Raw genomic sequence first — 115,343 nt, forward strand, 5'->3', positions numbered from 1 at the left:
CAGTTTGCGTATCCAACCTCTTCAGTTACAAATTTAAATGATGTTTCATTTACACTTGAAAAAGGTCAAACGCTCGGTATCGTTGGGCGAACTGGTAGCGGAAAAACCACTTTGCTAAAGCAATTGTTGAGAGAATACCCAGTAGGCGAAGGGAAAATAAGAATCTCTGATGTACCGATCGAAGAGTTTTCGCTTGGAACGCTTCAAAGCTGGATTGGGTATGTTCCGCAAGATCAAATGCTATTCTCTCGATCAGTGCGAGAAAACCTGCTTTTTGGTAAGAAAGATGGAACTGACCAAGATGTCGATCAAGTCCTCCGTTTATCTGATTTTAAGAAAGATGTCAATCTTCTTCCTCAAGGGCTTGAAACACTTGTAGGAGAAAAGGGGGTAGCACTATCTGGTGGGCAAAAGCAGCGGGTTTCGATTGCTAGAGCTCTCATGATTGATCCGGAAATTCTTATTCTTGATGATGCGATGTCAGCAGTGGATGGGAAAACAGAGGCACAAATTCTTGCGAATATAAGAAGTGAACGTGCTGGTAAAACGACGCTTATTGCCACACATCGGCTTTCAGGTGTAAAGCATGCTGATCGTATTCTTGTTCTAGAAGATGGCAAAGTGATTGAAGAAGGTACACATGAGGAGCTTCTTACTCAACAAGGATGGTACAGAGAGCAATATGACAGACAGCAACTTGAAGATTCACTAAAGGAGGTGCTGTAAATGAATCGACATGTAGGAAAGCGTTTAGTAAAGTATGCACTCGGATTTAAGAAAAATATTTTAATTGCACTTCTACTTTTAACAGTTGCCGTGACAGCGGAACTATCTGGTCCTTTCATAGCTAAACGGATGATCGACGTTCATATTCTTGGAATTGAGTATCCATGGTATGAATCAGGTCAGGGGGAAGACGCTGTTCAATATGATGGTGAATGGTATAAGCGAAGCGATCATTTTGAAAATAATGAAACAAAAGGAGAAGAGGCAAGAATTCTTCAAATCGGGCGTGATTATTACTTCATTGACGAACCGATCGCTTTCGACGGTGAAAGATCAATTAATGAAAATACGCTCACTATCGAAAAGGATGGGCAACGACAGTCCTACGGAGCATCAGAAATAAGCAACGAAGAGCTGCTCGCCTTTTATCAACCTCAGATTGAACCGATGATCTGGCTCATTGCATTATACTTCGGACTTCTCGTCTTCGCTTCATTTTTTGAATATGGGCAGGGACTTCTTTTGCAAACTTCAGCTAACAGAATCATTCAAAAGATGAGAACAGATGTCTATGCGCAAATTCAGCGTTTGCACATCAACTACTTCGATAATTTGCCAGCTGGAAAAGTAGTGGCAAGAATTACAAATGATACAGAGGCGATACGTGAGCTTTATGTAACCGTACTCGCAACTTTTTTCACAAGCATCTTTTATATGACAGGGATCTTTGTTGCCTTGTTCTTATTGGATGTAAAGCTTGCGTTTATTACATTAACGATTGTTCCCCTCCTGTTTGTTTGGATCATTGTTTATCGCAAATATGCTTCCAAATTTAATAAAGTGATCCGGGCAAGAGTGAGTGACATTAATGCTATGATTAACGAGTCCATTCAAGGGATGTCAATCATAAGAGCTTTTAAACGCCAGCAAATGACAGAACGAGAATTTGAAGAATTAAATGATAGCCACTTTACGTATCAAAACAAGCTTTTACATTTAAATTCTTTAATGTCTCATAACCTGGTTAACATTTTAAGGAATATCTCATTTGTAGCATTGATTTGGTATTTCGGAGGAGCTTCTCTTACATCAAGTGCCGTGATAAGTCTTGGCGTTCTCTATGCTTTCGTCGACTATTTAAATCGATTGTTTCAACCCGTTACAAACATGGTTAATCAACTTGCCAATCTAGAGCAGGCATTGGTTGCTGCAGACCGCGTTTTTGAGCTTCTTGATGAAGAAGGAGAAGATGTAGCGGATGGAATTTTCCCGCGATATGATGGGAATGTTTCTTTCGATCATGTTTCCTTTGCTTATAAAGAAGATGAATATGTGTTAAAGAATCTTTCTTTTGAAGCGAAAAAGGGTCAAACCATTGCGCTCGTTGGACACACGGGCTCAGGAAAAAGCTCCATTATGAATTTGTTATTTCGATTTTATGATAATCAAAAAGGAACAATAGCCATTGATGGGAAAAACATTCAGGATATTAAAAAGCAAGAACTGAGACAGCATATGGCAATTGTGCTTCAGGATCCATTTCTTTTCACAGGCACGATTGCATCAAATGTTAGTCTTGACGACCCCTCTATTTCAAGAGAAAAAGTAGAGAAAGCTTTAAACGATGTTGGAGCAGATCAGCTGCTCCGTTCGCTTCCAAACGGTTATGATGAGCCAGTTATAGAAAAAGGAAGCACGCTTTCTTCCGGGCAAAGACAGCTTATCTCATTTGCAAGAGCGTTAGCGTTTGATCCTGCTGTCCTTATACTTGATGAAGCGACTTCAAATGTTGATACTGAGACGGAAATGATTATTCAAAACGCTCTCGATATTTTGAAAAAGGGGCGTACCACATTTATCATTGCCCACAGACTTTCAACGATAAGAGAGGCAGATCAAATTCTTGTTCTTCATCAGGGAGAAATCGTTGAGCGAGGCGATCATGATCAATTGATGCAGAAAAAAGGAAGGTACTTTCAAATGTATCAGCTTCAACAAGGGAAAAAGATTGAGCAAGCCGTGTAGAAATAAGATAAAAGCCGTAGCTTCTTCAGCTACGGCTTTTGAGTTGGAGCGCCAGGTGGAAGATAAGGTGGCGGAGATTTTAGCCATCCTCTCTTTTCCATTAACGTTTTAAAATCCGCAGCAAACAGTAGAATGTGGGTTTGAAACTCAAGAAACATTAATCCAACATCGGTTCGAATGGACTGAGAAATGGTCGTTGCACAGAGGACATTCACTGAGGCAAGCTTCAGTGAAATCCCGTTAGCAATTTCATCGTCCGTTAGCTTTACCCCCATAGGGATCGTTTCTGAGGATGAATCAGGCTTTGCTTGTGATGTTGGTGGGAGAGGAACGCCTTCTTTTATTAAAAATTGTTTTAATTTATTTTGGTCCTTAACAGATGCATCAAAAATCTCCTGTGTTTTTTTCTTGAGTTGTTCGTCATCGGTTGTATTTAATGCCATTCGATAAAAAACTTGAGCTTCTTTAAAAATCGCAAAAGCTGTCCAACAGTTCATCACTTCACCGACATGTAACGGGGATTTAGGCTCACCATCAGTGTGAGATTGGAGAATGCCAAGCATTGATTTTAAAATTGTTTTCATCGTTTCGCTACCTCCTCTAGCCTATGATGGTACAGAAGGTAACAAATTATGTGTGTTTGTCTAGAGAGAAGGCGTAATGCAAGACGATTACCTGGAAGATGGACGGAAACCAGCTTCCTCTGCTTCGTTTTTCGTACAAAACATTTCTTCTGCTTTGGTCATTTCGTAGTAGGATCCTTCTGGAACATGATAAATTTTATCGCCTTTTGAATTTATATTTCCTTTTATTTGGCACTCTTCAGAAGTGGATTTTTCTTCAGTAGGAGAATCATTTGTTTCTGCTTCTTCGTCAAACCCTTCTTCTTGAACATAGTCTTCTATGCTCCAAATCCCTTTCCCTTCTTCTTGAGCTTGTCGTTGTATTTTTTGAAATTGGTCAACATATTTTACGTTAGGCTGATAAATGTATGCTACCCTCGCGAGCCCTTCTTCAAGAAGCATTTCGTTGAACATTTGATCACCGATCCAGACGTATGCAAGAAGTCTGCCGTACTTATCACGTTCTGAAACATCGATCTCGATTCCAACCTTCTCTCCTTCAAGCCGGTCCTTCGCAAAATCTGACGCTTCAGGTCCAAATGGTTGGACAGGTTTACTAGGATGCTTCGTTTCAGGTGTATCGACAAGTAGAAGTCTGATTGTTTCTTCTCGATCTTCAAGTGTTACTTTCAGAGTGTCACCGTCTACGACCCGATCCACTGTTGCTGGAATTGTGTTTTCAGGAATTTCGTTATTGGAAGTGCTGAAAGAACAGGCAGATAAAAAGAGTAATATTAAAAGATAAGGCACTAGTTTATGTGTCAAGTTAAGTTCTCCTTTCCTGGTTTTTAGGTCTTAGACATACTGATTCGTCATAATCTAAAAGGGGGGTGATCCAATTGAATCACGGATGTATTTACTGTGAGAAAGAATTGCTCTTCCCGTGGGAAAGAAGAAGGATGGTGTGCGATGAATGTCATTATGCGATTTCAGACACGTATCATGAAGATTATCGAGAAATTGGTGAACGAAAAATAGAACAGAAATCCCGTCAATAGTGACGGGATTCTTTTTAGGTTCTATCGTTTAAATGAGTGTAGTGAGGTTGAACTGCAAGTGGGCAGACACTCGTTCACTTCCGCTTTTCGTGTCCAGCTTCGACTCGCAGAAACTACGATATTTCACTCTTTCACCAGAACACAGAAAGCGTGTTCTAGTTCAAGAGCTCCAATATCTCCGTTTCTAAGCGCTCGTCTCCGCTTTTCGTGTCCAGCTTCGACTCGCAGAAACTACGATATTTCACTCTTTCACCAGAACACAAAAAGCGTGTTCTAGTTCAAGAGTTCCAATATCTCCGTTTCTAAGCGCTCGTCTCCGCTTTTCGTGTCTAGCTGCAGCGCCCAGCCTCTCGATCGCTTCACCCTTCAATCCGAACACAAAGACCGTGTTCATATTGAAGGGCTCCAGCGCTTGTCGAGGCTAGACGGGCGCTTCCGCTTTTCATGTCTAGCTACGCGGGCCAAATCCTCCGGCTGTTTCGCCCAATCGAAGGAGACAAAAAGCATCTCATTCGATGGGGCTCCAACTTCCTGCGGATTTAGGCTGGCCCGCTCCGCTTTTCTTAATACCTTTTAACGGCTAGGGTGCAGCGGGATATGCAGATTAGTTCTTCTTGTTCGTCGACGATGTTGATTTCCCAGACCATTGTTCTTCGTCCGATGTGGATCGGCTCAGCGATGGCTCGGACTACGCCGTCTTTTTTGCTACGTAGATGATTAGCATTGATTTCCATTCCGAATGTGGCTTCGTTTTCTGAGTTAAGGTTAAGCGTGCCACCTATGCTTGCGGCTGATTCTGCAAGTGCAACGGATGCACCTCCGTGAAGAAAGCCGAGTGGCTGATGAGTGCTCGGTCCAACTGGCATTTCAAGAACGACTTTTTCAGGTGTTAATGTAATAGCTTTGATTCCGAGTGCCTCTAGCATTGTGTTTGCGAATTCCATCTTATTCCTCCAATTCAGCTGCAGCGTCTAACCTCTCGAAGGTTAATCGGACGCTTCCGCTTTTTCTATGTACTTATTTACAGTATACACGAGCAATTGGCTATAAAAAGAGAAAGTTAGCAGAGCAAAAGCTTGTTCCTTACCTTCTAAGTTTGCTTTTTGCTATATTTCCGCGAAAATTTAATTAATTCCACTAATTAAATTTAAAAAAAGTGCTTTCCTCTCTAAAGCGACGTAAAAAAGCCAGAGACTATATTCGTCTCTGACTCTAGATTAAATAAAATACGCGAGCAATAAACCAATAGCCATGAGCAGTCCAAACTGAGTATGCATTTGAGCCGTTGCTTGCATAGCGGGCATCATTTGAGCCGCCTGCGTTTTCCCTTCAAACAAGCGAATGGCTTTAAATGCTTTAGGGATGCTTAGAATAATTAACAGCAACCAAAGTGATAAATCAATTGTAATGATGAGTGCGACCACCCAAAGATAAGAAACGATAAACATCCACTCTAAAAGGGCCACAGCTTTATCGTGTCCAAGAAGTATTGCGAGTGTTTTTCGTCCTTTTTCTTTGTCGCCTTCTAGGTCGCGGATATTGTTTGCCATAAGGATACCGCCAACTAGAATGGAAATCGGGATCGAAACGAGAATGCTTTCAAATGTAATAACGCCCGTTTGAATGAAAAAAGAAAGTAAGACAAGAATGAGTCCCATAAAGACGCCAGCGGCAATTTCGCCAAATGGTGTATAGGCAATTGGGTGAGGGCCACCAGTATAGAAATACCCTGCAGCCATACAGATTGAACCAATGACCGCAATCCACCATGTCGTCAGGATACAGATGTAAACGCCTAACAGAATGGCAATTCCAAAGAAAATAAAAGCAAGATTCAATACTGTTCTTGCACTAACTCCATCTCTTACGATGGCGCCACCAATTCCTACGCTACCAGCGTGATCAAGACCCCTTTTGAAATCATAGTATTCATTAAACATATTTGTTGCTGATTGAATAAGGATAGAAGCGATCATCATCGCCATAAACAATCCAAAATGTAATGTATGACTTTGAAGGGCAAGCATTGTGCCCAGAAAAACCGGGACGAAGGAAGCTGTTAATGTGTGGGGTCTTAATAGTCGCCACCACACCTGCCATGTTGGTTTTGAAGGCGTCACTTTGTTCAGCTTATCTTTGCTGTTGTTCATACGCTCTTCCATAGAATAGTGTCTCTCCCTTAAATAGTAAACTTCTTAAAAATCCCCTTGTAACCATTATAGTTTAAAAAAACGGATAAAGGGTGTCAATCCTTTTGTCAATATCAAGAAGTCTCTGTCAATAGAAAAAAGGCGAATTACATGCTTTCGCATCACATCCCCTAATTTCTTTCAAGAAGAGAGAAAGAGTAGTGAAAACAAAAACGATCACCTTTTAGTGATCGCATTTGTGTGATTAGTAATAGTACGGATATGGCCTAAAAAACGCGATACTTCCCAAACCTACGCCTAATAGTCCTCCAAGAAAGCCCCCTGCAAAAGCGCCGAAGAAAAACATTCCTGGTCCCTCGGGATGTTGTGGTCCATCACAATTGCGATTTAAAGGGCGAATGTAGACGAACTCATCATCAACATCTTCAATATGACCTCTATGCAATTGACCGTCATGACATTTGATTTCAACACATTGTCCAATATGCTGACGACAAACACCATGATAATAGTGTCTGGACATGTGAGACACTCCCTTATCATTTAGTGTATAAACAACGGTTCACCGTCGTCTACATTTATCAGTGTATGCTCATCTATTATTTTGCTAAGGGCATCTGCGGAGCATTAAAATGGTTTTTTTTGAGGAGATAGGGAATCTATACATAAGAAGGCGATAAAAACGGTAAAACAGCTTCGTTGACAGTCTTAGCTACACAGGTGTATCCTTTAAGTAACTGTGGCCGAGGCTAACTCGGTCTGCTTTTGCATGGACAGAAAGTTGGGGGGAGAAGACGGTGTCTACATTACAACATCAAGAATTATTTAGCCTGCTTCATCAAGGTGTTAGTAAGGCAGAAAAGCGGGGAACGTCTGTACTTGTTAGTCAGGTGCTATCAGTAGCTGCTGTCGATCCCCTCTCCTTTTATGCAGCAGGTTCGTCTACTTATAAAAATGATCGAACATTTTGGTCTGACCCAGAGAATGATACGACAATTGTAGGGCTTGGACGGATGAATCAATTTCAAGCCAATTCCGATCGGTTTCGTACAATAGAAGAAGAGTGGCAGCGTTTTCTTGAAGAAGCCATTATAGAGGGGGCGCCATCTCGTCCAGGAGTCGGACCTGTGTTGCTCGGTGGCTTTTCTTTTGACCCTTCTGCGCCAGAAAGCGGTGAATGGGGTTCATTTCCTGAAGGCGGTATGGTACTTCCGGAAATTATGCTAACTTCCGCTCTTGATCAGGCATGGTTAACAATTAATGCTGTCGTGAGTGTAGAAGATGATCCAGAGAAACTTTCCGAAGCACTCCTAAGGCAACATGCCAACCTCTTAAATAAAATAACGACTGTATACTCATCGGATGTTGAAGCTTTTTCTATAGAAGAAATCAACCCTGATCAATGGAAAGAAACAGTCAGAAGTGCAGCCGAAAATATACGAGAAGGGCAGTTGGATAAAGTTGTTCTTGCTAGAGAAATCAAGCTCAAATCTACTCAATCTTTCTCTTCTACACGAACGCTATCAAATCTAAAAGAACAGCAGAGCGATAGCTACGTATTTGCGTTCGAATACGGGGGGAAATGTTTTCTTGGTGCCTCACCTGAACGGTTAGTGAAAAGGGAGGGGCAACAGGTTTATTCAACGTGTCTTGCTGGCTCGATTCAGCGAGGGGTATCGGAAGAACAAGATGAAGCTCTTGGACAAGAACTGCTTTACGATCAAAAAAATCGAATCGAACACGATTTAGTTGTTCAGATGATTCGAACCGCTATGGAAGAAGAGTGTGAATTTGTTCAGGTACCCTCTACACCTGAAATTTTAAAAACGCCGCATATTCAACATTTGTTTACACCTGTTGTAGCGAGAGCTAGCAAAAGAACAAGTCTGTTACGGATGGTTGAGCGGTTACACCCTACCCCAGCGCTCGGTGGGTATCCTCAAGTAGAGGCGGTTAATGAGATTAAGCGTATCGAAAACTTGGATCGCGGCTGGTATGCTGGACCTGTTGGCTGGGTTGATTACCAGGGGAATGGAGAATTTGCGGTTGCGATTCGCTCAGGTTTATTAAATGGCGATCAAGCAACGCTCTATGCAGGGTGCGGGATTGTAGGAGATTCAGATCCCGATAGTGAATACGAAGAAACCAAAATGAAGTTTAAACCGATGTTAACTGCGCTTGGGGGTAAAAAATATGACTGATCAAGAAATATTATCAAGCTACGCTGGTTCGTTTGTAGATGAACTTGTGCGATCAGGCGTAAACCATGCTGTGGTTAGCCCAGGATCGAGGTCTACCCCGCTTGCTATGATGATGGCCGAACACCCTTTAATGAAAGTCTGGATGCATATCGATGAGCGATCTGCTGGTTTTTTTGCGCTTGGTATGGCCAAGTCACATCATGAACCGGTCGCACTTCTTTGTTCATCAGGCACAGCAGGAGCGAATTACTATCCTGCAGTCATCGAAGCTGCTCAATCAAATGTTCCGTTGATTGTATTAACGGCCGATCGTCCTCATGAGCTTCGTGACAATGGCGCGCCACAGGCGATTGACCAAATTAAGCTATATGGAGACTATGCAAAGTGGTTTATTGAAATGGCACTCCCATCCTCCTCTCTGACGCGATACATCAGGACAGCCGCTTCAAGAGCCGTTGCTGTTTCTTCGAGTATACCAGCTGGACCTGTTCATCTTAATTTTCCGTTTAGAGATCCTTTAACACCTGATCTTTCATATTCAGGTCTTTTTTCTGACGGCAGAGATGATCACGAGCCATGGGTACAATCTACTGATTATGCACGCGTTTTAGACGATAAAGCAGTAAAGCGTTATGTCGAAAAGTTGGCTAATAAGAAGGGAATTATCGTTGTAGGTCCACAGGAAAATGAAGAATTAGCTGAGCCATTGTATGCTCTTGCAGAAGCACTAGGGTATCCTGTTCTTGCTGATTCTCTGTCCATGTGTCGACATGTGAATTCTCCTAATTTAATTGAAGGATATGATGCTTTTTTAAGAGGTGAAGTTGATTCCTCTCTGTTTCCTGATGTGATTATTCGTTTTGGGGCAATGCCCGTATCAAAAGCTTATACGCTTTTTGTTAATAAAGTGGAAAGTCCTCTCCATCTCGTAATAGATGAGAATGGATGGAGAGATCCAACTCTTTCAAGCACTGACATGCCAAATGTTTCACCAGTAGAGTTTGTGAAGAGCCTTCTCCCTGTTATACAGCAGCTTGAACATTGTGAGAACAAGTGGCTAGAAGCGTGGAAAGAGTTAAACGAGGTCACTCTTAACCTGCTTCGTGAGGATTTGGAGGTAGAGGGACTCTTTGAAGGATATGTTTTTAGAGAATTGGGTCAATTAATGGATAAGGACGATCTTTTGTTTGTAGGCAATAGTATGCCGATTCGCGATTTGGAAAACTTCTTTTTACCTGAAGGAGCTCGACCGACCATAATGGGAAATCGCGGGGCGAACGGAATTGATGGGATTATTTCAACTGCTCTTGGTGCTAGTACTGATTATTCTTCCGGCGTTTTGGTTATCGGTGATCTCTCTTTTTATCATGATATGAACGGTCTCCTTCTAGCAAAGTTATATGAAATCAATTTAACCATTGTTGTTGTGAACAATGATGGAGGTGGGATTTTCTCCTTTTTACCGCAGCGTCAGGAGGAGAAACATTTCGAGCAACTGTTTGGAACACCGCTTGGACTTGATTACGAGCATGCCGCAGCGCTCTACGGGGGAAGTTTTGATCGCATAGGGAATTGGGAAGAGTTTAGCTTAGCTTTTGAGAAAAGCAAGAAACATAAAGGACTTAGCATTATTGAAGTTCCGACCAATCGTGATGAAAATCTTATGCTCCATCGGAAGTTATTCTCAAAGATTTCACACGAAACAGCGAAGGCTCGAAAATCATGATTTACACAATTGAAGGACAACCGTTTTACGTTAAAATAGAAGGTGAGGGGGAACCTCTTCTTTTATTGCACGGTTTTACAGGGTCAAGCGCAAGTTGGATGCCGTTGATGAAAAAACTATCAAATTTCTATAAGGTAATCGCCATAGATTTAATTGGGCATGGCGCAAGTGGAAAACCAGATGATCCTGCGCTCTATACGATGGAAGCAATGGGAAGTTATTTAAAAAAGCTCTTACAGATTCTTCGAATTGATAGCATCCATTTACTTGGTTATTCAATGGGTGGTCGCTTTGCCTTATCGTTTACTGTACAATATCCTGATTGTGTTAAAACACTCATCCTCGAGAGTAGTTCACCAGGACTTATCACAAAAGAGGAAAGAGATGAACGAATACAAAATGATCATCGGCTTGCTAGACGGATTGAACAGGAAGGCATGGCATCTTTTGTAGATTTTTGGGAAAGCGTTCCTTTGTTCTCTACTCAAAAAAAACTTCCTTTACGCAAGAAAGAGGAAATAAGAAAACAGCGTTTGAGCAATACTGAAAGAGGACTAGCTAACAGTCTTATTGGAATGGGGACAGGGGCACAGCGTTCATATTGGGAAATGCTAGATGATTTGTCAATTCCAGCCCTTCTTTTAGTAGGTGAGCATGATCAAAAGTTCGTTTCTATTGGAAAGAAGATGGAAAATTTACTCCCTCAAGCTGATTTTGTGCAAATAAATGACGCAGGGCATACAATTCATGTAGAACAACCTGAAATCTTTGTTAAAATGGTAGTAGCTTTTCTAAAAAAGCATGCAGATTCTAATCTGTAAATTTAGGTACATAGGAAAGGAGAATTTCTAAATGATTCAATGGAAGACTGAACGTGAATTTGAAGATATTCTTTATGAAACGTATGATGGGATTGCTAAGATTACAATTAACCGTCCAGAGGTGCGCAATGCATTTACACCAAGAACGGTTAATGAATTAATTACAGCTTTTTCATTTGCGAGAGATGATTCTAATATTGGGGTTATTGTTCTTGCAGGTGCTGGAGACAAAGCATTTTGTTCTGGCGGAGATCAAAGTGTTCGAGGGCATGGTGGATACGTCGGCGATGATGAAATTCCTCGTCTCAACGTATTAGATCTTCAACGTCTAATTCGCGTAATCCCTAAACCGGTTATTGCAATGGTATCTGGTTATGCGATTGGCGGAGGACATGTTCTACACGTTGTATGTGATCTTACGATTGCTGCCGATAATGCAATCTTTGGACAAACAGGTCCTAAAGTAGGGAGTTTTGATGCTGGATACGGCGCTGGATACCTTGCTCGTATCGTAGGGCATAAGAAAGCCCGTGAGATCTGGTACCTTTGCCGCCAATATAACGCTCAAGAAGCCCTTGATATGGGTCTTGTTAACACGGTTGTCCCTCTTGAACAGCTTGAAGCTGAAACCGTTCAGTGGGCGCAGGAAATGCTCGAGAAGTCACCAACTGCTTTGCGTTTCCTTAAAGCTTCACTTAATGCTGATACAGATGGTCTTGCAGGACTTCAACAAATGGGTGGAGATGCAACGCTTCTTTATTACACAACTGAAGAAGCGAAAGAAGGACGCGATTCGTTCAAAGAGAAGCGCAAACCGGACTTTAAACAGTTCCCACGTTTTCCATAAATCGATTGCACGAAAACAGCTTGATGGATATCCATCAAGCTGTTTTTTCAGGCTAAAGAAAGGATGGTAAAGATGGATACGATGCCAAATTGGTTACACAAACGCGCATTCATGACGCCTGACCGAGTGGCGCTGATTGAAAAGAATAAGCAGTTAACTTATAAGCAATTGCAAGAACAGGCAGTTGAAATGGCGAATGCTCTAAAAGTAAAGGGCATTACTAAAGGAAAGCATGTTGGTTTTTTTATGGAGAACGCATTAGAGTCCGCAGTCTGCTTGCATGCGCTCATGTATATTGGGGTTATTATTGTACCGCTGAACCATCGATTGACAGGTCCTGAGTTAGCGTTCCAATTAAATGATGCTGAGCTTTCTTACGTAATAACGGACCGATCTCTTGCGAATAAAGCTCGTGAAAGTTTACTAACTATCGACCTTTTTATTTGGGAGGATATTCGTCCAGAAGCATATTGTTTGGAGGGTCTACAAACCTCCATTGAGTTAAACCAACTTCATACGATCATGTACACTTCTGGTACGACAGGGAAACCAAAAGGCGTGATGTTAACGTATGGAAACCACTGGTGGAGTGCAATTAGCTCGAGCCTTAATATAGGTTTAGAAATGCATGATCGCTGGTTATGTGCCGTACCGCTATTTCATATGAGTGGTCTTTCTATATTATTACGCAGTGTTATTTATGGGATTACGATGGTTATACAAAAACGATTCGATCCGCATGCCGTTAATCAATCGATTCAAAAAGAAAACATTACAATTGTATCGGTAGTAAGCGCTATGCTAAAGAAAATGCTTGATGACCTTGGAGACGATCAGTATCCCGCTACGTTACGCTGCATGCTGCTTGGAGGAGGCCCAGCACCATATCCACTCCTAACGATTTGTGAAGAAAAGCAAATTCCTGTCTTCCAAACATTTGGAATGACGGAAACAGCATCGCAAATTGTGACGCTTTCCCCTGAGTATATGCTTGATAAACAGGGTTCTGCTGGGAAAGCTCTTTTTCCTTCAGAAGTAAAGATTAGCCATAATCATAAAGAACTTTCACCACGAGAGCATGGCGAAATTCTTGTGAAAGGGCCCACGGTGACGAAAGGATATTGGAAACGTGAAGGCGCGACAAGTGAGGCATTTGAAGATGGATGGCTTCATACGGGTGATATCGGTTTTGTTGATGAAGATGGTTTTCTTTTTGTATTAGATCGAAGAAAAGACCTGATTCTTTCTGGAGGAGAAAATGTGTATCCGGCAGAAATTGAAGCCGCCATCCTTGAACATAGAGATATTGATGATGCAGGCGTAATAGGTGTCCAAGATCCACATTGGGGAGAAGTACCCGCGGCTTTCGTGGTAAGTAAAAACCCAATGTTAACGGATCATCTGTTACTCGATTACCTTTCAGATCGACTGGCTCGGTATAAATTGCCCAAGTCGATTACCTTTGTTGAGGCTCTTCCAAGGAATGGAGCCAATAAACTTCAGCGAAATTTGTTAGCGAGTGAAGCAGAATGATCATCGAGTCGGTAACGCTCCATCAGATTAAAATGAACCTTAAAACGCCTTTTGGTAATAGTCTTGAAACAGTGTCTGATCGAGATTTGATTATCGTAGAGGTGAACGATGCTGAGGGTAATAGTGGTTTTGGAGAAGGGGTGGCATTTACAACCCCGTGGTACACTGAAGAAACGCTCCAAACGTCCTGGCATATGTTAAGGGATATCATGATACCCCTAGTAAAAAAACGTTTCATTGCACACCCGTCTGAGGTTAATGGCATGTTGTCAGAAATTAGAAGAAACCCAATGGCAAAGTATGCGATAGAAGGGGCGATATGGGATTTATACGCCAAAAAAGAAGGCATTAGTTTATCAAAAGCATTAGGCGGAACTATAAAGAAAATTAAAGCAGGCGTTGCGGTTGGTGCTTCTGATCAGGAGACGATGTTAGAAGAAATAAGCAATAGAATTTTGGAAGGATATGAGCGGATTAAGGTAAAGATAAAGCCGTCTCAAGATGTTTCCATTCTAAAAGCAATAAGAGAACGCTATCCAAATTTATCTTTAATGGCAGATGCTAATTCCGCCTATACGCTTCGAGATATCGATCAATTGAAAGCGTTGGATGGCTTTAATCTCCTCATGATTGAACAACCATTAGCGGCAGATGATATCGTTGACCATGCTAAACTTCAAAGGGAATTAAAGACACCGATTTGTTTGGATGAAAGTATTGCTTCTTTCGATGATGCGCGCCGAGCGCTAGATTTAAATAGCTGCCAGGTGATAAATATTAAGCCTGGTCGCGTAGGCGGGTTAACTGCTAGTAAAATGATACATGATTTATGCGATGAGCGCGGTGTCCCTGTCTGGTGCGGTGGTATGCTTGAATCAGGAATTGGAAGGGCGCATAATATAGCTCTTTCTAGCTTATCTAACTTTGTCATCCCAGGAGATATTTCGGCTTCTACACGATATTGGGAGCGGGATATCATTCATCCTGAAGTGATCGTAGAGGAAGGATACATTAACGTGCCAGAAGGTAATGGTATTGGGTACGAGTTAAACCGAAAAGAACTATCACGGGTGACAGTCGTGAAAGAAGTTTATTGAGCGCATGCAAAAAGGCAGAACCTGTTAAAGGTCCTGCCTTTCATTTACGCTTCTGAATCTTTCACAATACGTGCATCAAAGATAAACGGTCCGAATGGAATGACGGAAGAGACAACGGCTAGCGTCGCCTTAATAAAAGACCAGCGTTTAACAATGGTGACGTAAAGGATGACGGCAAGATAGAGAACGAATAATCCGCCGTGTAAGGCTCCAACAATCGTGACGGCCATCGGAATGTCCATCAAGTATTTAAGAGGCATCGCAATTCCTAGTAGCAATAGAAACGAAATTCCTTCCGCATAGCCGACCCCTCTGAATAGTTTTAATGGTTGTTTCAACAAATGGAGTTCACTCCTTTAAATAAGCTATTGTGACCCATTTTAATTGATCAGAATCACACAATTTACAATCAGTATATCAATCCTCGTCCAAGAATAGAAGTCGAAGTTATCTCGATTTCTTGACAGTTTTAGTCACAAGTTTGAATAAAAGGCATCACGATTGTCAGAACATTTAGTACTAACGCAGTGTTTTCTCTTCTTTTGGAAGGGATCATTGCTTATAGACGTCATTATCGAGTAGAATGAATGAGGGTAAACTAAATCAACTCTGAAGGAGATTTATATGAATAATAATAAAAAAGCGATCTTTATATACATTCCAAAGTCCAAAGTTGATGAAGCCAAAAAAAACATGAAAAAGAATGATTAATAGATAACTTAAAAAGAAGTCGAGCCTTTGTGGGCTCGACTTCTTTAATTATAAGTAATAGTAAAATTTCAATTGCTTTATGAATCATAAAATGTAGGATTTTAAATAAATGAAATGATTGCTGCGATAACAGCGACTGCGCCAATGATCATAAGAATTGTACGTACCATTGCTATTCCTCCTTGATAAAGTCAATTTAGTTCATCCATAGCTTTAATTATGTTGTCTTCTAGAATAAAGCACTGACAACAAATGCAACGACTACAACAATACCGACAATAACTAGAACTTGTTTTAACATTATGACTTCCTCCTTCAATATAGCAATGTTCTTTGCTACTATTGGTATACCCTTTTCACTTTTTATATCAAACCTTTTTTTGTGAAGAATAGGTAAAAAAGACTAGTATATAGGGGGAGTGCTGAAACGTTAGCTTAGCTATTAAGATGCCATCCACCTTCATTTCTATACAAAAAAACGGCCTCCCAAAATAATTCAAGGGTGGCCGTTTGATTTATTGTAACTATTATTGATGAAGGTTCACTTTCATACGCTCTTGTTGAAAGAATTCCTTTAACTCCGGGTTAAGGTACTCCGGCTCCTTGTCATTTAAGTTCAGTCTGATCAGCTTGCCTTCAAGGTAATCCATTATTCCGATAATCGTACCGTTGCCAAGCTGTTTCTGAAAAATGGTTTCGTAACGAATGCTGCTCATCGGAGCCCTCCTGTTGCGCGTTTTTTTCTACTATAGCACGTTTGAAGGGGGAAATCCGTAAGTTAAACGTCTCTTAAATAATTTGTAATCAAAGCGCAACAATGCTTAATACGATGACATCATTACGACTTATTTAACGAACTTTTGTGATATAACCATCGGCTTTTCACAGAGAGGACATAACTTTTGATCAGGTTGCTTATTCCCTTCAACCTTCATCCATCCTTTGCAGAATTCACTGCTACAAACCCAGGCTTTCACTGATTTTCCTTCTTGCTTTATTTTCTTTTTAAAAGCGTCTGTTAAAAAACGGGAGACTGGCGTTTGTTTTCCAAGGTGCTTTTCAGGTGAACAAATATAAAGCTCTTCTTTTGCCCGTGTAATCGCAACGTAACAAAGCCGACGTTCCTCTTCAAGGTCAGCAGTTGGGTTTTTCATATATAACTCTTTCTGAGAAGCTTCTTTATCTTTCATAGAGTTAAGTGCTGAGACGTGTGGCAATATTGTTTCTGAAGCGCCAATCACGTAAACGACAGGGAACTCGAGTCCTTTTGCCTGATGAATGGATAACAGGGATAGTCCGTTCGCAGCGCTTGCCTTTTTTTTGTGCTCATTGAAACGTTGGATGATGCGATCAACATAAGCTAGAAATTCAGGAATTGTTTCAAAGCGTGAGCTTGAGAACTCTAGCTCGTCCATCATTTCTTTAAGGGTCGTTTTGTGAACCGTTAAAGCTTCATCATTCGCACTATCAAGGTGTTTCATATAATCATCACGCAATAATTGGATTGCCTTTTGTGGTTGGTGACGCTTTGCTTCCTGAATGAGACGAATACGTCGATCAATTGACTTCTTTTGGAAATCACGAAGCGTTTTCCATGATTTTAAATGAACTAAAGGAAAATCAACAGGTTCAACAAAATTTTCCATCTCGATATGACGCATACCAGCTTCTTGATTAATAAATAAAGAGGGAAGAATAGCGGCCGTAGCGTCAAGATTTTGATGTTCATACGCAAGACGAAGATGTTCCATCATGCCTTTGATGATGGATTGTTCATAAAAGACCTGCTTCATTCCTTGTGCATTAAAAGGGATATCCTGCTCAATCAATTGTTCGAAAAGAGCTCGAGCATTTGTATAAGTTCTTGTCAGAATGGCGATATCTTTCCATTCTCTTTTTTGCTCGCGAATATGACGAAGAACATATCCTGCTTCATCTTCTGTTGTTGCAGGTCTAAGATAGAAAGGTTGCTTTCCATCTTTGTTTGTTGCATTCATCGTCTTCGCCCTTCGATACGTATTATGTTTAATTACGTGATTACCTAGCCCTACAATGGGAGGCGCTGATCGATAATTTGTGTCGAGCGTAACAACTGCCGCATCTGGATATGTGCGATCGAATTCTAAAATAATCGAACTATTTGCTCCGTTAAAGGAATAAATTACCTGATCATCATCCCCGACGACAAATAGATTGTTTTGCGGGGCAGCAATTTGTTTTATCAACTCGTATTGAATTGGGTTTGTATCTTGAAATTCATCAACTAAGATGTACTGAAACCGATTTTGCATTTTTTGAAGAAGGGCTGGGTTTTGATTAAATTCTCGATACATAAACACAAGAATGTCATCAAAGTCCATATAGTGATTAGCTGTTTTCCACTCTTCGTATTCTGTGTAAGCTTTTTTCAGTTCTTCCGTTTCTTTATGATCGGGAACATCACTAGGTTCCATCATCTTTACTTTACACGACGAAATGGATGAAAGCATAATTTCTGGTAAAGAAGCTTCTGGACTTTTCATCTTTTTTAAAATGTTTTTCATAATAATTTGTTTGTGACGATCGCTATTCAATATTTTTTGATTATAGCCGAGACTTCTTAATAATTTCAGAAATATCGAGTGAAAGGTTCCTGCTGTTAATCTCCCTGAGTCTTGTGGAGAAACGCCTGGTAAGCGACTAATACGCTGTCGCATTTCTTCAGATGCTTTTCTAGTGAAAGTAATAAGGAGAATGCTAGAAGGGTCTTTCTCCTTAACTGTAATTAGAAACGCGGTTCGTGTTGTTAAAACGGATGTTTTCCCGCTACCAGCTCCTGCAATTGTTAAAAGAGGACCTTCTGTATGTTTGACTGCTTGTGTTTGGGGTTCGTTAAGGCGAATGCCTTTTTTTTCTAATTCATGAAAAAAAGCCTGTTCTGCTTCATCTTCCAATGGCCTAATAGACGAATGGGGTGTTAAAGGAGCAGAAAGGTCCAATTCAGTCACTGCTTGATGCGGTGTTGTTGTAAAATTCATGATCATCACCTGAGTTCTTATGGATTCATCCCTTCATTTTAACACAAATTTGAACGTATTCGTTTTTAATGAAAAGATTAATGTTCATCTGAAACGGGTAAAGTGACAAACACGATAAGATAAAGAGGAGGAAAGAGCAATGGAGAAATTTATTCAAGTTATCGTGGATCATGATAAGAAACAATTTCATGTTGAAGCAGAAGCAACGAAAGAAAAAAATTATGATGAGCGCGTCGAGGAAGCGAAAAAGCAGGGACGCGACGTTGGATCTTTTCACTCAAGACTTGACACTGTTGAAAAAACAATTGATGCAGCTCAGCATGAGTATAAAGGGTATAGCCACTCAGAAGTTAGTCCTGTTTAAATCTTCATGGAGGTGAGAAGCAATGGTACGTGAGACGTATTTTGTAACACCAAAAGGTGAGCTTCATGAAACAAATGTTGGTACTCAAATGAATGCATTTGAAATTAGAGCTACAAAAGAAGAAAAAATGAAGCTCGAGCGCACGATTGAGAAATTGCGCTCACAGAAATATGTGCAGCAAAATGATTTCTTTTCATTAAACCATTATAATGAAGATGAAGTAGACAGCCATCGTGATTGGACAGATGAAGCGATTTATGAGCTTTATGAAATGATTCATCGATTAGGAACAGATAAGACAAAAGCGCAAATTGATCAAATGGGTGTTTTATCTGCACTTAACCATAACACAAGAAATTAGGGGCATATGCCTCTTTTTTTTGTTTATCCATAGATAATGCTGTGTTTGCTAAGCCGCAATGAAGAGTTATAAAGAATAAAATTGTTTTTCTATAAGAACTCCGCTCCTGCCCTTCCTAAATGATCTCAGTGACATAAAGTAATAATGTAGTGAATGAATTTTAATGAGGGGGATAAAGATGAGCGGAGGATATGGTAAAGGATTTGCGTTAATTGTTGTCTTGTTTATCTTATTAATTATTGTAGGAGCTGGCGCATTTGGCGGCGGCTATGGTCACGGACCAGGCGTCGGCGGAGCAAACTACAATCCTTATTGTTGTTAATGAGAAAGAGGAACTGACTCATTTAAGTCAGTTCCTCTTTTTATCATTCGTCTCTTTTTTCATCGTGAGTACATAAGAAAATAGTAAACCTTCCAAAAGAACAATGAAAGCTTCATGTAATTCAGGAAGCTGAATAAAACTATAGATGAAAGACTGCAGGATCAATAAACCGAAAATCATCTTAACGATCGAATGACCTGTCAAGTTGTCTTGAAGAATGACAAGAAATGTATCTCGGTACTGTTCTTTTATTATTGCAATAAGTTGTTGGTAAGTTACCCACAGACAAAGAGGAACGAATAGAAATGTGATGATCTCACTAGACGAATAGGAAAGAATGAGTGCTCCTAACACAAGCAACCTGAGGTACATCCAAACATATGAGCCTTTACGTAAAAAAGTTCGAACTGAAAGATAAAGACGTGGATCGTTAACATGAATTAATGAAAGAACAAATCCAAAGTATCTTCGCGCCCGTACTTGATTTTGTAATGAAGGAACGTCAACGAATAGGTTAGCAAATTGCTCAAAGCGGTTTTTTTGTGAAGCTTCAAGTTCGATCAATCTTTCCCACTGTAGCATTTTTTTCCTGCGCAATAGAAAAGGAAGAGTGGTAAGCGCAATCGAAAGGAGTACGCCGATCCAAACAGTTCCTTTTATCGTCAAGTAAAGAACCGCACTATTCATAACCAATAAATAAAAGCGAAACCATTTTATCTTTACTATGTAGGAACGGATAATAACAAAGAAAGATAGGAAATTAAGCGTGAATAGCGTAATACATCCAACAATAAGGGCGTTCTCTTCAAAGCCTAATCGAATGAATACAGGAGTCGTCAGTAAACCAGTGAGTATAATGATGGGAAGGGAGCGAACGTATGAATAAAAGAAGCTATATCGGATATACTTCTCCATTCGCCCTTCATATGCTAATAGAAAAACCCGGTCAGCTGGCAAGAGAAAGAACTTTCCTTTGAGTAAACTGATTACAGTACTAATTATTAAGATCATCACACTCAGTGTTGGAAAATTTTCTGGAATCGCATCCAGTAACTGTCGATAGTAGACAGCCCCGAAGCCACCTGTAAGAAGTACTGCTATGAGAAATCCACCTTGAAAAATATAACTTAAATAGCTTAAGCGGTGGCGTATATAATGGTCGAATCTTTTTTTCCATAGCTCTGTCAATGAAGTTTCTCCTATCTGAAATGCATTCTAAAAAATCGAAACATTTCGTTATCTTTATTCGTATTATTATTGTAATCGATTTTAATGAATTTGCATCTATCTTCTAAATATTATAGTAAAAAAGACTTAATTATCGACTAGTTTGTTTGACACTTGACTTCATGAGGAAAGTGATTAGTAACGGTGAAATACTACAATAATTAAAAGGATGAGTAACTTGAAAAAATACATAAGTATAGCCATGTTGGTAGGTGCCCTTACATTCACTTCAGGCTGTGGTGCGGAAATATCAAAAGTTGCGGAAGAGCATTCACAAATGGTGATGTCTTCCATTGAAAACAAAGCTGAAGCAAAGGCAATAGCAGTAGAAAAACCTAATGTTGAACAACTTTCAACTGACCTTATTGACCGTATTGTTCAAGAAACCGATGCTAATTATAAAGTGAAACAGTTTCAGTCAATCGAGGAAGTCGAACAACATTTACAGAAGGTAGCGTCAAAAGAGCTCTCTTCTCAAATCGCTGATGTTTACTTTGAGGAACGAGAAGGTGGTCTTTATCTTGTGCCTACTGAACTCTTTCCATGGGTAAATACAGATAAGCCGTATGAGTTAGATCAAATAAGTGAATTTGAATACAAGCTAACCCAATCAAACCAATCGGATCTTTATGGTACTTATACAATTGATATTGATTTTATTTATGAAAACAATCACTGGATCATTAAAAACTTTGAGATTAAATAAGACAAACGCACGGTTAAATGCCGTGCGTTTTATTATTGATTTCAGAGAAATGGAGGAATCTTGTTTTCACTTTTTATATAGGGGGATTGGACAAGGACAGGCTACTCTTTTACAATAAAGTAAGAAACTAAAGGACGAGGTTATCAAATGAGCGAATTTATGTTTACAGATTACTATCATAATCAGGTGACATTTTCCTTCCAGGACCACCCGTACTCCTCAGATCCGAAGCATGTTTGGGTTATTTGTCGCCTCGAAAATCAATGGTTGTTAACGGAACATTCAAGAAGAGGCATTGAGTTTCCTGGTGGTAAGGTGGAAGAGGGTGAAAATGCGGAAGAAGCTGCTGTTCGTGAAGTTTACGAAGAAACAGGAGGCGTTGTCAAGCGTCTTAAGTACGTAGGTCAGTATCGGGTAGAAGGAAAAGGCGGTACAATCATTAAAAACGTCTACTATGCTGACATTGATCATCTCGTGAAAAAAGATGATTATATGGAAACGAAAGGCCCCGTCAAGCTAAAAACACTTCCGAAAGACCTTCACTTAAATGAGCATTATAGTTTTATGATGAAGGATCAAGTCCTTACGTATAGTTTAAAACAGCTTAATTATTTGTAGGGAAGCATCTAACGATAGTAGCTAAAACAAAAAGTCCAGTTCAACGAACTGGACTTTTTGTTGTTAGTTAGATGGTTTCTTTTCCTGGCTCCACATGAATGATTGCATTCCGAATATCGTGCTCTTTCTCGAGCTGTGCTTCAATTTCATCTGTAATACTATGACCTTCTTTAATGTTTAAATAAGGCGCTACTTCTACGACAGCATCAACAATGATCTTATTTCCAGCCATCCTCGCTTTAATATCTACAAGCGTTTCAACGCCTTCAATCTCTTGAATCGTTGCTTCGATATCATTTAGTTTCTCTTTGTCAAAACCATCAGTAAGCATGAGAGAAGAATCCCTAAAAATATCGTAAGCGGTTTTACAAATGATAAGGCCTACGATAAATCCTGTTAAAGGATCCAACCAGTGCATGTTAAATTGTGCTCCAATAATTCCAACAAAGGCTCCAAGACTTACAAGTGCGTCTGATAAGTTATCTTTTGCTGCAGCCATTAGTCCATGACTGCCTGTTTTTTTAGCGAGTCTGGAATTAAAAAGATAGACACTCCCCATAACAAGCATCCCTAGAAGAGCGACCCATGCGGATGTTAATGGAGGAGATGAAACGGTTCCGTTTATTAAAACGGTCGCTGTATGGAAGAGGACCTGAATACCAATTGCAAACATTACAAAAGAGGCAAATAAGGAAGAGACCGTTTCTGCTCGAGAATGTCCATATGGATGATTGAGATCTGGTGGTTTGAGAGAAATCCTCATTCCAATTAAGACGGCAACTGATGCTACAATGTCCGATGCATTGTTCCAACCATCTGCTACCAGAGCCTCGGAACCTAACAGGTATCCAGCACCTAATTTTATGATTGAAAGTAGTAGGTATGCGGCAATGCTAAGCCATACGCCTTTCAGAGCATTCATTTTCTTCACCTGTCTTTTAAATTAGAAATATGTTCTTCTATATGCTAGCAGATGGCATTTGGGTGGGTCTATAGCAATCATTTTGCCAGCGGTAAGACGTGTAGGGGTCGATCACGTTTGTAACCTCTGGCTAACTAGTTTGCCCACTTACAACAAAAAAAGCCCCTCTGAAAGAGGAGCTAATGTTTGATTAATTTCCGCTCAAGCCATTCAACGCCAAGATACATAATGGACGAAAAAATCGCAATCATAAATAAGCTTAGTAAAACGAGTGTGAAATTAAATACTTGAAAACCATAAATGATCATGTAACCGAGCCCTTGTTTCGAAACAAGAAATTCTCCAACAATGACCCCTACCCAAGACAACCCTACATTTACTTTGAGTGTCGAGATGATAGCTGGAAAAGAAGCGGGTAGGATAACCTCACGAAAAATCTGCTTCTTATTTCCACCAAAGGAACGAATTACTTTAATATAATTTGGCTCTACGGTATGAAAAGCGTGATAGATTACCAGTGTTGTGATGATGATCGAAATAGATGCTCCCATTGTAATAATTGAAAGGTAGCCTGGTCCGAGTGCCACGATGATAATCGGGCCAAGCGCTACTTTGGGCATCGAATTTAATACGACCAGATAAGGATCGGAAATTTTTGACGCTTTTCGGGACCACCAAAGGACCGCAGCGAAAGCTGTGCCAAGTACTGTACCGATCATAAAACCTGCAACGGTTTCAAGTAGGGTTACGCTTGTATGCAGCAACAAAGAACCGTCATAAAGTTTCGTGAGAAAGAGCGAAGCGATCTTAGTTGGGTAACTAAATAATAAAGGATCAATCCAGGTAAGTCGCCCTGCAAGCTCCCATAGAGAGAGAAATGCTAAAAGAATAAAGATTTGCCAGATTACGATCTCATACTTTTCTCTTTTCAACTTCTTTACATACTGCTGATGCTGCTTATCAAGTTGGAGATTGTTCAAGAGAATCAAGCTCCTTCCATATCATTTGGAAGTTTTCGGGGAAAACTGGATCGTTTCTAGCTTCAAAAGGCAGTAATGTTTGAAGTTGAGATGGAACTTGAAAAATCTTTGCGATTTTACCTGGTCGCGGTGATAAAAGAATGATCCGGTCTGACATCGCTATTGCTTCTCCAATATCATGCGTTACGAGTATCGCTGTTTTCTGATGTGCTTTTAACGTTTGGAAGACAAGATCTTCAAGCTTTAGTTTTGTTTGATAATCAAGAGCTGAGAAAGGTTCATCTAATAAAAGAAGATCAGGATCAGTTGCAAGCGTTCGAACGAGCGCAACTCGCTGTCTCATACCCCCTGAAAGCTGATCAGGATAGGCGTGACGAACGTCTGAAAGCCCCATACTGTCAAGTAATGCAAGTGTGATTTCTTTCTTCTCGGGAGTTAATTTGTTTAAGAGCTTTAACCCGATATAACAATTGTCTTCAATGGTCTTCCAGGGGAATAAATAGTCTTGTTGAAGCATATAGCCCATTCGCTCACCCGGTGATTGAATCATCTTGTTCTGAAGAGAGACGCTTCCTTCAGTTGGCTGTAAGAGCCCTGATATAATTGATAACAATGTGGATTTTCCACAACCACTTGGACCAAGCAGTGATACGAATTCACCTTCCGCAATGGAAAACGAAAGGTCAGATAGGGCTTCCTTTGCTGCACTTTCTGTTAAATAAACATGTGATATGGCATTTAGTTGAAGGAAAGACATTCTATTTCCTCCTATTGTTGTGCTTCTTCTGCATAGCTGTTATCCACTAGTTTGCTATAATCAACACGTTTTGGAAGTTCGCCAGCTTCATCCATAATATTTTGTAGGTTATCCCATTCTTCCTGATCAAGAGTAGGATTTGTAGCGAATGAATGTTGACTCTTATAACGATCAACGACCGTAGTAATCAGCTCCAGATCAGTGTCCTGAAAAAATGGCTCAATTGATTTAGCGATTTCTTCAGAAGAGTGGGTATCTACCCATAATTGTGCTTCATAAAGTGCTGCTGTAAATCGTTCTGCTACATCCGCATTTTTAGTTAAATAACTGTCTTTTGCCATATAGCTTGTGTATGGAATTTTTCCTGATTCTTTACCGAACGAGGCTACGATATATCCGACACCTTGTTCTTCAAAAACACTTGCGGTCGGTTCGAAAAGTTGAACATAATCTCCAGTACCCGATGCAAACGCACTTGAGATATTTGCAAAATCAATATTTTGAATAAGGTTTAAGTCATTTTGTGGATCAATGCCTTTTTCTTTCAGAACAAATTCCCCTGCCATTTGTGGCATTCCGCCTTTACGCTGACCAAGAAAAGTGCTTCCTTTCAAATCTTCCCATGCAAAATGATCGACTTTTTCTCTTGATACAAGAAATGTTCCATCTGTTTGTGTGAGCTGAGCAAAATTAATGACGGGATCATCTGTGCCTTGCGCATAAACATAAATAGATGTCTCAGAACCGACTAAGGCGATATCTGCTCCATTTGAAAGCAACGTGGTCATTGTTTTGTCGCCACCCCAAGTGGTGGTTAACTCGACATCAATTCCATGCTTTTCAAATATACCTTCGGAGAGAGCCACATACTGTGGTGCATAGAAAATAGAGCGTGTTACCTCAGCTACGCGCACCTGATCATTTCCATTATTCGTACCACATGCTGAAAGAATAAGAAGAAAGACACCTATAAAAATACTGCTTTTAAATACCCAACTTTTTTTCATTAGTTAGCCCCCACCATTATCACATGAGATAGGCTCATGTTTAAGATACTATAGCCTATGAATTTCGTAACATTTTGTGTTTGGCAGATAAAAAAGGATAATGCTAGGGGGAGGTTTTCTTTTAGTTGGTTAGCGGTAAGAGCTTTTTAGCATTTGTTCATTTCGAGGCGGTTAGTCCAAAAGAAGCGGTGATAAAAACAAAAAGCACCATTTAGGTGCTTTTTGAAAGTTTTTAAACGTTAGGTCCAGCTTTTTTAATCTCTTCAGATACGTTTGAAAATTTATCAAAATTCTTAACAAATTGAGTAGCAAGTTCTTTTGCTTTTATGTCATAGTTTTCTTTGTTTTCCCATGTTTGTTTTGGTTGCAACACATCTGCGGGTACGCCAGGACAGTGAGAAGGGATATGCAATCCGAAAATGGGATCTGTTACTGTTTCTATACGATCAAGCTCTCCGTTCAAAGCAGCTTGAATCATCGCTCTAGTGTAGGATAGCTTCATTCGCTTTCCAACACCATATCCGCCACCAGACCAACCTGTGTTCACAAGGAAAACTTGAACATCATGTTCCATGATTTTCTCACCAAGCATTTCGGCATAGCGGTGAGCAGGTAACGGTAAGAACGGTGCGCCGAAGCAAGTAGAGAAAGTAGCTTCAGGTGAAGTTACGCCTCTTTCGGTTCCGGCTAGTTTACTTGTATAGCCAGATAGAAAATGGAACATCGCTTGTTCTTTCGTAAGCTTACTGATCGGCGGAAGGACTCCGAAGGCATCAGCGGTTAAGAAGATAATCGTATTAGGATGACCCGCTACGCTTGGAATAGCGATGTTAGGAATGGCATCGATTGGATAAGCAGCTCGAGTATTTTCAGTTAGGCTCGTGTTATCGTAATCAGGCTTACGTGAATCGGTATCCATTATGACGTTCTCAAGAACTGTTCCAAAACGGATGGCATCCCAGATTTCAGGCTCTTTTTCTCTCGATAAGTTGATGCATTTAGCGTAGCAACCGCCTTCAATGTTAAAAACACCGTTCATGGACCAGCCATGTTCATCATCACCTATAAGTGAACGGTGTGCGTCAGCAGAAAGCGTCGTTTTACCTGTTCCAGATAAACCGAAAAATAGAGCAACATCGCCTTCTTTACCAACGTTTGCAGAGCAGTGCATGGAAAGAATATTGTTCTCAGGTAATAAGTAGTTCATTACGGTGAAAATTGATTTTTTGATTTCGCCAGCATATTCTGTACCGCCAATTAAAACGGTTCGCTTTTCAAAGGAAATAATAATGAACGTTTCGGAATTTGTCCCGTCAACGTCAGGGTCAGCTTGAAAACCAGGAGCAGAAATAACAGTAAATCCTGCTTCATGATCTTGTAGCTCTGATTCATTTGGACGTATAAAAAGTTGGTGGGCAAAAAGGTTATGCCAGGCATATTCGTTAATAACCTGGATGGGTAGTCTTGATGACTGGTCAGCACCAGCAAATCCTTTAAATACATAAAGATCCTTTTTCTCACCAAGATAGTTCAGCACTTTCGTGTAAAGGTTTTCAAAACTTTTTTCGGAAATTGGTTGATTTGTTTCCCAATTTACTTTGTTCTTTACGGAGTCTTCGTTTACAATAAACTTGTCCCCAGGAGAACGACCGGTGTATTTTCCGGTTTCAACTCGAAGAGCGCCCGTTGAAGATAGTGTTCCTTCGTTTTTAAATAAGGAATGTTCAACCAGTTCAGAAACTGATAAATTTACATGTGGATTGTTCTTATTTAAGATAGCATCCAATAACGGTGAGGAGAAGGAAGCTGTTTTCATACGTTAAACCCATCCTTTATGAAAGATTTCGTTGACTGACTCGTTTAACTCAAAAATAGTATAACACATTTGCGTGATTATTCTATACTAATCTATGTATTTTTTGCTTAAAGAGTGAAAAAACAACGAATAACGATTTGGTTAGGTTTTAGGGGTCCCTTCTTTAATATAAGAAGGCTTTTTTATTGTGATGGTAATGAATTAATTATTCAGTTCTTTCGAGTCAGGGTTCCGCTTTTCGTGAGATCCAGCTGCAGTGGGCAGGGTGAAGCGCTTGTCGACCATAGAACGCCCACTTCCGCTTTTCGTGTCTAGCTGCGACTCGCAGAAACTACGATATTTCACTACTTCACAGGAACACAAAAAGCGTGTTCCAGTTCAGGAGTTCCAATATCTCCGTTTCTAACCGCTTGTCTCCGCTTTTCGTGTCTAGCTGCAGTGGGCAGGGTCTCGATCGCTTCACCCTACAAAATGAACACAAAGACCGTGTTCTTTTTGTAGGGCTCCAGCGCTTGTCGACCCTAAACGCCCACTTCCGCTTTTCGTGTCTAGCTGCAGTGGGCAGGGTCTCGATCGCTTCACCCTACAAAATGAACACAAAGACCGTGTTCTTTTTGTAGGGCTCCAGCGCTTGTCGACCCTAAACGCCCACTTCCGCTTTTCATGTCTAGCTGCGCGGGCCAAATCCTTCGGCTGTTTCGCCCAATCGAATGAGACAAAAAGCGTCTCAATCTCATGGGCTCCAACATCCTGCGGATTTAGGCAGGCCCACTCCGCTTTTCGTTATTGACACTTTCTTTTAACTGCGTTATTATATGTCGAGAATGGATACTCTTATCCCGAGCAGGCGGAGGGACAGGCCCGATGAAGCTCAGCAACCAACTCCTATACAACAGGATTAAGGTGCTAACCTGCAAGACAATAGTCTTGGAAGATAAGAGGCGAAAGGCATGAGATACCAGCTCCTTTTCCCTCTAAATAGAAGGAAAGGGCTTTTTTAATGTCGTTGAGGTTGATGACACTATAAAAAAAGGTAAGACGATAAGATTTTGAATTCGTTCTCTCGTTTCGGCACAGGATAATAGGGAAATGAGTACCGTATCCATTACACTATAACTAGATAGGATCCAATCCTTAAGGAGGTACTTGAGTGAGTAATCGTCGTTTGTTTACTTCTGAGTCAGTAACAGAGGGGCATCCTGATAAAATTTCAGATCAGATTTCCGATGCCATTCTGGATGATATTCTTGCGCATGACCCAAATGCGCGCGTTGCCTGTGAAACTACAGTAACAACTGGGCTTGTATTAGTTTCCGGTGAAATTACAACTTCGCACTATGTGGATATTCCAAAAGTCGTTCGTGAAACGATTCAAACAATCGGTTATACACGTGCAAAATACGGATTTGATGCTGAAACATGTGCGGTGCTTTCATCTATTGATGAGCAGTCTGCTGATATAGCAGCAGGTGTAAACGTTGCTCTTGAAGCGCGTGAAGGCACAATGTCAGAAAGTGAAATTGATTCAATTGGTGCAGGTGATCAGGGTCTTATGTTTGGTTACGCATGTAATGAAACTGCTGAATTAATGCCGCTGCCAATCTCTCTTGCGCATAAGCTAGCTCGTCGATTGAGTGAAGTAAGAAAAGAAGAAATTCTTCCTTATCTTCGTCCTGACGGAAAGACTCAGGTTACGGTTGAATATGATGAATCTGGAAAGCCGGTTCGCGTTGATACGATTGTTGTTTCAACGCAACACCACCCTGAAATTTCACTTGAACAAATTCAGCGTAACATTAAGGAACATGTTGTGAAGCCAGTTGTTCCTGCTGAATTGATTGATGATGAAACAAAATACTTCATTAACCCAACTGGCCGTTTTGTGATTGGTGGGCCACAAGGTGATGCAGGTTTAACAGGAAGAAAAATTATTGTTGATACTTATGGTGGTTATGCGCGTCACGGTGGTGGTGCATTCTCTGGTAAGGATGCTACGAAAGTCGACCGTTCTGCTGCATATGCTGCTCGTTATGTAGCTAAGAACCTCGTCGCTGCAGGTCTTGCCGATCGTTGTGAAGTTCAGCTTGCCTACGCGATTGGTGTTGCTCAACCGGTATCGATTGCAATTGATACATTTGGGACTGGAAAAGTGTCAGAGGAACGACTTGTTGAGCTAGTAAGAGAGAACTTTGACCTTCGTCCTGCAGGCATTATTAAGATGCTTGATCTTCGCCGTCCTATTTATAAGCAAACGGCTGCGTATGGTCATTTTGGACGTACGGACATTGAACTTCCTTGGGAACAAACGGATCGTTCAGAATCCCTTAAACAGGGTGCTGGAATTTAGTAAATGATGAAAAGAGGCCGTTGGTCTCTTTTTTTTGTTTTCATTTAGTGAATATAAAATCTATATGAGTAAATAGGGTGTGATAAAATGGAAGAAAATGTAGGGGGAGAAAAGGAATGAAGGGAATTTTTGGTGAAAAAATTACAACGCTGCAGGAACTTGAAGAGATGGCCGGAAATCCGAGTCAGCTTGCTGTACATAAGGTTATTTCTTTTCTTGATGAATATTGTAGAGAGTTTATTCGCTTTACACCTTTTATCACGATAGCAACCCATTCAAGTACGGGTAGTGATGTTTCTCCAAGAGGGGATAAGCCAGGCTTCATTCAAGCGTTAGATGACTATCATCTATTAATACCAGAAAGACCAGGAAACAAACGAATGGACTCGATGAGGAACATAGTAGAAAACCCAATGGTTGGTTTGCTTTTCATGATTCCAGGACGAGATGAAACGTTGCGCATTAATGGGGTTGCGACGATTGTGAAAGATAAAAGCCTCCTTGCGCGATTTGAGTACAAGGGGAAAATGCCATTATTTGGAATTGGGGTTGAAGTAAAAGAATGTTTCATTCACTGTGGAAAAGCATTAAAACGATCCCATCTCTGGGAACCGGAGCGTTGGCCAAACATAGAAGGACTCGCACCGGCTACTAGAATGCTTTCAGATCATGCGAAGATCGGTGAAGAAAACGTTGCGGAATCGTTAAGGGACAGTTATACAAATCGTCTTTACTGAATGGATTGTACTGAAATGGAACCTAATCCTTTATAGATGTTTGGTCGACCAATTGAACAGTAAATTAAATCATAGGTGTTAGCAATGATTCGCATTTCATCCAGAGGGAATAAGTTGTGACCGTCTACGACTAATGGAAGATTGAGTCCTTTAATGATTTTACCCCAGTTAAGTTGTTTAATAGACACTAATTCACTCATCAATAAAAGAGCATCGCAATCTTGCACTGAATCGTAAATCGTGTTCATCTCGTTTCCTTTTTTATCTTTCGTTTTTTCAGTATCAAACTGTTGAACAATAGCACCTTCCTCTTTCAATTTCTTAATGACTAACTCATAAGGTGGAAGTGCTGGGATCGGTTTTATTGTAGATGAAGTGAAAATAGCAATTTTGGCTCCCTGGAGAGTTCCTAGGAAATCTTTCAGTTTCTGAATCAATAGTTCAGGCTGATATTGATCAATTTCATCTAGTGCCTTAAACATTTGATTTGCAGAAGAAGATGCTTTGATCATTGAACGAAATGAAGCAAGCTCGTCTAACGTGTCAGTACCTAGAAAGGAAGAACCGGGATGAAGGGAGTGCTCACTAAATTTTGGTGTCTTCGGTAATGCGCCTTGAATTAATTCAACGTCACCCCCGTATTTTTCTGCAACCCCAGCGATCATCGTGAGACACGAGACTTGTAATGATTGATACGTATGATAAGCGTACCTCATTAATTCTGCGCTAGTATGGTCCATATACTGAAGAGACGACGTAATAGGCTCGTAGAACGTTTCCATCGCACGACAAGCTCGAAGCGAAGAAGTGCCGATAATGATTTGAGACGGATACATAAAATCCTTTACTGCTGAGCCTTTTCGAATAAAATCTGGATTACTCACAACATCGAAGGAGCGATCAGGCACACCCTGTTCTATGAGAATGTCTTCTACTTTTGATGCTGTTCCTGGGGGAACATTACTTTTAATAATGAAGGTTTTATGTTGTTTAATTGTAAGAGCAATTTTTCTTATGAAACGAAAGAAACAAGTAAGATCAGGATGTTTATTCTCGTCAACTGGAATAGGTTCAGTGAATAGAAGAATGTCTGCTTCAGAAGCGGCTGTTAATCGATTAACAGAGAAGCTTAATTGACCAGCCTTTTTCACTTCTGTCATCATTTCTGTTAATCCTTCTTCATCCACAGGTACTTCGCCTGAATTGAGTGCAACAATTTGACTTCGATCTTCATCGGTACAAACGACATGATGACCATGTGAAGCGAAGATAGCGGATGCGGTTAAACCAATTTCATTGGTGCCAAATACAGCAAGCTTCATTATTTTTCTCCTTTCTAAGCGTATTGAACAATTTTCTTAACTCCAATTGTTTTTTCGTAGTCCTCTAATAATCGACCAAAAATGGCATCCCAAGATTGAGAAAGTGCATAGCGTCGACCCTCATACCCCATCATTCTTCGGTCAGTATGATCTGTTAAAAGTCGTCTGATCGCGCTAATGTATTCCTCCTCCTTATTAGGTGAGCAGAAAAGTCCATTTCGTTCTTCCGACACAACGTCAGTTAAGCCTCCAGCATTTGCAGCTACAACAGGGGTTCCTGAGGCGAGAGACTCCAATGCGACATTTCCAAATGTTTCAGTAGCAGATGGGAATATGAATAGATCCGAGGTTGCGTATAGCTCTGCTAATTCTTCTCCTTCTTTGTAACCAGTGAATGTCACATTCCTAGGTACATTTTCTTTGAAATGAGGCATGGCTGGTCCGTCTCCTACTATCAGCCATCTTGTTTGTCGTTTTAATTCATCAGGTAATTTCCACATGATTTTTTGTAACGTTTCAAGATTTTTTTCTGGAGCTAGTCGACTAACAAATAATAGAATATACTTTTCCTGAAAATTGTATCGTTGTCGTAGTGACTGATTTTTTTTAAGCGGAGAAAAGTGTTCACAGTTAACACCTCTTCTCCAAAGTTTCAGGTTCTCAAATCCTTTTTCATTTAACCGGTGCCGTGTTTCGTTAGACGGAACAAAGGTGCTAGAGAATGGCTGGTGAAACCACGTTAAATATTTCCACATGACAGGAGAAAACCATTCAAGGTAATAATGTTTTAGATAGTCATCAAAATTCGTATGATAGGAAGCAACCATGGGCACATTGTTCTTTTTTCCGTAGTGCAACCCGCACATTCCGATATTAAACGGTGTTGCAACATGAAGGAGGTCCGGGTTGAACCCCTGGAGCTGATTACGGATAAGACTTAATTTAGGGAGGGCAATGCGGCATTCGGGGTAAAGGAAAAACTTCATACTTGTAAACCGATGAACATTACTTGTGAACAGGTCTTCATCAGCCTGACAGTCGGGTGCGAAAAGCATATAATCAACATGCTGACGGTCCATATATGTGGTTAACTTACCGAGTGTGCGAGAAACCCCATTGACCTGTGGATAATACGTGTCAGTAAACAGTGCAAGCTTCATGGATTGTTCTTCCCCCTTCTAACCTATTATGAGTGTTGAAAGAATGCCTGATCCACCACCAAGTAGTACACCAACGAGAACATCAGAAGGATAATGATGACCTAAGTAGATCCGGGATAAGGCAACTAGACTCCCAAGAGCAAGAAGGGGGAGAGCTAGTGAAGGAAGATGAAAGACAAACGGTATAAGAACAGAAAAGATCGCTGTCGTATGACCAGAAGGAAAAGAATGATCTTTCAGAGGGTAGACGAGCATCTTCGTTTCTGGCATTGCCAGGTATGGCCGGTGCCTTGGATAATGCTTTTTAATTAAATGAACAGGTATATGACTAGCAGCAAGAGCAAAGGCGGCTTGTAACCCCCATATTTTTATAGGAGCAGGTAACAAAGCCAGTAACAAAAGTGTGCTTAAAATCGTTGTTCTAGCACCACCTGCATGAGTAACAAATCCAAAAAGAGTTGTGAGGTATCTTGAATGACACGTTAAATTCACAAATCGAAATACGGTACACTCCCGCTCATAAAGCCATCCAACCATTTTACTCAAAAAGAATCCCCCTTCAACCTATGTGTTACCTTAAGCATATAGCATAATTTTAATGCCACTATTAAAGTAATCTTAAGGAATTGTTAAGACCAAACAAAAAAGATCAGGAATGATCTTCCTGATCTTTTTCATCAAATTAACGTAAAATAGATTACATAGCCAATGGCTAATGCTGTTGCGATAATATAAACAAGAAAAATCGGATTACTAAAGAAAGAAGATTTGACCCGGGCGTTCCCTTGATTATCATATTCGCCTTTTTGGTTTTGTCCAAGCCTGTACGTCATAAAAGCCCCTATTAGCAAGGTGATGACGACGAGCACGATCAAGACCATTGTCATTTTGTACACGGAAGCCACCTCGATCCATTTAGGATTGTATTGGTAACCTTCCTCAAACGAACGACAAATATGCGTGTTTTCTAGAGCGGTTTTTGCTCTTTGTAATAAGCTGCTTTTTCAACGTATTCTCTTCGAATGCGGTTCATATCTTGCAGATCATGCTCTGTTAATGTTCTAACCACTTTAGCTGGCCTTCCGAATGCAAGAGAATGAGGCGGGATTTTCTTTCCGGGTGGGACAAGACTTCCGGCACCTATAAAAGAACCTTCTCCAATCTCAGCTCCATCAAGAATGATTGAGCCCATTCCAACAAGAGCGTCCTTTCGAATAATACTACTATGGAGGATAACCTGATGGCCGATCGTCACACCATCTTCAAGAATGAGTTTTTTATTTGGACTCTGATGGAGAACACAATTATCTTGTATATTCACTTTTTTACCAATTTCTGTTGGTGCAACATCTCCGCGAATCGTCGTGTTAAACCAGACGCTACTATGTTCTTCGATTGTCACATCCCCTGTAATGGTAGTATAATCCGCAATATAGACTGTTTCATGAATCTGAGGTTTTTTGTCATGATACGCATACAGCATTGCAATCCCAACCTTCATTTAGTATAGATGAAATCCTTTTCAAAAGTAGTGTATCAAAAAGAACGGACCTACATAAGGGGGCTGATATTTCATGCGCATAAAAGAAACTGAATATCCAAAAGGGGTTATTGTATTAGTTCACGGAGCGAACGAACATCATCGTAGGTATGATTGGCTCGTTTCAAAGTGGATTGAAGCAGGTTACCATGTAGTACTTGGTGATTTACCAGGGCAAGGGGAGAGTACGAGAAGACGAGGGCATATTGATTCGTTTGACCAATATATCGAGACTATCGACAAATGGATCAAAAGAGCTCACGAATTTCAGCTACCAGTGTTTTTATTAGGACATAGTATGGGAGGTCTTGCTTCGATTCGAACGATTATGGAAAAGCGACCGTCTTTGACGGGAGTGATTTTATCTTCTCCTTGTATTGGTCTAGTGAATCCTCCAAATAAAGGCGTTGATATTCTCTCTAAAGTATTAAATCCAATCGTTCCTTCGTTAAGGTTAAATTCCAAGCTAGAGCCGAATATCGGGACAAGGAATCCGGAATTTCACAAACGCGATCAAGAAGATCCACTAATGGTTCAGAAAGTATCGGTAAGATGGTATCGTGAACTTCTTAAGGCAATGAAAATCGCAAACGATGGTGCAAGAACATTTCACAATTTACCATTGCTTGTTGTACAGGGTGGCGATGATCGTATTGTTGATAAGCAAGCCGTTATTTCATGGTTTAACCGTATTCCCTTGAAAGAGAAGGCCTATAAAGAATGGGATGGATTTTATCATGAGGTGTTCAACGAACCAGATCGTGAAGATGTATTTCAAACAGCCAAATCGTTTGTTGAATTAAAACTTGAATTACTAAACCGCAAAGAAAACCAGATAAATAATTAATACAGGAGTGGGGTCACTTGAAAGTACCGAGTCAACCCTGGACGCTGATGTATAGTATCTATCGACGCGTCTTACCGAGGGTTCATCATGAATTAGAATATTGGAGGAGACGGGCTGAACAAATCCCAAATCCTGAACTTAGAAAACAGGCGCTAGACAGCATTGATTCAAAAACGTTTCACTGTGAAGGTGGAGGGATCTATGGGTTACTTGCTGGAAAGCAGATTGATCGTTCGATTTCATTTATCGCTGCTTATCAGACAATTAGCGACTACCTGGATAACCTATGTGACCGAAGTACTTCACTTGATCCAAAAGACTTCAGTGCTCTACATGAGGCAATGATTGAGGCTCTTTCGCCTGAGGTTGAAGCATCTAATCATTATTATCGGTATCGGGAAGAAAAAGATGATGGCGGTTATCTAGTTGAACTTGTTCGGACGTGTCAGAAGGTAATTCGCGAGTTGCCAAATCAATCCGAAGTGCAGCCAGCCTTACTAGAACTCTGTCATTACTATTGTGATCTTCAGGTACATAAGCATGTGAAAGAGGAAGAACGCGTGCCAAGATTGAAGAGCTGGTTTGACCAGCATAAGAAGCAAATGCCAGAAATGACTTGGAACGAATTTTCTGCTTGTTCAGGATCAACGTTGGGTATATTTTGTCTTGTCTCGTACTCACTAGGTGAAGAAATCCCACAAGGTGGAACAGCGATGATTAAAGATGGGTACTTTCCGTGGGTACAGGGGCTTCATATTATGCTGGATTACTTTATTGATCAGGAAGAGGATCGAGCTGGTGGAGATTTGAATTTTTGTTTCTATTACAAAGACAATGATGAGCTCGCCAAGCGTGTTGCGCACTTTATTAAGGAAGCAGATAAAAGCGTAGAGGGACTTCCCCATTCTTCTTTCCACCGTTTAATTAATAGGGGATTACTTGGAATATACCTTGCCGATCGCAAAGTAATGGAACAGAAAGATGTTCGTTCGTTAGCTCGTAAAATCATTCGAATTGGTGGACGATCGAGCATTTTCTTTTACTTTAATGGATGGGTTTATAGAAGACTTCACAAAGCTTCTCAGTAATACGCGTATAAAAAACACTCATTCGTGAGAAAAGAAGCCTATAGGATTTTGAAAGGGGCTCTTAAGATGAAGAAGCGTTATTACGTAGAGGTTAGTTCAGGTGAAATTTTGGAAGATCAAGGAGCATCAAGTTATCATTTTGAAATTGATGCAGATGAGGAAGATATTTATGAACTTAGTGAGCTTTTTGATCTAACAGATAAGGATAGTCGACTTTCCTTATACCGTGCTCATGTCCCTGCCATGAGTTATCATGAAGATAAAAACAATGATGACTATGATAACCATATGAAAGAGATATATAGCCTGATACACAAATTAGGGAATAAAAAAACAAGAGATCATATTGAATCAATGCGAATTCTATAAAGAATAAGGGCTGTGCAGAAGCACAGCCCTTATTTTTTGCTGATCGCAAGAATATAGGGGGGATCATTGATTTGGTTAATAAACTGATATTTTAGAACCTGATAATGTGACTGATTAAGATCAGTAGCGAAATTTGTGACCTTTTCACTTTCAATTTTTCCCTCTGGATGTCCTGGATAGACAACTAGAATGAGAAGTCCTCCTGAATGAAGCAAACGTAAGATATCTGTTACAGATTGAATCGTTTCTTCAGCATTAGTGACAATGGATTTATCTCCACCTGGCAGGTAGCCAAGATTAAAGATTGCGGCAGAAACTTTCCCTATATGTTCCTTCTCAATGTTGTTATTAATGGAAGCGTGAGTCTCCTGGAATAGAGCGACCTGGGTATATTGGTCAGCTTCTTGCAGTCTTTTTTCAGTCGATTCTATTGCTTCAGATTGGATATCGAATCCATAAACTTTGCCTGACTTACCAACCGATTCGGCTAGAAAGAGAGTGTCGTGTCCATTTCCACAAGTACCGTCAATAGCAATGCCACCTTCTGCTAAGACTGAGTCCAGTAGCGTTCTTGTAAAAGGTAAGATACGTTGAAGGGTCATGATGTATATTCCTTTCTGTCACTAAAAATATTCTTTGCTTCATTTGTCTGCTGCCTGACTTGAGAAACTTATCGTGAATGCAGACGTCTAGAAAGCGATGTTTTAGCTAATTATGACTTTACCATGTTCGATCTTTTTCTCCAACTAACTTTCATAAATGTTTGGGAATATATGGAGTGTGGTACAAACTAATAAACAATAAATGAGGTGATCACATGGCAAAGAACGAAAAGGCACACAAACAAGGTGAAACCAATAACCCTGAGCAATTACCTGATAAAGAAAAGAATCAATTGGATGAGGATACTTCAGAAATGAATGTGGATGCGATTCCACTAGAAGATTTAAAAGAAGAACAGAGAGAAGAAAAAGATAAGCCGCACTCAAAAGACGATTCGGCGAGTCAGAAAAAGCATCGCGAAGGATAACGTGCCCAGTATGGGTACGTTTCTTTTTATATTTTCTATACCTAATGAAAAACAAATTGTATCTGGAGATGTATAGATCACGAAAAAAGCGGCTATTCTGATAATGTTCTTGACATTTCTCACAAGTCTTCATACAATACAAATTATATACGTAATTTGTGAAGTTAAAGATAATGATAAGGAATAGTACCAAGGATTCTATTGCTAGAGAGTTAACGGTTGGTGGAAGTTAACATAGAACCTTTGCGAACTCACCTTTGAATCGGAACCTGAATGGAGTAAGGTGACCCGTATGCCTGCGTTAAAGGCCTTAAGTGAGTGCTTTTTAGTACTAAGCCGGGTGGTACCGCGGGTGATTGTGAATAGTAGATTCTCAACCTCTCGTCCCTGTTGATAAACAACGGGGATGGGAGGTTTTTTATTTTTTCTGTAAGTACTGGAAGGAGAGAGTAGCAATGGCATTTGATCACAAATCAATTGAAAAGAAGTGGCAGCACTTCTGGGAAACAAACAAAACATTTAAAACAGAGAATGACGCACAAGGTGAGAAAGTTTATATACTCGATATGTTCCCTTATCCATCTGGGGCAGGTCTGCACGTTGGACACCCTGAAGGGTATACGGCAACAGATATTTTATCTCGTATGAAAAGAATGCAGGGATACAATGTCCTTCATCCAATTGGATGGGATGCATTTGGACTACCAGCAGAACAATATGCACTTGATACAGGTAACAACCCACGTGACTTTACACAAAAGAACATCGATACATTCCGTCGCCAAATTAAAGAGCTTGGTTTTTCATACGATTGGGATCGAGAAATTAATACAACTGATCCACATTATTACAAATGGACACAGTGGATTTTCACGAAATTATATGAAAAAGGTCTTGCCTACGTAGACGAAGTAGCTGTGAACTGGTGTGAAGCGCTAGGAACTGTTCTTGCGAATGAGGAAGTCATTGACGGTAAGAGTGAGCGCGGCGGTCATCCTGTTGTTCGTAAACCAATGAAGCAATGGGTATTGAAAATTACGGAATATGCGGATCGCTTGCTTGAAGATCTAGAAGACCTTGACTGGTCTGACAGCATTAAAGAAATGCAGCGAAACTGGATTGGGAAGTCCGAAGGCGCTGAAGTTACCTTTAGAATAGATGGTTATGATGAGTCAATTGATGTCTTTACGACGCGTCCAGATACACTGTTTGGCGCAACGTATATGGTGCTAGCACCTGAGCATCCTCTAGTTGATAAAATTTCGACGAGTGAACAAATTTCCAAAGTTGAGAGCTATCGTTCAAAAGTTCAAACAAAGAGTGATCTTGAGCGAACAGAGTTATCAAAAGAGAAGACTGGTGAATTTACTGGAGCCTATGCAGTTAACCCAATAAACAATGCTAAGCTTCCGATTTGGGTAGCGGATTACGTGCTTATGAGTTATGGAACTGGTGCGATCATGGCTGTTCCTGCTCATGACGAGCGTGATTATGAGTTTGCGACTGCCTTTAACCTTCCAATCCAAGAAGTTGTGGCTGGTGGAAATGTGTCGAAAGAAGCCTATACAGAAGATGGGGAGCATGTAAACTCTGAGTTCTTAAACGGCCTTGAGAAAGAAGAAGCCATAACGAAAAGCATTGAATGGTTAGAGGAAAACGGTAAAGGCACGAAAAAAACAACGTATCGTCTTCGCGATTGGTTATTTAGCCGTCAGCGTTACTGGGGTGAACCAATTCCAATCATACATTGGGAAGATGGTTCAATGAGCGCAGTACCGAAGGAAGATTTACCGGTCGTTCTACCAGAAACAACGGAAATTAAGCCCTCTGGAACTGGCGAATCCCCTCTTGCGAATATCGAGGATTGGTTGAACGTTGTCGATCCTAAAACAGGTATGAAAGGCCGTCGTGAAACAAACACGATGCCACAATGGGCTGGAAGCTGCTGGTACTATCTGCGTTATATCGATCCTAATAACGATGAGATGCTAGCGGATCCTAAAAAGCTTGATGAATGGCTACCTGTGGATATGTATATCGGTGGTGCAGAGCATGCGGTTCTTCACTTGCTTTATGCTCGTTTCTGGCATAAAGTTCTGTATGATATCGGTGTAGTGCCAACGAAAGAACCATTCCAACGCCTTCGCAATCAGGGCATGATTCTTGGTGAAAACAACGAAAAAATGAGTAAGTCAAAAGGAAACGTAGTAAATCCAGATGAAATAGTTGAAAGCCACGGTGCAGACACACTTCGTCTATATGAAATGTTTATGGGGCCATTTGAAGGGTCGATTGCATGGTCACACAATGGTCTTGATGGAGCTCGTCGTTTCCTTGATCGTGTATGGCGCTTGTTTGGCGAAGGTGACCTAACAAAGTCTTCGATTTCTGAAGAAAATTCAGGAGAAAAGATGGAGCGCGTTTATCATGAAACAGTTAAGAAAGTAACTGAAGATATGGAAGGACTGCGCTTTAACACCGCTGTGTCTCAAATGATGGTATTTGTAAATGAAGCGTATAAGCAGGAAACGGTTTCGGTTACTTTAATGGAAGGGTTTGTGAAGTTACTTTCACCTATCGCGCCTCACCTTGCGGAAGAACTATGGAGTGCGCTTGGACATGGCGAATCACTTGCGTATGCGAACTGGCCAATGTTTGATGAAAGCAAACTTACAGTAGACGAAGTTGAGATTGTTGTTCAAATTAACGGCAAACTTCGTGCTAAAATATCCATTCCTACAGAAGCCTCTCGTGATGAGATGCAGGAAATTGCGTTAGAGCATGAGAAAATTAAAGGTCAACTTGATGGCAAAACACTTCGCAAAGTTATTGCTGTTCCAGGTAAGTTAGTGAATATCGTAGCTAATTAACAACTAACCCTCTCCAGTTGATGGAGAGGGTTTTAACTATATAAAATTTTGCTGAAAATGATTAAACAACATTTTGCATAACCTTTTCCTATATTTGAGAATATTAGTAAGATGATAAGAAGATAGATTTCTTGTATTGAACCAACAAATCATGTACGATTGAATTTGTTAAAGTGAATATAATCGAAAAATCATATGAGAATTGTACGAAAGGGGTATGTTTTTTATGAGTAATGAAATTAAGACAGTAACACCTGAAGAGGTTGAAAAGCTAATCAATGATGGAAAGAACGTTTCGCTAATTGATGTACGTGAGGACGAGGAAGTAGAGGAAGGTATGATCCCTGAAGCGAAGCACATTCGTCTTGGCACTCTTCCGGAACGACTTGATGAAATAAACAAAGAAGAAGAGCATATTATGATTTGTCGCTCTGGACGTCGTAGTGAGCGTGCTTGCGAGTACATGCAAGAAGCTGGTTATGAAGTAAGAAATATGGTTGGCGGTATGATGAAATGGGAGGGTAAACTGAAATAACCCTGCTAAAAAGGAGAGAGTTCGAATGGCGATATGGGGAATGGCTGGTGCAGTAATGGCTGCCTTGACTTTAGGATTATGGAGAGTAGTTTATCCTTATTCTTATATGAAGCCGATTCATTTAGATCGGTTTGACGATGATAAATACTGTCTCATTGATGTGAGAGATTATATTCTTTCGCACCGTACGCCTTATGAAAAAGCAAAGAATATTCCGCTTTCTTATTTAGGAAGACAGACGAAAGAAAATGAAGTGTGTGATAAAGAGATTATTGTTCTTGCCGAAGATCGAAAAGCAGCAAGACTCGCTGTGAAGATCCTGATGAAACAGCGCAAGCAACCTATTTATTACATGACCGTTTCGTAATGAAAACGTCTTTTGGAGTTGGTCTCTAAAAGACGTTTTCCTGAAGTGTTAATCCAAGTAAATTGATGTGTTTAATAAATCATAGCACTTTTTTCCCCATGTTCCAAATAGATTGCTTAAAGAAAGAAATCTACTTCTGCCTTCAATCTGGTATAATGATGGAAAAGACTAGACCGGGGTGTTGAAATGAAGGCAGAACTAATACGTGCTATGATGGATTTACAGTCTCTTCAACAATTGCAGATAGGAAATAAAGTGAAGCAGACGACCACTTTTTCCTTTACTGATATGCTTGAACAAGCTCTCTCTAACCAGAATCCTGGACAAGCCAATCCGGATTCAACACTTACTTCAATCCCGGCGGAATTATTTGCGCCATCCCAAATTCCAATCTCGTCTAACCCTTCTTATTCGTCATCATCGCTTGAAATCGATGGCTATATAGAAGCATTATCGGTGAAATATGACGTCGATCCTAAGCTCATTCATTCCATTATTAAACAAGAATCAGGCTATAAGTCAGATAGCGTGAGCGGAGCTGGGGCTATGGGGTTAATGCAATTAATGCCTGCTACTGCCGCTTCATTAGGAGTAAAAGATCCTTTTGACCCTGGACAAAACATTGAAGGCGGCGTAAAGTACATGAAACAAATGATGAATAAATATAATGGAAACACTGAGCTTGCACTAGCCGCTTATAATGCCGGACCGGGAAATGTGGATCGGTACGGTGGAATACCTCCGTTTCAAGAAACACAAAATTATGTTTCAAAAGTAATGGGGAATTATCGAGCATAAATTAGTTAAAGCTGTCTCACTCGACCGCACTTTAGCAGTCGTCAATGAGGTAGCTTTTTTTTAAGGTTTCATTTCATAATGGAATTTCTTTTGACTTCTTTATGTTCGGAGCGAGAGAATAAGGGCAGTTCTGAAAGAAGATACAAATTATTGATATACTAAACACGAGGTGACTAATTTGAACGAATTTACTAAATTGGGACTGGACTCACGTCTCATTAAGCAACTTGAAGCTCAGGGCATCGATACCCCAACAGACATTCAAAGAGAAACGATTCCAGTGATGTTACAGGGAAAAGACGTCATTGCACAGGCGCAGACGGGCACGGGAAAAACATTCGCTTTCTTGCTGCCAATTCTTGAGAAAATAGACACAGAAGCACAAGAAGTACAGGCTCTCATTGTTACGCCAACTCGTGAGCTTGCGATTCAGATTACTTCAGAATTGATGAAGCTAGTTGAAGAACGAGATGACGTCAATGTTCTAGCTGTTTATGGTGGTCAGGATGTAGAAAGACAGATCAAGCATCTAAATAAGCAAGTCCACATTGTTGTGGCAACGCCTGGTCGCTTGTTAGATCATGTTCGAAGAGAAACCATTGATTTATCTCATACTGCTTATCTTGTCTTAGATGAAGCTGACCAGATGTTGCATATTGGTTTCCTTAGAGAAGTAGAAGATATTATTGATGAAACGCCTGAAAGCCGTCTAACCGCCCTATTCTCAGCAACTATGTCGAGTGATATTAAACAACTTGCCAAACGATTTATGCGTTCACCTGAGAAGATTAGAGGAAAAGAGAAAGGCAAAACCGTTGAAGAAATTGAGCAGTTCGTTATTGAGACAACAGATCGACGAAAATTTGGTTCCCTTACTGAAACTATTGACGAAGTGCGTCCGTTCCTCGGAATTATTTTCTGTCGTACGAAGCGTAGAGTTAGTAAATTAAACGGTGATTTGAAAGCAAAAGGATATTTATCCGATGAGCTTCATGGTGATTTATCTCAGTCGAAACGTGAAAGTGTCATCAAACGATTCCGTGATGCGAAAATTCAGCTTCTTGTTGCCACGGATGTGGCAGCACGAGGGCTTGATATTGAAGGAGTGACGCACGTTTTTAACTACGACATTCCGCAAGATACAGAAAGTTATATCCACCGAATTGGTCGAACGGGGCGTGCTGGTGGAGATGGTGCATCTTATACGTTTATAGCTGCCAAGGATCAATCATTTATTCAAATGATTGAAAAAGGTATCGGTAAGAAACTTGCTAGAAAAACCGTTGAAGGTGCACTACCTGATGGTGAAGAGCGTAATGATGAAAGAAGAAATGATCAAAGAAGTAGATCCAGCCATTCTTCTCGAAAGACTGGTTCCTCGAACAATCGCAATCGAAATAACGGAAGAAACCGAAACAAACGATAAAAGAAAGAGAGGGGATCGTCCGATGGACGATCCCCTCTCTTTCTATAGGCGAGTCGAATCATGCTCAACTTAAATAGCAGAAGTTGTTCTTCTTTCAGCAGCGCTTTTACCTGCTGTATACCCTGTTACAAAGGCAGAAGTGATGTTATAGCCCCCGGTATAACCGTGAATGTCGAGTACTTCTCCGCAAAAGTAAAGACCTGTGGTGAATTTTGAAGCCATTTCTTTCGGATGTATTTCTTTTAGAGATACGCCTCCACCCGTTACGAAGGCTTTATCAATTGGAAGGGTACCATCGATCGCGACTTGGAATTGCTTTAATAAACGTACGTATTCACGCACTTTTTCCTTCGATAAGTGAGCATACGTCGTTTCTGGCGATATGTCTGCTTTAGTAAATAAGAAGAGCATGTATCGTTCTGGTACTTTGCTTTTCCAGATGTTTTTAATTGCTTTTTTAGGCTCTTCTTTTGCGAGCTTCATATGCTCGCGAAACAATTCCTCTTCGTTTTGATCAGGTACGGCATCAATTTGCAGGGGAATGTATTGCGCATTGAATTTTTTCATTGCTTTCACAACGTATTGACTGCAACGAAGAACTGCGGGTCCAGAAAGTCCAATATGTGTAAAAATCATATCCCATCGATGTGTTTTAATCACCTTGCCCTTTGGGTTAAGAACAGATAGCGCAACATCTCGAAGCGATAAGCCCTGCAGTTCCTTGTTTTTAATAAAAGCTTCACTAGAAGTAAGGGGGACTTCAGTGGGGTATAGATCTGTAATCGTATGACCACCTTCTTCCGCCCATGCATAACCATCGCCGGTTGAACCCGTATGAGGGACAGATTTCCCTCCAACTGCAATAACCACGTTGGATGAATGAATGTTTTCTTTCGTTTTAAGTCTTACACCTGAAACGGCCCCATCTTCATAAAGAACTTTCTCAACTGGGGTATTGACTTGTATTGTCACATTTAAGTGTCGTACTTTATCTAGTAGTGCATTCACAACAGACTTTGCATCATCAGTGACGGGGAACATTCTGCCATGATCTTCTTCTTTTAATTTAATGCCAAGGTCTTCAAAGAATGTGATAATGTCTTCATTATCAAAAATGTTAAACGCGCTGTATAAGAATTTTCCGTTTCCTGGAATGAATTTGATTAGTTCATCAAGTGGAAGTCGGTTTGTTACGTTACAACGACCGCCTCCAGAAATCGCTAGCTTTCGTCCAAGCTTATTCCCTTTATCAACGAGAAGCACTTTTGCTCCATGTTCAGCCGCTGATACAGACGCCATGAGTCCGGACGGACCTCCGCCAATCACAATGACATCATAGTTCATACTTACACCTCTCTCATTTTGCTACACTCAAACATACCATAATTCACTCCCCTTAATAAAGTTTCACAAAAATTTATATTTGTTGTTACTAGCTAAATAGCTTAAAATGGAGAAGTGTATTTAAAGAACTGTTGAAAATTGTTGATAGATGACGAATGGATCTAGTTGAATGGTTAGAAGTAGGAGATGGAGAAATGTCTGATTCAAATGTGATTAGAGGGACAATGCTGTTATCAGCAGCTACCCTTTTTTCTAGAATAATTGGTATGATTTATATGTTTCCTTTTACAGCTCTTGTTGGTACTCAGGGGGTAGCCCTTTATCAATATGCTTATACTCCATATACGATAATGCTAAGCCTGTCCACGGTGGGAATTCCGCTTGCAGTCTCAAAGTTTGTTTCAAAATATCACACGCTTGGAGATTACCGAACGGGACGAAGACTTTTTAAGTCAGGACTTCTTTTAATGACGATTACTGGATTTGTAGCATTTCTAGCCCTTTTCCTTTTGGCAGAACCAATTGCTCGTATTGTCATTGATGAGGGGAAAGAAGGGAATACAATTGCCGATGTAACATTAGTTATAAGGGTCGTGAGTATGGCACTATTAATTGTGCCGATCATGAGTCTAACGCGCGGTTTTTTCCAAGGTCTACAATCGATGGGACCAACAGCTGTTTCACAAGTTGTTGAACAAATTTTCCGGATTGTATTTATCCTTGTTTCCAGTGTTATTATCATTAAATTTATGGACGGGGATGAAGCGACAGCCGCTACATTCGCCACTTTTGGTGCATTTGTTGGGGCGGTTGGGGGATTGCTTGTAGTTTTCTGGTATTACAGAAAGCGAAAGCCATCGTTAGATCGTCACCTTGCTGAAAGTACGGTGGATCATGATGTATCCTTAAAAGATATGTATAAAGAAATCATTACGTATGCTCTTCCGTTTGTTGTAGTCGGTTTGGCGATTCCTTTATATTTGCAAATTGATACGTTGCTCATTAATCCAGCATTGAAGAGTATTGGTTACGATAAACCTGCCTATGAAGAAGTGTTTGCGATTATCACTGGACTTGCTCATAAGTTGATTATGATCCCAGTATCGCTTGCTACTGCTCTTTCAATGACGATTATCCCAGCTATTACGAAATCATTTACAGCGAATCGTGAAGGATCATTGCAAAATCAGCTAACGCAAACGTTCCAAATTTTATTATTCTTGACGACTCCTGCTGCAATAGGGTTAGCCGTTTTATCTGAACCGATATTTAGAGTTCTTTATCCAACGGTAAATCAAGATCTTGGTAGCTGGTTATTAATGTGGTATGCGCCAACGGCTATATTGTTTGCCCTTTTTTCTGTAACAGCTGCGATTTTACAGGGAATTAATAAACAAAAGTTTGCCGTCTATAGTTTACTCGCTGGTCTTGTCCTTAAAGCTGGACTAACTTATCCCTTTGTTACAATGTTTGAGGGGAAAGGATCAATACTTGCGACAAATATTGGTTTACTAACGTCGGTTATCATTACAATCGTTGTCATTAAGAAATATACAGATTACGAGTTTGGATTCCTCTCAAGAAGGTTACTCCTTATTGGAATTTTCGTCGTGATTATGGCGGTTGCTTCCAAACTAGCCATTCTTCCATTAGAATCGGTCATGCCTGATTTATACCTTTCAACAAGTGAAGGCGGAAGCATGTTGTATTCGATCATCAATTTACTAATTGGCGTTACGGTGGGAGGAATTGTATTTCTATGGCTATCATATCGTTCCAATCTAGCGGGATTAATTTTAGGTGAACGATTCTCATTTCTAAAAAGACGTTAAAAAATGAAGGCCTCCTGAGGCCTTCATTTTTTATAAGTGGAATAATTGAGAAGGCTAATAGCCGTAGTCCTCATCACGAATCCCGATCTGTCTCTCAATTCTTGTAATTCTTCGATCTTGTCGTCGTAGCTGGCGCTCAATTTGTCTAAGCTGTTGTTCAATATTTCCAGGATATCCTGGTTGGCCGGGATACCCGGGCTGTCCTGGGTATCCTGGAAAGCCAGGATACATTTGGAACTGCTGCCCTTGCTGCCGATCATAATCATACATACACAACGCCTCCTTTTGTAGGTACTTGATAGTGTATGTTAAGGCTGGGCAGTGTTGCTGGGCATGTGACCCGTGTTATACTGAGTTTTTCTGATACCAACTGAGCTGCTCTCCGATTCCAAGTCCTTTTAAAGGCACTTCATACACATAGTTGAATCGGTTAAGCTGAGGCTCAAGGTGTTTTCGATAAACGGAGCCACCGTGTAAACACACGAGAATATCCGTAGAAGTCTCATGTTGAGAGAATTGCTCAATTACTTTTTGAGCCCATTCTTCTCGTTGATGATGGGAAAATGTTTTAATTGAGACGTCATATGGGTCCATGATGTCTTCTGGTAATAAAAGTCCATCTTTGGCATTATAGAAATACATGCGGTCATAATGTTGAGATGCGTATTCTAACGTTTTTTGAAATAAAGGACTTTGGTAAAATTCCGTCACAGGTGCAGACTTATTACTTTTCTTGCGTGCTGTTGCTAAAAGTCCAACTTTCACAGTCATACGATTCACTCCAAACGTGCATTTTGGCATTTATCGTTTACATACCCTTACGAACCAAAAAGTATGCTAAAAAAATAAATAAATAGTGGAAAAAATATGGAAAAGGAGAGGTTGAAATGCGTTTAGATAAATTATTAGCAAATATGGGCTACGGCACGAGGAAAGAAGTAAAAAAACTTTTGAAAACAGGCGTGGTTCGTGTTGATGAAGAGGTGATTAAGGATGCGAAGCACCATATCGATCCTGAAGAAAATCACGTAACAGTTTATGAAGAAACCGTAGAATATCGAGAATTCATTTACCTTATGATGAACAAACCGGCTGGGGTTATTTCAGCAACGGAAGATGAAGAAGAAACTGTCATTGACATACTCATTCCTGAAGATCAAGTTTTCGAACCATTTCCAGTAGGGCGATTAGATAAAGATACAGAAGGATTATTAATCATCACGAATGATGGTAAGCTAGCTCATCATTTAACGTCACCAAAACATCATGTTCCGAAAACTTATTATGCTAAAATTAGCGGTGTTGTATCAGAAAAAGATGTTCGGGCTTTTGAGAAAGGCGTCACGCTTGATGATGGATATGAAACAAAACCTGGAGAGTTAACGATTTTAAGTGCTGCTGAGGAATCCGAAATTGAGCTTACAATTCATGAAGGAAAATTCCATCAAGTAAAGCGAATGTTTGAAGCGGTAGGCAAGAAAGTCGTTTATTTACAGCGCATTCAGATGGGAGATATTCATCTTGATGGTGACTTGGAACCTGGAGAATACAGAGAGTTAACTGAGGAAGAGGTAACCATTCTACAAAAGTAATGGTTTGTTTCTTTACGACTGACTTGGGGAATAGCAGGAGTATTCAGTTGTGAAGGAGAGGATTTTTCATGATTAAGGTTGGAAAAGAAATTCAAGATCATAAGTTGAAAAATGAATCATCTGCTGAATTGATTGTGAAGCAGGTTTACTTTGATCAGACGCTTCGGCAAGCAACATATGTTGAGGTTGAGAAAAAAGAGATTTCTAATGAGAAAGATGCTGTTCCTGATCATCACGCAGATGAAATGCTTCACTCTATTCAAGCGTCAGGAGGACAATTCACGCCTGATAATTATCCAGTAACAGACGATGATCGTAAAGAACGAGATGCAAATGAAACAATGATTGTTTCATTTAGTCAATTATCCTGGCAAAATGATGGCTATTTGCTTCGTGAAAGTCAGGATGAAATTCAATCGACGGTTTTAGCTGATCAATGTTCTAATAAATCGTTAAATAAAGCTGAAATTTTAACAGAAAGCGGAGAAGAGCTTGGCAAGGTGAAGGAAATTGTCATTGACAAAAGTGGCAGGGTCGAGGGATTTGAGCTTTCAGAAGGCTTTTTATCCGATTTTCTTTCAAGCGATCAACCCTTTTTAAAATTGGACGAAGCTGTAAAGTATCAGCACGGTAAAATTATTGTCCCTACAGACTATCACCATACAATAAAAAAAGCGTGATATAGAAAAGCCCTGCATTAATGCAGGGCTTTTCTAATGAGTTAAAAAGCAATGTTTTCAAACTAAATAAAGGCTTCCGTCAGATTGGATCGACGAAAAGCCCCGTGTAGCCTATTATCTACCTTATCCAACTTTAACTCTCTTGCTTGTTATTGTCCAGAATCCTCGGTTTGGGCTTTTGACTAATTCATTGTAGGCCAGTACATTTAAATCTCTTTGAACTGTTCGCTGGGTAATCCCAAACTCTTCAACTAACTCATTTGTGCTGACAGTACCATGCTTGCTAATAAATAAATAGATGGACTTGATACGGGTCATCATACGATCAGTTGAAGTAATACTCAAAGAACCACTCCCTAACATGTAATCAATGCCTTATCCCTAGCATAAAACGTAACTATTAAAACCATATGAAGGAAACGTTAAGATATACTTAATTTCTACATATTCCTTCGATTTTTCATGAAAGTTTGGCTATTTGCTCCGATTAAGACTGGAAGTGATTTCTGGATGTGTTGGGTTTCCCAACTTGGTGTATTGACGAATAGGTCGTACCACTTTCATAAGATAAGCGATTGATTGGCATTATTATTTAATTCCACTCCTACTGCCATTTCCCTTTTTTGGGCCAACTTACACCCCCTCTTTAAAGTTTATTTTACAATAATTCTGTTATTTCGGCAAAAAATTTCATTTCGTTTGGCTTAATCTTCCTTAACGAACATTCCTTTGCTATTCTTAAAGTACGAATACTAAGAGAGGAGGGAGATTCATATGTTATTTCGTATTTTTCTAAAAAATGCCATTAAATTAAACAATCGTTTTATGCTAGCTGTCGCTTTCATCCTAGTTGTCGTTAGTACAGTAATCATGCGGCTCATTGAACCAGAGACGTTTCCATCTCTATTCGATTCACTCTGGTGGGTGATGACAACTGTAACGACAGTAGGATATGGAGATTACTTCCCAACCACGATTGCTGGAAGAATGTATGCGATGTTTCTCTATATTGTCGGTATTGGATTAATTGGAGTTGTTATTGGAAAGTTTGTTGATGGCTTTTCAGAGATTAAAAAGCGAAAGGAGGAAGGGAAAATGCCTTATCAAGGAAACGATCATATCGTCATTATTGGATGGTCGCAAAAAGCTGCATACGCGGTTTCGGAAATTATGGATTCTGATCAATGCGAGATTGTCATTATTGACAAGTTAACAAAAGCTCCATTAATCGAAGAGAATATTCACTATATACAAGGTGATGCTGCAGAAGAAGCAACGCTTAACAAAGCTGATATTATGAATGCGAAAGCGGTTCTTATCTTTTCAGATGATACGATACATGATGCTCTTCTCGCTGATGGAAAGTCACTCATCATTGCTAGCTCAATTGAACGACTTTCAACCGATATTCATACAACGGTTGAAGTAATGAAGGAGGAGCATATAAAGAACTTTACACATGTTCAGGTTGATGAGTTCGTTCTTTCACATGAAGCTGTATCTCGCATGGCTGTTCGATCCGCTTTTACAAAGGGAATATCAGGTGTTTACTCGCAGCTGCTAAGTAGGGGTCATGGTGATAACTTATATGAAATCGGTGTACAGCAAGAGTGGGATACATATCGGGATGCGTTTCAGAGTCTACTGCAACAAGGAGCTACGCTTATAGCTGATGGGGAGCGGATGGATATTAATCGACGACTGGATGAGTCGATTCCGGAGAGGGCAAAACTCTTTGTCATTTGTGATCACGAAGTATATGAAAGAATAAAAGGGGTGAAATAAATTGAATGATGTAAATTGGAAGGAAGAAGTGCTTAATCGAAAACAATCGTTAATGAATGACTTAGAAGGTCTATTAAAAATTGAGAGTGTTTTAGATGAAGAGAATCGTACAGAGGATGCTCCCTTCGGTTCTGAAGTGAAAAAGGCGCTTGATTATATGCTTAACTTAGGGAAGCGTGATGGCTATCAAACAAAGAATGTTGAACAGGTTGCAGGACATTTAGAGTTTGGACAGGGTGAAGAAATAATTGGTATCTTGTGTCACGTTGATGTTGTGCCAGCGGGTAATGATTGGACAACCCCTCCGTTTACTCCTGCTGTTCGAGAAGGAAAGATGTATGCAAGAGGAGCGATTGATGACAAGGGACCGACGATTGCGGCATACTGGGCAATGAATATCGTCAAGGAACTTTATCCAGCACTTTCAAAGCGAGTTCGCATGATTGTTGGTACAGATGAAGAAAGCTCTTGGCGATGTGTCGATACCTATTTTAACCATGAAGAAATGCCAACAATGGGCTTTGCACCTGATGCGGTCTTCCCGATTATTCACGCTGAAAAAGGGATTGCTGACTTTGAATGGATTTTTCCTGTTAATGAAGAAAGGAAGGAAACGTTCGTTCTTCGCTCTTTTCATTCTGGACAGCGTTTGAATATGGTTCCAGATCATGCAATAGCAAAATGTCAAAGTAGTGAAGACCAATTGCTTGACGTCAAAAAGGAATTTGAGCTATTTTTAAACGATAAAAACCTTAAAGGAAAAGCGACACTGGATAAGCAATTAACGCTAGAAATACACGGCGTATCCGTTCATGGATCTGCCCCTCATGAAGGTGTCAACGCAGCGTTTCGTTTAGCGGAATTTCTGGAAGGGCTGTCGCTTGATCAAAACGGATCTGCCTACATTAACTTTATCTTCAAATGGTTACAGGATGATTTTACTGGGGAGCGCCTTGGGGTCTCTTTCAAAGATAACATTACAGGGTCACTGACGATGAATGCAGGTACTTTCGAGTATCAAGCGAGCCAACAGGGACGAATTGGCATTAATCTTCGCTATCCAGTAACGTGTCAGTTTGATCATGTGAAACAAACGTTTGACAAGGTCACCGGTCCAATGTCAGTGGAGATGAAAGTGATTGATCATATGACACCGCATCATGTGCCACAGGATCATGAGCTTATACAGAAGCTTCAACACGTTTATGAAAAGCAAACCGGCAAAGAAGCTAAGCTTCTATCGATAGGTGGAGGAACGTATGCCCGCTCTCTAAATGCGGGAGTTGCATTTGGTGCTCTTTTTGAAGGAAAGCCTCAATTAGCACATCAAAAAGATGAATATGTGGATATCGAGGATTTGTTAAAAGCGGCAGCGATTTATGCTGAAGCGATTTATGAACTCGCAAAATAATAGAATGAGCGCCATGCCGGTAACGGCATGGCGCTGACTAGTTACTATTCATATGTGCTTTCTTTTGGAAGTTCTATAGAGAACTGAATAAATCACTTGATAAATAACGTTCGCCAGAATCACAAGTCATGGTAACAACAACCTGGTTGGGTGATAAACGCTCAGCAACTTGCATTGCCGCAAAGACTGCAGCTCCTGAAGATGGACCCACAAGTAATCCCTCTTCCCTAGCTAATTTACGCGTCACTTCATAGGCTTGCTCATCAGTAATCTTGATAATTTCATCATAGACCGAGGTGTTCAGGATATCAGGTATGAATCCAGGGCTTGTTCCTACGAGCTTATGTTTTCCAGGTTTACCGCCAGATAAAACGGGTGATCCCTCAGGTTCAACCACGTGCACGGTAAGATCGGGGAAATGTTCTTTTAAGACTTCACCTGTCCCTGTAACAGTTCCGCCCGTTCCGGCTGTTGAAATAAAGGCAGCAGGAGTGACGCCGAGTTGCTTCATTGCTTCTATAATTTCAAGCGCTGTTGAAGTACGATGTGCGTCTGGATTTGCAGCATTTTCGAATTGCATTGGGATAAAGCTATCTTTAATGGTTTCGGCAATTTCTTTCGCTTTGTTAATTGCACCAGGCATTTTCTCAGAAGATGGCGTGAGAACAACTTTTGCACCGTATGCTTTAAGAAGTTTAATGCGTTCTTGTGTTGCGTTATCAGGCATGACAATAATAGCAGGATACCCTTTAGCGGCGGCGTTCATGGCAAGTCCAATGCCGGTGTTGCCCGAAGTTGGCTCAATAATTGTAGAGCCAGCTTTAAGTAAGCCATCTTCTTCTGCTTTAACAATCATATTATAGGCTGCGCGATCCTTTACGCTCCGACTTGGGTTAAAGTATTCCAGCTTTGCGTATATTTTTGCGCCATTTGGATTCGGGACTCGATTTAATTTGAGTAGAGGCGTATCTCCAATAAGATCGGCCATATTTTCATAGATCATGTAAGCACATCCTTTTCATACAAGTTAAGGGTCATTTTCATATTAATTGGTCAGTATAGAAAGTGAGGAGATGATCACTCCCGTTAAACGATATTTTCTAATACTGTTCCCCATTATAGCAAAAGATAAATCTTTCGTAATAAAATCAAGCTTATGAGTAAAAAAATAAAAGATTATTCAGATTGTTTGATAGAATAGAAAAAGGATAGAAGGAGTGGACATGTTGAATACTCACTATTTTATTGCCCTCCCCATCCAACCACATCTTAGAAAGACACTTCAAGAGATTCAAATGAAGACTCATTTAGGATTTTTTAAGCATATCGTTTATCCTGAAGATTTTCATATTACGGTGGCTTTTTTAGGCGGAGCGGATGCAAGGCAGCTGTCAGATTTACATGAAGGTTTACAGAGGGTAGCAAAGGTCATGCAACCTTTTAATTTAGAAGTGGAAGGGTTACATTATTTTGGTTCCGAAAGTCGACCCCGTGTACTTTATGCAGATGTGATACGCACGAACCAATTGGAAAAGCTCCATCAAGAAGTAATCCAATTGAGTCAATTTGCAGGATTTTCACTTAAAGAAAGGGAATACTCCCCACACGTGACACTTGCAAAGAAATGGTATGACCCTACTAAAGAAATAAAACCAAATTGGCCAACACTTAAACGAGAAAGTCAGGAAGTATCGAGTGTGAAGTTATATCGAGTAGCACCCGATGAAACCCCAAGGTATAAAGGTGTTGCGACTTATGAGTTCACGAATTAATAAATACCTTATCATTTCATTACAAATTGGGTTTTTGTTTGGATTTTATTTAGTGGGGGGCTATCTTCAAACAACATTAGGACTCCCTGTTCCCGGTAGTGTCGTAGGGATGCTAATTCTTCTAATAGGGCTTTATCTAAAATGGATTCCGATTCGATGGATTTCCCAGGGAGCATCCGCATTATTAAATCATTTACCCTTATTATTTGTACCAGTCACAGTCGGTATCATGCAACACCTCGACTTCTTTAGCGGGAAGAGTCTCTGGTTAGTTCCAATCGTTCTCGTCAGTACGTGGATCGTAATGGGGGCGACGGGGCTATTTGGCCAGTTTCTTGCTAATCGAAAGGAGTGGGATAGATGATGCTACTGCAAATGTTTTTTTGGTTATTTATCACATTATTGTTATACGTTGTTTTCCGCAGGCTCTATCAGTTATTACCGTACCCTTTTATGATTCCTGTATTAACATGTACGGTGGTTCTGGTAGTGGTTTTAACGTCATTTGATGTTTCGTATGACACTTATTTCAGTGGAGGTCAATGGATCGACGCGTTGCTAGGTCCTGCTATCGTCGCACTTGCTTTTCCTCTCTATAAGCAGAGAAAATTATTAAATAAGTTTAAAATTGAAATTTTTGCAACGGTTTTAACAGCAAGTCTTCTAGGGATATTGTCTGGATATTGGTTAGCGGTCGTGAGCGGATACAACGAAATGATTGTGTCGACAATTATTTCTAAAAATGTAACCACTCCTGTAGCGATGGAAGTAGCTAGCATGACTGGTGGAGAACCAGCATTTGCCGTTATATTCGTAATGATTGCAGGAATAGGTGGAGCCGTAACTGGTCCTTGGTTATTCCAACTTCTGGGCATATCGAACTTTCTTGGAATCGGTATGGCTTTCGGCGGTGCATCACATGCGATAGGTACAGCAAAGGCACTCGAATATGGCGAGCGAGAAGCTGCAATAAGTTCAATAGGTTTAAGTTTATGTGCCCTGTGCGTTTCGCTCCTTGGACCGCTTTTATTAAAATGGATTTCTTGATTTTTTTTATGAAACAAATGTCAAAATGAATTTTTGAAAATAAGATAGGTAATGGAAAAAGGTTGTAAGCATCTCCGCAAAGGATGGGATTCATATGATACGAGATTATTCTGCATACAAAAAAGTGAGCCAGGCTTTTACAGCATATTGGGATGACTTTCATACCATTACGGTAATGGCTAATATCTCGTTAGATGTTAAGAATGCCTACACCCTTACTGATGGCCATTTAGACATTCCGTTTGAAGTAAAAGAAAACTCAAAAATGGGTAAGAAGAGATTAATTTCATTACATGTCGATCGAGAGTACATGCCGGGGAATAATTACTATCTCATTCATTCAAGTGGTGAGACCAGTCTTGTTTTTACAGGAAAAGTTGTCAGAACAGAAATGTTTGATGACCGCTATTATTATGATGGTGAATTAGGAGCCCTATTAACTGAAAATGGGACGGTGTTTCGAGTATGGGCACCAACAGCAACCGACGTTATCGTTAACATCTATAATGATACGTTCCAAAAGATAAAAGAATTGCCAATGTTGAAGCAAGAGCGTGGTGTGTTTGAAGGATCATCAGCTGAGGTTTCAGAAGGGGCACTCTATACTTACAGTGTGAATGTTAATGGTGAATGTCGAGAAACCATTGATCCCTATGCAAGAGCAGCTACTTCAAACTGCAAGTTTGGAATGGTGATCAATCCTTCCCATACGAATCCAGAGGGGTGGAACCCTTTCAGTAAACCTTCTTTTGCGAAGCCTTCTGACGCGATCATATACGAATTACACGTTAGAGACTTTAGTGTTCAAGCCAAAAGTGGATTGAAAAATAGAGGTAAGTATAAGGCATTTACAGAAGAACCGCCTGATAAAGATGGCATTCCAGCAGGGATTAACTATATAAAATGGCTCGGGGTTACGCACGTTGAACTTCTTCCTATTCAGGACTTCGGTAGTGTCGATGAAATGAAAGTCCCTCCATCCTATAATTGGGGATATGATCCAATTCATTATTTTGTTCCAGAAGGTAGCTATTCACTAAACTCTCATGAACCGTACACGCGTATTCGAGAAGTGAAGGAAATGATTCAGAAGCTTCATGAAAAAGGTTTGAGGGTCATTATGGACGTCGTGTTTAATCACGTCTATCAACTTCATGCTTCTCCATTAGAAAAGGTTGTACCTGGTTACTATTTTCGGTTTGATCATGGTGGAAAACCTTCGAATGGAACGGGGGTAGGAAACGATACAGCTTCTGAAAGAAGAATGATGAGGAAATTAATTGTCGATTCGGTTGTTTACTGGGCAAAAGAATATGGCATTGATGGCTTTCGCTTCGACTTAATGGGAATTCATGATAAAGAAACGATGAACGAAGTACGCTATGCCCTTGATTGCATAGATCCAACGATTCTTGTGTTTGGTGAAGGATGGCATATGAACACCATTCTACCTGACCATCGAAAAGCAATGAGTGGCAATGCTCGAGAAACCCCTAGAATAGGCTATTTTAACGACTATTTCCGTGATTCTGTTAAAGGGAAGTTATTTGATACACGCTCCACTGGCTTTGCAAATGGAAACTTTTCAGTTAAAGAAGACGTAAAGAAGTGTATAATGGGGAGTGTTGAGGATAAATTTATTACAGCATCTCAATCTATTAATTATGTAGAATGTCATGATAACCATACGCTTTGGGATCGCTTGAATCGGAGTCATCCAGGAGTGAGTGAGGATGTTAAACAGCGTATGCATCGTCTCGCGACGGCGATCACCATTCTTTCGCAGGGGATCCCATTCATTCATGCGGGACAGGAATTTTTCCGCACAAAAAATGGAGTAGAAGATAGCTATAAATCTCCTGATAAAATTAATCGCTTTGATTGGCAAAGAATGAGAGCTGTTCAAGCAAACGTCAAGTATATTCGAGGGTTAATTTCAATTAGAAAACATTTTGATGCGTTTCGAATGGCTGAACGACATGAGATGAATCGGATTTCCTTTATCGATTCTCCAGGTCCAATCCTTGCTTATCGCATTCATCAACAGCACTCGTCTGAATCCATTGTCGTCATTCATAACGGCGGTTTCCATGACGATATTATCGATATCGGTGATGGTGAGAAATGGATTCTTGCCGATGGAGAAGTAGCAAGCGTTGAACCGATTAGAAAAACATCAGATAAATTGCTCTCAGTAACGCCATTTAACACAATTATTTTAATAACAAATGATTAACACATGAAGATTTCGTCAACGTGTGTTATAATTTTTTATTCGTAGACGGTTTTTAGCTAGGTCCGGAGAAAAAACCGCTAAAAACGCAAAACTTCCAGAATCTACAAACTAACGGAAATCGAAGGTGAAATTGTTGGATAACATTTTAGGCGAAGGCTGGCAGGTTACGCCCGCTGGCGGAGCGACAGGCGAAGCATACTTAGCTCAATATGGAGACGAGAAATTATTCCTAAAACGGAACTCCTCGCCTTTTCTGGCTGTTTTGTCGGCGGAAGGAATTGTACCGAAACTTCTCTGGACCAAGCGACTTGAGAATGGAGACGTTATTACAGCCCAAAAGTGGTTGCCGGGGAGAGAACTGAAGTCCCATGAAATGAAGCAGCCGCGAGTGGCGCAAATGCTTTATAAAATTCATCGTTCTTCAGAACTTCGAAGGATGCTAAATCGTCTCGGGAAAAAACCTCTTTCACCAGACGTCATTTATCAAGATTTATTACAAAAGTTTGAGAATCATCATCGAAAAGACGTTGAAGTGATTCGAGCCCTATCTTACCTTGCTGCTAATAAAAATGATCTTGAGAACGTGGAAAAGGTTGTTTGTCATTGTGATGTCAATCATAATAATTGGATGTTTAGTGAGGAAGGGAATCTATATTTAATCGATTGGGACGGAGCGGTTGTGGCAGATCCTGCGTTAGATATCGGAATGCTTCTTTACTGGTACCTTCCAAAAGAGGAGTGGGAAGAATGGCTCACTCATTACGGATTGGAAAATACAGAAAGCCTGCGCCACCGCATGTACTGGTATGTGGTAGCGCAGACACTCTTGTCTATCTATTGGTACGATCTTAAAGGATTAAACGGAGAAGTTGAATTCTGGAAAAAAGACTTAGAGAATTTAAACCACTATCGACTTATTGATACCGATCAATAGTATCAACCCACTGGCTAAGATGAGGCTGGTGGGTTTCTATATGGTTTAATAAATTGGATTCTGTTGCTCCAGTAGCGCTATATTGTTGAATCTGACCAAGTACCTGCTTAATCTCTGGCGCAATACCTTCGTTTTGCTGTAAAGCTGTTGCCAAACGTTGAACTTGCTCACATTCCGAAGATGTACCTGTGCAATCGATATGATGGTTCTTAAGAATGTCAGCCAGAATAAAAAGCTGATCTCGATGTGAGAGTGGCATGAATTTTCCTCCTTATTTGTACTACTAAATAGCGTGTGCATGTAAGGAGGAATTATGCTATCGCTATACGAAAAAACACGGATTTCTCCGTGTTATGGCTCATTATTTTGTATCGCCTTTTGCACCCCATCCGAAAAGCGCAACAATGGAAACAATGATCACAATCCATGGTGCCCACATGATAAGAAAGTGTTCCACTTCTTCACCCTCCTCTCTCTCCATATCATAACTGAAATGTAGTGAGTTTCACCACATCATTTTTTACAATTTGACTACTATTTCATACCCTTTCCACCACCTTTCTATTCTTATGATTTCATGGTAAAATGTCGATTGTGTAAAAACGGTAATTAGACTATAAGGAAGTGAACATATGCGTCAACGAAATAAACCCTGGGCAGAAGAAATGTTTGCAGAGCATCCACAATTCGTACCCACCACCCCTTCCGAAAGAAAGGGGAACTGGAATGACGTCTTTCAAAATAACAACCCCCTTCATCTAGAAGTCGGAACGGGGAAAGGACAATTTATAATTGGCATGGCGAAACAGAATCCTGATGTGAATTACATTGGTTTAGAATTATCGTCAAGTGTTATGGTGTCTGCTTTAGAAAAGTTAATCGTAGAAGATGTGCCGAATGTTCGCTTGCTGAATGAAAACGCACAAGATCTTCAATCGCTTTTTGAAGAAAATGAAGTAAGCCGCATTTATTTGAATTTTTCAGATCCTTGGCCAAAAAATCGCCATGAAAAAAGAAGACTTACCTATAAAACGTTTTTGGATTTGTATCGTGTTGTGATGAGCCCGAAAGGCGAAGTTCATTTTAAGACAGATAATCAGGGCTTATTTGAATATTCCCTTCACAGTTTCTCTGCATACGGCATGACGTTAAATCATGTAAGCCTTGATTTGCATCAAAGTGGTATGGAAGATAATGTGATGACTGAGTATGAAGAAAAGTTTTCATCAAAAGGAAGCCGGATTTATCGGTGTGAAGCAAAATTCAGAATTTGAGTCGCTTAGCGCGACTCTTTTTTTGATTCTCGTTGAAAGCGATTTCTTTTAGTGAGAAGATAGACATAATCGTAGAAAGGGGTTTTGTAATGGAACAGTTACAAGTAGGTACACTATTAATTAAGTGGGTGAGAGGTGGGGTTACTCATATGGATGGTGGCGCGATGTTTGGAGTTGTGCCAAAACCGCTCTGGAGCAAGAAATACCCTGTAAATGAGAAAAACCAAATCGAGCTTCGAACGGATCCGCTGTTACTTCAATGGCAAGGCAAAAAGATCTTAATTGAATCAGGGATTGGGAAAGGGAAGTTGACCGAGAAGCAAAGAAGGAACTATGGTGTTGAGGAAGAGTCTGACATTCATGCTTCTCTTGAAGAGCTATCGTTGTCAGCGGAGGACATTGACATAATCCTTATGACTCACCTGCATTTCGATCATGCAAGTGGCTTAACTGAACCGGATGGAAATGAGTATAAGTCAACTTTTCCGAATGCCGTTATTTACGTCTCAGAAATAGAATGGAATGAAATGAGAGAACCTAACATTCGTTCGAAAAATACATATTGGAAAGAGAACTGGGAAGCGATTCAACATCAGGTCCAAACATATAAAGAAGCCTATGAAGTGCTTCCTGGTTTAAATTTGTACCATACTGGTGGACATAGTGATGGTCATGCGATTATCACGCTGGAAGAAGGGGACGAGTATCTCATCCACATGGCAGACCTCATGCCAACTCACGCACACAAAAACCCTCTTTGGGTTCTTGCATATGATGATTATCCAATGACCTCCATCTATGCGAAAGAAAAGTGGATTACTGATGCTGTATCTCAAGACGCCTGGTTTATTTTTTATCACGATGCTCGTTACCGTGCTCTTAAATGGAACGATTCTTTTGAAATAACGCATGAAGTAAAACGAAATAGCTGATTTTAAGGAAGACTGCCGAACGGGCAGTCTTCCTTTTTTAAGTCCAGCTGAATGGAAAACGAGAATTGAGATGTTAAAGCGCTGCGTTATTTGACTGTGTTTGAACACTTTTGAATGTTTTTGAATAAAATTGAACGAAAATGATTGACTTATGAAAGTGCTTTCATTATACTGTGAGTAGAAAGTAGGTGATGATTTGTTAAATGCTGAACGTCATTTCATCATTTTACAAGTTCTTAAAGAAAAGGAAACAGCAACTGTTCATGAGTTAAGTGAAGCAACCGGGGCATCAGTTTCAACAATTCGTCGTGATCTTGTTCAACTGGAAGAAGAAAATCAGTTAAAACGAATTCATGGGGGCGCATCACTTTTTCGTTCAAAGGGAACGGAACCATCACTTGGTGAAAAATCCACGCAGAACATGTCAGAAAAAGAGAAAATTGCATCTTATGCAGCTGAATTGGTTAAAGACGGTGACTGCATTTTCCTTGATGCAGGGACAACGACGCAAAAGATGGCTCCTTTCTTACAACATAAACAAGTCATTGTTGTTACAAATGGCTACCAGGTTATTGAAAGCCTTCTAGCAGAAGGTATAACAACTTATGTTATTGGTGGGAAGTTTAAATCAAGAACAGGGGCAATGACAGGAGTTAAGGCACTTGAAAGTATTGAAACGTATCGTTTCGATAAGTGTTTTATCGGGATTAACGGTATTCATGAATCGTTAGGCTATACAACGGCAGATCCAGATGAAGCCATCATTAAACAAGCAGCGATTAAACTTTCACGCGATGCCTATATTCTAGCTGATTATTCGAAAATTGGTGAAGCAGCTTTTAGTAAAGTTGCAGATATTGAAGCGTGTACGATAATTACAAATGAACATCCTGATACAAATTATGATCAGGTAAGCAAACATACAACAGTAGAAGTGGTGAAGATATGATCTATACAATTACGTTAAATCCATCAGTCGACTATATTGTACGACTGGAGAACCTTAAAACTGGACTCGTTAATACGGTAGACGAAGAGATGAAGATCGCAGGGGGAAAAGGTGTTAATGTGACAAAAGTTCTAAAACGCCTTGGACATGAATCAACAGCATTAGGGTTTGTTGGCGGATTTACAGGTCAGTTCATTGAACAGTCACTGAAAGAGGAAGCTCTTCATCCTAACTTTATTCATGTAAATGGAGATACCCGCATTAACATTAAGTTAAAAAATGGAGAAGAAACAGAAATTAATGGTTTATCTCCAGAAATAACTGAAAGTGATATTGAACATTTATTTACTCAACTTTCGCAAACTGTTGCAGGGGATATTGTTGTTATGGCAGGTAGCGTTCCCTCGAGTGTTGATCAAACAATCTATTCTCGAATTCTTCAGACCCTACCAGATGGCGTACAGGCGATTGTTGATACTAAAGGAGAAGCATTAAAGGAAGTAGTAAAAGCAAAACCGTTTCTAGTAAAACCGAACCACCATGAACTAGGCGATATATTTGATGTTGACATTACTTCAGTAGCGGAAGCGGTCAAATACGGTAAGAAAGTTCGAGAAATGGGCGCAAAAAACGTGATTGTTTCATTAGCAGGGGATGGAGCTGTATTGATTACAGCTGAAGATGTTCTGTTTGGCAACGTTCCAATCGGTAAAGTACAGAATTCAGTTGGAGCAGGGGATTCAGTAGTAGCTGGTTTTCTTAGTAAATACATCGAAACTGAAAACTTGAAAGAAGCATTCCAATCGGGGATCGCAGCAGGAAGCGCGAGCGCATTTTCAACTGGTTTCTGTACAGCAGAAGAAGTTCAAGAGTTAAGAAAACAAATTACGGTTAAGACTTATGATGATATGGGAGGTCGGGGAATATGAGAATCACAGAATTATTAACAAAAGAAACAATGATTCTAAACCTTGAAGCGGATTCGAAAGATCGTGTTATTAATGAGCTGTCTGAAAAACTAGATAGAGCAGGCAAAGTGAAGGACCTTAACGCATTCAAAAAAGCGATTCATGCGCGTGAGAATGAGAGTACGACTGGGATTGGAGAAGGCATCGCCATTCCTCACGCCAAAACTGCGGCCGTAAAGTCGCCGGCAATTGTTTTTGGCCGTTCTCATGCAGGTATCGATTATCAGTCTCTTGATGGTCAGCCGGCGCACTTGTTCTTTATGATTGCTGCGACTGAAGGAGCGAACCAAACACATTTAGAAGCGCTATCCAGACTATCTTCATTTTTAATGGATAACGAATTCCGTAAAGGACTTCTTGAAGCGAGAACGGAAGAAGAGGTGTTGCAAGCATTTGATCAGAAAGAAGAAGAAAATGCTGATGAAGATGAAGTGGAAGAAACAACTGAAGTTACTGGGAAAATATTAGCGGTTACAGCATGTCCTACGGGTATTGCCCACACTTATATGGCTGCGGATGCACTGAAAGCGAAAGCATCTGAAATGGGCTATAGTGTCAAAGTTGAAACAAATGGATCAGGGGGCGTGAAAAATCGTCTAACTGATGAAGAGATTGAAAAGGCACCAGGTATTATTGTTGCGGCAGATACAAAAGTAGAAATGGATCGATTTAAAGGAAAGAAAGTAATTGAAGTTCCAGTAGCAGAAGCCATCCGAAAGCCGGCTGATTTACTAAAGCAAGCAGCAAACGGTGATGCTCCGGTTTATAAATCTTCTGGATCATACGAAGATCAAATCAGTGAGAAGAAAAACGAAAGAAAAGGAAAGCAGTCCGCATTCTATAAACATTTAATGAACGGTGTTTCGAATATGCTTCCGCTCGTTGTTGGTGGCGGTATTTTGATAGCCCTTTCATTTATCTTCGGTATTAACGCGGCAAATCCAGATGATCCAAGTTACAATGCATTTGCAGCAGCACTAAGCACCATTGGCGGTGGAAATGCCTTTGCTCTTATGATTCCAGTCCTCGCAGGATTTATCGCAATGAGTATTGCCGATCGTCCTGGTCTTGCTCCTGGTCTCGTTGGTGGTTTAATGGCTTCTACAAACGGCGCTGGTTTTCTAGGTGGACTTATTGCAGGTTTCCTTGCTGGTTACGCTGTTCTTCTTTTGAAAAAGCTTTTCTCTGGACTTCCACAATCCCTAGAAGGGTTAAAGCCGGTTCTTCTATATCCTTTGTTTGGTATCTTTATCACAGGAATCATTATGATGTATGTCGTAATTGAACCTGTAGGAGCTTTAAACACAGGGCTAGAAAATTGGTTGAGCGGAATGGGTACGACGAATAAGCTTCTACTAGGCTTAATTCTTGGTGGGATGATGGCAGTTGATATGGGTGGTCCAATCAATAAAGCAGCATTTACATTCGGTATTGCGATGATTGATGCAGGTAATCTAACGTATCATGCAGCAATCATGGCAGGAGGTATGACACCACCACTTGGGCTTGCTCTTGCAACAACGCTATTTAAAAATCGCTTCAACAAAACTGAGCGTGAAGCAGGCAAAGTCGCTTATGTGATGGGGGCTTCCTTCATTACAGAAGGAGCAATCCCATTTGCAGCAGCAGATCCAGGACGAGTGATTCCTTCTATTATTGTTGGATCATCTGTAGCAGGCGCATTAACAATGTTGTTTAATATAGCTTTACCAGCACCGCATGGCGGAGCGTTTGTTATCTGGTCTGTGAATAACATCTCATTAACTCATATTCTTCTCTATATCCTAGCTATCGTCATTGGTACAATTATCACAGCTTTGATGGTTGGTATATTAAAGAAATCTAAACCAAAAGTACAAGCATAATAAGTGAAAGAGGCTCCGTATGGGAGTCTCTTTTCCTTATTTAGTAAATAACGGTGCATTTGAAAAGTTGGTGTAGTAGCTTGATTTTCCACTTTATGTTAAAAACATAGTGCCGATTAGAAGGGATGAGAGAGCATGAGAACCGATATATGTCCATCTCATTCATACAGTTTCCCGTGAGATTCGAATGATAACGTTTTCACTTGGTATCTTGCGCTTATGCTTATTTCTTATGGCTAAAAGGTTGAAGGTCTAAGGATGCAGTGTTAGTATAAATGACCGTAGATGATTTTTCGGAAATCCAAAGGAGGCAATCATGCTAGAAAATAAAACCGTAACGTTTATCGGAGCGGGTTCAATGGCAGAGGCAATGGCTGCAGGAATGATTGAGTCAGGTACTATTGAACCTGAACGTATTATTATGACAAACAGAAGTAATGAACAACGTCGTCAGGAGTTAATGGAAAACCACGGCGTATTGGCGACGCAAAGCATAGAATTCGCCGTTCGTGAGGCTGATGTTGTAATCCTTGCAATGAAACCTAAAGATGTTGAACGTGCACTAGAAGGGATCGAGAACTTTATCACGAATGATCAACTTCTCTTATCTGTTCTAGCTGGCGTACCATCCGCCTATATTGAGGAGCAACTGGATGGAGAACAACCAGTCATCCGCGTTATGCCAAACACATCAAGTATGATTGGGAAATCTATTTCTGCTTTAGCGGCAGGCACACATGTAAGTGATGAGCAGGTTACAATTGCTCGCACGCTTATACGTTCTATTGGGGAGACAGTTGTTATCGAAGAAGAGCAAATGGACGTATTTACAGGCGTTGCAGGAAGCGGGCCCGCTTATATTTATTATGTAATAGAGAGTCTTGAGAAAGCTGCTATTGAAGGTGGAATTGAAACAGAAACCGCTAGGAAAATGGCTGTTCAAACGGTACTAGGTGCCGGAATGATGGCAGAGCAATCTGAAGATTCGCCTTCCGCACTAAGAAAAAAAGTAACTTCACCAAACGGTACTACTCAAGCTGGTCTTGAAGCTTTGTATGATAATGGTGGCGGAGAAGCTTTTGTAGCAGCGGTTGAAAATGCAGCTACACGCTCAAAAGAAATTAGTACTCAATTCAACAAAAAACCAGTAACTCAGTAAGAACCGGTGCATACCGGTTCTTTTTTGTTATGAAATGAATCGGATAGGGTAAACGTAATTTAAACGTGGATGGATGATCTGTCCGTCATTTCCTCCTATTGGATGTCTTTTTCTACAAAATGTTAGTAGAATAATAGATGGAATATGATATGATAAGAATTGGATAATTTGTTTGATAGAGGAGGAAAAAATGATGAAAAAAGGAATTTTTGCACTTCTTGCTGTATTTTTAATCGCATTTCCTTTTGCGGGAACAGCAGCACATGCTGAAGCGGATGTTAGTGATGAAGTAAAGAAGGGCGTAGCTAGTTATCTTGGGGAAGAACACTATGACTACGACAAAGGTTCTCTTAAAGTTGTAGACGCAGAAAATCTTGAAGTGGACAGCTCAGCAGATAAGGAATTTAGCAAAGTCTCAATGATGCTTGTAGAGTTTACAACAGTTCGTGACAACATTTTCTTTGAAGATCATACACAGGTCCTTTTCTATGATACAGAAGCCAATGCAATCATCCCAGATTCCAAAGTATTGGATATTGAAAAAGCGAAGGAATATAAAGATAGTCACGCAGATGTTACAGGTGAACACCTTCACATGAGCGTCATTCTTTTCCTAAGTGCGATTATGCTTGTTGGTCCAATCCTTCTTGCTTACTTATGGACTAAAAATAAGTATTCAACACTTCGTTTTAAATTGCAAAATAACGTTTACGACACGAATACTACTTTTTAATTGACCCAAATAAGACAGCAAAATCCCCGTGCCTCGTGCACGGGGATTTCTAGTGTGATTCTTGCAAACAGTGATTTTTACTGAGCCTGTAATTCCACTAATGTACCTGTTTCTGCATCCACCATAAAGTCAAGCTGCTGAAGATCACCTTCTTTTTCGCAGGTTAAACCTCCCGCATAAACGGTATAAGGAAGATTGAATTTCTCCACTGAATCCGTTTTCATATGAATCCAGGACCCTTTAACAGTATAGACGGGTTTTACAGCACCCTTAACTGCTTTTAACGCTTTTTCAGGTGAAATATACGTTTTTTTTGAAGCGATTGTAGACACTGTAATGGCTGCGGCTCCTGCACCAATTAGTGCTCCAATTAACAAATCCTTTGTTCTCATTGCTTAAGAATCTCCCTTCTTCATGTGGGCAATTTGTTTTCCATCTATAGTATATCTGAATTTCTTACTTGGACCAAATGTTTCTATCGAAAATCCACGACACTAGCAACAAGCAACCAGATTCGATACAATAGGAAGAGACGAACGATGGAAGGGGATACATATGAATAAAGAAACGTTGACGCTTTTTAAAACATTAACGGAATTACAAGGTGCACCCGGTTTTGAACATGATGTTAGAAAATTCGTAAAAAGTGAAATTAGTAAGTACACAGATGAAATTATTCAAGATAATCTTGGAAGTGTTTTTGGGGTTAAACGAAACGATGGGCCACGTGTAATGGTCGCTGGTCATATGGATGAAGTTGGATTTATGGTAACATCTATTACCGAAAATGGGATGTTGCGTTTTCAAACCCTTGGAGGTTGGTGGAGTCAAGTTCTTCTGGCTCAGCGTGTCCAGGTAATGACGAAGAACGGCCCAATTCCTGGTGTGATTGGATCAATCCCACCGCATTTACTTGATGATACGACTCGTAATAAACCAATGGCAATTAAAAACATGCTTATCGATATTGGTGCTGACAACAAGGAAGATGCCGAACGTATTGGCGTTAAGCCAGGACAGCAAATCGTTCCCGTTTGCCCTTTCACCCCCATGGCTAATGAGAAAAAAATCATGGCAAAAGCTTGGGATAATCGTTACGGGGTAGGTTTAGCGATAGAACTATTGAAAGAACTTCAAAATGAAGAGGTACCGAATGAGTTGTATTCTGGGGCTACGGTTCAAGAAGAAGTGGGCTTAAGAGGTGCACAAACCGCAGCAAGTATGATCAATCCGGATATTTTCTATGCATTGGATGCAAGTCCCGCGAATGATATGACTGGAGATAAGAATGAATTTGGTCAGCTTGGTAAAGGAGCACTTCTACGGATCTATGATCGCTCGATGGTGACCCATCAAGGTTTAAGAGATTTTATCTTGGATACGGCTGAAAGTAATGAAATTCCTTATCAGTATTTCATTTCTCAAGGAGGAACGGATGCGGGGCGCGTTCATCTATCCAATAATGGCGTTCCTTCCGCAGTAGTAGGAATTTGCTCAAGATATATTCATACCTCTTCTTCAATGATCCACATAGATGATTATGCAGCTGCAAAAGAATTAATTATAAAATTAGTGAAATCAACAGATCAGGCAACGGTAGATAGTATTAAAAGCAACGTGTAAGTACAAGGGGCCGAAGAGGCTCCTTTTCTTATGAGCATTTTTTATCAAGTAGGTGGAGGGATGTTGAGTGAATCATTTAGTAGTTGGATCTACGAACCCGGTGAAAATAAACGCAGTGAGAAACCATTTTGTCGGTGAGGTCATAGGGGTGGACGTGGATTCTGGTGTTGCCGATCAACCATGGGGAGACGAAGAAACGCTTCTTGGAGCAAAACAACGGGCTAGAGCCGCATTGGCAACAAGTCAAAGTGAAATAGGTATCGGTCTTGAAGGTGGAGTTCAGATCATTGAAGAGGAATTATACGTTTGCAATTGGGGAGCTCTTGTTGATAAAAATGGCACAGAAGTAATTGCAGGTGGGGCAAGATTTCCGCTTCCTGATCATATTAAAAAAATGCTGGAGGAAGGAAAAGAATTAGGTCCTGTTATTTCCGAGTATGCAAGTCGAGCGGACGTAAGCAAAAAAGAAGGCGCCATTGGGATTTTTACCAACGGCACCGTCTCAAGAACCGACATGTACGATCATCTTGTATCTCTACTTATCGGTCAATACCAATTTCAAATGCGTTAATTCGTTTCGAAAATATAAGATAATGCTTTTAAAGCCTGGTCTGTGTTTTCGACAGTAACTTGAGCTTTGTTAGAAAGTTCTTTTAGTGGGTGATGAAGGGATTCAGGGCGAATCAGAATAAGTGGTTTCTGAAGAGCGATCGCCGTAGCAGCATCCATAGCACTGTTCCACTGTTTATAGTTCTCACCAAAAAGTGCAATGACTACGTCTGATTTATGAAGTAAAACGTGAGTGCGCAGGTTGTTAATTTCAGAAGCAGCTTCATCCTTCAGAATATTATTAGGTTGTTCGCCTTTAATTTCTTCACCAATGTTGTCTGAACGATCATGATTTTCCATAGGTCCAACAAATTGAATAGGCAATTCCATTTTAATAGCGTTTTCTTTCAGTTCATTTCGCCAATCATCGTGAATTTGTCCAGCCAGATAAACCGTCAATTCCATCAGTAGTGCCTCCTTTAAAATGTTTACGCCATTATTGTAGCATGGTTTTTTCATTTATTCCCAGTAAATAGATTAGGGGGAAAAGTTTGACCGTTTAACCTATTCATGAAGTTGGTGGAAGAAGTATGTGTATACTAAAACAGGATAATCCATTTGAAAGGAGAAACAGATGAAAGATTTTTTACATCAGAAAGGCATTACGCTTTCTCCGCGTGTGTATTTTATAACCGCGCTTAGCTATATGGCGCTTGGCCTCTTTTCATCGTTAATTATTGGCTTAATTCTTAAAACAATTGGTGAGCAAGTCTCTACGCTTTCTTTTTTAATCCCAATGGGAGAACTCGCAATGAGCTTAATGGGGCCAGCTATTGGGGTCGCGGTTGCCTATGGTTTAGGAGCACCTCCACTCGTATTGTTTGCAGCTATTCTTGCAGGTGCAGCTGGATCCGAACTTGGTGGCCCTGCTGGTAGTTACGTTGCAGCCCTTGTGGCTTCTGAAGCAGGAAAGCTTGTTTCGAAGTCAACTAAGTTAGACATTATCGTGACGCCGTTAATAACAATTTTTGCTGGTTATGGAACGGCGACTCTCATTGGACCGGGGATTCAATCACTCCTTACTAATTTCGGGTCTCTGATCATGTGGGCAACGGAGCAACGACCGATTATTATGGGGATTATTGTTGCAGTGCTTATGGGACTTGCTCTTACTGCGCCTATTTCGAGTGCTGCAATTGCCATCATGCTTGGATTAGAGGGCATTGCAGCCGGTGCAGCGACGATCGGGTGTGCCGCTCAGATGATCGGTTTTGCTGTAAGTAGCTATCGCGAAAATGGGGTAGGAGGTTTAATTGCCCAGGGAATTGGTACTTCAATGCTCCAGGTTGCAAATATTGTTCGTAATCCGTGGATTTTGCTTCCGCCAACGGTAGCTGGCGCCATCCTTGCTCCAATTGGAAGTGGTTGGCTCTCTTTGTTAAATAATTCTTCCGGTGCTGGAATGGGAACAAGTGGTTTCGTTGGACAAATTATGACGTTTAACGTGATGGGGACTGGTGGCGAAATTTGGCTAGCGATTGTTATGTTGCATTTTGTTGGACCAGCAATAATAAGTCTGTTAATATCCGAAGTAATGAGGCAAAAAGGACTTATTCGTCCTGGAGATATGAAGATACAAACAGATTGAAACAGGGAGGATCATCATGAAGAAATTTGAAAAACATGAAGAATATTTAGAAGCAATTAAAGAAGGGAAATCGGTACTTCTTTTTTCTGCAGATTGGTGCCCGGATTGCCGAGTGATTGAACCATTTCTACCAGAGCTAGAAAAAGAATATAGCGACATGGATTTTTATTACGTTGATCGTGACGATCATATTGAGCTATGTCAGGAAATGGACATCTTTGGTATTCCGAGCTTTGTTGCATTTAAAGATGGAGAAGAAACTGGACGCTTTGTAAGTAAGATGCGAAAAAGTAAAGAAGAAATAGAAGAATTTCTTACAAGTGTAAAGTAACGGACGATCCATGGAACAAAGCTATGCGTCGCATAGCTTTGTTTTTTAATTCGTTCGTTTCATGGTATGATAAGGTGACATCTTCGTATAGGGTGGTGAAAATATGGAACCAAAAGATCTGAAAAAATTGCTCGAAAAACGGCTTCAGCAAGAAGATCGTGAGCTTACATACAATCAAAAAGAAGAAAAACTAAGAGTAGAAGACCGTTCCACAGGAAAAGGAATGAGTCTTGGACTTAAAGGACTCGCTGCTAAGTATGAAGAACGTGGTGAGAAGGTTCTTGAAGAAGTGGTCCATCACGTTGATGAGACGCTCAAGGTAATGAAAGAAAAGCAGAAATTAACAGGTAAGGAAAATCAAATCTTTCCTGTTATTCGCTCTGGTTCATTTGCATCTGAGACAGAAAGCGGGGTTCCGTTTGTATTTGAAGAGCATACTGCTGAAACGCGGATTTATTATGCGCTTGATCTCGGGAACTCCTATCGACTCATTGATCAAGAATGGCTAGAGAAAGAAGATTGGACAAAGGAAGCGTTGCACGAGGTTTCGTTGTTTAATTTAAGAGGGTTATCGACCGAAGTGAAATCAGATACTGTCGCCGGTAATACGTTCTACTTCTTGAATACGAACGATGGCTACGATGCAAGTCGGATCTTAAATGATACTTTACTCGAACGAATGGCTAAAAAAGCGAAGGGTGAATTGGCTGTAGCCGTTCCTCATCAAGATGTTTTAGTATTTGCCGATATTGAGAATGAACGCGGATACGATGCTCTTGCTCAGTTAACCATGCACTTCTTTTCAAGTGGACTAGTTCCCGTAACCGGTCTACCGTTCATGTATGAAGATGGAAAGTTAGAACCAATCTTTATTATGGCTAAAAACAAACCTAAAAAATAATCACTGTTGAAAAAGGAGTACAGTATAATGAATATGTTTTACAATAAAGAAGGCGTTGGAGATACTTTAATTGTTACTTTAGGCAGTACGGAAAGAGAAGATAAGGCTGTTGAGCGTAACGACAATGTTGCCCGAATCTATAGTAAAGAAACAAACCAGACAATAGGGTATAATGTTTTTCATTTTTCTTCCATTCATGAGCTATCAAGCAATGGTGTTGTAGACGAAAGTGAAGAGCTTGTAACAGCAGTCAATCATGCCATTAAAGAGAGTGGTTTTCAAGATGAACTCGTCTATGATCCTTCTCCTAAATTTGTAGTTGGTTATGTAGAAGAAATGGAAAAACACCCAAATGCTGATAAATTGAATATTTGTCAGGTCAATGTTGGAGAAGAGAGACTTCAAATTGTTTGTGGTGCTCCAAATGTTGACCATGGCCAAAAGGTCGTTGTAGCGAAAGTTGGCGCTGTGATGCCATCAGGTATGATTATTAAAGATGCGAGTTTACGTGGAATTGAATCAACTGGAATGATTTGTTCTGCTAAAGAGCTTGATTTACCAGATGCTCCGAAAGAAAAAGGGATTCTTATCCTTCCAGATGACTATGAAGTTGGTTCTGAATTCAAAGCCTACTAGAAAATTTTCTAGTAGGTTTTTTCTTTCGTGTAAATCGGGTATAGCGTATATTGAACTTATTTTTACTGTTTTAGACGAAGAACCACTTTTTTTTACGAAAGATTTTAGAAACAGCCTTACAATGATAGGGGATTTTCCGATAAAATAGAAGAATAGCGCGATCTAAAAGGGCTTAATTAGAAAAGGTGATTGTAATTGGATAATAATTGGTTTAAGAAAGTATGGAGTAAACTATTTGATATTGAAGAGGAAGAGGAGACTGGACGGAGAGATGATGAGGTAAAAGAAACGAAATCTTTAAAAGAACGTACTGATCGAAAACATTCCATCGGGCGGATGGAGAGTGCGAATCGAAAAAATGAAGCTAGAATTGTTCATCAATATCCCAGAGAGGGAAATTTCCGTTTTCCATTAATTCCTGATCAGTCAAATAACCAAACAAAAAAAGAAAATAGAAAAGAGTCGAATTATCCGAAAAAAGAGCAGGGGACCTCAAATAGGACTAGGCCAGAAAAAAAGAATGAGAAGTTAGCCCCGTCCAAAAAAGAAGGTAATGCCAGGAAAGTAGTGAGAGATGGCGTTTCGGATAAAGTGGAGCCAGTAGCTAATAAGAAATTTTCGGGCGTCAATTTTAAACCATCCGAAATCCCTTCGCCTATTTATGGGTTTAGTAAACGCCCCGTTGCTGAAAAAATGGAGGATGCAGCCAAGAAGTCGAATCCTAATCCGCGATATACGTCTCTTGACAAAAGTGATGTAATCGACAAACTTATCCAAGAACCAGTGCCTTTTTCTTTAACTGAAGAGGAGAGTACGGTCTCTCTCTCAGAAAACGCGCACGGTGATCAAGAATCTCCTCAAATGAACGAAGCGTTAGCATCAGTAGAGAAATCGCCTGTTGATCAGCATAATAAGGTTATCCAAGAAGAAGAAGAGAAGCAGGCAGACTTTGAGGTAAATAAGTTTGAAGTGCAAAGTGATGAACACCATGTTCATGAGGTGGAAGAGGAGATTCAATTCCGCGAGCCTCTAATGATGGATGCACAAGAAAAATTCCCAATTTCCGAAAACGCTTCAAAGGAAAACGAAACATTTAATGAAAAAGAAGAAGAGATCAATGAAGAGATCAATGAAGAGATCAATGAAGAGATCAATGAAGAACCTACCGCAATTGGATTTGAAAATGAAATCTTAGAGGGAGAAGACTCTACTATCTTTAACCAATCAGTAGAGCATCCTATCGAAAATGACGAAGAACCTGAAAGCTTAAAGGAGCAAATTTTCGAGGGAGAACGAGAACCTTTAAACCATGTTGGAGAACAGCAGGAAGTAATTGTACACAGTGATGAGAATGTTCCAGAACAAGAAGTAGAACAAGAGCAGGCTCAAGAAACTGAAAAACCAACTATGTCCGTTCCAGAAAAATCTCATAAACAAGATCGACAAGAGGAAAGTCGTCCAAAACCCCAGGTGCCTTATAATGTGATGATGTTAGCAAACGATCGTCGTCATGTAACGAAAAAGCCAGGAACAGGTGCTGATTATAAACTTCCTCCGATTTCGCTTCTAGATATTCCTCCACGGAATGAAGGTAGTGATGATCAGTGGCTTGAAGAACAGAGAGAGTTATTAGAATCAACGCTTGCCAATTTTAACGTTCAGGCAAAAGTTATTGGAGCAACGATGGGACCAACGGTTACTCGTTTTGAAGTTCAGCCAAGTCCTGGTGTTAAGGTCAACAAGATTACGAATTTAAGCGATGATATTAAACTTAGTCTAGCTGCACGAGACATCCGGATGGAGGCACCTATTCCTGGTAAAAATGCCATTGGAATTGAAGTTCCAAATCCTACGAGTAAGCCGGTCTTTATTCGAGAAATTGTGCGAAGCGGGGCTTTTCAAACGGAAGGTTCTTTATTAAATGCTGCACTTGGTTTTGATATAGCTGGGGAAGCAAAAATAACAGACATACAGAAAATGCCACATGGTCTTATTGCGGGCGCAACAGGATCAGGTAAAAGTGTATGTATCAACTCTATATTAGTTAGCTTGTTACTTAAAGCAAATCCTAATGATGTGAAAATGATGCTAATTGATCCAAAAATGGTTGAGCTTGCACCATATAACGGTCTTCCACACCTGGTTACTCCAGTAATTAATGACGTAAAAGAAGCGACTACTGCACTGAAGTGGGCAGTCGATGAAATGGAAGAGCGATATGAGAAATTTGCAGCTGCAGGTGTTCGTGACATAAAGCGCTACAACGAGCGTGCAATTAACCACGGTGAGCCTCAGCATAAACTTCCTTACATTGTTATCGTGATCGATGAACTAGCTGATTTAATGATGGTATCCCCCCAAGATGTAGAAGATGCTATTTGTCGCATTGCTCAAAAAGCAAGAGCGTGTGGGATTCATCTGCTAGTTGCAACCCAAAGGCCATCAGTTGATGTTATTACAGGGTTAATAAAAGCAAACATTCCAACTCGAATTGCTTTCTCAGTATCATCTCAGATTGATTCAAGAACCATCCTAGATACGAGTGGGGCGGAGAAGCTACTTGGAAAAGGCGACATGCTTTGTTTAGAGAACGGCTCATCAAAACCTGTCCGTTTGCAAGGGAACTTTGTATCAGATGAAGAAATTGAGCGAGTGACTTCTTTTGTACGTAAACAAAGGAAGCCTAACTACTTAATTAAGAAAGAAGATTTAATGAAAAAACAGCAGTATGATGACCAAGAGGATGATTTGTTTGAGGAGGCATGTATGTGGGCACTTGAACAAGGTCAAGCTTCATCTTCTGCTCTGCAGCGTCGTTTTAGAATTGGATTCAACCGCGCAGCAAGACTCATTGAGATGATGGAAGAGCGCGGGTTGGTTTCTGAAGCAATGGGAAGTAAGCCACGAAGTATTTTAATGAGTAAAGCTGATTTTGAAGAAGCATTCTCAAAAGATATGCACGTCTAGTGCGTATCTTTTTTACTTGTTTTATGTAGCCTGGTTCTATATGATAAATAGTGTTAAGCTAATGTTAAATTATAGTCAGATAAGTGAATGGTTGAACATAGAGAGCTCACATTCGAATGACGAAACTACTTGAAGGAGCCCCATTATGAAAGAAATTGAACTTAAAATGCAAGGGAAAATAAAAAGACTTACAAACCGCACGTTTAAATTTGATGAACGCGTAGGTGAAGGCTGGTTTTCCGCAGTTTACTTTCTTAAAACATGCGAAATTGTGGAAGAGTTTAAACCAGATAATATTGTGACGATGCAGTTTTTTCAAAAGCACGATGCCGTTCTTTGTGGTTCAGATGAAGCAATTGCTCTGATTAAAACATTTGCAAAGAATCCTGATTCACTTGAAATTGATTCTCTTAAAGATGGAGATAAAATTTCTCCGTTTGAAACGGTACTGAAAATTAAAGGACCTTATCAAAACTTTGGTTTCCTAGAAGGAATTATTGATGGTATTCTGGGCAGAAGAACATCAGTAGCGACGAATGTTTATCATGTAGTAAAAGCAGCTCGATCATCAGGGATACAAAAACCAGTTATTTTTATGGGCGATCGTGATGACCACTATACGCAACAAGCTGGTGATGGATACGCATCCCATATTGGTGGTTCTACTGCTCAGGCAACGCATGCGATGAATGAATGGTGGGGTAAAAGAGGAATGGGGACAATGCCACATGCCCTTATTCAACTGTTCAAAGGTGATGTTGTTGAAGCTTCGAAAGCATACTATGCGAAATATCCTGAAGATGAATTAATTGCGCTGGTGGATTACAACAATGACGTCATCACAGACTCATTGAAAGTGGCAAGGGAGTTTGGTGACACATTAAAAGGTGTTCGAGTCGATACTTCCCGTACAATGGTTGATCAGTATTTCTGGAGAAACCCTGACGTTTTAGGAACATTTGATCCAAGAGGGGTAAATGCTGAATTAATCTTTGCCCTAAGAGAAGCCCTTGATCATGAAGGATTTAATCATGTCAAAATTGTCGTTAGCGGAGGATTTACTGAAGAAAGAATCAGAACGTTCGAATCTCAGAATGTTCCTGTTGATATTTATGGTGTAGGTAGCAGTTTGCTTAAGGTGGATATTGGGTTTACTGGAGATAATGTTATTCTTGATGATGAACCCGAAGCGAAAGCTGGCAGAAAATATCGACATAATCCACGTTTAGAGCGTGTTGAATAAGCAATAAGAGACAGGAACACAGTCCTGTCTTTTTTGCGCCCGTAGGACCAATTTAGTTTCATGAAATTTATTGTAGACCTGTCTCTATTTCTGCTATAATGTAGTATTGAAAAGAAATGCAGCGCATACTTGTAATAACATCATATACTAAAAAAAGGTTAAGCGGAGAAGAAATGAAAGTGTGGAGGTTCTGAAATGACTATATATCACTTTGTTGGCATTAAGGGATCCGGGATGAGCGCTCTTGCACAAATCCTTAGCGACATTGGATACAGTGTACAGGGTTCAGACGTAGAGAAGAGATTCTTTACACAGGAGGCTTTAGAGCAAAAAGGGATTACTATTCTTCCATTTGGAGAAGAAAACATTAAAGAAAACATGACGATTATTGCTGGTAATGCTTTTGATGATCAGCATGAAGAATTAGTGCGAGCAAGAGAAATGAACCTTCCTGTCTATCGTTACCATAAATTCCTTGGCGACTTTATTCAAAAGTTCACTAGTATTGCTGTAACAGGTTCTCATGGTAAGACATCAACAACTGGTTTGTTATCTCACGTGGTTGGAGCAGCAGAACCAACATCGTACCTTATCGGAGATGGCACTGGTAGCGGCGTGAAAGATAGCCAATATTTTGTTTTTGAAGCATGTGAATACCGTCGTCACTTCTTATCATATCAACCTGATTATGCAATTATGACGAATATTGATTTTGACCATCCAGATTATTTTACAGATGTGGATGATGTGTTTTCGGCATTTCAAGAAATGGCTATGCTTGTAAAGAAAGGCATTATTGCATATGGAGATGACTCTTACCTGCAGCAGATTCAAACAAAAGTACCAGTTGTCTTCTACGGCTTTGATGATCAGAATGATTTTCAAGCGACAAATATTAAAATAGATGAGAACGGTACTACCTTTGACGTTCATGTTCGTGATGATTATTATCGTACGTTCCAGATTCCGATGTTTGGGAAACACAATGTGTTAAACGCTTTATCTGTAGTAGCGCTCTGTCACTATGAAAATCTTTCTGGGGATACCGTAGCGGCTCAACTAGCAAATTTCAAAGGTGTTAAGCGGAGATTTACTGAAAAGGTAGTCGATGGCCAGGTACTCATTGACGATTACGCTCATCATCCAACTGAAATTAAAGCGACAATTGAATCTGCTCATCAGAAATACCCGAATCGTGAAGTTGTGGCCATTTTCCAGCCTCACACTTTTACGAGAACAAAAACGTTTTTAAATGAATTCGCGGATGTTTTAAAAGAAGCAGACGTTGTTTATTTATGCGATATCTTCGGTTCAGCACGAGAAGATGCGGGTCAATTATCGATTGATCAGCTGATTGAGAAAATTCCAAATGCGCATATGATCTCAGAAGAATCCATTCAGCAATTAAATGAGCATGAAAGTGGCGTCCTTCTTTTCATGGGAGCTGGCGATATTCAAAAGTATCAAGCAGCTTATGAAACAGAAAAAGCTTCTATCTAAAAGAAAAGGCTCTTATGCCTTTTCTTTTTTTTGCTTAAATACACAAATTTGCTTAGTAGATCAAGGAGATTGTGTTATAAAAAAAAATAAAAAAGGAATAATGAAACTTGTAACGAATTTATTATGGTGTAGGGTAGTAAAGTAGACTCATTTTTCACTCATATGTGAAATGACAAACTTGTGTTTACTAAAGACAAATGAAGGGAACAGTTGGATAAAAGGGAGGTGCCAGTACATGGAGATTATTCTTTACTTAAGCGTTGCTATTATTGCGATTGCATTTGCAGTTTTAGTTTATTTCGTAGCACAAACGTTAAAATCTTTGAAAGATACGCTAAGTAACACAGCAAAAACACTTGATAGTCTTGAAAAACAAATGAATGGTTTAACAACCGAAACCACAGCACTGCTACATAAGACAAATTTACTTGCAGAGGATATTCAGGGTAAATCTGAAGCTCTGGACACAGTCTTTGTGCAAGTGAAAGAAGTTGGAACATCACTTGGAAAAATGAATCATTCTCTAAAAAATATTACCGGTAAAGTTACCGATGAAGCAGAACGTCAATCTGAGCAGGTTACAAAAGTGGTTCAGTGGGGAAATGCTGCTATGCAAATTTGGCAAAAATGGCAAGTCAAAAAGAAAGCAACTGATCAATATGTTGATTCAAAATCATAGGAGGTAATTTAAATGTCTGACAACAACATTAACACAAAAGATTTTATCATTGGTTCACTAATCGGTGGAATTGTAGGGGCTGCTGCTGCACTACTATCAGCGCCTAAATCTGGTAAAGAGCTTAGAAGCGATCTTAACCAACAAGCAGGAGCAGTAAAAGAAAAAACGTCACAATTCCGTGATTCTGCAGTAGAGCGTAGCACAGACTTTGCTAATCGCGCTAAAGAGAAATCTTCAACGATTTACAAGCAGGTTTCTGATCAGTCAAATAACATCGTTTCAAAGATTAAAGATCGTAATCTTGAATCTGAAGAAAACGAAGCACTTCATACTCAGGCAGATGCAGATGTAGAGAGCTTCCAGCAGGATCTTAATGATCACTTTTCTGAAGAAGAACCAGCTTCAATGGAAAATCCTACGAAGCCATAAATGAAAATTATTAAATGAAAATTATTAAATGAAAAAGAAGAAGCTTAGTGCTTCTTCTTTTTCATTTGGTCACGAATTCTTTATAATGTAACTATAGCTATTTGAAAGGAGAGAGTTTAATGGCAATTACAAAACTAACAACATCTGATGATTTTAAGCGGGTTAAAGAGGATCATTCACAATTTATAGTATTTAAAAATAGTACGACTTGTCCAATAAGTGCTCAAGCATTTGAAGAATTTGAAAAGTTCTCTGAGGATGTGACGGAAGAAGTATATTATTTAAATGTGCAAGAATCACGCCCATTATCGACGGAAATTGCGGATACGTTCGGAGTGAAGCATCAGTCACCACAAGCGCTTGTATTTAATGGAGGCGAAGTGGTTTGGAATGACTCCCATTGGAGAATTACTTATACTTCTTTGACCGATGCTGCAAAGCAATTTCTAAAATAAACGGCTTTATGAAGCCGTTTATTTTTTTACTAACATGGTTTAATGCTTAAAAGCGTTTAAGAATTAAAAGAAAAGTAGTGACATTTTATTTTTCATCGTATATAATAACCCTAATCACTTAAACAGATAGGAGTGGAGATATTATGGCTAATATCCAAATTGATGAGTTGAGAGAGAAATTAGACGAGATTAACCTACAGCTGCTTGATTTAATTAATGAGCGTGCTGAAGTGGCGAAAGAGATAGGTAGAGTAAAGAAAGCACAGGGGATTAATCGTTTTGACCCTGTTCGAGAGCGTAAGATGCTTGATAAGCTTACGGAGAAAAATGGTGGGCCGTTTGATAATTCCACTCTTCAGCATATTTTTAAGGAAATTTTTAAGGCAAGCCTTGAGCTACAGGAAGATGATCACCGTAAAGCGCTGTTAGTTTCAAGAAAACGCCAGCCGGATAACACCGTAATTGATATTAGAGGCGAAAAAGTTGGAGACGGCGGGCAAGTCCTTATTTCAGGACCATGTGCTGTTGAAAGCTATGAGCAAGTTGCAGAAGTGGCAAAAGCTGTTAAGAAGCAAGGATTTAAAATGCTACGTGGTGGTGCTTTCAAGCCGCGTACATCACCATACGATTTCCAGGGACTTGGTGAAGAAGGGTTGAAGATTCTTAAGCAAGTTGCTGATGAGTACGATCTTGCAGTTGTAAGTGAAATCGTTAATCCAGCAGATATTGAAACAGCAGTAAAGTACGTTGATGTTATTCAAATTGGGGCACGTAATATGCAGAACTTTGAATTGCTTAAAGCAGCAGGTTCTGTTGATAAGCCTGTACTACTTAAGAGAGGTTTATCTGCTACAATTCAGGAATTCATTAATGCTGCAGAGTACATTGTTTCAAACGGAAATACGCAAGTGATGCTTTGCGAAAGAGGCATTAGAACATATGAAAAAGCAACACGAAACACGTTAGATATTACAGCTGTACCAATTCTTAAGCAGGAAACTCATTTACCAGTTCTAGTTGACGTAACGCATTCAACTGGACGTAAAGATCTATTATTCCCAGCAGCAAAAGCAGGCCTTGCGATCGGTGCCGATGGTATAATGGTTGAAGTTCATCCTGATCCTGCAGTTGCGCTTTCAGATGCTGCTCAACAGTTAGATATTCCACAGTACGAACAATTTGTTGAAGATTTGAAAGCTAGTGGATTATTTAATCCAGCAAAAGTTACGCCTTCTACTATTTAAGTAGAAGGTTTTTTGTTGTATCTATTTCAATAAGTGGGATAGGTTGGGAATAAAAGAGCAGAAGAGTGTTATCATATGTAATAATCAAGACAAATAGCATACTGTTATCATTTTATGTGTGAAATTTATGCTTATATGAAGCAAAAAAGCGTTAAATATGCTATCTTTAATACAGTATCTACTTGTGAAATATCCTACATACCAAATGTAGACAATTTTGCATGGAGCATAACAACGGATTAGTGTTAGTCGATATAAGGATTTGGTTTGCAGTCAAACGGATAGTATCGTATCATTAAGTAAATTAAAGTCCGTAAGAGCATGAAGGAGGATCATCGTGAATACAACGATTTATGACGTAGCGAAAGAAGCAGGAGTATCGATGGCAACTGTATCGAGGGTTGTTAATGGCAATCCTAACGTAAAGCCTGCCACCAGAAAAAAAGTATTAGAAGCAATTGAAAGACTAGGATATCGACCAAATGCGGTCGCAAGGGGACTTGCTAGTAAGAAAACGACTACTGTAGGCGTTATTATCCCTGATATTTCTAGTATTTTCTTTGCAGAGCTTGCTCGTGGTATTGAAGACATTGCGACAATGTATAAATACAACATTATTTTGAGCAATTCAGATCAAAATAAAGAAAAAGAAATTCACTTGCTTAATACGATGCTTGGTAAACAGGTGGATGGGATTGTTTTCATGGGCGGTAAAATTACCGAAGAGCATGTAGAAGAATTCAAGCGCTCTCCCGTACCAATTGTGCTAGCTGCAACGCTTGAAAAGAGTCAAGAAATCCCTTCCGTTAATATTAATTATCAGAAGGCGGCTTATGAGCTTGTCGCTAGTTTTATTGAAAAAGGGCATAAAAAAATCGGTCTTGTTAGTGGGCCGTTGGAAGATCCAATTAATGGCGAAGAGAAGTTTCTTGGGTACCGCACAGCTCTTGAAGATGCAGGGATGACGGTTGATGAAAACTGTGTAGCCATTGGTGACTATACGTACGATTCTGGTATTGAAGCGATGGAAGGATTCTTAGAGCTAGACGAGAAACCTACTGCCATTTTCGCAGGTACAGATGAAATGGCTCTTGGCGTTATTCATGCAGCGCAAGATAATGGATATAATGTACCGGAAGATTTTGAAGTAATCGGATTTGATAACACTAGGCTTGCGACCATGGTTCGTCCAACCCTTTCTACAGTGGTTCAACCAATGTACGATATCGGTGCTGTTGCGATGCGTCTACTAACGAAATTAATGAATAAAGAAACAGTAGAAGAGCAAACTGTTGTATTGCCACACCGTTTGCAACATCGGAATTCTACGATTCATAACGAAGAATAAAAAACGAGCCTGTGGCTCGTTTTTTCTATTGATTCGTAATTTGATAAAGCGCTCTCTCACAAGTGAGTTTATTCTTCTCTGTAATCTCTTGTTTTCTTGGAATAGGCTCATATAAATTAGTCTTATCATCCCAATTTTCGGGGAGAGTAAGGGGGGAATGGGGATTCCATCGATCTAACCACTGTTGTGGCAATCTTCCTGATATTGATAACCCTTTCATTTCAAGCCAAATCCTCGACCACGCTCTTGGTACTACCCGCCAGATATCATATCCCCCGCCACCAACAGCAATCCACTTACCATCACAATATTCGTGTGCAAGCTGATGAGCTAACTTTGGTATGAATTCATAGCTTTTCATCGAAACAGAAAGATGTGTTAAGGGATCATAGTAATGGGCATCAGCTCCATTTTGAGTTAAAATCACATCTGGTTTAAAAAAGTCGATTACTTTTCGAAAAGAGGCTTCATAAACTTCTTGGAATGATTCATCCTCAGTAAATGCATCAATTGGAACATTAAAGGAAAATCCATATCCTTTTCCCTGTCCTTTTTCATTAATGTTTCCTGTTCCAGGGAATAAATAGCGACCAGTTTCATGAATCGACAGGGTGCAAACTTCAGGATCGTCATAGAAAGCCCATTGAACCCCATCACCATGATGAGCATCCGTATCGACGTAGAGCACTTTTGCACCGTAATTCTTCTTCATATATTCAATAGCAATGGAGCTATCATTATAAATACAAAAGCCAGATGCTTTCCCTCTAAATCCATGATGCAGGCCACCGCCTACATTGAGCGCATGATCAGATTTTCCGGACATAACGGCATCAACAGCCGTTAGCGTACCACCAACAATGAGAGCACTCGCTTCATGCATATTTGAAAAGATGGGCGTATCTTCAGTACCAAGCCCATAGTTCGCTGCGATGGACGAAGCTAAACTTCCTTTCCCAGCTTTTTTCACTGCGTCGATATACGCTGGGTCGTGGATTAGAGCAATTTCGTCATCTGTTGCTATTCGAGGCGCAATTACATCTGAATCGTTTAGAGCCTTCATTTCAGTAAGAAGGTCCTGTGTGAGTTTAACACGAATATGATTGAAAGGGTGATCATCACTAAATTTATAGTTTAGATAATCTGAGGAGTAAACAAAAACAGAATCGCACGTCATCTTTGAACACCCGGCATGCTCGGCCAAAGAACCTCATAACCTTCCTTTTTGATATCATTGATGACCGAAGTTGGATTCATTGTCTGAATGCGAAAAACGATATTTTTGTATTTTTCATCGTGACTGCATGGATAAACAAGCACACTGATGATGTTAACATTACGTTTTTTAATGATTTGGGTGATATCGGCAAGTTGTCCAGAAACGTTAGCTACCTGAACTTCAATATGTGAACTCGGCTGATGTGCACCTGTCAATAGGATAAGCGTATGTAACATGTCTGTCTCAGTTACCATACCGATTACTTTTCGGTTATCTACAATGGGGATGGAACTAATGCGCTGTTCGTAAAAAATTGTCGAAATCTCTTCAACGAAATCTAGTGGGTGAGCTGTAATCACATCTTTCTTCATAATAGAGGAAAGATGTGATTGTAACACTTCTTTGTTCGGACTTGAGTCAAGAATAGATGGACTAGCATCTTTAATATCTCGATCCGAAACAATACCAGTCAGCTCTCCTTCGCTATTTACGATCGGAAGGTGACGAATATTTTTTTCTCTCATTAGTTTAATTGCATCTGCAATGGTTTGATTCTCTTCAAGTGAAAAAACATTTCGATTCATAATTTCTTCTATGACCAACTTGACTCACTCCTTTGCAAACTTAATACATGAAGCGGTTATGAAATCGGAGACGATCAAAAGCTTGAATAGAGTCCTGGTTAATCCTCGTCCCAATTCGAGCCATTAAACAATTTGCTGGATGAGAGCTAATTTCAGGATCGTCCGTTGCATACCATTCCAATCCTCCAGCATTCATCATTTTCTCCATGACTTTACGGTAATCCCATACAGATAATCCAGTTCCTTTAAGATCCCAATGCCAATAATATTCGGTCGTAATCACAATGTAATCGTTCATAGCATCGTCCATAAAGGAAGTTTTAAGGAGGCTTTTGCCTACTTTAGCATTGCGATATTTTGGAATAACCTCAATCGCTCCTAATTCAATTAAATCTTCCATTTTCCCTTCTGACCAGCGTTCAAGAGGATCGGGATAAAGAAATGTAACATAGCCTACTATTGTTTCTCGTTCTCTCGCTACAATAATTCGTCCTTCAGGAAGTCCAGCTATTTCAACTAGGGCTTTATGCTGCTGCTCAGGGGGACGAAATGCGACAAGATCCTTATGTAAATGATAGGATGCAAGGCGATCGGGGGTGATTGGGCCTTCAATAATTAGTTTTCCATGTGGCGTATTCCACTCAATTGCATTATACGTCTTATGATGTTCCATCTAGTCACCACCTTTTAATAATGGTCTCAATTCTTATTATACATGAAACAAGATAAATGTAAGGGGTTTCAATGTTATTTTTTGAAGTTTTGTCATTTGTTAAAAAATTAGGAATTTATGTTATACTAACAGGGAAAGACATGAAGGAGAAGGAGGAGATTACTTATGGAATTGAAACCGCTTTCTGCTACATTGGGTAATCATAATTTACAGGATTATGAAGCTACATACGGGAATTTTGATTGGAAAGACGTGGAGAAAACATTTACTTGGAGTGAAACAGGGAATGTCAATATGGCCTACGAAGCAATTGATAGGCACGCTGAGTCCGATCGTAAAAACAAAGTAGCTCTTTATTTTTCTGACCCAACTCGCGATGAGAAGTATACGTATAGTGAAATGAAATCAATGAGTAACAAAGCTGGGAACGTTCTAAAAAAAGTGAATGTTGAAAAAGGGGACCGGGTCTTTATTTTCATGCCAAGATCACCAGAGCTATACTTCATTCTTCTGGGAACGCTTAAACTTGGTGCGATTGCTGGACCGCTTTTTGAGGCTTTTATGGAAGGTGCGGTGAGAGATCGGCTTGAGGATAGTGAAGCAAAGGTACTCGTCACAACTCCTGAATTACTCGAACGCGTACCAGTTGATGAGCTTCCGAACCTTGAAAGCGTTGTGTTAGTGGGAGAAAACGTAAAAGAAGAAGGACCATATATCGATTTTTATAAGCATTTTAAGTCAGCAGACAAGAAGTTGAAAATAGAATGGGTTGACCGTGAAGATGGTATGATTCTTCATTATACTTCAGGGTCGACAGGTAAGCCAAAAGGCGTTCTTCATGTTCATAATGCGATGGTACAACATTATCAAACAGCGAAATGGGTACTTGATTTAAAAGAAGATGATGTCTATTGGTGTACCGCCGATCCTGGCTGGGTAACCGGAACCTCTTATGGTATTTTTGCTCCATGGCTTGCTGGAACGTCGAACGTCATTCGTGGCGGTCGCTTTAGTCCAGAAGATTGGTACGGAACAATCGAAAAATATGAAGTAACTGTATGGTATAGTGCACCTACCGCATTTCGTATGCTTATGGGAGCGGGAGATGAGATTATTAAGAGATTTGATCTTTCATCCCTACGCCATGTTTTAAGTGTCGGAGAACCGTTGAATCCAGAGGTTATTAAGTGGGGAAATCAAGTACTTGATCTTCGCATTCATGACAACTGGTGGATGACGGAAACGGGCGCGCAGCTAATCAGCAATTACCCTTCTATGGAAATAAAACCAGGATCAATGGGTAAACCGATTCCAGGCGTGCACGCGGCGATCGTCGATGATCAAGGGAATGAACTACCAGCTAATCGAATGGGGAACCTAGCGATTAAGAAAGGTTGGCCATCGATGATGCGGGCGATCTGGAATCGTCCTGAGAAATATGAAAGTTATTTCTTAAAAGGAGACTGGTACGTATCTGGCGATTCAGCTTATAAAGATGAAGATGGCTACTTCTGGTTCCAGGGGCGTGTGGATGATGTGATTATGACTTCAGGTGAAAGAGTCGGTCCGTTTGAAGTTGAAAGTAAACTAGTTGAACACAGGGCTGTTGCTGAAGCAGGTGTTATTGGTAAACCAGATCCTGTTCGAGGGGAAATTATTAAAGCCTTTATTGCACTGAGAGATGGACATGAGCCATCTGATGAGCTAATGGAGGAGATTCGTAACTTTGTGAAAAAAGGTCTCGCTGCTCATGCGGCACCTAGGGAGATCGAATTTAGAGATAAACTTCCGAAAACAAGAAGTGGTAAAATTATGCGTCGTGTGCTAAAGGCGTGGGAGCTTGATTTACCTACTGGAGATTTGTCAACGATGGAAGATTAAAGAATAAAAACAGCCTGTAGCAAAGTTTGCTACAGGCTGTTTTTTAATCCGAATTATTGCTTGTATTAGTGGAACTGTTAGCGTTATTTTCGCTGTTTGCCCCATTTGCCCCGTTTGAATTGCTATTGCTACTATTATTTGAGGTGTTGCTGTTCTCATTTTCTTCTGTATTATCATCTTCTTCTGTACTATCATTATTTTCAGTATTAGCGCCATCTTCGTTTGAAGAGGAATCTTCTGCATTACTTGATTCATCTTCTTCATCTTCTGTAGCTTCCTCATTCTCAGTGTTACTATTTCCGGAAGTTTGATCATTGCCTTCGTCTGATTCAGGCTTTGGTTCAGGTTTCTCTTTAGGTTCAGGCTTTTCAGACCAATCTCCACTTGTTACTTTAGCAGAAGCTCCTGATTCGTTACCAGCTACATCAACCGCTGTAACGTAATAAGCATAAGCACCAGAAGGGATGTTGAATGAGCTACCATCAGAAGATTTTATACTTCCAAGCTTCGTAAAGGAACTGCTCCCGTTCGAAGCTCGGTAAATGCGGTATCCAACGATATCACTTTCACCTGAGGCACCCCAATTTAATGTTGATCCATTAATTGAAAGGCCACCAACTGCGCCTGGTTTTTTACCATTTTCCGAAGCAGTAGTGCCTTCGGAAACAATATTTAGGTTCTTAAACTCAGATGGTAGAAGTGATGCAAGATCGACTCCGGAGAAGTAATCTTCTTTAATCATTACTCCGCTCGACACGAACTCTTCTGGAGTGGAGCTAAGCGCTTGATACGTATTACCATTCATCACTACATAACGTCCTTCAGTGAGGCTGTCATCCACTTCAGTCGGTACGTATTTAGCGTTAAATAGGTCAGTTTGGACAAGACCAGCTTTCTGACAAAGGTCAGATGCAAGCTTCCCTGAAATTCCACAGAAAGAACGTTTTACAATACCGGTTGGCATTTTGAAAGATTTTTCTGGGTCCATTATTTCAGGTTTTTTATCATAAGCAGCATTAGCAAATAATGCCCATAAGTTTTTATTTCTATTGGCATATTGACTATCCATACTGATTTGTTTATCGTATCCAGTCCATACACCTAGTGAAACATTAGGATTAACTGCTACAAACCATGCATCATAATAGTCTTGTCCTGTACCAGTTTTTCCAGCCCAATCCGAAGAGAATTTCAGTTTGTTTGGAATGTCTTGGGCTGTCCCTTGATTAACTACGTCACGCATCATATCAATCGTTAGATACGCTGTTTGAGGACTAAAAACCTCGACTGGTTCTGGTTTTTGTTCGAAAATTGTGTTTCCGTCTCTATCAACTATTTTATCAATTAAGTATGCATCGACAAATTTTCCACCATTAGCAAATGTACCAAAAGCATTCGTGTTTTCTTCTACACTTACGCCACGTTGAAGTGCACCTATGGCCATTGATGGATTTGTTCGGTCATCAAGTGTCATTGTACTAAAGCCCATTTTCACTAAATAGTCTGTTGCTTCAACAGGGTTCATTTTATTGTAAATACGAACTGCAGGAACGTTGTATGATCTTTCCAATGCTTTTCGGGCTGTAACAAGACCATGATAATTCGATGAGTAGTTACCAGGATTATATCCCTCTTTAATCGGTAAATCTGGCACAATGTAGCCTGGCTGAACTTTTCCTACTTCCATTGCAGGAGCATAGTCAAGCAATGGTTTCATCGTAGAACCATTTGAACGATAAGCACCAGTAGCATGGTTAAGTTCTTCTTCTGCAAAATCTCTCCCACCCACGAAAGAAAGAATCTTTCCAGTTTCATTTTCGATTAAGATACTACCCACTTGCATGGGGAATTCTTTGTTTTCGAGTTCTCCTGTCTGGGAGTTTTGCACGGAAATTGTTTTAGAACTTTGAAAGTAGCTTCCATTTTCTAAAACTTTATCTCTTGCAGCATTCATAGATTCATAAATATCTCTGTCTATTGTTGTGTAAATTTTGTATCCATTTTTTCGGAGTTCCTTCTCAGCATTGCTCATAAATTCGAGAAAGACATCAGAGTTTTCTTGAACTTCTTCCCACTTTAAATCCATTTTCTTAGCTATTTCTGTTGCAGATCTTCCAGTAACATTAGCGTCATAAGTTATTTGGTTATAATAGTCCACGCTCTTCGCAAGCTTTTCTCCATCATATCCTTCTTCATCAGCGATCTGCTCTGCAAGAACGCGTTTCGCACGATCTTCAATCTCAAATGTAAGGTATGGGTATTTCTCAACTGGCGAAGGGGAAGATTTAGTTAGGTTTTTTTCAATATCGTATTCAAGCGCTTTGTTGTACTCATCTTCGGTAATTGTTTCTTCTTGATACATGCGATAAAGAACAAATTCCATCCGGTCGATTCCAGCTGAAAGATCCTCTTTCACCTCACCCGAGTTTGTAAAAGGGGTGTATGTATAAGGGTTTTTGGGAATACCAGCAATAAAAGCAGCTTGAGGCAAGTTTAAATCACTTGCATTGACTCCGAATATGCCTTGTGAAGCTGCTTGAACGCCTGCGATATTATTACCAGAAGCATTACGTCCGTAAGGAACAATGTTTAGGTATGCTTCTAGAATTTCGTCTTTATTAAAGAAGTTTTCCAGTCGAAGCGCGAGCAGCATTTCTTTTGCTTTTCGTTCAAATGAAACCTCTCTCGTCAAAATCTGGTTTTTAACAAGCTGTTGCGTGAGTGTGCTCCCACCACTGCGGTCTTCTGAATTTGTAACTTCTTGCAGTACAGCTCGTCCAATTGCTTTAGGAACAATGCCGTCATGATCGTAAAAGTATTCATCTTCTGTGGAAATGACCGCCTTTTGTAGAAGAGGAGAAACGTCTTTTAACTCAACTTCTTTACGCTCAATATCTGAACGGAAGTTTCCAAGAAATACGTCTCCAGCAAAATAGACCTCACTGGTTTCTTCGTAGTTATAAACGTCACTCTTCATCTCATCGTAAGAGCGAATCGGTTCATCTTTTACAAGCGATGCAAAATATCCCGCACCAACGCCACCGGCGAAAAAAGTGCCCATAAGACCAATTACTATAAAGATCAGAAAAAGATTCCAAACAACTTTATAGGCAATTCTGGAGCCGGATAATATGTTGTATTCTTGTAATCTATCAATGAACGCGTTCCACTTCTGCCTGATAGTAGAAAAAAGCTCTCGCATTCCTATACCCCCTCAAATTAATCCTATTTATTATAGCATATGTCGTCGAGATTTGTATAAACTGGTAGGGATATCAGTAGGGTTAGAATTGACATGGTTTTCCGTTTATGATATTAATTTAAATAGTGTTTTTTTATGAATGACATGCTTTGATTGGACAAAGTAGCGTTTTTCTCCCTTTTTCAGAGAGCTGGTGGTCGGTGAGAACTAGCATAAAGGAAAATGTGAATTACCTCCATGAGCTTCTAATGGGAAAGACAATGTCTGTGTAGCATTAGACGGTTCAGACCGTTATTCTGACTGAGTGGAAGAAAGCATGCTTTCTTCAACAAGGGTGGTACCGCGATCAATCTCGCCCCTTTTTGGGGGCGGGGTTTTTTATGTTTGTAGAACTGTAAATTGCTTGTATTAGGGAATTACTATGATTTAGAGGAGACGTTGATATGCACATTTTAGATGAATTAGAAGCAAGAGGCCTGTTAAATCAGGTGACCGATAGAGAAGGTCTTGAAAAAGAGTTGTCTAACAACCGAATTGCGCTTTATTCAGGATTTGATCCAACAGCTGATAGTCTTCATATTGGACATTTGTTGCCAGTTCTTGCGCTTCGTAGATTTCAGCTTGCAGGGCATACGCCGATTGCGCTTGTTGGTGGGGCAACCGGACTTATTGGAGACCCAAGTGGTCGTTCGAATGAGCGTACGTTAAATTCCGAAGTTATTGTAAAAGAATGGACCAATAAATTACAGGGTCAGCTAGCGCGCTTTTTAGATTTTGGTACAGAAGCGAATGCTGCAAAAGCTGTAAACAACTTTGACTGGATCGGCGAATTGAATGTGATTCCATTTCTTCGCGATGTAGGAAAGAACTTTGGTTTAAATTACATGCTTGCGAAAGATTCGGTTACATCACGTCTCGAAGCTGGAATTTCTTTTACCGAGTTTACGTACATGATTCTTCAATCGTATGACTTTCTTCAACTTTATCGTAAAGAAAATTGTCGCTTGCAAATTGGGGGTAGTGATCAGTGGGGAAATATCACGGCTGGTCTTGAATTAATTCGTAAAGAAGAAGGAAGCGAAGAATCGACGAAAGCATACGGTGCAACGTTTCCACTTGTTACGAAAAGTGACGGCTCCAAGTTTGGTAAGTCAGAAGGTGGCGCAATCTGGTTAGATGCTGATAAAACATCTCCTTATGAATTCTATCAGTTCTGGATTAATACAGATGATCGCGATGTGGTAAAGTTCCTAAATTACTTTACATTCTTAAGTATTGAAGAGATTAAAGAAATTGAGTCGAAGCATTTAGAAGCACCAGAAAAAAGAGAAGCGCACCGTACACTTGCTGAAAACGTAACGAAGCTCGTACATGGAGAAGAAAAGCTTCAGCAGGCGATCAATATTTCGGAAGCTCTTTTTAGTGGAGATATAAAGCAATTAACAGCTGAAGAAATTCGTTTAGGGTTTAAAGATGTGCCATCCTATCACGTAGAAGATCATGAAAAAGGATTGATTGACTTACTTGTAGAAGCTGGAATTTCATCTTCCAAGCGTCAGGCAAGAGAAGATGTGAAGAATGGCGCCGTTTATATTAATGGTATACGCTGTAAGGAAATAGACAAGGTGATTTCAGAAAGCGATCAAATTGAAAATCAATACGTTATTATTCGAAGAGGGAAAAAGAAATACTTCCTTCTCACATATTAATTGTTAATGAAGAGGTGCTCGATAGGAGCATCTCTTTTTTCGTATAAATCAATTTTGCTGGACATAAAAAAAACCCCGGAATAAATTCCGGGGAGTTGAAACAGCTTAACGAGAGTAGTACTCAACGATAAGAGCTTCAGTGATTTCAGCAGGAAGTTCAGAACGCTCAGGAAAACGAGAGAACGTACCTTCAAGCTTATCTGCATCGAAAGTAAGGTATTCTGGAACGAAGTTGTTTACTTCGATTGCTTCTTTGATGATGTCAAGGTTGTTTGACTTCTCACGAACGCTGATCACTTGACCAGTCGCTACGCGGTAAGAAGGGATGTCAACGCGTTTGCCATCGACAGTGATGTGGCCGTGGTTAACTAGCTGACGAGCCTGACGGCGAGTGCGAGCTAGACCCAGACGATAAACAAGGTTATCAAGACGAGCTTCAAGAAGAATCATGAAGTTCTCACCGTGAACACCTTTCATTTTACCAGCATCATCGAAAAGACGACGGAATTGACGCTCAGTCATGCCGTACATGTGACGAAGCTTTTGCTTCTCTTGAAGCTGAAGTCCATATTCAGAAAGCTTTCTACGCTGGTTAGGTCCGTGTTGACCTGGAGCGTAAGGACGCTTTTCCAATTCTTTACCTGTTCCACTTAGAGAAATACCAAGACGACGAGAAATTTTCCAACTTGGTCCTGTATAACGAGCCATATTTAGCTCCTCCTTTATACCATTATTATTGGTATAAAATAAAAACAGTGTCGTGATTCCGGTTTGCGCACATTGTGTTTTCACACGCCTTCACCTCGACAGCCGGAGGGTACGCGGCGTACCTATTAAAAGGAACACAATGAAATCGCAGCCCGTCACGCTGCTGCCCATTCTTATTTTACACAAATGCAATTGTAACTCTTTCAGATTGAGATGTCAACTATAGTAGGGATTTGATGGATAAGAAGATGTCAATGACTTGTTGAGAAAGATAATTCCCTCTTCACCTTATAATTGAAAACGCTTACAATGAAAGTGTAATGTGTGATTTTATAACAGGGGGTTATGACTTTGGGAGAGCAACGTTTTGAGACAAAAACAATTCATGATGGATATGATTCTAAATCACATCATAATAGTCTAGCATCACCGATCTATCAAACATCCACTTTTACATTTGAAACAGCAGAAGCTGGTGAAAGAAGGTTTGCTGGTGAAGAGCCTGGCTACATTTATTCAAGACTTGGAAATCCTACTGTTCGAATGTTGGAAGAGAGGATTGCTTCTCTTGAGAATGCGGAGGGTGGTTTAGCTTTTGGTTCAGGCATGGCAGCTGTTTCTGCTGTTCTTATGTATCTTGTAAAGTCGGGAGACCATATCCTTTGTTCTGAAGGAGTGTACGGCTGCACGTTTGGATTACTTAAAATGTTAGAAGAGAAGTTTGCGATCGAGCATGATTTGCTTCCACTTGATTCATTTGAACAAATTCAACAAGCTATTCGCCCAAATACAACGGTTATTTATATAGAGACGCCCATAAATCCAACATTGAAATTAATTGATCTTGAAATGATTTCTTCTGTAGCAAAGGAGAAAGGAATTACGGTTGTGGTAGATAATACATTTTCTACGCCGTATCTACAACGCCCTCTAGAATTTGGATGTGATATTGTTTTGCACAGCGCTACGAAGTATATCGGAGGGCATGGGGATGTCGTGGCGGGACTGGTTGTAAGTGATAAGAAGACAATTACTGCCATTGCAAAGAGTACACAAAAAGATATCGGAGGAATTCTATCACCGTTTGATGCATGGTTACTCCTTCGGGGATTGAAGACTCTCCCAATTCGGATGGATCGTCACTGCTCAAATGCTCATAAAATCGTTCAAAAGTTAATCGAGCATCCATCAGTAACGAATGTGATGTATCCAGGAAGAGAGGAATCGCCTTCTTTTCTAATTGCACAAAAGCAGATGAAAAGCCCAGGAGGATTAATTAGCTTTGAAATAAATGGTGGTAAACTAGAAGCGCAAAATTTTATGAATCGGCTAGGAATGATAAAAATTGCAGTTAGTCTTGGAGATGCTGAAACGCTTATTCAACATCCAGCGACGATGACACATGCAGTGGTTCCTGAAGAAGAGCAAAAACGGATGGGCATTAGTGAATCGCTTATTCGTCTTTCGATTGGACTTGAAGCGTGGGAAGACATTTGGAGGGATATCGAACAAGCGCTTGAAAAATAAAAAAACCGTCCAATGGAGAACTCCATTGGACGGTTTTTATCATTACTTAAAGTTCTTATAGATGAAGATTAAACCTGGTCTTAAAGGTAATCTTGCAATGCTAGTGTGAATTTTTCTAAATACTCTTGGTCCACTTCATCAAATCGTCCAACTTCTGGGCTGTCAATATCAAGAACGCCAAGAAGTGCCCCATTCGTAAAAATGGGCACTACAATTTCAGATTGAGACGCAGCGTCACAGGCAATATGTCCTGGGAACTCATGCACATTCTCAATTCTCATTGTTTTGCCTTCCTTGGATGCGGTGCCGCATACGCCTTTTCCATTCTGAATTCTGACACAAGCGGGTAGCCCCTGAAATGGACCGAGAACAAGTTGATCGGTTTCTTTTTCGTATAAATAAAAACCTACCCAGTTCACATCTGATAAAAACTGATTTAATAATGCAGAAGCATTTGCAAGGTTGGCTAGCTGATTCGTCTCGCCATCTAGCAGTGCTCTTAATTGTTTAATTACCATTTGATAGTCTTTTTCTCTTTTACCTGAATAGGATTCGACCTCAAACATGTCAAAACACCTCTTCCTTAACTCGAAATTATGATAATCATATCAAATCTTGTTGAGGAACACACATATTTTGTCGCACGATTATTAAAGGAATGGAGGACCAATTAACGAATGAGTTACTAAGAACGAACTATTTGGAGGTGGTTCCTAGTGAAACAGGAGCGAGATACAGTATCGAAGCGAAGTGTCATCCAGGCCGCCATTCAACTCTTTAACACCAAAGGATTCCACGGTACTTCAGTTCGTGATATTGCGAGTAAAGCAGAGGTGAACGTTGCACTAATCTCTTATTACTTTAACGGAAAAAAGGGATTAGCTGAGTTTTTAATGACTTCTTTTCTTGAAGGGTATGTAAAAGAAATTGAAGCTGCATATCAACAGCTGGAAGGGCACTCAGCAAAAACATGTCTTATTGAAGCAATTGAGCGTGTGATGGAATATCAGTATTTGAATAGACAGTTAGCTCGATTTGTACACCGAGAGATCACATTCGATTCTGTTCTTGTTCGGGAAATTATGACCACTTATCTGGCGAAAGAAAAGTATTATTTCACTAGGATTCTAGAAGTGGGTTTTGCGAGAAAAGAGTTTCGCCCTCAACCCATTGATTATATTGTGATGCAAATGAAAGGGATGCTTTCGATGCCTTTTTTACACCCGCAATATATTCTCGAAGTGCATCATATTCAACCGAATGAACGTTATTTTATAGAAAAATATAACAAGCAGTTATATCAGTGGATTCAGTTAACTGTTTGTAAAGAGAAGAAGTGGGACGAGCGCCCGCTTGTTATGAATGGTTGATTATATTTGGCTTTTGAAGCAAATGAGTGATCAGCCGATCTGCTCCCTGACCAATCCCTTTTGCACTATGGGCATCTGAGCCATAGACGAGAGGGATTTCTCGTTTTAACGCTTCTTTGACGACTTGATCGCTTGGATAGGGTTCTTCGCAAAGTGGTTTCACTGTACCAGCACCATTGTAATCAAGAGAATAGTTGTGATCTTTAATCGCAATAAGAATAGTAGCTATTTCGCTTTGAAAATCATTACTAACCGGATATTTTTTCTGGAATTTATTTGCAAGTGTCATATGTCCTATACGAGTAGGCTTGTAATTTCCTAAATTGGATTTAACGGACTTTAGCACAGTTTCATAATATTTTTTATGAACCATTTCAACCGAACCTAACGCTTGGATAAGGTCATTGAATGCTTCTGGGCTATAGTCCAAGCATGTATAGAAATCGCCGTGTTTGATAAAGTGGACGGAAAGAATGGCGTCATCTAGAAGTGGACCAACTGAATCAAGTAACTGTCTCGTCTCTTCCTCATAACCCTCAATATAATCAACTTCAAGTCCGCTATTAATTTCAATTAAACCCTTATACTTTTCTTTCAGTTGTTGAATGGAAATAAAGTAACGATGAACGTCCCCCCACTTCATCCCGCTGTCTTTGTCTGGAACAGGATCAGTAAAGGTTTTAGGGAGGGGAGCATGTTCTGTAAAAGTCATTCCTTTATAACCTGCTTGTATTGCTGCTTCTACGTACTCTTCAAATTGATCAGTGGAGCCGTGTGGACAAAAAGGAGAGTGGATGTGTCCATCATATGAAATATTCATTCTAAAGCACCTTCTTTCAAAAAATGAAAAAGTTTATAATATAATCAAGGAATTTAGCTGTCGAATATTGAATTTATTTAGTCAAAGAGGTAATTACATGGTATCATAAAAACATTAATGAATTTCCTACATATTTGTTTATAAAAGATCTATATCTGATGATTTAGACTGCTTAATTAGCATGTATACATAAATTGATGATGTGGAAGAAGGGGTGCTTCCGTTGGAGTATATTGTCATTGCGATTATTTTACTGGTTGCCGTCATATTATATGGCACTTTTGCTAGAAGAAAAATATACAATGAGATCGATCGTCTAGAAGAATGGAAGATTGATATATTGAATAGACCTGTAACTGATGAGATCTCAAGAGTAAAGGGATTAACAATGTCAGGGCAAACGGAAGAGAAATTTGAGAAGTGGCGTGAAGAGTGGGACGAAATTGTTGCCGTTAAACTTCCTAATCTAGAAGAACAGCTCATGGATACAGAAGAAGCAGCGGAGAAGTATCGCTTTCGAAAAGCGAAAGCGACTCTCGTTGAAACGCGCGAACGGCTAGAGCAAATTGAAAAGAGAATTGAATTAATGTTGGAAGATATCAATGAACTTGTTTCAAGTGAAGAGCAAAACCGAACGGACATTATTTCTGTCCAAGAAGTATTTAGGGAAGCAAAGCAACGGCTATTATCTCAGAACCGTTCGCTTGGAAAGGCTTATCCAACGCTTGATGCAGAGCTTGATGAGCTAAAACAGAATCTTAAGCATTATGAACAGCTGACAGAAGAAGGAAATTACCTTGAGGCAAGAAGTGTACTAATGGAAATTCAAGAGCGGTTAGCAGCTGTTCAGGATAAAATTGCTGTGACACCCGAATTAATTGCATTAGTTCATACGCAAATACCTGCTCAATTGAAAGAGCTTGAAGATGGTACTTCTGCGATGGCATCTGAGGGCTATGTCCTGGATCACTTGGAAATTCAGGATCACATCGAACAGGTAGAATCGGACCTCGTACGTTTTGAATCTGCCATTGAGAAAACCGAAGTTCAAGAAATGAAAACAGAAATCGATTCGGTACGAAGAAGTATTGAGGGATTATATGACCAATTAGAAGCCGAGGTAGATGCAAGGCACCTCGTTACTGAAAAAGTAGAAGAGATTGAACATGAATTGTTCAAAACAAATTCTTATCTTCAGGATTTACAGGAAGAAACGAACGTTGTTCAACTAAGCTATCGGTTAGAAGAACAAGAACTAAACATGATAAAAGATATCGAACTGAAAATTTCAGATATGCATATTCGCTTTAATGCTGTTCGAGAAGCGGTAGATGGTAATCAACAAGCGTATACGACTCTTGCTGAGACAGTGCTTTCTCTAAAAGAAGATCTTGCAACAATTGATCACGAAATGCAGATTCAGAAAGAAAACTTGCACATGCTTAGGCGAGATGAGCTTAAAGCACTTGATACGATCAAAGATCTGAAGCGGAAGTTAATCGAATCTAGAAGAATGATGAAATTAAGTAATTTACCAGGCATACCTGAGTCTTATCTTGATGGCTATGAACTAGCTGAAGACATTATTATCGAATTAAGTGAACGCCTTTCAGACGTACCGCTTGATATCTACCAAATTAATGAAGTGTTAGCTGACGCGGAACGTGCGGTTGAGCACAGCACGGAAATTACGAAGAAACTTGTCGAAGACGCTATCTTAACGGAACGTTTGATCCAGTTTGGGAATCGGTATCGTGGGAAGCATCGAAGTGTGGATGAATTGCTACAAAAAGCAGAAGATCACTTTAGACAATATGAGTATGATGATGCCCTATCTACAGCTGAAGCTGCAATTGAAAAAGTAGATCCACAGGTGCTTCAAACTCTAAAAAATGATGTAAGAGAACCTGTTAAATCGTAGCTCTCCTTTCGAGGAGAGCTTTTTTTTGTGGCAAGATCTCCCTTTTGGTTCGTTTCAGGGAATGACCATTTAACAAAAGAGAAAGAACGCAGGCGGATAGCCTGCGTTCTTGAATTACGACACTTGTTTAGTTGTTCTGGAGAGTAAGAGGCCAATCACAGCGCCTACAATGGCTGGGATAATCCATCCTACGCCTTCGCTATAAAGCGGCAGTGTTTGCATTACACCCATACCCGGCAAAGTGATTCCCGCTCCTTCTAGAGCGTTTGGCACGCTAATGAAGACTGTTAAGATAATCGCTCCCCTATAAACATAGTGGTGAATTGGAAAAGCATTATCAATAAACGTTAGAAAAATTAAAACAATAGCAATCGGATAAATGGCGATTAAAACAGGTAAAGTAAACGTAATAAGCTGTGTAAGACCGAGATTCGCAACGAATGTACTAAATAGCGTAACGACTAGAATAACGGTTTTGTAGGAAAGCTTTGGATATGTTTTAGAAAAATATTCTCCGCAGGCGGTTACGAGCCCTACCGATGTGGTTAAGCAGGCGAAGGTAATCGCCGATCCAAGCAAAAGCGTTCCTAATGAGCCAAATAAGTAGCTAGCAATACTCGATAATATCGCTCCTCCGTTATTAGCGGATCCAACAAGGTTCGTGCTTGTTGCACCGATATACGCCAATGAAAGATAAATGACCGTTAATCCAATCGCTGCAAGAATGCCCGCTTTTAGTACAGCAATTGAAACGTTCTTGCGATCAGAGACACCTTTATCGTTGACTGCTTGTATCACAACGATTCCGAATACAAGGGCAGCGATTGCGTCCATTGTAAGATATCCTTCGATAAAGCCTTTAAAGAACACGCCACTCTTATAATCAGGTGCAGGCGTAGATAAAGGTCCAGGAGGATTTATAAATGCTCCAATAATAAGACTACCTAGAACTAAAATTAAAAGTGGGGTTAGTATTTTTCCGACTCGATCCACTAACCTTGTCGGGTTTAATGATAACCAGAATGTTAACCCGAAGAAAATAAGAGTATAGAGAAATAAAGGCAATCCATTTACGTTTGTAGATTCATTTAGAAATGGCACAACACCGATCTCGAAAGCTACAGTACCCGTGCGCGGTATTCCGAAGAATGGGCCGATTGCAAGGTAGAGAATGGCAGTGAAAATAAGTCCAAAAAGCGGGTGTACTTTCGATGCGATATCCCTTAAACTTCCACCTGTTAATCCAATAGCAGTTACGCCAAGAAGTGGTAAGCCGACACCTGTAATAAGAAAGCCAGCTGTAGCGATCCAAATGTTTTCACCTGCAGAGTTTCCAAGCGCTGGAGGGAAGATCATATTTCCCGCTCCTAAGAAGAGCGCAAATAGCATTAATCCGATCGTCATTGTGTCTTTATTCGATAATTTTAGTTTCATAATTGCCTCCTGAATCAACTGTTTAACATGTCCTAATTTTCGGACTTCATATTAACACAATTAATCGACGAATCATAACGTTTCTTTTAATGATTAATTATTCTGACTATTTATCTTCTGTTCGCATATGGAATGAAACGACTTTGGTAATATCAACCATAGGTGAAAAGGTTTTAATTCTATCGTTCCTTCTCTTCAAGATAGAATAGTTGATTTGGTAATTACTTTAACCTATGGTAAGATTATTAGTTGGAAATAAAAGATGACTGAAGGTGTCATAATATGATTTATTTGGATAATAGTGCTACTACGAAGCCGTATAACGAAGCGCTCGATGCTTTTCGTACAGCGTCTGAAAAGTTTTTTGCAAATCCTTCTTCTCTTCACCGAAAAGGAGGAGAGGCAGAAAGGTTACTTCGCCAAGCAAGGTCAAGCATTGCAGAGTTATTGCACGTTAAAATAAATGAAGTTATATTTACTTCAGGTGGAACAGAAAGTAATAATCTCGCTATCAAAGGAACAGCATTTCAGTACTTGAACCAGGGGAAGCATCTGATAACTAGTTGCATCGAACATGCCTCTACCTTAGAAGCATTTCGACAACTTGAATTATTAGGATTTTCAGTAACCTATTTGTCAGTTGATCAAGATGGGAAGATATCTTTAGATGAGCTAAAAAAAGCACTCACTCCTGATACCATTCTTGTTTCCATTATGCATGTGAATAATGAACTGGGCTCAATTCAACCTATTAAAGAGATCGGACATCTTATTAAGCAGAAGTCACGTGCTCTTTTTCATATTGATGATGTCCAGGGGATTGGAAAAGTACCGCTTGATTTTAATCATGTTCAGGCCGATTTGGTTTCGTACTCAGCTCATAAATTTCACGGTCTTAAAGGAAATGGTTTATTAATTAAACGAGAGAAGATCACTTTGCTTCCACTCCTCTCTGGTGGAGGACAGGAAAGGGAAATTCGCTCCGGTACAGAAAATGGCCCGGGAATTGTTGCGATGGCAAAGGCTCTTCGCTTGTATTTAAATAGAGCAAAAACGCAAAAACGAATGCTGGAAACTTTAAGAACGCATGTGTTTGCAGAGCTATCAATTATCGAGGGAATTGAGCTAAATAGTTCAATGTCTGGTGCTCCACATATTGTGAATTTTTCAGTTCCTGGTATTAAACCTGAAGTATTAATTCATGCGCTCGAGGAAAAAGAGATTTATGTTTCTACGCGTTCCGCATGTTCATCAAAAACGGCTGAAATAAGCCATGTATTAGCGGCAATTGGTTTAACCACGATTCGTGCAAAATCTGCTATTCGAATTAGTCTTTCTTTTGAAACGACTAAAGAGCAAATTGATATATTTCTAAACGAATTGCAAACTGAAGTACCAAAACTAAAACAAGTAATGAGGTAATAGCTATGTATGATCACATCATCCTTCGCTACGGTGAAATTTCTCTTAAAGGGAAAAATAGAAAAGGTTTTATTACATCTTTGAAAAAAAGAGTGAAGCAAGTATTGTCGGATTATCCGGCAATTGAAGTACATCAATCTTTTGATCGAATGATTGTTAAACTTAATGACGAGGACCCAGAACCAATTTTAATGAAACTTAAAACAATTTTTGGGATTCATTCTTTAAGTGTGGCTATAAAAACAGACCACGATATTGATTTGATTAAAGAAAAAGCCTTACAGCTAGTGAAAGATCAAATGGGCAACGAAAGTATGACATTTAAGGTAACGGTTAGAAGGCCATTCAAACAGTTTCCGCACCGATCGCAGGATATGAACCGTGATATTGGAGGATATGTATTAAGTAACACAGAGAAATTGACTGTTGATGTACATCATCCTGATATGGAATTGAAAGTAGAAGTGAAGCAAGATGGCGCTTATCTTAGCTGCAATAATTCCGAAGGTGCAGGTGGATTGCCAACTGTACAAGATAATAAAGTGATGCTAATGCTGTCTGGTGGCATTGATAGTCCTGTTGCAGGCTATCTTACAATGAAACGAGGCGTAAAAGTTGAGGCTGTTCATTTTCACAGTCCTCCTTTTACAAGTGAACGTTCGAGACAAAAAGTGGAGGACCTTGTAAAAGTTCTGTCCCGTTATGGTGGGGATATTCGCCTTCATATTGTTCCGTTTACAAATACGCAAAAGGCGATTCAAAAGGAAATGCCAGATAACTATAGCATGACGATTATGAGAAGAATGATGATGCGCATTACAGAAAAACTTGCTGAGAAAAATAATGCTTTGGCCATTGCGACGGGAGAAAGTCTTGGCCAGGTTGCGAGTCAAACAATTCAGAGTATGAATACGATTAACGAGGTAACAAACTACCCGGTATTAAGGCCACTTATTTCGATGGATAAAATTGAAATTATGAGAATTTCAAGAGCGATTGATTTGTATGACATCTCGATTCGCCCTTACGAAGACTGTTGTACGGTATTCTTGCCTGAAGCTCCAAAAACAAAGCCGAAACGTGAGCATGCGAATAAATTTGAACAATACTTGCCAATTGATGAACTTGTTGAGGAAGCGGTAAATGGTGTTGAAACGATCCTCATTAAAGAAAAAGACGATTCTTTTGATGAATTGCTTTAGACTTCCAACATTTTACCCCAATGCCATAAGTTATTAAGGATAGCACCTTCTTGTCTATCACATGATATGAGCAAGGAGGTGATTAACTCATGGCAAACAACAGTTCAAACAACCTTGTAGTTCCAGGTGTACAGCAAGCTCTAGATCAAATGAAATATGAAATTGCTTCTGAATTTGGCGTGAATCTTGGTCCTGATTCAACTTCACGTTCAAACGGGTCAGTTGGTGGCGAGATCACAAAGCGTCTTGTTCAGCAGTCTGAACAACAATTCGGAGGATATTCCAAATAATTGAATAAATTGGCTCAGAGGAAGATGCATCAGCATCTTCCTCTTTTTTGCTCTCCAGCAGCGTTATATGTTCCGATGTTTTCGTTTGAATAGATTCAAAACTTTCAAACTTTTGTGTATAATGTAACTATTACATAATAGAGGAGGCACACGATGCAAGATTTAATTGCACCAGAATATTATAATTTAACAAGTGAAATGGAACGATTTGTTTCTAATGAAGACAAGGTTGCTTTAAAATGGCGAAGCGATCAAGGTGACGAGCAGGAAATTACATATAAGAAATTATTTGAAAAGGCGAACCGCATTGCCGGTGCTTTAACAAGTGGAGGATTAGCACCGCAAGATCGCGTATTAATTATGATGCCTAGGCTTATTGATACATATGCTGTCTACATTGCATGTCTAAAAGCTGGCCTTGTCGTAATTCCTTCCTCGGAAATGTTACGGAAGAAGGATCTGGTATACCGAATAAATCATGCTGTAGCAAAGGCGGTTATTTGTGAATCGCAATTAATTGAAGCATTTGCAGGGGTAGAAAGTGATGCGCCATCTCTGAAATATAAGTTCAGTGTCGGGAAAGAAACAAAGGGGTGGCTTCCATTACTTCAACAATCCGAAAATGAAAGCGCTTCTTTCGAGGGCGTTAGCACATTGCGTGATGATATGGCATTCCTTTCCTATACGTCAGGTACCACTGGTAATCCAAAAGGCGTTGTGCATAGTCATGGTTGGGCGTATGCTCATTTAAGAACCACTTCTGCATCTTGGCTTGATATTCAAGAAGGTGATAACGTTTGGGCAACAGCAGGACCTGGTTGGCAGAAGTGGATTTGGAGTCCATTTGTTGCTACGTTAGGCAGTGGAGCTACTGGATTCTTATACAGTGGTAAATTTGATCCTGAAGCATATCTTGGTTTCCTTTCCAAATATGACATCAATGTTCTTTGTTGTACTCCGACAGAATACCGATTAATGGCAAAAGTAGATGGTTTGGATCGCTACAACCTTCCCGTGCTTAGAAGTGCCGTTTCAGCGGGAGAACCTCTTAATCGTGAAGTTATTGATACGTTTAGAAAGTATTTTAAAATCGATGTAAGAGACGGTTACGGTCAAACGGAAAATACATTGCTTGTTGGTATTCTAAAAGGAATGGAAGTAAAACCAGGATCAATGGGGAAACCAACCCCAGGAAACCAGGTGGAAATTATTAATGAAGAGGGAGAGCCGGTTCAAGTTGGGGAAGTTGGCGATATTGCCGTGCATAAAGATGTGCCAGCTCTTTTCAAAAAGTACTATCAAGATCAAGAGCGTACACAGATGGCATATAGAGGGGATTATTATTTAACAGGGGATAAGGCGTCCAAAGATGACGATGGCTACTTCTGGTTTGAGGGGAGAGGTGATGATATTATTATTAGCTCTGGATATACCATTGGACCTTTTGAAGTGGAAGATGCTCTCGTTAAGCATCCAGCTGTTCAGGAGTGTGCCGTCGTGGCAAGTCCGGATGAAGTAAGAGGGAATATTGTTAAAGCATATATTGTATTAAAAGATGCTAGTCAGGCAAGTGATGCGTTAACTCGTGAACTTCAAGATCATGTGAAAGAGCTGACGGCGCCGTACAAATACCCCCGTAAGATTGAATTTATTGAAGAACTTCCAAAGACCACGTCTGGAAAGATAAGAAGAATTGAACTCCGACAAAAAGAAAAGCAGGGAGCTTCATAAAATAAGACAACAGATCTTATATGTATATAATAGAAGAGGACCATTTTTTGGTCCTCTTCTTTTTATTTTGCGATGCTTTTAATCAATGACTCGATTTTTTTCGCTTGATCTCCGGCATTATCTTGCTCCATTGCTTTTAAGTAGGTTGACCGTTTCTCATAAGTTTCGCGTACTAATCTTAAGAAAGAAGAGTCAGTTAAATCTTCTTCTAATAAAACGTTAGCATAGCCCGATTTTTGAAATGATTGAGCATTTAAGATTTGGTCACCTCTACTCGCTGCTCTAGATAGTGGAATGAGCAGCATTGGTTTCTTTAGCGCAAGAAATTCAAAGATGGAATTCGATCCAGCCCTAGAAACGATTAAGTCGGCCATTGCTAATAGATCGGGAAGTTCATCTGTTACATATTCAAATTGTTTGTAACCTTTCATTTGAAGTGACTCATCAACCTGCCCTTTACCGGTAAGGTGAAGGATGTCAAATGTTTGGAGCAACTGATTGAGCTGGTTACGAACCGATTCGTTGATCCGCTTTGCTCCTAGACTACCTCCCATGATAAGCATTACTGGTTTTGTTCCACTAAATTCAGCGAATGAGAGTCCTTTTGATCGGTTTCCGCTTTTTAATTCATCTCGGACAACAGCCCCAATGTATTCTGCTTTATTTTCAGGAAGGTGTTTCACAGTTTCTGGAAAAGTGGTGCACACTTTTGATGCGAAAGGAATTGCTACTTTGTTAGCAAGGCCGGGAGTTAAATCAGATTCGTGAATAATGACAGGTACTCCGTTCATTTTACCAGCAATTACAACCGGGACAGAAACGAATCCACCTTTTGAAAAAATAACAGATGGTTTTTCTCGTTTAATAATGGAGAAAGCTTCTCCGACGCCTTTAATGACTTTAAAAGGATCTTTAAAGTTATTCCAGTCAAAATATCTTCTTAACTTTCCGGTTGCAACGTGATGATACGTAACGCCTTTAACGGGTTCAATAAGCTGGCGTTCAATCCCTTTTTCAGATCCGATATAATGGATATCCCAATCTTCTTCTAAGAAACGGGGGATAAGAGCTAAATTAACGGTAACGTGTCCGGCTGATCCACCGCCTGTAAATAAAATCTTCTTCTTCAACGTGATTTCCTCACCTTCAACAATTGTCTTGCACTTTCTTTTAGATATTCTTATTGTATCATGATTGAAAAATCAACCAAGAGTTTGAAGAAAAACCAGAAGATTCACAGTTTATAATAGGAATGATACAATAAGCTCACAAATCGCATAAAGGGGAGAACATCAGTGGGAACGCTTTGGTTTGGTGGAAAGATCTATACGCTTGAACATGAAAATGAAACAGTAGAAGCAGTTTATACAGAAAATGGCCGAATAAAAAAGGTCGGGTCTAAATCAGAACTTACCTCGATGTTCGGAAAAGAAATGACGGCAAAGTATGATTTGAAAGGAAATGTGATGATTCCTGGATTTGTCGATAGTCATCTTCATATGATTGGGCACGGGGAAAAGCTCCTTCGCCTTAATTTATCGGAAGCTGCTTCTGCAGGAGAAATGAAACGTCTCCTTGAAAAAAAAGTAGATGAAATTGCCCCATTTGAGTGGGTGATTGGAGAAGGTTGGAATGAAAACAACTTTCAGGATCGAAAAATCTTTCATCGTGACGAGTTGGATGAGATTTCGCCAAATCATCCGATGATGTTAACAAGAGTATGTCGACATGCGATTCTTGCTAACTCTATTGCGCTCGATCTTGCGGGAATTACGGATGATACGCCTGATCCTGAAGGTGGCGTAATTATGCGTGATAGTAACGGCAGAGCAACTGGATATTTGCTTGACCGTGCACAGGAATTAGTTAAGAATGCGATGCCTGAGGCAAGCATCGAGTTTCTCGAAAAAGCACTCTCGTGTTCAGTAGATGATCTTGTTGCACAAGGAGTGACAGGTGGTCATAGTGAAGATTTAAACTATTACGGTGGATTTACGCGTACGTACGAAACCTTTTTGAATGTGATCAATGGTCAGCGCAAATTCAGAGCGAATCTACTCGTTCATCACGAAGTTATCGAAGACATGCGAAAACAGGGGCTGGGCTTTGGCGATGGAACAAACTATGTTGAACTTGGTGCAATGAAGATCTTTGCTGATGGGGCACTGGGAGGACGTACGGCATTGTTAAGTCATCCATACAATGATTCCCCTGATACGTCAGGAGTTGCCATTCACAGCATTGAAGGGCTGACTGAACTTGTAAAGAAAGCGAGGTCGCATGATATGCCTGTGGCCATTCATGTCATTGGTGACCTGGCTCTTGAATATGCGATTGAAGCCATTGAACAGTACCCTGCTCCATACGGTTTGAGAGATCGTCTGATCCATACTCAAGTAATGCGTGAAGATTTGTTAAAGCGATTAAAAGAGCTTTCAGTTATTCTCGATATCCAGCCAAGATTTGTCGCATCAGACTTTCCTTGGGTTATAGAACGTCTTGGAGAAGGTAGAATGGGAATGTCCTTTGCATGGAAAACCCTTCTTGAAAGTGGGGTTCCCATTGCTGGTGGATCGGATGCTCCAATTGAACCTGTCAATCCATTACTAGGTATTCATGCAGCTGTTACACGAAAACGTCCTGAAGAGTCTCATGGTGGGTATTATCCTGAACAAAAGTTGTCAGTGTTTGAGAGCGTTTCTCTTTTTACAAAAGGCAGTGCGTTTGCTATTGGAAGAGAGCATGAGAGAGGTATGATTAAAGAGAACTTTGTTGCGGATTTTACAGTTTTAGATCGTGATATTTTTCACTGTGAGCCAGACCTTATACTTGAAACAAAACCGGTTATGACGGTTGTGGATGAAACGGTTGTGTATGAAAAAATCTAATTTGTCTTAATCAACTTTAAATCAATAAAAAAGCGCCGCATAGTATGCGGCGCTTTTCCTTAAAGAAAACTTCTTTGCACTTTATGCCAAAAAGAATTGTTCTTAAGCTTAACAGTTTTGATGCGTTTTTCTGGGATATGGATTTGAATTTCTTTAGCATGTTGTATGCTCATCGCTTCATTATCGATACCGATAACTGGATAGTCATTGCCATCTTGAATGACTTGAAGCGTAAGCGTTCTCTCATCACTTAATAAAAATGGAGAGCCAAGCGTACGGTAATGATTATTGTTAAGTGAGGCAAGTTCGCTTACTTGCATACAAGCAAGTTTAGGGTCTACCACAGCACCATTAACGGATTTATTATATGCCGTACTTCCTGTTGGGGTGGAAACAATGAGGCCATCTCCCCGAAACGTTTCAAAGTGAAAATCTTCTACGTATACTTCCATAGCAAGTGTTTTAATAATTGATGAGCGAATGGTGCATTCATTCAAGCAATAGAAAGAGGATTCGTTGTTTACCATTACTTCTATTGTCGGATAACGACGTACTTCAATACCTTCTGATAAAATGTCGTCCACCATATTTTGGATGTTGTCGATGTGGAAATCACAATAAAACCCTAGCTCGCCCGTAGAAATACCGACATAGAGACAATCTTCACGAAAGCCTGTTTTTCTAACCGCTTGAAGAAAAGCTCCGTCTCCCCCGATACTAGCGATAATGCTCGCCTCTTCAGGAGTTTCTACAATATGAAAATCATTTTTTTCTGCAAGTGCCTTCAAAGGTTCTACTTTTTCCTGGATTTCTTTTGTCTGCTTGTAGAAAAAAAACAAATTACGTCGATTTGGCATTTGAATTCCTCCTTGTCCAACTGTTAGTCCTTTTTACTTTAACACTCTCTCTTTTTAGAAAAAAGAAAAAAATTTGAATTTAATTCTCTTTAGAAGGCTTTATAACGATTTTAAAATGGTGTGAGAAGAACAGTACTTATTCTATCCAATAGAATTGTACTAAATTTGTTTCCGTACGTTTAGGAAGTGCGCTTCCTTATTTTGTATGGTATTCTCAAAAATATGAAACCAATAACTTGGTCTCATCGTACATAAGATAGCATCAGGATATAGAGGAGGCTTACTATGAATGGAAAACGATGGATTGCATTAGGTATTACAGTAGTTCTCATCATCGTATCACTTGGTTTTAATTTTGTTTCAAGTCTGGCATTTGGCGGGTGGCAAGAAGAAATGAATACGACAGACCAATTTGCTGAGACGGTAATTGAAGAAGGGAGCAGCTCGAATAAAATCGCCGTTCTTAATGTGGAAGGTGTTATTCAAGATACAGGAACGAATACTAGCTTCCTACCGCAGGCAGGATACAATCACGATATATTTATGAAGCGGTTAGAACATGCTGCAGAAGATAAGAGCGTCAAAGGGATTATCTTAAGGCTGAATACGCCAGGCGGTGGTGTTGTAGAAAGTGAAGAGATTCACGATAAACTTTTGGAGATCAAAGAAAAAACGGATAAACCGATCTACGCTTCAATGGGAAGTATGACAGCTTCTGCAGGTTATTACATTTCTGCTCCGACAGATAAAATTGTAGCAAGTCCTTCTACAATTACAGGTTCAATTGGGGTAATCATGCAATCAATGAATTATGCAGAATTAGCTGAAAAAGTTGGTGTGAAATGGGAGACGATTAAGAGCGGTCCTCATAAAGATATCATGTCACCGAGCCGAGAAATGACCGAAGAAGAGCGAGAGATTTTACAATCAATGATTGATAACTCATATGATCAGTTTGTTCGGGTCGTGAGTGAAGGTAGGGGAATAGACGAAAGTAAAGTCCGTGAACTTGCTGACGGTAGAATATACGATGGAAGACAAGCGAAAGAAGTGAAGCTTGTAGATGATCTTGGTAATTTAGAAGATACAATTGAAGGAATGAAGAAAGATCTTGGGGATAACAAACTACAAGTTGTTCAATATAAGCAAAACCTTGGTTTTAATTCATTATTTGAAATGACAGCTGCAAAACTCATGGGGCCCGACAAAGATCTTTTAGGCATTCAGCAGCTTCTATCCACGCCGCAATCCCCTGAGTTAATGTATTTATATTCTGAATAAGGAGGCAGGCAGAATGGACGAAACTATGAGTATGACTGCCCCTCCCGCATCGGTAGACATAGAAGCGAGGCACGTACGTTATGCGGGCTTCTGGATGCGTTTTTGGGCATATTTAGTTGACGTTATTGTGGTAGCAAGTTTGAATGGCATTCTGATCACACCTCTAATAAGAGGATTTGACTTACCAGCAACAGAACCGGCCATTTTACCTTTACAGGCCATTCTAACAGGAATTGTTTATTATATGTATTTTATTTTAATGACAAAATTTTTGTCTCAGACACTTGGGAAAATGCTTTTCGGATTAAAGGTAGCGTCCCTTAATAAGACGAAGTTAACCTGGGGAACGGTTATTTTTAGAGAAGGTATTGGTCGATTTATAAGCAAGACGATTTTATTTGTAGGTTTTCTTGTCGTGGCCTTCACCAAAAGGAAACAGGGCATTCATGATTTGTTTGCTGAGACGACTGTTGTGCATGAAAAATAAAATCTCCTATTGAATAAACCTGCCCATTTTGGGCAGGTTTATTTTATACTCTAATTTTTTTGGTCTATTACAAAAAATAAAAGGAGAGAGATGTTTAGTGATTATTGCGATCGCTGCTATTCTTTTACTCTTAATCATCGCATCCTTACCTCTTATTATTTTTTCGACTGTAAGAGTAACGGTGATTATGGAACATTCTTCAACGGTGGAGGAACTTCAGATAGCTGTGAGAGCGCTTTTTGGACTTGTCGTCTATGAAACGACTATTCCCTTAATCGAGTTATTTGAAGAGGGGGAAGAAAGTGTCAAAAAGAAGAAGAAAGAAAAAGGGCTTAAAGGGGAAACGAAGGAATTGGTTCAGGTATTAAAAAAAGCATTTCGTGCCAGGAAGTCGTTCTTATTTTTCTTGAAACGAGTACGTTTTAAAAATGTTCAATGGGAAACCAATTTCGGGGCGGGGAATGCTGCCAATACAGCTGTCTTTGCTGAAATTGTAATGAATGCGAAGGTAGCGATTTTTACGCTTCTATCACACTACTCAAACCTTCATACAATTCCTCAACTTATTGTCACGCCAATCTATGAAAACAAAACAATTCAAACTTATATGAAATGCATGATTACGTTCAAACTGGGGCATGCTATGATCGCGGTAATTAAATTGATGAAGTCTCAGAAAAAGTTACAGGAGGCTTAGCGGTTTAGGAAGTGAAGGAGGAAAACACATGTCTGAACATCCAATTGAAGGATTAATGCAAACGGCAATGGAAAATTTGAAAGATATGATTGATGTAAACACCATTATTGGTGATCCGGTCGAAACTCCAGATGGGAGTGTTATTTTGACGGTTTCAAAGGTTGGATTTGGATTTGCTGCTGGTGGTAGTGAATTCATGTTGAAACAACAGTCCAACCAGCAGGGCCAAAGTAAAGGGGAGCCATTTGGCGGCGGAAGTGGTGGAGGAGTTTCCATTACCCCCATTGCTTTTCTAATCGTCAGTGCAGGGGATATAAAAATGATTCATCTGGACAATACAACTCATCTTTACGAGAGACTACTTGACCTTGCACCACAGGCTATTGAAAAGGTACAAAGCATCCTTCAAAATATGAATCAGAACTCGAATGGAAATAAAAACCAAAAGAATCAACAAGGTCAACAAAGTCAACAGAACGGTTCAGGATCATCAAGACAAAGCTCTCCATCCAAACATCTCTTCCGGGGACAGCAAAGACATCAAGATGACAATAAGCAAGATCTCGATTTTTAAGCTACTTTATTATGAGGTAGCTTTTTTTTTGTTGCTGCTGATTTCTTGAAATCTACTGGTTACACCTATATGATGAAGTTAGTCGTACATACGACCAATTATAAAGGAGGTATGAACATGGCTAACATTACATTTAAAGAAACGCCAATGACGCTTTTAGGTGAAGAAGTAAAAGTTGGTGACAAGGCTCCTGATTTTACTGTGCTTGCAAATGATCTATCTGAAAAGACGCTTGAAGATTATCCAGGTACTCGTCTTATTAGTGTTGTACCATCTCTTGATACAGGTGTTTGTGATGCTCAAACACGTAAATTCAATGAAGAAGCCGCAAAACTTAACAACGTAAAAGTATTAACCATTAGTGCCGATCTTCCATTTGCTCAAAAACGCTGGTGTGGTGCGGCTGGTATTGAGGATGCGATTACCTTATCTGATCATCGAGACCTTTCATTTGGTAAGGCATTTGGCGTAGCTATGAAGGAACTGCGTTTGCTAGCAAGAGCTGTGTTTGTTGTGAATCGTAACGGTGAGGTTGTGCACACGGAGTACGTGAGTGAAGCTACGAATCATCCTGATTATGATGCTGCTCTAAATGCTGCAAAACAAGCGGAATAATACATCTCCTACGAATAAAGGACTTCGATGACTTCATCGAGGTCCTTTTTTGCACGCTAGGTGATTACGTTTTAGCTAGTTTCATGCAGAGAAGACGTGGGTTTCACATCTATCATTGTTGCGAAAGAAGTCAAGACTGTTTACAATAGAGACGGCGAACTGATAGGAGGCCAATTAATGTCTGAGTTAACTGTAGAAAATTTATATAACGTGTTAGATGAATCAACACTTGTTATTCAAAATAAGTTAGAGATGTCTTATCTTGAAGCACTAGTCGAGACGGGTTTAAATATATTTGAAAATAAAGTCCTTCAAGAAGAACTAGATGCTGATACGGTTGTACGTCTTAAAAATCTGTATGACGCTTGCAGTCTTGATGGAGCGGAACAAGAAACAGTGCGGAAAGGGATTCAACTGGCCCTGCTTAAAGGAATGAAAAAAGGTATTCAACCTCACCATGCAATGACACCAGATAGCGTGGCGCATTTAATTGGGTATCTTGTTAAAAAATATAAAGAGGTTCTAAATCTTGATAACATGAAGATTCTTGATCCTGCTGTTGGTACAGGGAATTTGCTCACGTCAGTCCTCAATCAATTGGATGGAGAGAACGTAGAAGCGTATGGTGTTGAACCCGACGATCTACTCTTGCACCTTGGATTTGTTAATGCTAACTTGCAAAAGCATCAGGTTGAATTTCTTCATCAGGATAGTGTGAAGCCACTCTACATTCCTCAGGTAAATACGGTGGTGACAGATTTACCTGTCGGATATTATCCACACGAAGAGGCAGCTGCGAAATATGAGTTAAAAGCGGAAGAGGGAATGTCTTATGTTCATCATCTCTTGATCGAACAAAGTCTAAACATGACGGAAGACTCCGGTATGCTTTTCTTCATGATTCCAAACTTTCTCTTTGGAGATGATGGCGCAAAGCAAGTAAGGAATTTGCTCAACGATCGGTCTGTTATTCATGGCATTATTCAGTTGCCAACTAGCTTGTTTGCCAATGAATCACAGGCAAAAAGTATCCTGGTTACTCAGAAAAAAGGGGAACGCACGTTAAAACCCAAGCAAGTGATGATGGCGAAACTTCCGTCGTTCTCAAACCGTGAAGCAATGCTGAACATGATGCAACAAATCAATGGCTGGTTTTCACAGCTTTCTTAACAGAAGTGAAACGTTTACAAATCTGAATTGGCGGAATACTTATATGTAAGCGGTTTTCACCTTGAATAAAGTAATGGTCGGTGTTTAAATAATAAGAGTGCTAAAGATAGAAGGGTCTTACCCTTCTATTTTCGTGTCGAATTCCAATTTTATTGAATTAAAGGAGCTGTCACATATGGCGAAAATAATCGCAATCAACGCCGGTAGTTCTTCGTTGAAGTTTCAACTATTAGATATGCCGGAAGAAACTGTTATCACTAAAGGACTCGTGGAGAGAATCGGCCTTGATGACGCCATTTTTACAATAGAAGTGAACGGTGAAAAGAAAGAAGAAATTACGAACATTCCTGATCATGCAGTAGCAGTGAAAATGCTTTTGGACAAGCTGATTAGCTTCTCAATTATATCTTCTTATGATGAAATTGAGGGTGTAGGTCATCGCGTTGTTCATGGCGGGGAGAAATTTAATGACTCAGCAATGATTACAGAGGAAGTGCTTGCTGGAATTGAAGAAGTATCAGAGCTTGCACCATTGCATAACCCGGCAAACCTTGTAGGTATTCGTGCGTTCCGTGAGATTTTGCCAGAAGTTCCATCTGTAGCTGTATTTGATACAGCATTCCACCAGTCAATGCCAGAGCAATCGTATTTGTACAGTTTGCCATACGAGTATTATGAAGACTACGGCGTTCGTAAGTACGGTTTCCATGGTACTTCTCACCAGTATGTTTCAGAGCGCGCTGCAGAAATGCTTGGTCGTCCGCTTGATCAATTACGTATTCTTTCTTGTCACCTTGGTAACGGGGCAAGTATTGCGGCAATCGAAGGTGGAAAGTCAATCGATACGTCCATGGGCTTTACACCACTAGCTGGTGTAACGATGGGAACTCGTTCTGGTAATATCGATCCGGCGTTAATTCCATTTATTATGGAAAAAACCGGCCAAACAGCAGAAGAAGTTATGAACACGTTGAATAAGAAAAGTGGTCTTCTTGGCGTATCTGGTTTCTCAAGTGATCTTCGCGACATCACAAGTAAAGCCGAAGCTGGAAACGAACGTGCTGAACTTGCCCTTGAAGTATTTACTTCTCGTATTCATAAATACATTGGGTCTTACGCTGCGCGTATGTCAGGACTAGACGCCATTATTTTCACAGCAGGTATCGGTGAAAATAGTGACGCGGTTCGTGCACGTGTGTTACGTGGCCTTGAATTTATGGGCGTTTACTGGGATCCAGCTCTAAACAAGGTGAAAGGGAAAGAAGCTTTCATTAACTATCCTCACTCACCTGTAAAAGTTATGATTATCCCAACAAATGAAGAAGTTGTGATTGCGCGAGATACTGTTCGACTTTCTAAATAAATCAAAGCACCCGAAAAGGGTGCTTTTTTTTGTCCTTCTTTCACCTTTGTTGGAAGTTTTTGAATGGAAAAGATACAATATAGGAAAGGGGTTGAAGGGAGCGGTTTCAATTGGTGTGGACAGAAAGAGAACAAAAAAGAATGACGGTCATTCATTTATGGGAAGAAGAGCATTTTTCGCATGAAGCAACTGACATAGAGCGAACATTTCACAAGTTGTATAACCACCAGCTCAATCAGCTGGATTCTAAAGCTAAAACTCGTTTGTATGCCGTAATGGACTCGGCGCTTTTTCATATGCATTCGCTTATACAAAATTCACAATCCCAGGTCGATGCCAGTCATCGACTCTTAACCGATGCACGCTTGTTTCATCCAGAGATCGAACAAATCCAGGATATGAAGAACTTGTCTGTCGATCAGCTTGTCTATATTGCTGATCAACAAATTGCGCGACAGCGAATGGTTTCATTTGCGCAAGGGGGACTTGCAGGTACGGGAAGTTTTTTATTATTAGGTCTTGATTTACCAGCGGTGCTTGCCATTAACCTAAGAACGGTACAGCTTATTGCGATGACTTATGGTTACCCTGTCAATTACCCTTCTGAAATGATGATAGCCCTTAAAGTTTTCCACATGGCTACTCTGCCTAAAGGTTTACAAGAGCGAGCCTGGCGAGAATTAGAGCAAGAGGTAAAGCAAGAGCAGGCCCATCCATATTTTTATGAAGGTCCTGAAGGAATTGCTGATGCCAACTGGTTACAGGGTCCGATGAAGCAAATGATAAAAGGTACCGTACTAATGATGCTACGGAAAAAAATGATTCAAGGAATTCCGATTCTTGGCATAGCGATTGGAGCAGCTGTGAACTATCGATTTACCCGGTCAGTCAGTGAAATTGCTCATAAGTTCTATGAGAAACGTTTTCTAAATGAACTTAGAGAGGAGTATAGAAATGAGCTTTAGTGAACATAAATCCAGTGCGCCGGCAGTTATTTATTGTTTGATTATCACTGTCAGTGACACAAGAACAATCGAAACAGATAAAAGTGGAAAAATCATTGCCTCTCTACTAGAAGAAAAAGGTCATAAGGTAATCGAGCGAACCATTGTAAAAGATGATCAAGAGGAAATTTGGTCGGCCATTCAGCGAGGGATTGCTGCTAGTAATGTGGATGCTGTTTTATTAAATGGAGGAACGGGCATTTCTAAAAGAGATGTCACCTATGAAGTTGTTGAAGGAGTGCTTGAGAAGGAGCTAGCTGGGTTTGGTGAGCTGTTTCGTATGATCAGCTATACAGATGATATTGGCACGCCAGCTATGCTGAGCAGAGCCATTGGAGGGGTTGCGAAGGAAACGGCCATCTTTGCTATGCCAGGTTCTTCAGGTGCTGTGAAATTAGCGATGTCTAAGTTATTAATCCCAGAGCTTCCTCACATTGTGCGAGAGCTTCGGAAATAACTGCTTATTCCTTCTAATTGCACTAAGGCTCGATACATAAGTTATCTTTTGTTATGAATCCTCGCTTGTTTTGAATTAATCCTCAATCCATAAGTAAACCGTCCTGTTGTTGGAAAGAATACGAAAGCAAGACTGAAACGACAGGAGGCTACGTGATGACTGATAAGAAGAAGGAATTGATTTATGATGAAAGTGGTGAA

115 protein-coding genes, 1 pseudogene, 1 riboswitch and 2 other annotated features (2 of these 119 running past the window's edge) are annotated in these 115,343 nt (G+C 40.0%); of the genes and pseudogenes, 76 read left to right on the forward strand and 40 right to left on the reverse strand.

Features of this window, described 5'->3' with window-relative positions; all coding sequences use genetic code 11:
* Together PQ578_RS04895 and PQ578_RS04900 are read left to right on the forward strand one after the other, a co-directional pair.
* A protein-coding gene (locus tag PQ578_RS04895; RefSeq protein ID WP_273832459.1) for an ABC transporter ATP-binding protein crosses the window boundary here: on the forward strand, positions 1 to 726 show its end. It extends 1,026 nt beyond the left edge of the window; only the last 726 of its 1,752 coding nucleotides appear in the window; its start codon lies off the left edge, out of view; the stop codon is at positions 724 to 726.
* On the forward strand, positions 727 to 2,751 hold the full coding sequence (locus PQ578_RS04900) for an ABC transporter ATP-binding protein (protein ID WP_273832460.1): 2,025 nt from the start codon (positions 727 to 729) through the stop codon (positions 2,749 to 2,751). It abuts the gene before it with no gap.
* A gap of 29 nt (positions 2,752 to 2,780) precedes the next feature.
* Here the strand turns inward: PQ578_RS04900 and PQ578_RS04905 are convergent, their stop codons facing one another.
* The gene (locus PQ578_RS04905; protein WP_273832461.1) at positions 2,781 to 3,335 is read right to left on the reverse strand and encodes a DUF3231 family protein; all 555 of its coding nucleotides are present in this window, start codon (positions 3,333 to 3,335) and stop codon (positions 2,781 to 2,783) included.
* Positions 3,336 to 3,422: 87 nt separating this feature from the next.
* Positions 3,423 to 4,139 (reverse strand): thermonuclease family protein, encoded by a 717-nt coding sequence (locus PQ578_RS04910; RefSeq protein ID WP_273832462.1) that lies wholly within the window; start codon positions 4,137 to 4,139, stop codon positions 3,423 to 3,425.
* A 74-nt stretch (positions 4,140 to 4,213) separates the two neighbouring features.
* On the opposite strand from PQ578_RS04910, the gene PQ578_RS04915 reads away from it, so the two are divergent.
* Positions 4,214 to 4,372, forward strand: a complete 159-nt coding sequence (locus PQ578_RS04915; protein ID WP_159783968.1) for a hypothetical protein — start codon at positions 4,214 to 4,216, stop codon at positions 4,370 to 4,372.
* A gap of 241 nt (positions 4,373 to 4,613) precedes the next feature.
* Here the strand turns inward: PQ578_RS04915 and PQ578_RS04920 are convergent, their stop codons facing one another.
* The 4 genes from PQ578_RS04920 to PQ578_RS04935 all read right to left on the reverse strand — a co-directional run bounded on the left by PQ578_RS04920 (position 4,614) and on the right by PQ578_RS04935 (position 7,045).
* A complete protein-coding gene (locus PQ578_RS04920) occupies positions 4,614 to 4,766 on the reverse strand; it encodes a hypothetical protein (protein WP_273832463.1) in 153 nt (50 codons plus the stop codon).
* 169 nt (positions 4,767 to 4,935) lie between these two features.
* Positions 4,936 to 5,316: a hotdog fold thioesterase gene (locus PQ578_RS04925; RefSeq protein WP_165997334.1), complete on the reverse strand. Its 381-nt coding sequence runs from the start codon at positions 5,314 to 5,316 to the stop codon at positions 4,936 to 4,938.
* Positions 5,317 to 5,589: 273 nt separating this feature from the next.
* Complete coding sequence (locus PQ578_RS04930; RefSeq protein ID WP_257147779.1) at positions 5,590 to 6,522, reverse strand: 1,4-dihydroxy-2-naphthoate polyprenyltransferase; 933 nt, start codon at positions 6,520 to 6,522, stop codon at positions 5,590 to 5,592.
* A 244-nt stretch (positions 6,523 to 6,766) separates the two neighbouring features.
* Entirely contained in the window at positions 6,767 to 7,045 is a 279-nt protein-coding gene (locus PQ578_RS04935) for a hypothetical protein (RefSeq protein WP_098444637.1), read from the reverse strand.
* Between the two features lie 274 nt (positions 7,046 to 7,319).
* Here PQ578_RS04935 and PQ578_RS04940 point away from each other — a divergent pair, with 274 nt between their 5' ends.
* From PQ578_RS04940 to menC, 6 genes are all read left to right on the forward strand, one after another.
* On the forward strand, positions 7,320 to 8,723 hold the full coding sequence (locus tag PQ578_RS04940) for an isochorismate synthase (protein ID WP_273832464.1): 1,404 nt from the start codon (positions 7,320 to 7,322) through the stop codon (positions 8,721 to 8,723).
* Entirely contained in the window at positions 8,716 to 10,449 is a 1,734-nt protein-coding gene (gene menD / locus PQ578_RS04945) for a 2-succinyl-5-enolpyruvyl-6-hydroxy-3-cyclohexene-1-carboxylic-acid synthase (protein ID WP_273832465.1), read from the forward strand. Before PQ578_RS04940 ends, menD begins: the two co-directional genes overlap by 8 nt.
* On the forward strand, positions 10,446 to 11,270 hold the full coding sequence (gene menH / locus PQ578_RS04950) for a 2-succinyl-6-hydroxy-2,4-cyclohexadiene-1-carboxylate synthase (RefSeq protein WP_273832466.1): 825 nt from the start codon (positions 10,446 to 10,448) through the stop codon (positions 11,268 to 11,270). The genes menD and menH overlap by 4 nt, the downstream gene beginning before the upstream one ends.
* A 31-nt stretch (positions 11,271 to 11,301) precedes the next feature.
* Positions 11,302 to 12,117, forward strand: a complete 816-nt coding sequence (gene menB / locus PQ578_RS04955) for a 1,4-dihydroxy-2-naphthoyl-CoA synthase (RefSeq protein ID WP_159783948.1) — start codon at positions 11,302 to 11,304, stop codon at positions 12,115 to 12,117.
* 72 nt (positions 12,118 to 12,189) lie between these two features.
* Complete coding sequence (locus PQ578_RS04960) at positions 12,190 to 13,650, forward strand: o-succinylbenzoate--CoA ligase (RefSeq protein WP_273832467.1); 1,461 nt, start codon at positions 12,190 to 12,192, stop codon at positions 13,648 to 13,650.
* The gene (gene menC, locus PQ578_RS04965; RefSeq protein WP_273832468.1) at positions 13,647 to 14,747 is read left to right on the forward strand and encodes an o-succinylbenzoate synthase; all 1,101 of its coding nucleotides are present in this window, start codon (positions 13,647 to 13,649) and stop codon (positions 14,745 to 14,747) included. Before PQ578_RS04960 ends, menC begins: the two co-directional genes overlap by 4 nt.
* A gap of 44 nt (positions 14,748 to 14,791) precedes the next feature.
* On the opposite strand, the gene PQ578_RS04970 is transcribed toward menC, so the two are convergent.
* From PQ578_RS04970 to PQ578_RS04980, 3 genes are all read right to left on the reverse strand, one after another.
* Complete coding sequence (locus tag PQ578_RS04970; RefSeq protein ID WP_098444630.1) at positions 14,792 to 15,088, reverse strand: DUF3817 domain-containing protein; 297 nt, start codon at positions 15,086 to 15,088, stop codon at positions 14,792 to 14,794.
* Between the two features lie 897 nt (positions 15,089 to 15,985).
* Positions 15,986 to 16,174, reverse strand: coding sequence for a hypothetical protein (locus tag PQ578_RS04975; RefSeq protein ID WP_098444629.1), 189 nt, complete (start codon positions 16,172 to 16,174; stop codon positions 15,986 to 15,988).
* A gap of 129 nt (positions 16,175 to 16,303) precedes the next feature.
* On the reverse strand, positions 16,304 to 18,475 hold the full coding sequence (locus tag PQ578_RS04980; protein ID WP_273832469.1) for a UvrD-helicase domain-containing protein: 2,172 nt from the start codon (positions 18,473 to 18,475) through the stop codon (positions 16,304 to 16,306).
* A 139-nt stretch (positions 18,476 to 18,614) separates the two neighbouring features.
* Between PQ578_RS04980 and PQ578_RS04985 the strand changes: the two genes are divergently transcribed.
* From PQ578_RS04985 to PQ578_RS04995, 3 genes and pseudogenes are all read left to right on the forward strand, one after another.
* Positions 18,615 to 18,839 (forward strand): hypothetical protein, encoded by a 225-nt coding sequence (locus PQ578_RS04985; RefSeq protein ID WP_273832470.1) that lies wholly within the window; start codon positions 18,615 to 18,617, stop codon positions 18,837 to 18,839.
* A 22-nt stretch (positions 18,840 to 18,861) separates the two neighbouring features.
* A complete protein-coding gene (locus PQ578_RS04990; protein WP_273832471.1) occupies positions 18,862 to 19,200 on the forward strand; it encodes a hypothetical protein in 339 nt (112 codons plus the stop codon).
* A 178-nt stretch (positions 19,201 to 19,378) separates the two neighbouring features.
* Positions 19,379 to 19,450: pseudogene (locus tag PQ578_RS04995) on the forward strand (YjcZ family sporulation protein); the annotation flags it as partial.
* Between the two features lie 99 nt (positions 19,451 to 19,549).
* Here PQ578_RS04995 and PQ578_RS05000 read toward each other — a convergent pair.
* Complete coding sequence (locus tag PQ578_RS05000; RefSeq protein ID WP_273832472.1) at positions 19,550 to 20,710, reverse strand: ABC transporter permease; 1,161 nt, start codon at positions 20,708 to 20,710, stop codon at positions 19,550 to 19,552.
* Between the two features lie 217 nt (positions 20,711 to 20,927).
* On the opposite strand from PQ578_RS05000, the gene PQ578_RS05005 reads away from it, so the two are divergent.
* Positions 20,928 to 21,455: a hypothetical protein gene (locus tag PQ578_RS05005; RefSeq protein WP_273832474.1), complete on the forward strand. Its 528-nt coding sequence runs from the start codon at positions 20,928 to 20,930 to the stop codon at positions 21,453 to 21,455.
* A 147-nt stretch (positions 21,456 to 21,602) separates the two neighbouring features.
* A complete protein-coding gene (gene ytkD / locus PQ578_RS05010; RefSeq protein ID WP_160918505.1) occupies positions 21,603 to 22,073 on the forward strand; it encodes an RNA deprotection pyrophosphohydrolase in 471 nt (156 codons plus the stop codon).
* Between the two features lie 67 nt (positions 22,074 to 22,140).
* Here ytkD and PQ578_RS05015 read toward each other — a convergent pair whose 3' ends face one another.
* The 5 genes from PQ578_RS05015 to pckA form a co-directional block, all read right to left on the reverse strand.
* Complete coding sequence (locus PQ578_RS05015; RefSeq protein WP_273832475.1) at positions 22,141 to 22,995, reverse strand: cation diffusion facilitator family transporter; 855 nt, start codon at positions 22,993 to 22,995, stop codon at positions 22,141 to 22,143.
* A 179-nt stretch (positions 22,996 to 23,174) separates the two neighbouring features.
* Positions 23,175 to 23,975: an ABC transporter permease gene (locus PQ578_RS05020; RefSeq protein ID WP_273832476.1), complete on the reverse strand. Its 801-nt coding sequence runs from the start codon at positions 23,973 to 23,975 to the stop codon at positions 23,175 to 23,177.
* On the reverse strand, positions 23,956 to 24,732 hold the full coding sequence (locus tag PQ578_RS05025; protein WP_273832477.1) for an ABC transporter ATP-binding protein: 777 nt from the start codon (positions 24,730 to 24,732) through the stop codon (positions 23,956 to 23,958). Before PQ578_RS05025 ends, PQ578_RS05020 begins: the two co-directional genes overlap by 20 nt.
* A gap of 11 nt (positions 24,733 to 24,743) precedes the next feature.
* Positions 24,744 to 25,739 (reverse strand): ABC transporter substrate-binding protein, encoded by a 996-nt coding sequence (locus PQ578_RS05030; protein WP_273832478.1) that lies wholly within the window; start codon positions 25,737 to 25,739, stop codon positions 24,744 to 24,746.
* Between the two features lie 232 nt (positions 25,740 to 25,971).
* Positions 25,972 to 27,555 (reverse strand): phosphoenolpyruvate carboxykinase (ATP), encoded by a 1,584-nt coding sequence (gene pckA, locus PQ578_RS05035; protein WP_273832479.1) that lies wholly within the window; start codon positions 27,553 to 27,555, stop codon positions 25,972 to 25,974.
* Positions 27,556 to 28,386: 831 nt separating this feature from the next.
* Positions 28,387 to 28,496: riboswitch (SAM riboswitch) on the forward strand.
* Positions 28,497 to 28,705: 209 nt separating this feature from the next.
* Here pckA and metK point away from each other — a divergent pair.
* Together metK and PQ578_RS05045 are read left to right on the forward strand one after the other, a co-directional pair.
* On the forward strand, positions 28,706 to 29,902 hold the full coding sequence (gene metK / locus PQ578_RS05040) for a methionine adenosyltransferase (protein ID WP_273832480.1): 1,197 nt from the start codon (positions 28,706 to 28,708) through the stop codon (positions 29,900 to 29,902).
* A 116-nt stretch (positions 29,903 to 30,018) separates the two neighbouring features.
* Positions 30,019 to 30,639, forward strand: coding sequence for an MSMEG_1061 family FMN-dependent PPOX-type flavoprotein (locus PQ578_RS05045; RefSeq protein ID WP_273832481.1), 621 nt, complete (start codon positions 30,019 to 30,021; stop codon positions 30,637 to 30,639).
* Here PQ578_RS05045 and PQ578_RS05050 read toward each other — a convergent pair.
* The 5 genes from PQ578_RS05050 to PQ578_RS05070 form a co-directional block, all read right to left on the reverse strand.
* Positions 30,633 to 31,961 (reverse strand): nucleotide sugar dehydrogenase, encoded by a 1,329-nt coding sequence (locus PQ578_RS05050; protein ID WP_273832482.1) that lies wholly within the window; start codon positions 31,959 to 31,961, stop codon positions 30,633 to 30,635. The genes PQ578_RS05045 and PQ578_RS05050 overlap by 7 nt on opposite strands.
* 14 nt (positions 31,962 to 31,975) lie before the next feature.
* Positions 31,976 to 33,121 (reverse strand): glycosyltransferase family 4 protein, encoded by a 1,146-nt coding sequence (locus PQ578_RS05055; RefSeq protein ID WP_273832483.1) that lies wholly within the window; start codon positions 33,119 to 33,121, stop codon positions 31,976 to 31,978.
* Between the two features lie 18 nt (positions 33,122 to 33,139).
* The gene (locus tag PQ578_RS05060) at positions 33,140 to 33,658 is read right to left on the reverse strand and encodes a phosphatase PAP2 family protein (protein WP_420541532.1); all 519 of its coding nucleotides are present in this window, start codon (positions 33,656 to 33,658) and stop codon (positions 33,140 to 33,142) included.
* A 140-nt stretch (positions 33,659 to 33,798) separates the two neighbouring features.
* Complete coding sequence (locus PQ578_RS05065; protein ID WP_098444611.1) at positions 33,799 to 34,017, reverse strand: hypothetical protein; 219 nt, start codon at positions 34,015 to 34,017, stop codon at positions 33,799 to 33,801.
* Positions 34,018 to 34,088: 71 nt separating this feature from the next.
* Positions 34,089 to 34,604 (reverse strand): gamma carbonic anhydrase, encoded by a 516-nt coding sequence (locus tag PQ578_RS05070; protein ID WP_160919116.1) that lies wholly within the window; start codon positions 34,602 to 34,604, stop codon positions 34,089 to 34,091.
* Between the two features lie 91 nt (positions 34,605 to 34,695).
* Between PQ578_RS05070 and PQ578_RS05075 the strand changes: the two genes are divergently transcribed.
* The 3 genes from PQ578_RS05075 to PQ578_RS05085 all read left to right on the forward strand — a co-directional run bounded on the left by PQ578_RS05075 (position 34,696) and on the right by PQ578_RS05085 (position 36,965).
* Positions 34,696 to 35,508, forward strand: coding sequence for an alpha/beta hydrolase (locus PQ578_RS05075; protein WP_273832486.1), 813 nt, complete (start codon positions 34,696 to 34,698; stop codon positions 35,506 to 35,508).
* 17 nt (positions 35,509 to 35,525) lie between these two features.
* Positions 35,526 to 36,596: a tetraprenyl-beta-curcumene synthase family protein gene (locus PQ578_RS05080; RefSeq protein ID WP_273832487.1), complete on the forward strand. Its 1,071-nt coding sequence runs from the start codon at positions 35,526 to 35,528 to the stop codon at positions 36,594 to 36,596.
* Between the two features lie 66 nt (positions 36,597 to 36,662).
* Positions 36,663 to 36,965 (forward strand): hypothetical protein, encoded by a 303-nt coding sequence (locus PQ578_RS05085; protein ID WP_165997269.1) that lies wholly within the window; start codon positions 36,663 to 36,665, stop codon positions 36,963 to 36,965.
* A 29-nt stretch (positions 36,966 to 36,994) separates the two neighbouring features.
* On the opposite strand, the gene mnmM is transcribed toward PQ578_RS05085, so the two are convergent.
* A complete protein-coding gene (gene mnmM / locus PQ578_RS05090; RefSeq protein ID WP_273832489.1) occupies positions 36,995 to 37,567 on the reverse strand; it encodes a tRNA 5-(aminomethyl)-2-thiouridylate-methyltransferase MnmM in 573 nt (190 codons plus the stop codon).
* Between the two features lie 215 nt (positions 37,568 to 37,782).
* Here mnmM and PQ578_RS05095 point away from each other — a divergent pair, with 215 nt between their 5' ends.
* The 6 genes from PQ578_RS05095 to PQ578_RS05120 all read left to right on the forward strand — a co-directional run bounded on the left by PQ578_RS05095 (position 37,783) and on the right by PQ578_RS05120 (position 43,991).
* Complete coding sequence (locus tag PQ578_RS05095; RefSeq protein ID WP_273832490.1) at positions 37,783 to 37,995, forward strand: hypothetical protein; 213 nt, start codon at positions 37,783 to 37,785, stop codon at positions 37,993 to 37,995.
* A 164-nt stretch (positions 37,996 to 38,159) separates the two neighbouring features.
* Positions 38,160 to 38,387, forward strand: a binding site (T-box leader).
* Positions 38,388 to 38,450: 63 nt separating this feature from the next.
* Positions 38,451 to 40,865 carry a leucine--tRNA ligase gene (gene leuS, locus PQ578_RS05100; RefSeq protein WP_273832492.1) on the forward strand — a complete coding sequence of 805 codons (2,415 nt, stop codon included), beginning with the start codon at positions 38,451 to 38,453 and terminating at the stop codon, positions 40,863 to 40,865.
* A gap of 226 nt (positions 40,866 to 41,091) precedes the next feature.
* Entirely contained in the window at positions 41,092 to 41,400 is a 309-nt protein-coding gene (locus PQ578_RS05105; protein WP_098444604.1) for a rhodanese-like domain-containing protein, read from the forward strand.
* Positions 41,401 to 41,425: 25 nt separating this feature from the next.
* Entirely contained in the window at positions 41,426 to 41,767 is a 342-nt protein-coding gene (locus PQ578_RS05110) for a rhodanese-like domain-containing protein (RefSeq protein WP_098444603.1), read from the forward strand.
* A gap of 186 nt (positions 41,768 to 41,953) precedes the next feature.
* Positions 41,954 to 42,565 (forward strand): lytic transglycosylase domain-containing protein, encoded by a 612-nt coding sequence (locus tag PQ578_RS05115; protein ID WP_273832494.1) that lies wholly within the window; start codon positions 41,954 to 41,956, stop codon positions 42,563 to 42,565.
* A gap of 178 nt (positions 42,566 to 42,743) precedes the next feature.
* Positions 42,744 to 43,991 (forward strand): DEAD/DEAH box helicase, encoded by a 1,248-nt coding sequence (locus PQ578_RS05120; protein ID WP_420541507.1) that lies wholly within the window; start codon positions 42,744 to 42,746, stop codon positions 43,989 to 43,991.
* A 69-nt stretch (positions 43,992 to 44,060) separates the two neighbouring features.
* On the opposite strand, the gene PQ578_RS05125 is transcribed toward PQ578_RS05120, so the two are convergent.
* On the reverse strand, positions 44,061 to 45,335 hold the full coding sequence (locus PQ578_RS05125) for a BaiN/RdsA family NAD(P)/FAD-dependent oxidoreductase (protein ID WP_273832495.1): 1,275 nt from the start codon (positions 45,333 to 45,335) through the stop codon (positions 44,061 to 44,063).
* 194 nt (positions 45,336 to 45,529) lie between these two features.
* On the opposite strand from PQ578_RS05125, the gene PQ578_RS05130 reads away from it, so the two are divergent.
* Complete coding sequence (locus tag PQ578_RS05130) at positions 45,530 to 47,167, forward strand: putative polysaccharide biosynthesis protein (protein WP_273832496.1); 1,638 nt, start codon at positions 45,530 to 45,532, stop codon at positions 47,165 to 47,167.
* Between the two features lie 54 nt (positions 47,168 to 47,221).
* Here the strand turns inward: PQ578_RS05130 and PQ578_RS05135 are convergent, their stop codons facing one another.
* Positions 47,222 to 47,437, reverse strand: coding sequence for a hypothetical protein (locus PQ578_RS05135; RefSeq protein ID WP_098444598.1), 216 nt, complete (start codon positions 47,435 to 47,437; stop codon positions 47,222 to 47,224).
* Between the two features lie 75 nt (positions 47,438 to 47,512).
* Complete coding sequence (locus PQ578_RS05140) at positions 47,513 to 47,938, reverse strand: DUF6884 domain-containing protein (RefSeq protein ID WP_098444597.1); 426 nt, start codon at positions 47,936 to 47,938, stop codon at positions 47,513 to 47,515.
* Positions 47,939 to 48,054: 116 nt separating this feature from the next.
* On the opposite strand from PQ578_RS05140, the gene PQ578_RS05145 reads away from it, so the two are divergent.
* Both PQ578_RS05145 and PQ578_RS05150 read left to right on the forward strand, forming a co-directional pair.
* On the forward strand, positions 48,055 to 48,759 hold the full coding sequence (locus PQ578_RS05145) for a pseudouridine synthase (protein ID WP_273832498.1): 705 nt from the start codon (positions 48,055 to 48,057) through the stop codon (positions 48,757 to 48,759).
* A gap of 68 nt (positions 48,760 to 48,827) precedes the next feature.
* The gene (locus tag PQ578_RS05150; protein WP_273832500.1) at positions 48,828 to 49,439 is read left to right on the forward strand and encodes a PRC-barrel domain-containing protein; all 612 of its coding nucleotides are present in this window, start codon (positions 48,828 to 48,830) and stop codon (positions 49,437 to 49,439) included.
* A 123-nt stretch (positions 49,440 to 49,562) separates the two neighbouring features.
* Here PQ578_RS05150 and PQ578_RS05155 read toward each other — a convergent pair whose 3' ends face one another.
* Positions 49,563 to 49,802 (reverse strand): DeoR family transcriptional regulator, encoded by a 240-nt coding sequence (locus tag PQ578_RS05155; protein ID WP_098444594.1) that lies wholly within the window; start codon positions 49,800 to 49,802, stop codon positions 49,563 to 49,565.
* A gap of 411 nt (positions 49,803 to 50,213) precedes the next feature.
* Here PQ578_RS05155 and PQ578_RS05160 point away from each other — a divergent pair, with 411 nt between their 5' ends.
* Together PQ578_RS05160 and pepV are read left to right on the forward strand one after the other, a co-directional pair.
* Positions 50,214 to 51,224 (forward strand): potassium channel family protein, encoded by a 1,011-nt coding sequence (locus tag PQ578_RS05160; RefSeq protein ID WP_337958002.1) that lies wholly within the window; start codon positions 50,214 to 50,216, stop codon positions 51,222 to 51,224.
* Position 51,225: 1 nt separating this feature from the next.
* On the forward strand, positions 51,226 to 52,635 hold the full coding sequence (pepV, locus tag PQ578_RS05165; RefSeq protein ID WP_273832501.1) for a dipeptidase PepV: 1,410 nt from the start codon (positions 51,226 to 51,228) through the stop codon (positions 52,633 to 52,635).
* Between the two features lie 73 nt (positions 52,636 to 52,708).
* Here the strand turns inward: pepV and cysK are convergent, their stop codons facing one another.
* Positions 52,709 to 53,638, reverse strand: a complete 930-nt coding sequence (gene cysK / locus PQ578_RS05170) for a cysteine synthase A (protein ID WP_273832502.1) — start codon at positions 53,636 to 53,638, stop codon at positions 52,709 to 52,711.
* A 223-nt stretch (positions 53,639 to 53,861) separates the two neighbouring features.
* On the opposite strand from cysK, the gene thpR reads away from it, so the two are divergent.
* The 5 genes from thpR (at position 53,862) to PQ578_RS05195 (ending at position 58,624) form a co-directional block, all read left to right on the forward strand.
* The gene (gene thpR / locus PQ578_RS05175) at positions 53,862 to 54,407 is read left to right on the forward strand and encodes an RNA 2',3'-cyclic phosphodiesterase (RefSeq protein WP_273832503.1); all 546 of its coding nucleotides are present in this window, start codon (positions 53,862 to 53,864) and stop codon (positions 54,405 to 54,407) included.
* Entirely contained in the window at positions 54,391 to 54,771 is a 381-nt protein-coding gene (locus PQ578_RS05180; protein WP_273832504.1) for a CidA/LrgA family protein, read from the forward strand. The genes thpR and PQ578_RS05180 overlap by 17 nt, the downstream gene beginning before the upstream one ends.
* A complete protein-coding gene (locus PQ578_RS05185) occupies positions 54,768 to 55,454 on the forward strand; it encodes an LrgB family protein (RefSeq protein ID WP_273832505.1) in 687 nt (228 codons plus the stop codon). Before PQ578_RS05180 ends, PQ578_RS05185 begins: the two co-directional genes overlap by 4 nt.
* Before the next feature lie 94 nt (positions 55,455 to 55,548).
* Entirely contained in the window at positions 55,549 to 57,690 is a 2,142-nt protein-coding gene (pulA, locus tag PQ578_RS05190) for a type I pullulanase (RefSeq protein ID WP_273832506.1), read from the forward strand.
* 124 nt (positions 57,691 to 57,814) lie between these two features.
* Complete coding sequence (locus PQ578_RS05195) at positions 57,815 to 58,624, forward strand: phosphotransferase (protein WP_337958003.1); 810 nt, start codon at positions 57,815 to 57,817, stop codon at positions 58,622 to 58,624.
* Here the strand turns inward: PQ578_RS05195 and PQ578_RS05200 are convergent.
* The gene (locus tag PQ578_RS05200) at positions 58,605 to 58,883 is read right to left on the reverse strand and encodes a YtzH-like family protein (RefSeq protein WP_098444585.1); all 279 of its coding nucleotides are present in this window, start codon (positions 58,881 to 58,883) and stop codon (positions 58,605 to 58,607) included. The two genes, PQ578_RS05195 and PQ578_RS05200, sit on opposite strands and share 20 nt — an antisense overlap.
* Positions 58,884 to 58,985: 102 nt before the next feature.
* Positions 58,986 to 59,081 carry a cytochrome bd oxidase small subunit CydS family protein gene (cydS, locus tag PQ578_RS22480; RefSeq protein WP_373560766.1) on the reverse strand — a complete coding sequence of 32 codons (96 nt, stop codon included), beginning with the start codon at positions 59,079 to 59,081 and terminating at the stop codon, positions 58,986 to 58,988.
* A 175-nt stretch (positions 59,082 to 59,256) separates the two neighbouring features.
* Between cydS and trmB the strand changes: the two genes are divergently transcribed.
* The 7 genes from trmB to PQ578_RS05235 all read left to right on the forward strand — a co-directional run bounded on the left by trmB (position 59,257) and on the right by PQ578_RS05235 (position 66,504).
* Positions 59,257 to 59,898: a tRNA (guanosine(46)-N7)-methyltransferase TrmB gene (trmB, locus tag PQ578_RS05205; protein ID WP_273832508.1), complete on the forward strand. Its 642-nt coding sequence runs from the start codon at positions 59,257 to 59,259 to the stop codon at positions 59,896 to 59,898.
* 89 nt (positions 59,899 to 59,987) lie between these two features.
* Entirely contained in the window at positions 59,988 to 60,830 is an 843-nt protein-coding gene (locus PQ578_RS05210; RefSeq protein WP_273832509.1) for a YtnP family quorum-quenching lactonase, read from the forward strand.
* Between the two features lie 196 nt (positions 60,831 to 61,026).
* The gene (locus tag PQ578_RS05215; RefSeq protein WP_273832510.1) at positions 61,027 to 61,779 is read left to right on the forward strand and encodes a DeoR/GlpR family DNA-binding transcription regulator; all 753 of its coding nucleotides are present in this window, start codon (positions 61,027 to 61,029) and stop codon (positions 61,777 to 61,779) included.
* Positions 61,776 to 62,708 (forward strand): 1-phosphofructokinase, encoded by a 933-nt coding sequence (pfkB, locus tag PQ578_RS05220; RefSeq protein WP_273832511.1) that lies wholly within the window; start codon positions 61,776 to 61,778, stop codon positions 62,706 to 62,708. The genes PQ578_RS05215 and pfkB overlap by 4 nt, the downstream gene beginning before the upstream one ends.
* Positions 62,705 to 64,612: a PTS fructose transporter subunit IIABC gene (locus tag PQ578_RS05225; RefSeq protein WP_273832512.1), complete on the forward strand. Its 1,908-nt coding sequence runs from the start codon at positions 62,705 to 62,707 to the stop codon at positions 64,610 to 64,612. Before pfkB ends, PQ578_RS05225 begins: the two co-directional genes overlap by 4 nt.
* A 316-nt stretch (positions 64,613 to 64,928) precedes the next feature.
* Complete coding sequence (gene proC, locus PQ578_RS05230) at positions 64,929 to 65,771, forward strand: pyrroline-5-carboxylate reductase (protein ID WP_273832513.1); 843 nt, start codon at positions 64,929 to 64,931, stop codon at positions 65,769 to 65,771.
* A 193-nt stretch (positions 65,772 to 65,964) separates the two neighbouring features.
* Complete coding sequence (locus tag PQ578_RS05235; protein WP_273832514.1) at positions 65,965 to 66,504, forward strand: hypothetical protein; 540 nt, start codon at positions 65,965 to 65,967, stop codon at positions 66,502 to 66,504.
* A 77-nt stretch (positions 66,505 to 66,581) separates the two neighbouring features.
* Here PQ578_RS05235 and PQ578_RS05240 read toward each other — a convergent pair whose 3' ends face one another.
* Entirely contained in the window at positions 66,582 to 66,896 is a 315-nt protein-coding gene (locus PQ578_RS05240) for a PepSY domain-containing protein (RefSeq protein WP_224883255.1), read from the reverse strand.
* A 163-nt stretch (positions 66,897 to 67,059) separates the two neighbouring features.
* Here PQ578_RS05240 and PQ578_RS05245 point away from each other — a divergent pair, with 163 nt between their 5' ends.
* Together PQ578_RS05245 and PQ578_RS05250 are read left to right on the forward strand one after the other, a co-directional pair.
* Positions 67,060 to 68,127 carry a M42 family metallopeptidase gene (locus PQ578_RS05245; RefSeq protein WP_273832516.1) on the forward strand — a complete coding sequence of 356 codons (1,068 nt, stop codon included), beginning with the start codon at positions 67,060 to 67,062 and terminating at the stop codon, positions 68,125 to 68,127.
* A gap of 67 nt (positions 68,128 to 68,194) precedes the next feature.
* Positions 68,195 to 68,698, forward strand: a complete 504-nt coding sequence (locus tag PQ578_RS05250) for a DUF84 family protein (RefSeq protein WP_273832517.1) — start codon at positions 68,195 to 68,197, stop codon at positions 68,696 to 68,698.
* Here PQ578_RS05250 and PQ578_RS05255 read toward each other — a convergent pair.
* Positions 68,695 to 69,141 carry a YtoQ family protein gene (locus PQ578_RS05255; RefSeq protein WP_273832518.1) on the reverse strand — a complete coding sequence of 149 codons (447 nt, stop codon included), beginning with the start codon at positions 69,139 to 69,141 and terminating at the stop codon, positions 68,695 to 68,697. The genes PQ578_RS05250 and PQ578_RS05255 overlap by 4 nt on opposite strands.
* A 169-nt stretch (positions 69,142 to 69,310) precedes the next feature.
* Here PQ578_RS05255 and PQ578_RS05260 point away from each other — a divergent pair, with 169 nt between their 5' ends.
* The 12 genes from PQ578_RS05260 (at position 69,311) to ccpA (ending at position 82,057) form a co-directional block, all read left to right on the forward strand.
* On the forward strand, positions 69,311 to 70,324 hold the full coding sequence (locus PQ578_RS05260) for a PTS sugar transporter subunit IIC (RefSeq protein WP_273832519.1): 1,014 nt from the start codon (positions 69,311 to 69,313) through the stop codon (positions 70,322 to 70,324).
* Between the two features lie 16 nt (positions 70,325 to 70,340).
* Positions 70,341 to 70,655, forward strand: a complete 315-nt coding sequence (locus PQ578_RS05265; RefSeq protein WP_273832520.1) for a thioredoxin family protein — start codon at positions 70,341 to 70,343, stop codon at positions 70,653 to 70,655.
* A gap of 103 nt (positions 70,656 to 70,758) precedes the next feature.
* The gene (locus tag PQ578_RS05270) at positions 70,759 to 71,556 is read left to right on the forward strand and encodes a DUF1444 domain-containing protein (protein ID WP_273832521.1); all 798 of its coding nucleotides are present in this window, start codon (positions 70,759 to 70,761) and stop codon (positions 71,554 to 71,556) included.
* 27 nt (positions 71,557 to 71,583) lie between these two features.
* Complete coding sequence (gene ytpR / locus PQ578_RS05275) at positions 71,584 to 72,192, forward strand: YtpR family tRNA-binding protein (RefSeq protein WP_273832522.1); 609 nt, start codon at positions 71,584 to 71,586, stop codon at positions 72,190 to 72,192.
* Between the two features lie 195 nt (positions 72,193 to 72,387).
* On the forward strand, positions 72,388 to 75,159 hold the full coding sequence (locus tag PQ578_RS05280) for a DNA translocase FtsK (protein WP_273832523.1): 2,772 nt from the start codon (positions 72,388 to 72,390) through the stop codon (positions 75,157 to 75,159).
* Positions 75,160 to 75,304: 145 nt separating this feature from the next.
* Positions 75,305 to 76,402 (forward strand): nicotinate phosphoribosyltransferase, encoded by a 1,098-nt coding sequence (locus PQ578_RS05285; protein WP_273832524.1) that lies wholly within the window; start codon positions 75,305 to 75,307, stop codon positions 76,400 to 76,402.
* 195 nt (positions 76,403 to 76,597) lie between these two features.
* Entirely contained in the window at positions 76,598 to 77,902 is a 1,305-nt protein-coding gene (murC, locus tag PQ578_RS05290; protein ID WP_273832525.1) for a UDP-N-acetylmuramate--L-alanine ligase, read from the forward strand.
* A gap of 235 nt (positions 77,903 to 78,137) precedes the next feature.
* Positions 78,138 to 78,581 carry a DUF948 domain-containing protein gene (locus PQ578_RS05295; protein ID WP_098444566.1) on the forward strand — a complete coding sequence of 148 codons (444 nt, stop codon included), beginning with the start codon at positions 78,138 to 78,140 and terminating at the stop codon, positions 78,579 to 78,581.
* A 12-nt stretch (positions 78,582 to 78,593) separates the two neighbouring features.
* Positions 78,594 to 79,010 carry a YtxH domain-containing protein gene (locus PQ578_RS05300; protein WP_098444565.1) on the forward strand — a complete coding sequence of 139 codons (417 nt, stop codon included), beginning with the start codon at positions 78,594 to 78,596 and terminating at the stop codon, positions 79,008 to 79,010.
* 119 nt (positions 79,011 to 79,129) lie between these two features.
* A complete protein-coding gene (gene ytxJ / locus PQ578_RS05305; protein WP_273832526.1) occupies positions 79,130 to 79,465 on the forward strand; it encodes a bacillithiol system redox-active protein YtxJ in 336 nt (111 codons plus the stop codon).
* Between the two features lie 143 nt (positions 79,466 to 79,608).
* Positions 79,609 to 80,709 carry a bifunctional 3-deoxy-7-phosphoheptulonate synthase/chorismate mutase gene (locus tag PQ578_RS05310; protein ID WP_098444563.1) on the forward strand — a complete coding sequence of 367 codons (1,101 nt, stop codon included), beginning with the start codon at positions 79,609 to 79,611 and terminating at the stop codon, positions 80,707 to 80,709.
* A 337-nt stretch (positions 80,710 to 81,046) separates the two neighbouring features.
* A complete protein-coding gene (ccpA, locus tag PQ578_RS05315; RefSeq protein ID WP_273832527.1) occupies positions 81,047 to 82,057 on the forward strand; it encodes a catabolite control protein A in 1,011 nt (336 codons plus the stop codon).
* Positions 82,058 to 82,082: 25 nt separating this feature from the next.
* On the opposite strand, the gene PQ578_RS05320 is transcribed toward ccpA, so the two are convergent.
* Genes PQ578_RS05320 through PQ578_RS05330 form a run of 3 tightly spaced genes read right to left on the reverse strand, consistent with a single transcriptional unit; the run spans position 82,083 to position 84,533 of the window.
* The gene (locus PQ578_RS05320) at positions 82,083 to 83,234 is read right to left on the reverse strand and encodes an acetoin utilization protein AcuC (RefSeq protein ID WP_273832528.1); all 1,152 of its coding nucleotides are present in this window, start codon (positions 83,232 to 83,234) and stop codon (positions 82,083 to 82,085) included.
* Positions 83,231 to 83,878, reverse strand: coding sequence for an acetoin utilization AcuB family protein (locus PQ578_RS05325; RefSeq protein WP_273832529.1), 648 nt, complete (start codon positions 83,876 to 83,878; stop codon positions 83,231 to 83,233). Before PQ578_RS05325 ends, PQ578_RS05320 begins: the two co-directional genes overlap by 4 nt.
* Positions 83,879 to 83,900: 22 nt before the next feature.
* Positions 83,901 to 84,533 carry a GNAT family N-acetyltransferase gene (locus PQ578_RS05330; protein WP_159783789.1) on the reverse strand — a complete coding sequence of 211 codons (633 nt, stop codon included), beginning with the start codon at positions 84,531 to 84,533 and terminating at the stop codon, positions 83,901 to 83,903.
* A 165-nt stretch (positions 84,534 to 84,698) separates the two neighbouring features.
* On the opposite strand from PQ578_RS05330, the gene acsA reads away from it, so the two are divergent.
* On the forward strand, positions 84,699 to 86,414 hold the full coding sequence (gene acsA, locus PQ578_RS05335) for an acetate--CoA ligase (RefSeq protein WP_273832531.1): 1,716 nt from the start codon (positions 84,699 to 84,701) through the stop codon (positions 86,412 to 86,414).
* A 43-nt stretch (positions 86,415 to 86,457) separates the two neighbouring features.
* Here the strand turns inward: acsA and PQ578_RS05340 are convergent, their stop codons facing one another.
* A complete protein-coding gene (locus tag PQ578_RS05340; RefSeq protein WP_273832532.1) occupies positions 86,458 to 89,616 on the reverse strand; it encodes a transglycosylase domain-containing protein in 3,159 nt (1,052 codons plus the stop codon).
* Positions 89,617 to 89,756: 140 nt separating this feature from the next.
* Positions 89,757 to 89,979, forward strand: a binding site (T-box leader).
* Positions 89,980 to 90,059: 80 nt separating this feature from the next.
* Here PQ578_RS05340 and tyrS point away from each other — a divergent pair.
* Positions 90,060 to 91,325 (forward strand): tyrosine--tRNA ligase, encoded by a 1,266-nt coding sequence (tyrS, locus tag PQ578_RS05345; protein ID WP_273832533.1) that lies wholly within the window; start codon positions 90,060 to 90,062, stop codon positions 91,323 to 91,325.
* A 105-nt stretch (positions 91,326 to 91,430) separates the two neighbouring features.
* Here the strand turns inward: tyrS and rpsD are convergent, their stop codons facing one another.
* Positions 91,431 to 92,033, reverse strand: coding sequence for a 30S ribosomal protein S4 (gene rpsD / locus PQ578_RS05350; RefSeq protein ID WP_273832534.1), 603 nt, complete (start codon positions 92,031 to 92,033; stop codon positions 91,431 to 91,433).
* Positions 92,034 to 92,378: 345 nt separating this feature from the next.
* On the opposite strand from rpsD, the gene megL reads away from it, so the two are divergent.
* Positions 92,379 to 93,560: a methionine gamma-lyase gene (megL, locus tag PQ578_RS05355; protein ID WP_273832535.1), complete on the forward strand. Its 1,182-nt coding sequence runs from the start codon at positions 92,379 to 92,381 to the stop codon at positions 93,558 to 93,560.
* 80 nt (positions 93,561 to 93,640) lie between these two features.
* On the opposite strand, the gene PQ578_RS05360 is transcribed toward megL, so the two are convergent.
* Complete coding sequence (locus PQ578_RS05360) at positions 93,641 to 94,126, reverse strand: GAF domain-containing protein (protein WP_098444554.1); 486 nt, start codon at positions 94,124 to 94,126, stop codon at positions 93,641 to 93,643.
* Positions 94,127 to 94,276: 150 nt separating this feature from the next.
* On the opposite strand from PQ578_RS05360, the gene refZ reads away from it, so the two are divergent.
* On the forward strand, positions 94,277 to 94,930 hold the full coding sequence (gene refZ / locus PQ578_RS05365; RefSeq protein ID WP_273832536.1) for a forespore capture DNA-binding protein RefZ: 654 nt from the start codon (positions 94,277 to 94,279) through the stop codon (positions 94,928 to 94,930).
* Here the strand turns inward: refZ and hisJ are convergent.
* Positions 94,917 to 95,750 carry a histidinol-phosphatase HisJ gene (gene hisJ, locus PQ578_RS05370; protein ID WP_420541508.1) on the reverse strand — a complete coding sequence of 278 codons (834 nt, stop codon included), beginning with the start codon at positions 95,748 to 95,750 and terminating at the stop codon, positions 94,917 to 94,919. The two genes, refZ and hisJ, sit on opposite strands and share 14 nt — an antisense overlap.
* A 223-nt stretch (positions 95,751 to 95,973) precedes the next feature.
* Here hisJ and ezrA point away from each other — a divergent pair, with 223 nt between their 5' ends.
* The gene (gene ezrA / locus PQ578_RS05375; protein ID WP_273832537.1) at positions 95,974 to 97,671 is read left to right on the forward strand and encodes a septation ring formation regulator EzrA; all 1,698 of its coding nucleotides are present in this window, start codon (positions 95,974 to 95,976) and stop codon (positions 97,669 to 97,671) included.
* A 114-nt stretch (positions 97,672 to 97,785) separates the two neighbouring features.
* On the opposite strand, the gene brnQ is transcribed toward ezrA, so the two are convergent.
* Positions 97,786 to 99,105, reverse strand: a complete 1,320-nt coding sequence (brnQ, locus tag PQ578_RS05380; protein ID WP_273832538.1) for a branched-chain amino acid transport system II carrier protein — start codon at positions 99,103 to 99,105, stop codon at positions 97,786 to 97,788.
* A gap of 282 nt (positions 99,106 to 99,387) precedes the next feature.
* On the opposite strand from brnQ, the gene PQ578_RS05385 reads away from it, so the two are divergent.
* The 4 genes from PQ578_RS05385 (at position 99,388) to mbcS (ending at position 103,750) form a co-directional block, all read left to right on the forward strand.
* Complete coding sequence (locus PQ578_RS05385; RefSeq protein WP_273832539.1) at positions 99,388 to 100,527, forward strand: cysteine desulfurase family protein; 1,140 nt, start codon at positions 99,388 to 99,390, stop codon at positions 100,525 to 100,527.
* Positions 100,528 to 100,532: 5 nt separating this feature from the next.
* On the forward strand, positions 100,533 to 101,729 hold the full coding sequence (thiI, locus tag PQ578_RS05390; RefSeq protein ID WP_098444549.1) for a tRNA uracil 4-sulfurtransferase ThiI: 1,197 nt from the start codon (positions 100,533 to 100,535) through the stop codon (positions 101,727 to 101,729).
* An 89-nt stretch (positions 101,730 to 101,818) separates the two neighbouring features.
* A complete protein-coding gene (locus PQ578_RS05395) occupies positions 101,819 to 102,019 on the forward strand; it encodes an alpha/beta-type small acid-soluble spore protein (RefSeq protein ID WP_098444548.1) in 201 nt (66 codons plus the stop codon).
* A 153-nt stretch (positions 102,020 to 102,172) separates the two neighbouring features.
* Entirely contained in the window at positions 102,173 to 103,750 is a 1,578-nt protein-coding gene (gene mbcS / locus PQ578_RS05400; protein ID WP_273832540.1) for an acyl-CoA synthetase MbcS, read from the forward strand.
* A gap of 62 nt (positions 103,751 to 103,812) precedes the next feature.
* On the opposite strand, the gene murG is transcribed toward mbcS, so the two are convergent.
* The gene (gene murG / locus PQ578_RS05405; RefSeq protein WP_273832541.1) at positions 103,813 to 104,880 is read right to left on the reverse strand and encodes an undecaprenyldiphospho-muramoylpentapeptide beta-N-acetylglucosaminyltransferase; all 1,068 of its coding nucleotides are present in this window, start codon (positions 104,878 to 104,880) and stop codon (positions 103,813 to 103,815) included.
* Positions 104,881 to 105,045: 165 nt separating this feature from the next.
* Here murG and PQ578_RS05410 point away from each other — a divergent pair, with 165 nt between their 5' ends.
* Positions 105,046 to 106,638, forward strand: a complete 1,593-nt coding sequence (locus tag PQ578_RS05410; RefSeq protein WP_273832543.1) for an amidohydrolase — start codon at positions 105,046 to 105,048, stop codon at positions 106,636 to 106,638.
* Positions 106,639 to 106,697: 59 nt separating this feature from the next.
* On the opposite strand, the gene PQ578_RS05415 is transcribed toward PQ578_RS05410, so the two are convergent.
* Entirely contained in the window at positions 106,698 to 107,495 is a 798-nt protein-coding gene (locus PQ578_RS05415) for an NAD kinase (protein ID WP_273832544.1), read from the reverse strand.
* A gap of 285 nt (positions 107,496 to 107,780) precedes the next feature.
* Between PQ578_RS05415 and sppA the strand changes: the two genes are divergently transcribed.
* From sppA to PQ578_RS05465, 10 genes are all read left to right on the forward strand, one after another.
* Positions 107,781 to 108,776, forward strand: coding sequence for a signal peptide peptidase SppA (gene sppA, locus PQ578_RS05420; protein WP_273832545.1), 996 nt, complete (start codon positions 107,781 to 107,783; stop codon positions 108,774 to 108,776).
* Between the two features lie 13 nt (positions 108,777 to 108,789).
* Positions 108,790 to 109,263: an RDD family protein gene (locus tag PQ578_RS05425; RefSeq protein WP_273832546.1), complete on the forward strand. Its 474-nt coding sequence runs from the start codon at positions 108,790 to 108,792 to the stop codon at positions 109,261 to 109,263.
* A gap of 97 nt (positions 109,264 to 109,360) precedes the next feature.
* The gene (locus PQ578_RS05430) at positions 109,361 to 109,960 is read left to right on the forward strand and encodes a DUF2953 domain-containing protein (protein WP_273832547.1); all 600 of its coding nucleotides are present in this window, start codon (positions 109,361 to 109,363) and stop codon (positions 109,958 to 109,960) included.
* Positions 109,961 to 109,988: 28 nt separating this feature from the next.
* Positions 109,989 to 110,534, forward strand: a complete 546-nt coding sequence (ytfJ, locus tag PQ578_RS05435) for a GerW family sporulation protein (RefSeq protein WP_273832549.1) — start codon at positions 109,989 to 109,991, stop codon at positions 110,532 to 110,534.
* 117 nt (positions 110,535 to 110,651) lie between these two features.
* Complete coding sequence (gene tpx / locus PQ578_RS05440) at positions 110,652 to 111,149, forward strand: thiol peroxidase (protein WP_273832550.1); 498 nt, start codon at positions 110,652 to 110,654, stop codon at positions 111,147 to 111,149.
* Positions 111,150 to 111,326: 177 nt separating this feature from the next.
* Positions 111,327 to 112,319, forward strand: coding sequence for a class I SAM-dependent methyltransferase (locus PQ578_RS05445; RefSeq protein ID WP_273832551.1), 993 nt, complete (start codon positions 111,327 to 111,329; stop codon positions 112,317 to 112,319).
* A 175-nt stretch (positions 112,320 to 112,494) separates the two neighbouring features.
* Positions 112,495 to 113,682, forward strand: coding sequence for an acetate kinase (locus PQ578_RS05450; RefSeq protein WP_273832553.1), 1,188 nt, complete (start codon positions 112,495 to 112,497; stop codon positions 113,680 to 113,682).
* Between the two features lie 113 nt (positions 113,683 to 113,795).
* Positions 113,796 to 114,647, forward strand: a complete 852-nt coding sequence (locus tag PQ578_RS05455) for an EcsC family protein (protein WP_273833277.1) — start codon at positions 113,796 to 113,798, stop codon at positions 114,645 to 114,647.
* A complete protein-coding gene (locus PQ578_RS05460) occupies positions 114,637 to 115,143 on the forward strand; it encodes a MogA/MoaB family molybdenum cofactor biosynthesis protein (protein ID WP_273832555.1) in 507 nt (168 codons plus the stop codon). The genes PQ578_RS05455 and PQ578_RS05460 overlap by 11 nt, the downstream gene beginning before the upstream one ends.
* A gap of 155 nt (positions 115,144 to 115,298) precedes the next feature.
* Positions 115,299 to 115,343, forward strand: the 5' end (the start) of a protein-coding gene (locus PQ578_RS05465) for a hypothetical protein (protein ID WP_179886258.1). The gene runs 114 nt beyond the window's last position; the window shows 45 of its 159 coding nt (coding positions 1-45); its start codon is at positions 115,299 to 115,301; its stop codon lies beyond the right edge, outside the window.

This window comes from Guptibacillus sedimenti, assembly GCF_028610665.1.
Classification (GTDB): Bacteria; Bacillota; Bacilli; order Bacillales; family Guptibacillaceae; genus Guptibacillus; species Guptibacillus sedimenti.

Coding starts and splice junctions, on each gene's coding strand:
- PQ578_RS04900 (WP_273832460.1), top strand. CDS start 727: ATGAATCGACATGTAGGAAAGCGTTTAGTAAAGTATGCACTCGGATTT.
- PQ578_RS04905 (WP_273832461.1), bottom strand. CDS start 3,335: ATGAAAACAATTTTAAAATCAATGCTTGGCATTCTCCAATCTCACACT.
- PQ578_RS04920 (WP_273832463.1), bottom strand. CDS start 4,766: ATGAACACGGTCTTTGTGTTCGGATTGAAGGGTGAAGCGATCGAGAGG.
- PQ578_RS04925 (WP_165997334.1), bottom strand. CDS start 5,316: ATGGAATTCGCAAACACAATGCTAGAGGCACTCGGAATCAAAGCTATT.
- PQ578_RS04930 (WP_257147779.1), bottom strand. CDS start 6,522: ATGAACAACAGCAAAGATAAGCTGAACAAAGTGACGCCTTCAAAACCA.
- PQ578_RS04935 (WP_098444637.1), bottom strand. CDS start 7,045: ATGTCCAGACACTATTATCATGGTGTTTGTCGTCAGCATATTGGACAA.
- menD (WP_273832465.1), top strand. CDS start 8,716: ATGACTGATCAAGAAATATTATCAAGCTACGCTGGTTCGTTTGTAGAT.
- menH (WP_273832466.1), top strand. CDS start 10,446: ATGATTTACACAATTGAAGGACAACCGTTTTACGTTAAAATAGAAGGT.
- menB (WP_159783948.1), top strand. CDS start 11,302: ATGATTCAATGGAAGACTGAACGTGAATTTGAAGATATTCTTTATGAA.
- PQ578_RS04960 (WP_273832467.1), top strand. CDS start 12,190: ATGGATACGATGCCAAATTGGTTACACAAACGCGCATTCATGACGCCT.
- menC (WP_273832468.1), top strand. CDS start 13,647: ATGATCATCGAGTCGGTAACGCTCCATCAGATTAAAATGAACCTTAAA.
- PQ578_RS04975 (WP_098444629.1), bottom strand. CDS start 16,174: ATGAGCAGCATTCGTTACGAAACCATTTTTCAGAAACAGCTTGGCAAC.
- PQ578_RS04980 (WP_273832469.1), bottom strand. CDS start 18,475: ATGAATTTTACAACAACACCGCATCAAGCAGTGACTGAATTGGACCTT.
- PQ578_RS04985 (WP_273832470.1), top strand. CDS start 18,615: ATGGAGAAATTTATTCAAGTTATCGTGGATCATGATAAGAAACAATTT.
- PQ578_RS04990 (WP_273832471.1), top strand. CDS start 18,862: ATGGTACGTGAGACGTATTTTGTAACACCAAAAGGTGAGCTTCATGAA.
- ytkD (WP_160918505.1), top strand. CDS start 21,603: ATGAGCGAATTTATGTTTACAGATTACTATCATAATCAGGTGACATTT.
- PQ578_RS05015 (WP_273832475.1), bottom strand. CDS start 22,995: ATGAATGCTCTGAAAGGCGTATGGCTTAGCATTGCCGCATACCTACTA.
- PQ578_RS05025 (WP_273832477.1), bottom strand. CDS start 24,732: ATGTCTTTCCTTCAACTAAATGCCATATCACATGTTTATTTAACAGAA.
- PQ578_RS05030 (WP_273832478.1), bottom strand. CDS start 25,739: ATGAAAAAAAGTTGGGTATTTAAAAGCAGTATTTTTATAGGTGTCTTT.
- pckA (WP_273832479.1), bottom strand. CDS start 27,555: ATGAAAACAGCTTCCTTCTCCTCACCGTTATTGGATGCTATCTTAAAT.
- PQ578_RS05045 (WP_273832481.1), top strand. CDS start 30,019: ATGAAGGGAATTTTTGGTGAAAAAATTACAACGCTGCAGGAACTTGAA.
- PQ578_RS05050 (WP_273832482.1), bottom strand. CDS start 31,961: ATGAAGCTTGCTGTATTTGGCACCAATGAAATTGGTTTAACCGCATCC.
- PQ578_RS05055 (WP_273832483.1), bottom strand. CDS start 33,121: ATGAAGCTTGCACTGTTTACTGACACGTATTATCCACAGGTCAATGGG.
- PQ578_RS05060 (WP_420541532.1), bottom strand. CDS start 33,658: ATGGTTGGATGGCTTTATGAGCGGGAGTGTACCGTATTTCGATTTGTG.
- PQ578_RS05070 (WP_160919116.1), bottom strand. CDS start 34,604: ATGCTGTATGCGTATCATGACAAAAAACCTCAGATTCATGAAACAGTC.
- PQ578_RS05075 (WP_273832486.1), top strand. CDS start 34,696: ATGCGCATAAAAGAAACTGAATATCCAAAAGGGGTTATTGTATTAGTT.
- PQ578_RS05085 (WP_165997269.1), top strand. CDS start 36,663: ATGAAGAAGCGTTATTACGTAGAGGTTAGTTCAGGTGAAATTTTGGAA.
- mnmM (WP_273832489.1), bottom strand. CDS start 37,567: ATGACCCTTCAACGTATCTTACCTTTTACAAGAACGCTACTGGACTCA.
- PQ578_RS05095 (WP_273832490.1), top strand. CDS start 37,783: ATGGCAAAGAACGAAAAGGCACACAAACAAGGTGAAACCAATAACCCT.
- leuS (WP_273832492.1), top strand. CDS start 38,451: ATGGCATTTGATCACAAATCAATTGAAAAGAAGTGGCAGCACTTCTGG.
- PQ578_RS05105 (WP_098444604.1), top strand. CDS start 41,092: ATGAGTAATGAAATTAAGACAGTAACACCTGAAGAGGTTGAAAAGCTA.
- PQ578_RS05110 (WP_098444603.1), top strand. CDS start 41,426: ATGGCGATATGGGGAATGGCTGGTGCAGTAATGGCTGCCTTGACTTTA.
- PQ578_RS05115 (WP_273832494.1), top strand. CDS start 41,954: ATGAAGGCAGAACTAATACGTGCTATGATGGATTTACAGTCTCTTCAA.
- PQ578_RS05125 (WP_273832495.1), bottom strand. CDS start 45,335: ATGAACTATGATGTCATTGTGATTGGCGGAGGTCCGTCCGGACTCATG.
- PQ578_RS05130 (WP_273832496.1), top strand. CDS start 45,530: ATGTCTGATTCAAATGTGATTAGAGGGACAATGCTGTTATCAGCAGCT.
- PQ578_RS05135 (WP_098444598.1), bottom strand. CDS start 47,437: ATGTATGATTATGATCGGCAGCAAGGGCAGCAGTTCCAAATGTATCCT.
- PQ578_RS05140 (WP_098444597.1), bottom strand. CDS start 47,938: ATGACTGTGAAAGTTGGACTTTTAGCAACAGCACGCAAGAAAAGTAAT.
- PQ578_RS05145 (WP_273832498.1), top strand. CDS start 48,055: ATGCGTTTAGATAAATTATTAGCAAATATGGGCTACGGCACGAGGAAA.
- PQ578_RS05150 (WP_273832500.1), top strand. CDS start 48,828: ATGATTAAGGTTGGAAAAGAAATTCAAGATCATAAGTTGAAAAATGAA.
- PQ578_RS05155 (WP_098444594.1), bottom strand. CDS start 49,802: ATGTTAGGGAGTGGTTCTTTGAGTATTACTTCAACTGATCGTATGATG.
- PQ578_RS05160 (WP_337958002.1), top strand. CDS start 50,214: ATGTTATTTCGTATTTTTCTAAAAAATGCCATTAAATTAAACAATCGT.
- cysK (WP_273832502.1), bottom strand. CDS start 53,638: ATGATCTATGAAAATATGGCCGATCTTATTGGAGATACGCCTCTACTC.
- PQ578_RS05180 (WP_273832504.1), top strand. CDS start 54,391: ATGAGTTCACGAATTAATAAATACCTTATCATTTCATTACAAATTGGG.
- PQ578_RS05185 (WP_273832505.1), top strand. CDS start 54,768: ATGATGCTACTGCAAATGTTTTTTTGGTTATTTATCACATTATTGTTA.
- pulA (WP_273832506.1), top strand. CDS start 55,549: ATGATACGAGATTATTCTGCATACAAAAAAGTGAGCCAGGCTTTTACA.
- PQ578_RS05200 (WP_098444585.1), bottom strand. CDS start 58,883: ATGCCACTCTCACATCGAGATCAGCTTTTTATTCTGGCTGACATTCTT.
- trmB (WP_273832508.1), top strand. CDS start 59,257: ATGCGTCAACGAAATAAACCCTGGGCAGAAGAAATGTTTGCAGAGCAT.
- PQ578_RS05210 (WP_273832509.1), top strand. CDS start 59,988: ATGGAACAGTTACAAGTAGGTACACTATTAATTAAGTGGGTGAGAGGT.
- pfkB (WP_273832511.1), top strand. CDS start 61,776: ATGATCTATACAATTACGTTAAATCCATCAGTCGACTATATTGTACGA.
- PQ578_RS05225 (WP_273832512.1), top strand. CDS start 62,705: ATGAGAATCACAGAATTATTAACAAAAGAAACAATGATTCTAAACCTT.
- proC (WP_273832513.1), top strand. CDS start 64,929: ATGCTAGAAAATAAAACCGTAACGTTTATCGGAGCGGGTTCAATGGCA.
- PQ578_RS05235 (WP_273832514.1), top strand. CDS start 65,965: ATGAAAAAAGGAATTTTTGCACTTCTTGCTGTATTTTTAATCGCATTT.
- PQ578_RS05240 (WP_224883255.1), bottom strand. CDS start 66,896: ATGAGAACAAAGGATTTGTTAATTGGAGCACTAATTGGTGCAGGAGCC.
- PQ578_RS05245 (WP_273832516.1), top strand. CDS start 67,060: ATGAATAAAGAAACGTTGACGCTTTTTAAAACATTAACGGAATTACAA.
- PQ578_RS05255 (WP_273832518.1), bottom strand. CDS start 69,141: ATGGAATTGACGGTTTATCTGGCTGGACAAATTCACGATGATTGGCGA.
- PQ578_RS05260 (WP_273832519.1), top strand. CDS start 69,311: ATGAAAGATTTTTTACATCAGAAAGGCATTACGCTTTCTCCGCGTGTG.
- PQ578_RS05265 (WP_273832520.1), top strand. CDS start 70,341: ATGAAGAAATTTGAAAAACATGAAGAATATTTAGAAGCAATTAAAGAA.
- PQ578_RS05270 (WP_273832521.1), top strand. CDS start 70,759: ATGGAACCAAAAGATCTGAAAAAATTGCTCGAAAAACGGCTTCAGCAA.
- ytpR (WP_273832522.1), top strand. CDS start 71,584: ATGAATATGTTTTACAATAAAGAAGGCGTTGGAGATACTTTAATTGTT.
- PQ578_RS05285 (WP_273832524.1), top strand. CDS start 75,305: ATGAAAGAAATTGAACTTAAAATGCAAGGGAAAATAAAAAGACTTACA.
- murC (WP_273832525.1), top strand. CDS start 76,598: ATGACTATATATCACTTTGTTGGCATTAAGGGATCCGGGATGAGCGCT.
- PQ578_RS05295 (WP_098444566.1), top strand. CDS start 78,138: ATGGAGATTATTCTTTACTTAAGCGTTGCTATTATTGCGATTGCATTT.
- PQ578_RS05300 (WP_098444565.1), top strand. CDS start 78,594: ATGTCTGACAACAACATTAACACAAAAGATTTTATCATTGGTTCACTA.
- ytxJ (WP_273832526.1), top strand. CDS start 79,130: ATGGCAATTACAAAACTAACAACATCTGATGATTTTAAGCGGGTTAAA.
- PQ578_RS05310 (WP_098444563.1), top strand. CDS start 79,609: ATGGCTAATATCCAAATTGATGAGTTGAGAGAGAAATTAGACGAGATT.
- PQ578_RS05320 (WP_273832528.1), bottom strand. CDS start 83,234: ATGACGTGCGATTCTGTTTTTGTTTACTCCTCAGATTATCTAAACTAT.
- PQ578_RS05330 (WP_159783789.1), bottom strand. CDS start 84,533: ATGGAACATCATAAGACGTATAATGCAATTGAGTGGAATACGCCACAT.
- acsA (WP_273832531.1), top strand. CDS start 84,699: ATGGAATTGAAACCGCTTTCTGCTACATTGGGTAATCATAATTTACAG.
- PQ578_RS05340 (WP_273832532.1), bottom strand. CDS start 89,616: ATGCGAGAGCTTTTTTCTACTATCAGGCAGAAGTGGAACGCGTTCATT.
- tyrS (WP_273832533.1), top strand. CDS start 90,060: ATGCACATTTTAGATGAATTAGAAGCAAGAGGCCTGTTAAATCAGGTG.
- rpsD (WP_273832534.1), bottom strand. CDS start 92,033: ATGGCTCGTTATACAGGACCAAGTTGGAAAATTTCTCGTCGTCTTGGT.
- megL (WP_273832535.1), top strand. CDS start 92,379: ATGACTTTGGGAGAGCAACGTTTTGAGACAAAAACAATTCATGATGGA.
- PQ578_RS05360 (WP_098444554.1), bottom strand. CDS start 94,126: ATGTTTGAGGTCGAATCCTATTCAGGTAAAAGAGAAAAAGACTATCAA.
- hisJ (WP_420541508.1), bottom strand. CDS start 95,750: ATGAATATTTCATATGATGGACACATCCACTCTCCTTTTTGTCCACAC.
- brnQ (WP_273832538.1), bottom strand. CDS start 99,105: ATGAAACTAAAATTATCGAATAAAGACACAATGACGATCGGATTAATG.
- PQ578_RS05385 (WP_273832539.1), top strand. CDS start 99,388: ATGATTTATTTGGATAATAGTGCTACTACGAAGCCGTATAACGAAGCG.
- thiI (WP_098444549.1), top strand. CDS start 100,533: ATGTATGATCACATCATCCTTCGCTACGGTGAAATTTCTCTTAAAGGG.
- PQ578_RS05395 (WP_098444548.1), top strand. CDS start 101,819: ATGGCAAACAACAGTTCAAACAACCTTGTAGTTCCAGGTGTACAGCAA.
- mbcS (WP_273832540.1), top strand. CDS start 102,173: ATGCAAGATTTAATTGCACCAGAATATTATAATTTAACAAGTGAAATG.
- PQ578_RS05415 (WP_273832544.1), bottom strand. CDS start 107,495: ATGCCAAATCGACGTAATTTGTTTTTTTTCTACAAGCAGACAAAAGAA.
- sppA (WP_273832545.1), top strand. CDS start 107,781: ATGAATGGAAAACGATGGATTGCATTAGGTATTACAGTAGTTCTCATC.
- PQ578_RS05425 (WP_273832546.1), top strand. CDS start 108,790: ATGGACGAAACTATGAGTATGACTGCCCCTCCCGCATCGGTAGACATA.
- ytfJ (WP_273832549.1), top strand. CDS start 109,989: ATGTCTGAACATCCAATTGAAGGATTAATGCAAACGGCAATGGAAAAT.
- tpx (WP_273832550.1), top strand. CDS start 110,652: ATGGCTAACATTACATTTAAAGAAACGCCAATGACGCTTTTAGGTGAA.
- PQ578_RS05445 (WP_273832551.1), top strand. CDS start 111,327: ATGTCTGAGTTAACTGTAGAAAATTTATATAACGTGTTAGATGAATCA.
- PQ578_RS05450 (WP_273832553.1), top strand. CDS start 112,495: ATGGCGAAAATAATCGCAATCAACGCCGGTAGTTCTTCGTTGAAGTTT.
- PQ578_RS05460 (WP_273832555.1), top strand. CDS start 114,637: ATGAGCTTTAGTGAACATAAATCCAGTGCGCCGGCAGTTATTTATTGT.